The organism is Marinobacterium litorale DSM 23545 (genome assembly GCF_000428985.1).
Classification (GTDB): domain Bacteria; phylum Pseudomonadota; class Gammaproteobacteria; order Pseudomonadales; family Balneatricaceae; genus Marinobacterium_D; species Marinobacterium_D litorale.
The window spans coordinates 1-115,343 of the sequence record NZ_AUAZ01000004.1; the positions used below are offsets into that span (position 1 = coordinate 1).

85 protein-coding genes and 2 tRNA genes (1 of these 87 running past the window's edge) are annotated in these 115,343 nt (G+C 56.8%); 18 read left to right on the top strand and 69 right to left on the bottom strand.

Features of this window, described 5'->3' with window-relative positions:
- Positions 1-5,899, top strand: a 5,899-nt coding sequence (locus G403_RS25440; protein WP_211232643.1) for a hypothetical protein, incomplete at its 5' end; no start/stop codon positions are given.
- Positions 5,900-6,020: 121 nt separating this feature from the next.
- Positions 6,021-6,752, top strand: a complete 732-nt coding sequence (locus G403_RS0104545; protein ID WP_084403932.1) for a SapC family protein — start codon at positions 6,021-6,023, stop codon at positions 6,750-6,752.
- Positions 6,753-6,854: 102 nt separating this feature from the next.
- Here the strand turns inward: G403_RS0104545 and G403_RS0104550 are convergent, their stop codons facing one another.
- Genes G403_RS0104550 through G403_RS0104585 form a run of 8 tightly spaced genes read right to left on the bottom strand, consistent with a single transcriptional unit; the run spans position 6,855 to position 13,608 of the window.
- A complete protein-coding gene (locus G403_RS0104550) occupies positions 6,855-7,439 on the bottom strand; it encodes a hypothetical protein (protein WP_156899641.1) in 585 nt (194 codons plus the stop codon).
- A gap of 14 nt (positions 7,440-7,453) precedes the next feature.
- A complete protein-coding gene (locus tag G403_RS0104555; RefSeq protein ID WP_027852944.1) occupies positions 7,454-8,257 on the bottom strand; it encodes a SapC family protein in 804 nt (267 codons plus the stop codon).
- 28 nt (positions 8,258-8,285) lie between these two features.
- Positions 8,286-9,182, bottom strand: a complete 897-nt coding sequence (gene rfbD, locus G403_RS0104560; protein ID WP_027852945.1) for a dTDP-4-dehydrorhamnose reductase — start codon at positions 9,180-9,182, stop codon at positions 8,286-8,288.
- Between the two features lies 1 nt (position 9,183).
- Positions 9,184-9,711 carry a dTDP-4-dehydrorhamnose 3,5-epimerase gene (gene rfbC, locus G403_RS0104565; protein ID WP_027852946.1) on the bottom strand — a complete coding sequence of 176 codons (528 nt, stop codon included), beginning with the start codon at positions 9,709-9,711 and terminating at the stop codon, positions 9,184-9,186.
- Between the two features lie 3 nt (positions 9,712-9,714).
- Positions 9,715-10,599 carry a glucose-1-phosphate thymidylyltransferase RfbA gene (gene rfbA, locus G403_RS0104570; RefSeq protein ID WP_027852947.1) on the bottom strand — a complete coding sequence of 295 codons (885 nt, stop codon included), beginning with the start codon at positions 10,597-10,599 and terminating at the stop codon, positions 9,715-9,717.
- The gene (gene rfbB / locus G403_RS0104575; RefSeq protein ID WP_027852948.1) at positions 10,596-11,654 is read right to left on the bottom strand and encodes a dTDP-glucose 4,6-dehydratase; all 1,059 of its coding nucleotides are present in this window, start codon (positions 11,652-11,654) and stop codon (positions 10,596-10,598) included. The genes rfbA and rfbB overlap by 4 nt, the downstream gene beginning before the upstream one ends.
- Positions 11,655-11,711: 57 nt before the next feature.
- Complete coding sequence (locus tag G403_RS0104580; protein ID WP_027852949.1) at positions 11,712-12,956, bottom strand: glycosyltransferase; 1,245 nt, start codon at positions 12,954-12,956, stop codon at positions 11,712-11,714.
- Between the two features lie 46 nt (positions 12,957-13,002).
- On the bottom strand, positions 13,003-13,608 hold the full coding sequence (locus G403_RS0104585; protein WP_027852950.1) for a class I SAM-dependent methyltransferase: 606 nt from the start codon (positions 13,606-13,608) through the stop codon (positions 13,003-13,005).
- Positions 13,609-13,775: 167 nt separating this feature from the next.
- Between G403_RS0104585 and G403_RS0104590 the strand changes: the two genes are divergently transcribed.
- Positions 13,776-14,834 carry a DUF4214 domain-containing protein gene (locus G403_RS0104590; protein WP_027852951.1) on the top strand — a complete coding sequence of 353 codons (1,059 nt, stop codon included), beginning with the start codon at positions 13,776-13,778 and terminating at the stop codon, positions 14,832-14,834.
- 373 nt (positions 14,835-15,207) lie between these two features.
- Here the strand turns inward: G403_RS0104590 and G403_RS0104595 are convergent, their stop codons facing one another.
- The 20 genes from G403_RS0104595 to rlmE all read right to left on the bottom strand — a co-directional run bounded on the left by G403_RS0104595 (position 15,208) and on the right by rlmE (position 58,693).
- Complete coding sequence (locus G403_RS0104595) at positions 15,208-35,859, bottom strand: calcium-binding protein (protein WP_027852952.1); 20,652 nt, start codon at positions 35,857-35,859, stop codon at positions 15,208-15,210.
- A 246-nt stretch (positions 35,860-36,105) separates the two neighbouring features.
- On the bottom strand, positions 36,106-39,810 hold the full coding sequence (locus tag G403_RS0104600) for a glycosyltransferase (RefSeq protein ID WP_027852953.1): 3,705 nt from the start codon (positions 39,808-39,810) through the stop codon (positions 36,106-36,108).
- Positions 39,810-41,093, bottom strand: coding sequence for an FkbM family methyltransferase (locus G403_RS24355; RefSeq protein WP_051298547.1), 1,284 nt, complete (start codon positions 41,091-41,093; stop codon positions 39,810-39,812). Before G403_RS24355 ends, G403_RS0104600 begins: the two co-directional genes overlap by 1 nt.
- Positions 41,090-42,313 (bottom strand): ABC transporter ATP-binding protein, encoded by a 1,224-nt coding sequence (locus G403_RS0104610; protein ID WP_027852954.1) that lies wholly within the window; start codon positions 42,311-42,313, stop codon positions 41,090-41,092. Before G403_RS0104610 ends, G403_RS24355 begins: the two co-directional genes overlap by 4 nt.
- Positions 42,313-43,107 carry an ABC transporter permease gene (locus G403_RS0104615; RefSeq protein WP_027852955.1) on the bottom strand — a complete coding sequence of 265 codons (795 nt, stop codon included), beginning with the start codon at positions 43,105-43,107 and terminating at the stop codon, positions 42,313-42,315. Before G403_RS0104615 ends, G403_RS0104610 begins: the two co-directional genes overlap by 1 nt.
- A 182-nt stretch (positions 43,108-43,289) precedes the next feature.
- A complete protein-coding gene (gene pnp / locus G403_RS0104620) occupies positions 43,290-45,389 on the bottom strand; it encodes a polyribonucleotide nucleotidyltransferase (protein ID WP_027852956.1) in 2,100 nt (699 codons plus the stop codon).
- A gap of 231 nt (positions 45,390-45,620) precedes the next feature.
- Entirely contained in the window at positions 45,621-45,890 is a 270-nt protein-coding gene (gene rpsO, locus G403_RS0104625; protein ID WP_027852957.1) for a 30S ribosomal protein S15, read from the bottom strand.
- A 127-nt stretch (positions 45,891-46,017) separates the two neighbouring features.
- On the bottom strand, positions 46,018-46,971 hold the full coding sequence (gene truB / locus G403_RS0104630; RefSeq protein WP_027852958.1) for a tRNA pseudouridine(55) synthase TruB: 954 nt from the start codon (positions 46,969-46,971) through the stop codon (positions 46,018-46,020).
- Between the two features lie 2 nt (positions 46,972-46,973).
- Complete coding sequence (rbfA, locus tag G403_RS0104635; protein ID WP_027852959.1) at positions 46,974-47,387, bottom strand: 30S ribosome-binding factor RbfA; 414 nt, start codon at positions 47,385-47,387, stop codon at positions 46,974-46,976.
- A gap of 28 nt (positions 47,388-47,415) precedes the next feature.
- Complete coding sequence (infB, locus tag G403_RS0104640) at positions 47,416-49,968, bottom strand: translation initiation factor IF-2 (RefSeq protein ID WP_027852960.1); 2,553 nt, start codon at positions 49,966-49,968, stop codon at positions 47,416-47,418.
- A 25-nt stretch (positions 49,969-49,993) separates the two neighbouring features.
- Positions 49,994-51,484, bottom strand: a complete 1,491-nt coding sequence (gene nusA / locus G403_RS0104645) for a transcription termination factor NusA (RefSeq protein ID WP_027852961.1) — start codon at positions 51,482-51,484, stop codon at positions 49,994-49,996.
- A gap of 101 nt (positions 51,485-51,585) precedes the next feature.
- Positions 51,586-52,041, bottom strand: a complete 456-nt coding sequence (gene rimP / locus G403_RS0104650; protein WP_027852962.1) for a ribosome maturation factor RimP — start codon at positions 52,039-52,041, stop codon at positions 51,586-51,588.
- Between the two features lie 128 nt (positions 52,042-52,169).
- Positions 52,170-52,246 (bottom strand) — tRNA-Met (locus G403_RS0104655).
- Between the two features lie 48 nt (positions 52,247-52,294).
- Positions 52,295-52,380 (bottom strand) — tRNA-Leu (locus G403_RS0104660).
- A gap of 10 nt (positions 52,381-52,390) precedes the next feature.
- Positions 52,391-52,768 (bottom strand): preprotein translocase subunit SecG, encoded by a 378-nt coding sequence (gene secG, locus G403_RS0104665; RefSeq protein ID WP_027852963.1) that lies wholly within the window; start codon positions 52,766-52,768, stop codon positions 52,391-52,393.
- 13 nt (positions 52,769-52,781) lie between these two features.
- The gene (tpiA, locus tag G403_RS0104670; protein ID WP_027852964.1) at positions 52,782-53,549 is read right to left on the bottom strand and encodes a triose-phosphate isomerase; all 768 of its coding nucleotides are present in this window, start codon (positions 53,547-53,549) and stop codon (positions 52,782-52,784) included.
- Positions 53,550-53,646: 97 nt separating this feature from the next.
- Positions 53,647-54,990, bottom strand: a complete 1,344-nt coding sequence (gene glmM, locus G403_RS0104675) for a phosphoglucosamine mutase (RefSeq protein WP_027852965.1) — start codon at positions 54,988-54,990, stop codon at positions 53,647-53,649.
- Positions 54,987-55,850: a dihydropteroate synthase gene (folP, locus tag G403_RS0104680; protein ID WP_036232662.1), complete on the bottom strand. Its 864-nt coding sequence runs from the start codon at positions 55,848-55,850 to the stop codon at positions 54,987-54,989. The genes glmM and folP overlap by 4 nt, the downstream gene beginning before the upstream one ends.
- 82 nt (positions 55,851-55,932) lie before the next feature.
- A complete protein-coding gene (gene ftsH / locus G403_RS0104685; protein ID WP_027852967.1) occupies positions 55,933-57,936 on the bottom strand; it encodes an ATP-dependent zinc metalloprotease FtsH in 2,004 nt (667 codons plus the stop codon).
- A gap of 133 nt (positions 57,937-58,069) precedes the next feature.
- Positions 58,070-58,693 (bottom strand): 23S rRNA (uridine(2552)-2'-O)-methyltransferase RlmE, encoded by a 624-nt coding sequence (gene rlmE / locus G403_RS0104690; protein ID WP_156899643.1) that lies wholly within the window; start codon positions 58,691-58,693, stop codon positions 58,070-58,072.
- 112 nt (positions 58,694-58,805) lie between these two features.
- Here rlmE and G403_RS0104695 point away from each other — a divergent pair, with 112 nt between their 5' ends.
- Positions 58,806-59,111: a YhbY family RNA-binding protein gene (locus tag G403_RS0104695; protein WP_027852969.1), complete on the top strand. Its 306-nt coding sequence runs from the start codon at positions 58,806-58,808 to the stop codon at positions 59,109-59,111.
- 71 nt (positions 59,112-59,182) lie between these two features.
- On the opposite strand, the gene greA is transcribed toward G403_RS0104695, so the two are convergent.
- The 24 genes from greA to ffh form a co-directional block, all read right to left on the bottom strand.
- Entirely contained in the window at positions 59,183-59,659 is a 477-nt protein-coding gene (greA, locus tag G403_RS0104700; RefSeq protein WP_027852970.1) for a transcription elongation factor GreA, read from the bottom strand.
- Complete coding sequence (carB, locus tag G403_RS0104705; protein WP_027852971.1) at positions 59,656-62,880, bottom strand: carbamoyl-phosphate synthase large subunit; 3,225 nt, start codon at positions 62,878-62,880, stop codon at positions 59,656-59,658. The genes greA and carB overlap by 4 nt, the downstream gene beginning before the upstream one ends.
- Positions 62,881-62,932: 52 nt before the next feature.
- On the bottom strand, positions 62,933-64,066 hold the full coding sequence (carA, locus tag G403_RS0104710) for a glutamine-hydrolyzing carbamoyl-phosphate synthase small subunit (protein ID WP_027852972.1): 1,134 nt from the start codon (positions 64,064-64,066) through the stop codon (positions 62,933-62,935).
- A gap of 263 nt (positions 64,067-64,329) precedes the next feature.
- Positions 64,330-64,902: a peptidoglycan L,D-endopeptidase MepK gene (mepK, locus tag G403_RS0104715; RefSeq protein ID WP_036232609.1), complete on the bottom strand. Its 573-nt coding sequence runs from the start codon at positions 64,900-64,902 to the stop codon at positions 64,330-64,332.
- Between the two features lie 84 nt (positions 64,903-64,986).
- Positions 64,987-66,612 carry a L,D-transpeptidase family protein gene (locus tag G403_RS22195; RefSeq protein WP_051298549.1) on the bottom strand — a complete coding sequence of 542 codons (1,626 nt, stop codon included), beginning with the start codon at positions 66,610-66,612 and terminating at the stop codon, positions 64,987-64,989.
- An 80-nt stretch (positions 66,613-66,692) separates the two neighbouring features.
- A complete protein-coding gene (parE, locus tag G403_RS0104725; protein WP_027852974.1) occupies positions 66,693-68,588 on the bottom strand; it encodes a DNA topoisomerase IV subunit B in 1,896 nt (631 codons plus the stop codon).
- 17 nt (positions 68,589-68,605) lie between these two features.
- Complete coding sequence (locus G403_RS0104730; protein ID WP_027852975.1) at positions 68,606-69,244, bottom strand: YqiA/YcfP family alpha/beta fold hydrolase; 639 nt, start codon at positions 69,242-69,244, stop codon at positions 68,606-68,608.
- Between the two features lie 37 nt (positions 69,245-69,281).
- Positions 69,282-70,070, bottom strand: coding sequence for a metallophosphoesterase (locus tag G403_RS0104735; RefSeq protein WP_027852976.1), 789 nt, complete (start codon positions 70,068-70,070; stop codon positions 69,282-69,284).
- A complete protein-coding gene (locus tag G403_RS0104740; RefSeq protein WP_027852977.1) occupies positions 70,063-70,506 on the bottom strand; it encodes a DUF1249 domain-containing protein in 444 nt (147 codons plus the stop codon). Before G403_RS0104740 ends, G403_RS0104735 begins: the two co-directional genes overlap by 8 nt.
- A gap of 4 nt (positions 70,507-70,510) precedes the next feature.
- Positions 70,511-71,134, bottom strand: a complete 624-nt coding sequence (locus G403_RS0104745; protein WP_027852978.1) for an NUDIX domain-containing protein — start codon at positions 71,132-71,134, stop codon at positions 70,511-70,513.
- 165 nt (positions 71,135-71,299) lie between these two features.
- Positions 71,300-73,129: a bifunctional diguanylate cyclase/phosphodiesterase gene (locus tag G403_RS22200; RefSeq protein WP_051298551.1), complete on the bottom strand. Its 1,830-nt coding sequence runs from the start codon at positions 73,127-73,129 to the stop codon at positions 71,300-71,302.
- Positions 73,130-73,202: 73 nt separating this feature from the next.
- On the bottom strand, positions 73,203-74,054 hold the full coding sequence (gene nfo / locus G403_RS0104755) for a deoxyribonuclease IV (RefSeq protein ID WP_027852979.1): 852 nt from the start codon (positions 74,052-74,054) through the stop codon (positions 73,203-73,205).
- 32 nt (positions 74,055-74,086) lie between these two features.
- Positions 74,087-74,269 (bottom strand): hypothetical protein, encoded by a 183-nt coding sequence (locus G403_RS0104760; RefSeq protein ID WP_027852980.1) that lies wholly within the window; start codon positions 74,267-74,269, stop codon positions 74,087-74,089.
- Between the two features lie 21 nt (positions 74,270-74,290).
- Entirely contained in the window at positions 74,291-76,024 is a 1,734-nt protein-coding gene (recJ, locus tag G403_RS0104765; protein WP_027852981.1) for a single-stranded-DNA-specific exonuclease RecJ, read from the bottom strand.
- A 102-nt stretch (positions 76,025-76,126) separates the two neighbouring features.
- Positions 76,127-77,521, bottom strand: a complete 1,395-nt coding sequence (gene thrC, locus G403_RS0104770) for a threonine synthase (protein WP_027852982.1) — start codon at positions 77,519-77,521, stop codon at positions 76,127-76,129.
- Between the two features lie 14 nt (positions 77,522-77,535).
- A complete protein-coding gene (locus G403_RS0104775; protein WP_027852983.1) occupies positions 77,536-78,837 on the bottom strand; it encodes a homoserine dehydrogenase in 1,302 nt (433 codons plus the stop codon).
- 150 nt (positions 78,838-78,987) lie between these two features.
- Positions 78,988-79,731, bottom strand: coding sequence for a DsbC family protein (locus G403_RS0104780; protein WP_036232611.1), 744 nt, complete (start codon positions 79,729-79,731; stop codon positions 78,988-78,990).
- Between the two features lie 52 nt (positions 79,732-79,783).
- Positions 79,784-80,713 carry a site-specific tyrosine recombinase XerD gene (gene xerD, locus G403_RS0104785; RefSeq protein WP_084403934.1) on the bottom strand — a complete coding sequence of 310 codons (930 nt, stop codon included), beginning with the start codon at positions 80,711-80,713 and terminating at the stop codon, positions 79,784-79,786.
- On the bottom strand, positions 80,710-82,158 hold the full coding sequence (locus tag G403_RS0104790) for a hypothetical protein (protein WP_027852986.1): 1,449 nt from the start codon (positions 82,156-82,158) through the stop codon (positions 80,710-80,712). Before G403_RS0104790 ends, xerD begins: the two co-directional genes overlap by 4 nt.
- Positions 82,159-82,310: 152 nt before the next feature.
- On the bottom strand, positions 82,311-82,667 hold the full coding sequence (rplS, locus tag G403_RS0104795; RefSeq protein ID WP_027852987.1) for a 50S ribosomal protein L19: 357 nt from the start codon (positions 82,665-82,667) through the stop codon (positions 82,311-82,313).
- Between the two features lie 9 nt (positions 82,668-82,676).
- Entirely contained in the window at positions 82,677-83,432 is a 756-nt protein-coding gene (gene trmD, locus G403_RS0104800) for a tRNA (guanosine(37)-N1)-methyltransferase TrmD (protein WP_027852988.1), read from the bottom strand.
- Positions 83,433-83,435: 3 nt separating this feature from the next.
- A complete protein-coding gene (gene rimM / locus G403_RS0104805) occupies positions 83,436-83,969 on the bottom strand; it encodes a ribosome maturation factor RimM (protein WP_027852989.1) in 534 nt (177 codons plus the stop codon).
- 28 nt (positions 83,970-83,997) lie between these two features.
- The gene (gene rpsP / locus G403_RS0104810; protein ID WP_027852990.1) at positions 83,998-84,249 is read right to left on the bottom strand and encodes a 30S ribosomal protein S16; all 252 of its coding nucleotides are present in this window, start codon (positions 84,247-84,249) and stop codon (positions 83,998-84,000) included.
- Positions 84,250-84,442: 193 nt separating this feature from the next.
- Positions 84,443-85,825: a signal recognition particle protein gene (ffh, locus tag G403_RS0104815; protein WP_027852991.1), complete on the bottom strand. Its 1,383-nt coding sequence runs from the start codon at positions 85,823-85,825 to the stop codon at positions 84,443-84,445.
- A gap of 192 nt (positions 85,826-86,017) precedes the next feature.
- Here ffh and G403_RS0104820 point away from each other — a divergent pair, with 192 nt between their 5' ends.
- Both G403_RS0104820 and G403_RS0104825 read left to right on the top strand, forming a co-directional pair.
- A complete protein-coding gene (locus tag G403_RS0104820) occupies positions 86,018-86,812 on the top strand; it encodes a cytochrome C assembly family protein (protein WP_036232614.1) in 795 nt (264 codons plus the stop codon).
- Between the two features lie 73 nt (positions 86,813-86,885).
- Positions 86,886-88,166 carry an HlyC/CorC family transporter gene (locus G403_RS0104825; RefSeq protein WP_027852993.1) on the top strand — a complete coding sequence of 427 codons (1,281 nt, stop codon included), beginning with the start codon at positions 86,886-86,888 and terminating at the stop codon, positions 88,164-88,166.
- Between the two features lie 6 nt (positions 88,167-88,172).
- Here G403_RS0104825 and G403_RS0104830 read toward each other — a convergent pair whose 3' ends face one another.
- Complete coding sequence (locus G403_RS0104830; protein ID WP_027852994.1) at positions 88,173-88,367, bottom strand: DUF1289 domain-containing protein; 195 nt, start codon at positions 88,365-88,367, stop codon at positions 88,173-88,175.
- On the bottom strand, positions 88,364-88,957 hold the full coding sequence (locus tag G403_RS0104835) for a CoA pyrophosphatase (RefSeq protein ID WP_027852995.1): 594 nt from the start codon (positions 88,955-88,957) through the stop codon (positions 88,364-88,366). Before G403_RS0104835 ends, G403_RS0104830 begins: the two co-directional genes overlap by 4 nt.
- A gap of 112 nt (positions 88,958-89,069) precedes the next feature.
- Between G403_RS0104835 and G403_RS0104840 the strand changes: the two genes are divergently transcribed.
- Together G403_RS0104840 and G403_RS0104845 are read left to right on the top strand one after the other, a co-directional pair.
- Complete coding sequence (locus G403_RS0104840) at positions 89,070-89,630, top strand: NUDIX hydrolase (RefSeq protein WP_027852996.1); 561 nt, start codon at positions 89,070-89,072, stop codon at positions 89,628-89,630.
- A gap of 20 nt (positions 89,631-89,650) precedes the next feature.
- On the top strand, positions 89,651-89,953 hold the full coding sequence (locus G403_RS0104845) for a helix-turn-helix domain-containing protein (protein WP_027852997.1): 303 nt from the start codon (positions 89,651-89,653) through the stop codon (positions 89,951-89,953).
- A 10-nt stretch (positions 89,954-89,963) separates the two neighbouring features.
- Here G403_RS0104845 and G403_RS0104850 read toward each other — a convergent pair whose 3' ends face one another.
- From G403_RS0104850 to G403_RS0104885, 8 genes are read right to left on the bottom strand one after another with little or no spacing between them, the layout of a single operon-like run.
- Positions 89,964-91,787 (bottom strand): V-type ATP synthase subunit A, encoded by a 1,824-nt coding sequence (locus tag G403_RS0104850; RefSeq protein WP_027852998.1) that lies wholly within the window; start codon positions 91,785-91,787, stop codon positions 89,964-89,966.
- On the bottom strand, positions 91,784-92,482 hold the full coding sequence (locus tag G403_RS0104855; protein WP_027852999.1) for a hypothetical protein: 699 nt from the start codon (positions 92,480-92,482) through the stop codon (positions 91,784-91,786). The genes G403_RS0104850 and G403_RS0104855 overlap by 4 nt, the downstream gene beginning before the upstream one ends.
- A gap of 1 nt (position 92,483) precedes the next feature.
- Positions 92,484-93,167 (bottom strand): ATPase, encoded by a 684-nt coding sequence (locus G403_RS0104860; RefSeq protein ID WP_027853000.1) that lies wholly within the window; start codon positions 93,165-93,167, stop codon positions 92,484-92,486.
- A gap of 10 nt (positions 93,168-93,177) precedes the next feature.
- Positions 93,178-93,624 carry an ATP synthase subunit C gene (locus tag G403_RS0104865; RefSeq protein ID WP_027853001.1) on the bottom strand — a complete coding sequence of 149 codons (447 nt, stop codon included), beginning with the start codon at positions 93,622-93,624 and terminating at the stop codon, positions 93,178-93,180.
- On the bottom strand, positions 93,612-95,408 hold the full coding sequence (locus G403_RS0104870) for a V-type ATP synthase subunit I (RefSeq protein ID WP_027853002.1): 1,797 nt from the start codon (positions 95,406-95,408) through the stop codon (positions 93,612-93,614). The genes G403_RS0104865 and G403_RS0104870 overlap by 13 nt, the downstream gene beginning before the upstream one ends.
- The gene (locus tag G403_RS0104875) at positions 95,405-96,007 is read right to left on the bottom strand and encodes a V-type ATP synthase subunit D (RefSeq protein WP_027853003.1); all 603 of its coding nucleotides are present in this window, start codon (positions 96,005-96,007) and stop codon (positions 95,405-95,407) included. Before G403_RS0104875 ends, G403_RS0104870 begins: the two co-directional genes overlap by 4 nt.
- Positions 96,008-96,010: 3 nt before the next feature.
- Positions 96,011-97,381, bottom strand: a complete 1,371-nt coding sequence (locus tag G403_RS0104880) for a V-type ATP synthase subunit B (protein ID WP_027853004.1) — start codon at positions 97,379-97,381, stop codon at positions 96,011-96,013.
- A gap of 28 nt (positions 97,382-97,409) precedes the next feature.
- The gene (locus G403_RS0104885; RefSeq protein WP_027853005.1) at positions 97,410-97,736 is read right to left on the bottom strand and encodes a YqfO family protein; all 327 of its coding nucleotides are present in this window, start codon (positions 97,734-97,736) and stop codon (positions 97,410-97,412) included.
- Between the two features lie 270 nt (positions 97,737-98,006).
- On the opposite strand from G403_RS0104885, the gene G403_RS0104890 reads away from it, so the two are divergent.
- From G403_RS0104890 to G403_RS0104925, 8 genes are all read left to right on the top strand, one after another.
- Positions 98,007-98,453 carry an Lrp/AsnC family transcriptional regulator gene (locus tag G403_RS0104890; protein ID WP_027853006.1) on the top strand — a complete coding sequence of 149 codons (447 nt, stop codon included), beginning with the start codon at positions 98,007-98,009 and terminating at the stop codon, positions 98,451-98,453.
- Positions 98,454-98,839: 386 nt separating this feature from the next.
- Complete coding sequence (locus tag G403_RS0104895; RefSeq protein WP_027853007.1) at positions 98,840-99,937, top strand: TRAP transporter substrate-binding protein; 1,098 nt, start codon at positions 98,840-98,842, stop codon at positions 99,935-99,937.
- 9 nt (positions 99,938-99,946) lie between these two features.
- Complete coding sequence (locus tag G403_RS0104900) at positions 99,947-100,501, top strand: TRAP transporter small permease subunit (protein WP_027853008.1); 555 nt, start codon at positions 99,947-99,949, stop codon at positions 100,499-100,501.
- Positions 100,498-101,823, top strand: coding sequence for a TRAP transporter large permease (locus tag G403_RS0104905; protein ID WP_027853009.1), 1,326 nt, complete (start codon positions 100,498-100,500; stop codon positions 101,821-101,823). The genes G403_RS0104900 and G403_RS0104905 overlap by 4 nt, the downstream gene beginning before the upstream one ends.
- Before the next feature lie 29 nt (positions 101,824-101,852).
- Entirely contained in the window at positions 101,853-102,692 is an 840-nt protein-coding gene (locus tag G403_RS0104910; RefSeq protein ID WP_027853010.1) for a sulfite exporter TauE/SafE family protein, read from the top strand.
- A gap of 55 nt (positions 102,693-102,747) precedes the next feature.
- Positions 102,748-104,334 carry a gamma-glutamyltransferase family protein gene (locus G403_RS0104915; protein ID WP_027853011.1) on the top strand — a complete coding sequence of 529 codons (1,587 nt, stop codon included), beginning with the start codon at positions 102,748-102,750 and terminating at the stop codon, positions 104,332-104,334.
- Between the two features lie 41 nt (positions 104,335-104,375).
- Positions 104,376-105,254 (top strand): NAD(P)-dependent oxidoreductase, encoded by an 879-nt coding sequence (locus G403_RS0104920; RefSeq protein ID WP_027853012.1) that lies wholly within the window; start codon positions 104,376-104,378, stop codon positions 105,252-105,254.
- 105 nt (positions 105,255-105,359) lie between these two features.
- Positions 105,360-106,781, top strand: coding sequence for a GGDEF domain-containing protein (locus G403_RS0104925; RefSeq protein ID WP_027853013.1), 1,422 nt, complete (start codon positions 105,360-105,362; stop codon positions 106,779-106,781).
- 82 nt (positions 106,782-106,863) lie between these two features.
- Here G403_RS0104925 and dapB read toward each other — a convergent pair whose 3' ends face one another.
- From dapB to grpE, 5 genes are all read right to left on the bottom strand, one after another.
- The gene (dapB, locus tag G403_RS0104930; RefSeq protein ID WP_027853014.1) at positions 106,864-107,673 is read right to left on the bottom strand and encodes a 4-hydroxy-tetrahydrodipicolinate reductase; all 810 of its coding nucleotides are present in this window, start codon (positions 107,671-107,673) and stop codon (positions 106,864-106,866) included.
- A complete protein-coding gene (cysE, locus tag G403_RS22205) occupies positions 107,670-108,527 on the bottom strand; it encodes a serine O-acetyltransferase (RefSeq protein WP_211232644.1) in 858 nt (285 codons plus the stop codon). Before cysE ends, dapB begins: the two co-directional genes overlap by 4 nt.
- A 34-nt stretch (positions 108,528-108,561) precedes the next feature.
- Entirely contained in the window at positions 108,562-109,701 is a 1,140-nt protein-coding gene (dnaJ, locus tag G403_RS0104940) for a molecular chaperone DnaJ (protein WP_027853015.1), read from the bottom strand.
- Positions 109,702-109,817: 116 nt separating this feature from the next.
- On the bottom strand, positions 109,818-111,737 hold the full coding sequence (gene dnaK, locus G403_RS0104945; RefSeq protein ID WP_027853016.1) for a molecular chaperone DnaK: 1,920 nt from the start codon (positions 111,735-111,737) through the stop codon (positions 109,818-109,820).
- A gap of 113 nt (positions 111,738-111,850) precedes the next feature.
- The gene (gene grpE, locus G403_RS0104950; RefSeq protein ID WP_027853017.1) at positions 111,851-112,456 is read right to left on the bottom strand and encodes a nucleotide exchange factor GrpE; all 606 of its coding nucleotides are present in this window, start codon (positions 112,454-112,456) and stop codon (positions 111,851-111,853) included.
- A 213-nt stretch (positions 112,457-112,669) separates the two neighbouring features.
- On the opposite strand from grpE, the gene recN reads away from it, so the two are divergent.
- Complete coding sequence (gene recN, locus G403_RS0104955) at positions 112,670-114,343, top strand: DNA repair protein RecN (protein ID WP_027853018.1); 1,674 nt, start codon at positions 112,670-112,672, stop codon at positions 114,341-114,343.
- Positions 114,344-114,417: 74 nt separating this feature from the next.
- On the opposite strand, the gene fur is transcribed toward recN, so the two are convergent.
- Complete coding sequence (gene fur / locus G403_RS0104960; RefSeq protein ID WP_027853019.1) at positions 114,418-114,843, bottom strand: ferric iron uptake transcriptional regulator; 426 nt, start codon at positions 114,841-114,843, stop codon at positions 114,418-114,420.
- A gap of 92 nt (positions 114,844-114,935) precedes the next feature.
- Between fur and G403_RS22210 the strand changes: the two genes are divergently transcribed.
- Entirely contained in the window at positions 114,936-115,265 is a 330-nt protein-coding gene (locus G403_RS22210; RefSeq protein ID WP_036232619.1) for an outer membrane protein assembly factor BamE, read from the top strand.
- 11 nt (positions 115,266-115,276) lie between these two features.
- On the opposite strand, the gene G403_RS0104970 is transcribed toward G403_RS22210, so the two are convergent.
- Positions 115,277-115,343: the 3' portion of an RnfH family protein gene (locus G403_RS0104970; RefSeq protein WP_027853020.1), read on the bottom strand. Its footprint extends 239 nt past the window's final position; the window shows 67 of its 306 coding nt (coding positions 240-306); its start codon lies off the right edge, out of view; it ends in the stop codon at positions 115,277-115,279.

Genomic DNA, 115,343 nt, shown 5'->3' on the forward strand with positions numbered 1-115,343 from the left:
TGCACAGGAGGACAGCACCCTCAGTGTCAGCCAGAACCTGTCCGATGAAGATGGCCTGGGCAGTTTCAGCTACCAGTGGTTACGCGATGGCAGCGTCATTTCCGGCGCCACCGCCACCCAGTACACCCTGACCCAGAACGATGTGGGCAGTCAGATCAGCGTCCGTATCAGTTATACCGATGGCGAAGGCACTGCGGAGAGCGTCACCAGCTCCGCCACCGACAGCGTGGCCAACGTTAACGACGCCCCCCAGGGATCGGTCACCATCAGTGGCACCGCCAGAGAGGGCCATACGCTCAGCGCCTCTAACACCCTTTCCGATGCCGATGGCTTGGGTAATCTGAATTACCAATGGCTCAGGGACGGCAGCGCGATTGCCGGCGCCAATCAGTCCAGCTATCTGATATCCGACGATGACGTGGGCACTGCCGTTAGTGTTCAAGTTCAATATTCCGACGGACAGGGCACCCTCGAGACCGTCGTCAGCTCCGAGTCTGACACCGTAGTCCCCGCCAATACTCCGCCTCAGGGCAGCGTACAGATCAGCGGCATTGCCACCGAGGATGAAGTACTCACGGCGACCAACACCCTCACCGACTTCGACGGCTTAGGTGCAATCCAATACCAGTGGTATCGGGACGACCAAGCGGTCTCCGGGGCCCAGGGGGACAGCTATACCCTGTCTCAGGCCGATGTGGGTGCATCGATAAAGGTCGCTGCGTTCTATACCGATGGATACGGTTATGAGGAAAGCGTATTCAGTCAGCCTTCAAGCGACATTACCAACGTCGATGATCCCTTGATCGGCAATGCCAGCCTCTCCGGCTTCGCTGTCGAAGGTGAGACACTTAGGGTAGTAACCAACTTTAAAGATGAAGATGGACTCGGAACCATAGAGTACCAATGGTTTCGCGACGGGCAGCTTATGGCGCAAGCCACCGGCGCGGAATACCTGCTCACCCAGGCGGATGCTGGATCGGTTTTCCAGGTCCAAGTCACACACACCGATAGCTTTGGTTCCGCCGAGAGCCGAACCACGCCTGCCTCCTTCGCTGTGGTCAACGTCAACGACCTTCCGCAAGGCGAGGTTGTTGTGTCCGGCAGTGCTGTTGAGGGGCAGCTTCTCCAGGCAACTCATGATCTGTCCGATCAAGATGGTATGGGCACTCTGACCATCCAGTGGACAAGAGACGGATCCGATATAGAGGGCGCTGTCGGCGGAGATTATCGGCTGACTCAAGCGGATGTGGGCCATAATATTGGTGCTCGTGTGTACTATACCGACAACTACGGAGCTGCCGAGTCTGTACACAGCGACACCGTACTGGTTGAAAACGTGAATGATCTGCCGACTGGTTCGGTCACTCTCCAGGGTACTCCTCTCCAGCACGAAACATTAACAGCCGCCACCGCGCTGGAGGACGAAGACGGCCTTGGTCCATTGAATTATCAATGGCTACGTAACGGCCTTGCTATCGAGGCCGCCACCGACGCCCAGTACGCATTAGTGCAGGATGACGTTGGCGCGTCAGTCAGCGTGTTGGTCAGTTACACCGACGCCCAAGGGACCTTTGAAGAAGTTGCCAGCGAAGCGCTAACCATCACCAACGTTAATGATTCGCCGTCGGGAGAGCTACTTCTCGAAGGTACGCCTCAGCAGGGCGAGACACTGATTGCAGACACCACTGCGCTTGCCGACCTGGACGGACTGGGGCCGCTGACTTACACCTGGCTGCGCGATGGTCAGGCCCTCTCGAACCACCATGAGTCCGATTACACACTGACTCAGGAGGATGTGGGCCATGAGATATCCTTGCAGGTGACCTATACCGACGACTTTGGCGCTCAGGAGAGCATCTCCAGCACCCCGGCGACGATTATTAACGTCAATGACGCGCCAACCGGATCTATCGAGATTCTGGGAGAGCCTCAGCAGGGCGAACTTCTCACTCTTTCCGAAGACCTGCAAGACGAAGATGGCCTTGGCCCCTTTGTATACACATGGCTGAGAAACGGAACCCCGATAGCCGATGCCAACGGTACCAGCTACCGATTAACCCAGGAGGACGTTGGAACCGATATCAGTGTCCGCATCGATTATCTTGATGATTATGTGGCGGCGGAAAGGGTCGTCAGTGACAGCTTACACATCGGTAACGTGAATGATCCGCCCGTCGGTACCCTAAGCATCGTCGGAACGCCGTCCGAAGGCGGACAACTTGGTGTCGCTGGCACCGTGGATGATGCGGACGGTATGGGCTCGCTCAGCTACCAATGGATGCGTAATGGCCAGGCCATCGCCGGAGCCACTGACTCAGCTTATCAGATCACCTTCGACGATCTTGAAACGAACATTCATCTAGTCGCTCGTTATACCGATGGCCAGGGTTCACAGGAAACCCTGGTAACCGAACCTGTCCATATCGATAATATCAACGATCAGCCCACCGGAAGCGTGCAGCTTCAGGGTAGTGGCCTTCAGGGCGAAACCCTGGTTGCGAACACATCAACACTAGCCGATGAAGACGGTTTGGGTAACCTGAACCTGCAGTGGCTACGCGATGGTGTGGCAGTTCCCGGGGCGAACGGACCCGAATACACGCTCACCCAAGCCGATGTAGCCACCGAAATCAGCGTTAGTGTCACTTACACGGATGGATTCGGTACCGCAGAGAGCCTCACCAGCGACTCGCTTACTGTAACCAACGTAAATGATCCTCCCCAAGGCTCAGTCACCCTCAGCGGCACCGCACAGGAGGACAGCACCCTCAGCGTCAGCCAGAACCTCTCCGATGAAGATGGCCTGGGCAGTTTCAGCTACCAGTGGCTGCGCGATGACAGTACCATCAGCGGCGCCACCGGCACCCAGTACACGCTGACACAGGACGATGTGGGTAGCCAGATCCGGGTACAGATCAGCTATACCGATGGCGAAGGCACCGCCGAGAGCGTGACCAGCTCCGCCACCGCCGGCGTCGCCAACGTTAACGACGCCCCCCAGGGCTCGGTCACCATCAGCGGCACCGCACAGGAGGACAGCACCCTCAGCGTCATTCAGAACCTCTCCGATGACGATGGTCTGGGCAGTTTCAGCTACCAGTGGTTACGCGATGGCAGCGCCATCACCGGCGCCACCGGCACCCAATACACCCTGACACAGGACGATGTGGGTTCTCAGGTCAGTGTTCGCATCAGCTATACCGATGCGCAGGGTACCGCCGAGAGTGTCACCAGCTCCGCCACCGGCAGTGTCGCTAATGTCAACGATGCCCCTCAGGGCTCGGTCACCATAAGCGGCACCGCACAGGAGGACAGCACCCTCAGCGTCAGCCAGAGCCTCTCCGATACGGATGGGCTGGGTAGTTTCAGCTACCAGTGGCTGCGCGATGGCAGTGCCATCAGCGGGGCCACCGGCACGCAGTACACGCTGACACAGGATGATGTGGACTCTCAGATCAGTGTTCGCCTCAGCTATACCGATGCTCAGGGCACCGCCGAAAGCATAACGAGCCTGGCATCCAGCAACGTGACCAACGTAAATGACGCTCCCGAAGGAACGGTATCGGTCGTCGGCACACCGCTACAGGGGAAAACACTGACAGCCGATATCAGCACAATCAGCGATAAAGACGGTTGGGGTATTCTGAGCTTGCAATGGCTGCGCAATGGCGACCCGATACCCGGTGCCACGTATAGCACCTTTACAACGACACAAACCGACGTTGGAAACGAAATCGAGCTTCGAGTGAGTTATACCGACGGGTATGGTACCCATGAACAATTGACTAGCCGGCCTGTCATTATCGATAACGTCAATGATCCACCCACCGGCGCGGCCCTGATTCAAGGCCTTGCCGAGCAGGGCAAAACGCTTTCGGCGGACACCAGTAGCCTTGAGGATATCGACGGATTAGGCACACTAAGCTACCAGTGGCTGCGCAACGGCACCCCCATTAACGGAGCCTCGGAAAGCACTTTCACGCCAGCACAATCCGATGTCAATGACGCGATTAGCGTCCAGGTGAGTTATACGGATGGAGAAGGCAGCCAAGAAGTTCTGGCCAGCGGCCCGGTCACCATCGCAAACGTAAACGACTTGCCCACCGGCGCTGTATCCATAGAAGGTCTGCCCCAGCAGGGCGCGACACTCACCCTGGACACATCAACGCTGGCAGATCTGGATGGTTTGGGCCCACTGAACTACCAGTGGTTGAGCAACGACAACGCGATCAATGGCGCAACAGAGAGCCAGTACACGCTTACGCAGGATGATGTCGGCGAACAGATCAGTATCCGCGTGGACTATACCGACGGATTCGGCACAGAAGAAAGCGTACAGAGCTCCTCTGTCACCATCGATAACATTAACGATACACCCACCGGCGGGATATCGATCACCGGAACCAGCCAGGCGGGCGAAACGCTGTCGGTGGACACATCAACCCTGGATGACGCCGACGGATTAGGATCACTCAGCTATCAATGGTTTCGTGGCAACACCCCGATCAGCGGTGCCAATGGCAACCAACTGATGTTGGCGGGTAATGATGTCGGCAAAAGTATCAGTGTCCGCGTCAGCTATACCGATGGCTACGGAACGCCGGAACAGCTCAACAGCGAGGCCACAAACCGGGTGGGCCTGCCCGCCTTCAACGGGGTCGTTATCGATGGTTATATTGCCAACGCGATGCTCTACATCGACACCAACGATAACGGCAAGGCGGACGCCGACGAAATAACCGATATCCTCACCGATAGCCAAGGCCGGTTTACGCTGGACGACAGTCGCTATGGCTCGATCATCGCCATCGGCGGTACCAACACAGATACCGGCCTGGCCAATAACCTGACGCTGAGCGCCCCGGCTGGAGCGGGGGTAATTACGCCGATCACCACCCTGATCGATAGCTACGCCCGCCAAAGCGGTGCCGGTACTGTGGATGCTCAGGAAGCGGTGGAAACCCTGCTCGGCTTCTCCACCGAGGCGGATCTGCTCAACTACGACCCCTTCCAGGTAGCCGATAGTGAGGCCACCCGCATCCAGAAAACGGCCGCCGCCCTGGCCGCGCTGGGCGATGCCGCCCATGCCGATGGCAGTGACTTCAGCACGGTGGTGGAGGTACTCACCCATCAGCTGGGTAGCGATACCTCTGTAGATCTGGCTGACAGTGCCACCCTCACGGAGCTGTTCCGGGGCGCACTGCCGCAGACGCTGATTGAGCAGGCGGCCGACACCAATGCCGCCCTTCTAACGGCAGAGGACCTGGATGCCATTGCGCACACTCAGCAGGCCACCGAGTGGATACCGCCGGGCTGGAGCGATACCGAAGCGCTGGTTTACCAGATGTATATCGCTTATTACCAGCGCCCGGCCGACCCCAACGGCTTGAAATACTGGACCGAGCAGATCGACCTCCATCAGAACTGGCAGGTGGTCTCCGGCGCCTTTGGTGCCCCGGAAAACGCCGAAAACCAGGCGTTGTATGGCGATAAGTCCCGCCCGGAGATCATCGCCGAGATCTACCGCTCCGCCTTTAACCGCGAAGGGGTCGATGCCGAGATCAACTACTGGAGCGACAGCGAGCACAGCCTCACCAACCTGGCCTTTGCCATCGTCAACGGGGCTCAGAATGATGATGCCGCCAACATGCAGAACAAGATGGCCTTCTCCGCCCGACTGGTGGAGCTGATCGACCCCACCGGCAGTGGTGACCCCACCCAATACACCCAGCCGTTTGATTTTGATGGCATAGGGATGTTGGCCGGCGTAACCGCCGAAAACACCATAAGCACGGCAGGGGTCAACAGTCTTTTGCAACAGGCACAAACTACAGAGGAAGAAGCAGTCGAACTTGTAGGCGTAGACACCAGCGACTTAAACGAAATTCAATTACTTTAAACGTAATTTGGGCGTAAATGGGATGATACTGGCTCAGGTCCCGCCTTTCGGATTGACCTTGACCGCACAGCCGGTAGAATCCTTTAAACGGCAAATGCAGACTGAGAGGGAATAACCGGAGATGATGTATAAAAAGTTGGTCGCGCTGCGCTCCGATCTGCACGGACGGATGCGCTACACTCCACCCACTACAACCAACTATGCAGCAACAGAGATCCAAACACCGCTGCTGGCCGAAGAGATCGGTCGTTCCGCTGATGTGTTCCCGATCGTATTCCAGTCGGAAACCAATCCGGTCCCGATCGCGATTCTTGGATTACAGGAGAACACCTCCTATTTTGTAGATCAGCAGGGTAATTGGAAAGCTCATTACACACCGATGAGTTTCAACAACTACCCGTTTAAGCTGGTGAAAAAGCCGGCAGAAGCGGGCGGCGCTGACGATCTAGACTATGTTGTCACCTTTGATGAAGAGAGCGGTCTGGTCCAGGAAGAGAATGGTAAACTGCTCTACAACAAGAGCGGTAAATCCGGGATGCGCCCATCCCCGCTGCTCAAAGAGATTATGGACCAGCTGGGCGACTACCAGAAAAAACTGGAGCAGACTGTTTCGATTTTTCAGCCGCTGGTAGAGCACAAGGTGCTGAAGGCACAGAAGATCAATCTCGGCAATAGTGAGCAACCGTTCACCATTGGCGGCACCGCCGGTATTGACTGGAAGGCCGTGACTCAGCTTGACGATGCTATACTTGCAGAGTGGGTGCGCTCAGGGCTTATGTACCTGATCACAATGCAGCGTAGTTCACTGCGTCACTTTACCCCTATGCTGGAAAATGTTCCGGCCGAGGCGTGATCCCAACCCAGCAATACGTGAACAACCCAGCAACACCTAAGTAGTCAACGGGAGGTATTGGAAACATGCCTCCCGTCTTTTTAAGCTGCCTGCTATAGGCTTTCAGTGCAGCGGGCGGGCCTGTCTCCCCGGCAGGTTTGCGGTCATCCAGTCCGGCCACTGATCCAACGGCCAACTCCCCCGGAGAAAGCAGTCCATCAGGATCCCCATCCAGCGCTCAAGATGTTCCTCGTTCAACGGCATACAGACCTCGGTGGAGGAATCCTGGCTTCTAAACACAAGCCGCATCCCGTCGCTACTCTGTTGCAGGTTAAGTGAGTACACCAACCAGGTTTCAGACTCCTGATTACCACGCACCGGCTCCACACTCTCCGTCTGATCACTCAACTGTCGTCTGCTGCTGGAATCGTTTTGTTGTGTTCGTTCTCTTTTAGCGCCAGCGGCAGCGGTTCGTGAACGCCCGGTTGAAGCCACACCTTCTGTACCCGCCGTCTCATCCTTGAGGCTCACCGTCTCAACCACCCGGGGCTCCAGCCATTTAATAATCACCGGAACCAGCTGCCGCAAAAGGCGCTGAGTGAGCCAAAGGACGCATACCGCTTCCGATTGATCATTGATCTGTCCACTCAAGCGAACACGGTCCTCTTGAGGTATATACTCGGTGGTGATTCGAGAAATCGTTCGCAAGGCCTTATCCATAATTAAAAATCAAACTTCAAGGTATCGTCAGCACCACCAAACAAGGCTTCGACATCATCCAGGGAAGCCGCCGGCTGGCTGATGGCCAGCTCGCTCAGTCTCTTGATCATACCCACACGAGGTATCGATAGAAGCTGCGAGTGGGCTAAAAGTAAAGCACCCGCTACCTGCATATCAGACAGCTGTTGCGGACTCAGAGCTGCCAGTTTTTTCTCATCAACACCAAAGAAACCCTTAACCAGGGCTCGGTCCGGATCAGGGCTTTCAAAGCCCCATCTCATCGGTTGCAACACCTCTGCCTGAGCCAGGAGGTCGACGGCCTTTTGGGTTTTTAGCTCATTCTGAAGCCTTTGGTTCAGAAAGGTCAGCAATCCCTGAACCTTTTCACTGGGCTGCCCCGTTTCAGGACCAAAGAAAGTAAGCTCCCCCTGATCGATATCCGGGGTCTCGCGCAACAACCCACTTTGGGTATCGAAACCGAGGACGAATTTGGTTTCACCTTCGTTCTCCCAGGGCTGGAGGATAAACGGATAGCCTCTATAGGCGCTGGGAATGTAAGGCATTCTCCACTTACCCGCGTCACTGACAACAAGGTTCTCCCCGGCATACAGGCCTTGAAGACAAACCAGCCGATAGCTCCCCTCCCCGGTTCGCGCGAAAGCCAACGCATAGTAGGGCATAAGCATGCTCAACTCGGCCATAACGACAGGGGCGCAAACGTCCTGTGCTGCATATGACAGACTGTCGAAGGGCTTCCAGCCCATTTCCCCATGTTTGTTCGGGTCCAGTGTTAAAAACCGGCTCATAAAGAACGACTCCTCATAACCTAAAATCTTAACCAGGGTGCGTAACTAAAGCATCAAGCACTGAGCACAGATCAACACGCCAGTCCGGTTGCTCGACCCCATAAACACTCAATATTCTGGAGCAATCCAGAGCCGAATGTCGCGGTCTCGTCGCCGCTGTCGGATACTCTTCGGTTCGTATGGGTACCAATTCAGGCGCAGATGCTATCAATGCCCTCTCCGACGCCTGCCGAATAATCTCTTTGGCAAACTCATACCAACTGACTTCAGGCTGCCCGCTGAAATGGAACACGCCCCACACCATCTTCTCCCCTGCGATGTACCCTGCCACCAACCGCCAGACAACACGCGTCAGGCTGTCGGCGGACGTAGGAGCACTTCTCTGATCATCGATGATTGTCAGCCTTTCCTTGTCTTGAGCCAGACGCAGTATTGTCTTTACAAAATTGGCACCTGCAACGCCGAATACCCAGCTTGTACGCAATATCAGAGCCTTCTCACAGGTGCTGAGTAGTACCGCTTCGCCCTCATGCTTACTCATACCATAAACCGATAAGGGGTTAGGCAGATCAAGCTCCGTGTAAGGCTCATCCTCAGTGCCATCGAAAACATAATCGGTCGAGAAATGGATCAGCGGAATATCGCGCGCCGCAGCCTCCAGTGCCAGAATTTCAACACCATCACGATTGACGTTAAACGCGCTCTGAACATCCTGCTCGGCAGGATCGACCGCCGTATAAGCGGCCGCATTAATAATCAACGTGGGCTGATGGCGATCCAATACCGAGCGGACTTGGTCAGGTGCCGTTATATCCAAGTCCCCAGACCCATGTCCAATCACGTCCAATCGGTCAGGAGCGCTTTGTATCAATGCACTGCCAAGCTGCCCGCCTGCACCGGTCACAAGAATGCACGGTTTCACCACTTTACAGCCCCCTCAGCAAAGGCAGATTTTTATCCTTTTCCGATAACACCGGCCCTACGAGCGGCCAGGGTATTGACAGGGTGGGATCATCCCAGCGCACACCCGCTTCATCCGCAGGATCATAATATCCGGTACATTTGTATTCAAAATCCGCTATTTCGCTTAAAACACAAAACCCATGGGCATAGCCTGGCGGTATCCAAAGCTGTTTAGCGTTGATATCGGATAACTCAACCGCGACAAACTCACCGAATGTCGGCGACGCCGGGTTCACGTCGGCGGCAACATCGAAAACGGCACCCCGGGCACAGCGCACCAGCTTACCCTGAGGAGCCCTGTTCTGAAAATGCAGCCCGCGCAGAACCCCCTTTCGGGAACGGCTATGGTTATCCTGGACAAATTCGTCGTCGATACCGAAGCGACGGTATCGCTCTGCCTGGAAGGATTCCAGGAAAAAGCCCCGCTCGTCACCGTGCACGCGTGGTTCAATAATCAAAACACCTGGCAGCTTGGTTTTGGTAACGATCATGACTCAACACCCGCCCAAGCCATCGTCAACCAGTAATGACTTCAAATATTGCCCGTAGCCGGTTTTACTCAGCGCCTCGGCCTGCACCTGCAGCTCTTTTTCCGATAACCACCCCTGGCGAAAAGCGATCTCTTCCAGACAGGCGACCTTCAGCCCTTGTCTCGACTCAATCGTCTGAACAAACTGGCTCGCTTCCATCAACGACTCATGTGTCCCCGTATCGAGCCAGGCAAAGCCTCGCCCCAGAAGACTGACATTAAGATCACCCCGCTCCAGATAGGCATTATTGACATCGGTTATCTCCAGCTCACCCCGCGCAGAGGGTTTGACGGAACGGGCGATCTCTATCACGTCGTTGTCGTAGAAATAGAGGCCGGTGACGGCATAACTGGATTTCGGCTGCAGCGGCTTCTCCTCTATGGATAAGGCTTTACCGGTTTTATCAAAGTCAACCACACCGAAACGCTCGGGATCATGTACGTGATAACCAAAAACGGTCGCTCCCCGGTTACGGGCCGCCGCCTCTTGCAGCATGGCGCTAAAGCCATAGCCATAAAAAATATTGTCGCCCAAGATCAGGCAGACGGAGCTATCACCGATAAACTGCTCGCCAATCAAAAATGCCTGGGCAAGTCCATCGGGGCTGGGTTGTTCGGCGTAACTGAGCTCAATACCAAAATCACTGCCATCACCCAGCAACTGCTTGAAGTTGGGCAGGTCGTTGGGGGTAGAGATCACCAATATCTCGCGGATCCCAGCCAGCATCAGTACCGACAGGGGATAATAGATCATCGGTTTATCGAAGATGGGGAGCAGCTGCTTCGAGATACCCCGTGTGATCGGATATAAACGGGTACCTGATCCACCAGCGAGAATAATACCTTTCATTTCAGTTTTCCTTTGCGCTCCAGACGATATTCACCGGATATGACGCGGCGCCACCACCAGGGGTTATCCAGGTACCAGTCTAGGGTTTTAGCGAGTCCCGACTCAAAGGTTTCTTGTGGCTGCCACCCCAGTTCACCCGTTATTTTACCGGCGTCAACCGCATACCGGCGATCGTGCCCGGGCCGGTCCTGAACAAATGTGATCAGATCCCGATATAGCCTGCCACCCGCCAACGGCTGACGCGCATCCAGCAGCTCACAAAGCGTTTCTACCACTTCAAGATTGGTTTTTTCGTTGAGGCCACCGATGTTATAGGTTTCCCCAACCTTTCCTTCTTCCAAGACTTTGATCAGACCACGCACATGATCGTCTACATAGAGCCAATCGCGAATCTGCTGCCCGTCGCCATAAACCGGCAGATCTTTTTCAGCCATGGCGGACAACAAAATATGGGGAATCAACTTTTCGGGAAACTGGTAGGGGCCGTAATTGTTGGAGCAATTAGTGACCAGAACAGGTAATCCGAACGTGCGATACCAGGCCCTGACCAGGTGATCGGATCCCGCTTTACTGGCTGAATAGGGTGAACTTGGCCGATAGGGCGACTCCTCGGTGAACAGAGCCTTTGTGCCATCAAGATCCCCGTAGACTTCATCGGTGGATACATGATGGAAGCGAAAACGCGATTGTGCCTGGCCGGGTAGCTCAGACCAATACAACCGGGCAGCTTCAAGAAGCGAACACGTACCCACCAGATTAGTCGTAATGAAATCCGCAGGCCCTTCTATAGAGCGGTCTACATGACTTTCCGCTGCAAGGTGAATAACCGCCGTCGGACGATAGGTCCCAAACAATGCCGTTAGCGCCGCCGTATCGCAAATATCCATACGCTCGAACCAGTAACGGTTATTGTCCTGCACCGACCGCAACGAATCCGGGTTACCGGCATAGGTCAGTTTATCAATGTTACAGACCTCGTGGTCCGTATGATCAATCAGATACCTGACCAGGGCCGAGCCGATAAAACCGCTGCCCCCTGTAATTAACAGTCGCATCTATTCCTCTCGGATACTCTTCATCTCGGATACTCTGGATAGTTTCCGTACCGGCTTCTATTGTGCCAATGAACCGACCCATTCAAGCTGAGCGGGTAAACAACGGGTGTTCAGATCATAGGTGTCACACGCAAAGGCACGGGCCTGATTGCCCAACCGGGTCCTTTCCGAGTCGTCATCCAGTAAATCAACAACTTGCTCAACAAGCGCCGCGCCGTCAAAAAAGTTCACCAGGCGTCCGGTTTCGTTGGGGTGAATCGCTTCCTTCAGGGGCTGGGTATCGCTGGCCACAATCGCACAGCCTGCGCTCATCGCCTCCAGCAAACTCCAGCTCAGCACAAAGGGATAAGTGAGGTAGACATGTACCCGGCTGAGCTGTAACAGATTAATGAAGTGGTTGTACGCTAGGTTGCCGACAAAATGGACACGCGACCAATCCGAATCCGGGATTTGGGGACGCACCTCATTCACGAACTTTTCTTTCCAGCTTTTTGCATCCTTGGGCGCTGCACCGTAGCTGACGCCCTCCCCTCCAACAATCACCACCCGTGCCTTGGGTCTTTTTTTCAACAATTCCGGCAAGGCACGCATGAAAATATGAAAGCCCCGGTAGGGTTCCAGGTTACGGTTAACGAAAGTAACCACCTCACTACTGCGGTCAAGCACAAAGGTGGCGCCGGTACTGGTTTGCATCTTCAGCGCGGCACCCTCATTGGGCACCAACACATTGGTATCGATACCATCATGTATCACGCTGATCTGGGAACGAAAGGGCTCGGGGAAGGTACTGGCCTGCCAATGGGTGGGAGAGATTCCACCATCAGCGGTTTCAAAGTGAAGCAGGCTGTTCAGGTTTTTCAAGCGCAGGCGACAACCGTCATCTTCAAAATCGCGGGCAAACTCGGGGTCAAAGCCCACATCGGCACCCTCCTGGCGGTAGAAAAACTCACAATAAACGCCAAGCCGCGCCTGAGGCCAAACCTCCTTCAAAAAAAGGCTCTCGCCCCAGCCCGGGTGGGCAATGATGATATCCGGTACAAAGCCCTGCGCCTTCAGCGCCTTCGCCGCCCGGTAACAGGCCTCTGCACGCACCACTTTGGTTTCAAAATCAACCAGCCAGGGGTGCACACCGGGCGTGCTGCCCCGCTGAGCGGAGAAAGGAACGATAGTGACACCGTTCCACTGTGACGGTGGGCTTTTCTTCATGGACATCGCAACAACCTGATGCCCCTGAGAAACCAGGGCCGGGGCCAGGTGTTTAAACTGACCCGGAAAGTTCTGATGGATAAACAGTATTTTCATCGCTTATTCCAAATGCGACTGGGCAAAGGTTTTGGACTTACCGGGTTTAGCGGGCGCCGGGGAAATGCAGGCTTGCCAACGCCCGCATCTCCTCTTCAGAGCGCTCGCCTTTACTTGCCACCGCCCACAGATCGAAAAATTGAGGCCGGGCAACAGAGGCCACGGACCTGAACCCCACCGCCTGCAGTGTGGAGGTGAGTACCTTGCGTGTAAAACCGCAGCGATGGGCCATATAGAGATTGCCCTGCGCCAGCGCCGGACGGTGACCATAGAGAATATCGATGGGCGCGATCCCCCCGGCGGGCGATTGGTAAGCGGGTTCGGTCAACTTATCTTCGGCCACCAGGGCCGCTACGGATTGCAAATCGGGGCAGGTGATAACGGCAAAGCCATCATCCACCAACACCCTCAAGAACTCCTGCAGCGCCTGAGGCACTTCGTGGGGATAGAGGTGTTCAATGTTGTGGCTCGAAAACAGCGCGTCGAACGAACCGTCACTAACCGCGCTCATATCGGTCATTGTACCGATGATATCGGGGCTAACCTGCTCATTTATATCCAGCCGAACTTCTCCCCACTGCTCCGTATTGAAACCCGACGTTGTCATGTCCTTATGTTTGGGGCCACAGCCTACATGAAGAAACTGCTTCATATCCTCTCCCGGCGTCGAAGTTAGCGATCTATCGGTCTAAAAACATCTGTTTCAGCGGCTGCCAGCATAACACAGACCCGAAATAATTCCGTGAGCAAAGGTGACAGCGTTTGATAAGATCACCGGATATGGAGCGGACCTATCCGGCTCTATACCCGGAGATCAGGATGCAAATCAGTGCGAATTTTCATGACGACACCCGTAACCTTGATACTCAGGAGGGCTATCTGTTATTCGGAGATCCTGACGAGCGCCCTGGCTACTTTTCGGAAAAATCCTGGGAGATCGAAGACAACCGGGTTGTGGTCACAAACAAGGGCAACCGGCTTTTCTACTATGTCTTTTTCGGTAGCTTTACGAGTGCCGACAGTACTGACTGGGAAAGCCTGACCGGCACCGTGAGCACCTTTCTTGAATTGGATTACCTGAATAATATTCAGGGCTACGACAGCATCCGGTTTGACGATGTAAACACCGATATTCAAACCATTCTAGCCGCTGACTGGCTAAACCTTCTGGCGACTGACGACCTGATAGAAGGCAGCCAACAGGACGATCTGATACAGGGCTATGCAGGTAATGACAGCCTCACAGGGGGCCAAGGGCAGGACTATCTTTCCGGGGGCGACGGCCTGGATATTGCCTTCTTTCAGGGGAACCTGTCGGACTATTCGATACAACAGGGCAGCAGCTCGCGGTTTAACGCCTTCTCGGACAATTACATCGGCCTAATCGACGAGGGCGTTACTGTATCCGACTCTCAACCCAACCGGGATGGAATCGATTTTCTAGAGAGCGTTGAGCGTCTCTACTTTAACGATTTGGCCATCGCCTTTGATTACGATGGTATTCCGGGGCAAGCGTTTCGGCTCTACCAGGCCGCATTCAGCCGGGAGCCGGATCTTGAAGGGATGGGATTCTGGATTGCACACCTGGAAAACGGCATGACGATTCAGGATGCCGCTTCGCTGTTTATCGCCTCGCCCGAGTTTTTCTCCCTGTACGGCAACCCCAGCAACGGCGAATTTATTACCTCACTCTACAACAACGTCCTGGGCCGAGATCCAGAGCCGGCCGGCTACGCCTGGTGGCTTGACCAAATCAACAACAATCCGGTCTTTACCTGGAATATCGTTATGGTTGGGTTTTCTGAATCACCGGAGAATCAGGCGAACGTACTTGAACTGATTGAGGCGGGAATAACGTTTGTGGAGTGGGCTTTATAGAGGTACGGCGTCAAATAACGCTTTTCAAGGAAATGCCCCACCGGGATAGCTTAAGTATCATGTCACTTTTTTAAAGTGGCCGTAAAATGTTTTTTCCACATACCGCGGTTCAGCAGCCACATTCTACACGCCAACGATACCGGTTCATTGCAACCTGTCTGGCAACTACAATGTAGGCACTCCTTCACTTAACTTAGCGGCTCCGCCCTGCTTAAACTAGAGGTTGCGGCGTGCCAGCATCATTAATTCGCTCCACACTACTTAAACGAAAAAACCCACAACAAAGTTGCGGGCTTTTTTATTAGCAGGCCGTTCCTAGTTCAATTTTAAAGACATCCCCCCTTGCTATAACCACAAGGAGGGAGGAGCGTCTTTAAGCAATCGAACCAGTTACGTCAGCAGTAACACCGATAAGTATTACTGCCGCATCCCATGTGCCGTTAGTAACGTCGTCGAACAGAATCACTGAGTCATCTGCTAACGTGTCACCGTCCGCATCAATGTTATACACCTGTGTTACATCGGTACCTGTGATTGAGGCATCGCGAGTACCTGTACCCAAGTATGCGAGTACCTCCGCCAATGTATCAATGTTCACATCAACGGAACCATCGACATAAGTCTTGGTACCGCCACCATTGATATTAGCATCGATTGAATCACCATCACCCAGGGAGAAGTCGGTAATCGTATCCTCTCCGGACGTATAGGTGTTCCCAATGAACACGAACGTATCACCTCCGGTTCCACCGGTCAGCTCGTTCGATCCAGCACCACCAGTAATGACATCAGCCGAAGCACCACCCGACAGGGTGTCGTTACCCGAACCACCGGTCAGAGTATCTGCCCCAGCGGTACCGGTAGCGGTGATGGCACCAGCGGTGTAGCTAGAGCCGTTGACTACCAGGTTACCGGTGCTTTCGTTGCTAACGGTAATTCCGGATGCAAAAGCAGTGTTCGCATTTGCTCCGAGCGTCACGGTTGCAGTGCCGCCTGCGGACATTTCGAGCACATCCATACTCGTCTTGTTCGCAAAGTCGCCATCTACAAGCGTCACATTACCGCCACCAATACCGGACCATGCATCGATGGTATCGGTACCCACACCACCAACCATGGTTTGGTTAGCCAGGGAGACACCAGCACCTACATCAACACTGTAGGTGTTATTGTCCGCCCCACCATCGAGGTAGTCGGTACCACCGCCAGCTCCGACAACAAGCGTGTCATCACCAGCACCGCCCAGAATGGAGTCTGTACCGGCACCGCCATCCAGGTAGTCGTTACCATCGGCACCCGCAAGGGTGTCGTTGTTAACACCGCCGATGATGGTATCTGCCAGGGTACCACCGGTAACGCTTACACTACCGTTGGTCTGCGCTATACCGTTACCTGCGTCGAAGGCGTCAAAGACGATACCACCCGCGTTCACGATTGACGTCGTGATGTTGAGGTCGTTGTTATCTCCGCCATCGTTGATGATAGTGAGCTGGCCACCACCATCCGCACCGTAGCTGACTGCATCCGCAGCGTCCTGTGGGCTCTGTGCCAAGTCGGCGTCAACCGCGTTGTTCGGCGTGTTGTCGAACAGAGTTTCGAACGCCAGTGCAACGTCGTAGCCGGAGGTAGCACCCGCCTGAACGGTATGGGAGTACGCATTACCATCAATGCTGATCGTGATGACATCACCGACTTCATATTCGGCTCCATCAACAGTTACAGGGTCGAAGGTAACAACACCGTTCGCTCCAGTACCCGCGTTGGTAACTGCAGGTGCGTTGTGAGTAGTGAAGGTGGCCGTTCCAAAGGAAACAACCAGCAGATCTCCGGCTCCCAGTTCACCGCTGAGCGCGTCACCAGACTCCTGGCCCCAATCGGTAATGGTATCGGTCTCGGCACCATTCGCAGCGTTGGAGAATACGAATGTATCGACTCCATTACCGCCACTCAGGGTGTCGTCACCACCTGCACCAGAAATAGTGTCGTCGCCTTCACCACCACTGATGGAGTTGTTACCGCCATCACCGCTCAGGGTATCGTCGTACTGGCTACCGATGATGTGTTCGAAGTTTTCGAATGCATCGCCGGCATTAGCCAAGTCGATTGTTACAGGAGCACCACTCACGTTCGCAGCAGTCAGAACGTCAGCCGTTCCCGCACCACCATCGACGGAGGCATCTGCCGCGTCATAGTGGACCAGATCATCTCCATCACCCGCGATGATGCTATCCGCACCACTGCCACCGTCCAGAGTATCTGCTACGGAACCACCGTTCAGTGTATCTGCGCCTGAGCCACCGGTGAGGGTGTTGTTGCCCAAGGCAACACCGGACACTTCTACACCTGCTGTTACGCCAGTCAGATCAACAACTGCCGTAGAGCCTGCGTTGCTGTTGTCGGACAGGTCGATAGCGCGGAACTCATTCAAGTTACCGTCAGCATTGATGGTTACCGCGTGAGTCAGCGCAGCGGCCGAAGTCGCTGCAACCAGCTGTTCAACTTCGTTTGCCCGCGCCAGCGAGTCAGCGGCAACTACAGTGATATCACCACCGATTACAACGCGGTCTCCCGCTCCTGCACCGGTATCGTTGATATTATCAACCACGGCGTTTGCAGCCAGGAAGTCGGCATTTGTGGCATAGACGTAGGTGTCTGCATCGACACCACCATCCAGCTCGTCCGCGCCTGCTCCGCCATCGATGGTATCGCTACCCGCGCCGCCGGAGATGCTGTCAACCAACGCAGAGCCAGTGAGGATATCCGCACCGCCTGCTCCGTTGATAGTAACGGCCTCACCGAGGCTAGAAGCATCGACCGTATCGGCACCTGTTCCGCCCGTTACTGTCAGTGTATCGGTTGCGGCTGCGGCGTTAGCTGCCAGCGTCAAGCTGTTAGCGGTGCCATCGCCCAGTTCGATCACTTCCATTTCCGTAACATTGGCAAAGTCAGCATCCGCAATGGTCTGATCGTCACCGAAGCTCAGAGTGTCGGTTTCCGTGCCACCTTCTACAGTCGCGTCACCAGCCATTTCAGCGGCAGTTGCGAAGTTAAAGGTGTCATCACCGGCTCCACCGTAGAGTGAATCAGCACCGGCGTTACCGGTCAGCTGGTCATTTCCATCACCGCCGGAGAGTGAGTCAACTACAGTACCGCCAACCAGAGTATCGCCCTGAGTTGTACCTGTAGCCGTGATGCCAACAGTAGAAGCCGCACCCTGGAGGTTCAGGGTAGTCGCAACGTTGTCATCACCACTTACCGTGATGTTGATACCGGTGGCAAACGCTTCATCTGTTTCCGCACCCAAGGTCACGCTATGAGCCGCGGTACCCGCAAAGTCGAGATTTTCGACGTTCAGGTAGTTGGTGAAATCAGCATCAACCAGTGTGGTACCCAACACTTGTACAGTGTCAGAACCAGCACCGCCATCTACAGTTCCAACGCCTGACAGCTCTGCCGCATCTGCAAAGATGAAGGTATCGTCATCCGCACCACCTTCCAGGGTATCTGCACCGCCAGAGCTGGTGATTGTGTCGTTACCCGCATCCCCTGTGATGCTATCAGCTGCCGCGGAACCGGTCAGAGCGTCGGTGCCGTCACCACCATTGATGGTTACAGCCTCGCCCAGGCCGGAGGCGTCAACTGTATCGGCACCGGTACCACCGGTTACAGTCAATGTCTCGGTCGCCGCTGCTGCATTCGCTGCCAGCGTCAGGCTGTTGGTGCCGTTACCCAGGGTAATGGCTTCCAGACCGGACTTGTTGGCGAACTCGGCATCGGTAACCGTCTGGTTATCGGCCAGTACGACTGTATCGACTTCAGAACCACCGCTTACGGTTTCAGCTGCAGTGAACTCGCCGGCCGCGTAGTTGAAGGTGTCAGCACCTGCACCACCGTTGAGCACATCGTCACCCGCATTACCGGTGATCTGATCGTCGCCGGAACCTGCGTTCACAGTATCAACACCGTCACCCGCAAGGATGGTATCGGCGCCGACAGCTGCGGTTGCAGTGTCATTGTCGTCATCAGTGCCGTTGATGATGAAGCCTTCGCTCTGGCCGTCCAGATCGATGCTTGCACCCGCTACGGCGTCGTCCTGAGCCGCATTGACGATTTCCACGTTGATAATGCCTGCATCACCAAGGCTGTTGTCGTTGAAGGTGTTACCCGCTTCAAGAACATCCGCCGTGCTGTCACCAGCCACTGTGTCATTACCGCCATCGATCAGAGCATCGTCAGATGCGCCGAAGATGGTGTCCTGACCCAGGCCAGCTACCAGGCTATCGGCACCTGCGCCACCGGTGAGGATGTCGTTGCCGTCACCCGCATTGATGTCATCAGCGCCGGTACCGCCGGTGATTGTGTCATCACCGTCTGCAGTCACAACAGTATCGCCACCATCGCCCAGAGTGACGTTGAACGACTCACCCGCCTGGTTGGCAAGATCGACGCTGACACCGGTGTTAACGGTGACAGTTACGTTCTCAACACCTTCCAGGTTGGCATCAGCAGCCGGTGCGTAGTCAGCAGCCAGTTGAAGCGTATCGCTCTCAGTGCCGCCATCTACGAAGCCGTTATCGTCACCACCTACGATGGTGTCGTTACCGGCTCCACCCAGTACGCTGTCATCGCCGCCGCCGGCTGTCAGGCTATCGTTGCCCAGACCACCGTCGATGGTGTCGTTTTCAGCGCTGGTAGTGGTGATGATGTCGTTGTTATCGGAACCGACAACGTTCTGACCCACTGCGGCAGCGCTGCTGTCGGTGGCTCCGACCAGCTCGATCTCTACTGCCGTTGCGATGCCGCCCAGTGTTACAGCGGACAGGTTGACGTTCACGGTCTGCAGAGCAGCCCCGAAGTCAGCCGGATCAACTGTCTCGTCGAAGGTACCAACTATGTCGATAGTACCGTCACCGGTGATGACCACACCTGCGTTACCCAGCAGTTCTGCCTGCTGAACAGTCAGAGTGAGGGTTGCGCCTGCCGCGACGTCAACGGTGGTGTCGACGATCGCTACGGTGGTGACATTAGACCAGTCAACGGCGCCTTCCAGAGTCAGGTCAACGTTGTTGAAGGTCAGGGAATCACCCACGAAGCTGGAACCATATACAGCATCGGCCGGGTAGGCATCAGCCGCCGCGGTACCCACGATGGTGAGATCCAGCGTACCTTCGACGGCGTCATTGCCATCCAAGTCAGCGTTGTTGAAGACCCAATCACTGGTTGCCGGGGCAGTAGCAGCGATCTGGTCAGCACGCAGCTCAGCGATAACCGTGCCGATGTGATCCTCGGTATTCAGCTCGAAGCTGGTACCGTCCACCTGTGCAATTACACCCAGATTAACGACGCCGTCGCCATCGACATTAATCAGGCTCAGATCATCACTGGCAACACCCGGCTTGGTCAGATCACCGGTAGTACCCAGTGTCAGCGTACCACCTGCGGAAGACCATGTTGGCTGAGGAGCCGTACCATCAGAAATACCCTGAGTGATATTCAGTGTTTCGGTATCACCCATGGCCGCACCCGGGCTGGTACCCGGCGCGTTAACGGTGCCTGCACCGGTCTGTACGTAGTTGAGTGCAGTGATGTGATCATCGCTGGTATCGACAGAGCCGATATTTACGGTGACACCCGCCGCTACGTCGATGGTGAGGTTGGCTTCTGCAGTCAGGTCCACATCGCCAGCGCCATCGATGACGATGTCATCGGAGCCGGATACGTAGCTGAACTCCAGTGTGCCTGTGATGTTCAGATCGTAGTCCGCATCGATAACCACGTTCAGCAGGTTGTTCTCTGCAGCTTCGAAAGAACCATCGGTATCCAGCGTGATATCACCTGCATCGATTGCCGTGCCCAGGACCGTTGCCGGATCGTTCTGAGTGAAGGTGAAGTCAGATACGGTGACATCGGTTACATCACCGGCAGTGCGGTTAACGAAGGTTACCGTACCGTCAGCGTTGTCGATGGCGTACCAGTTCTGGAAGTTGGTTCCCGCCAGAGCCGCAGCTACGGCGTTGGCGTTGTCACCATCGTCGAGACCTACAACCACACCGTCGAACAGGATCTGTTCCTGAGAACCAACGATAGAGACGCCTGCCAGATCCAGGGTGAAGGTTTCAACCTGAGATTCAGCACCGCCCAGACCGTTGTTGGCGATGATGCTGCCATCCAGCACGTTCGGTGATACCAGTGCAGCACCGGAGGTGTTGCTGGAGTTGATAGTCAGCGTCTGGAAGAACTCAGCCTGCAGGCCCTGCGGATCTTCGTTCTGCGGAAGCAGCAGGTTGCCATCGATCACGGAGTTACCGTTCAGGCTGATGATAACGTTGCGTACTTCGGACTGCTGACGGATATCCTCGAACGCCACGCTAGCGTCAACGTAGGTGTTCGGTTCAACAATCACCGGACGGTTGACACCATCGACTGCCAGCCAGTTAACCAGAGACGCTGCCAGTGCATTGTCGGCATCGTAGATGGTTACCGGGATATCGCTGTCCAGATCAGACAGGAATGTCTCGATGTTAGCCGGAGTCACACCGCCGAACTGGTTGTTCAGGTAGGTGTTGATGACGTGGATGTTATCAACCAGGTAGTTGGTCGCAACCAGGTTATCGTCCGCATCGGTCGCATCCGGCGTATCGAAGCCAAGGATCAGGTGGGTACGGGCAAAGCCTGCACCATCCTCGGAAACGCTACGGCCATCCGCCTGAGTTTCACTGGACAGGGTGATCGCCTGATCATCAGCGGTCATCAGGATGCTGAACTTGTCGCCGGCCTGGTTATCCAGAACAGCGGTCGGATCCAGCACGATGCGGTTCGCCTCGTCGACCCACTCCAGTTCGCCATTGGTGGTTTGAGTTGCACCTTTGGCCGGATCCAGAGAGATGGTACCTGCGTTCGCGGTGACATTGCTCAGATCGATATCGGCGTTGTCCTGATCGAAGCCGGTCAGGTTCAGGGTACCGGCACCGGAGACGGTGACAGAGGTCTGAATCTGCTGGTACTGATCAGCGGTCATGTTGAGTGTGACGCCCGCCGGGATCACGATCTCTTCTACGCCGGTCAGGTCTGTTGCCGGGTCGATAGTCTGGGTTGCGCCCAGGCCAGCGTCCACGTTCAGAACCAGTGCAACGTCCGGCAGTACCACGGAGGTATCGAGGACAGTTGTCGGGTTGTAGTCGGAGACGATCACCAGCTCTTCAGCACCACCAGCAACACCGGAGAAGTCGCCGGCATCCAGGTCTGCGTCATCAGCACCTGCTTCCAGGAACTGCTCGAAGCTGAGTGTCAGCTCTACGCCTTCTGCCAGGGCAACGTTGAAGTTACCGAAGTCGCTGTCGGTATGCAGCGTTACGCTGGCCGGCACATTGGCGGTCATCGTATCGGCGGCAATGCCGGACAGGTCCATTTCATCGGCGTCAACGTTGTTGACTGTAACAGCGCTGTTGTTAACTCCAGCACCGGTTTCCGCAACGGTCAGCTCATGCGCATCGTTGGCATCGAATACCAGACCGATGTCGTCAGACGCGATGGTGAATGTGGTTGCACCACTGTCCATCTGGCCGGTGAAGGTAACCACGTTGGAGCCACCTGCAACGCTATCGCTGACGATAACTTCGAAGCCTGCGCCCAGGTTTGCACCCAGGGTGACGTCGTTGTTGGCATCCAGCAGTGCGGTTTCATCGTCGACTGCTACTGCGGACAGATCAGCGTTCGGAGTCGCTTCCAATGCCGTTACGGTTACCGTTTCGGTACCGGTTGCTGCAGTTTCCGGCGTGATTGAGCGGCTGTCAGCCTGAGCGGCGGACAGGGTCAGATCTACATCGGTAGCCAGTTCAACAGCGAATTCACCCAGAACGGTACCCGCGTGCAGTGTGACATCAGCCGGAACATGCGCTGTAGCGCGGCCTACATCAATACCGCCCAGCAGGACCTGCTCGGCGCCGAGATCGGTCACTACCACTTCACCTTCAGTGCCGCCGGTGGCGCCGCTGATGTTCTGGCCAGACGCCTGAACTGCGGTGAGCGTGACAGTCTGAACCGGCACGGTCGGATCAATATCCTTGGCCGCCGGATCGCCGTACAGTGTCGGGAAGGTGATAACACCCACTTCGGCAGTATCAACCAGCGTGATGAATTCGGCGGTTACATTGCTCAGATCCGCGGTAATCGGCGTATCCGGCGTTGCACCGTCGTTTTCATCATCGATCAACAGCGTGCCGTTTTCACCCTGGATGTAATGGCCGTCAATGACCGAGCCTGCCGAAGTCAGCGTATCCGAGTCACCGATGGTGATAACACGGTTAGCACCGGCAGTACCCAGGTTGTCTGCGCTATCAAGCGTAACGCTGGTATCAACCTCGATATTGACGAATGCGGAGTTAACACCGGCCAGGCTCATATCTGCACCACCTGCGTACAGGCCGATATCTTCGATATCTGTGGTGCCCGCACCTTCGACAGTACGATCATCACCCTGTGCTGCGGTCAGGATCAGCTTGGTGTTTGCCGCTACATCAAACTCAACCATTACGGTTTCGTTATTGGTACCCGCAGTCGGGTCGCGGTCGATGGTGGCCTGGAGGTTTGCAACAGGTACGTTGGTCGCATCCAGAGTGCCTTCGCCGATAACCATAACCTGAGCGATACCCAGATTAGCAGCGGCATCCAGAGTTACGGTATCGGGCAGCGCGTCTGCATCAGCACCGTCCTGAGTATCAACGTAGGCAGTAACGGTACCGCTATCACCTTCGTTGGTCATGACGTTAGACAGATCAACATCGGTTGTCGCCTCAACACCCATGACAGTCACTTGACCTGCGCCGGTGATGGTCAGCCCATCAGCGTCTTCGGCCAGGATAGTCAGGCTGGAGCCGGCCGGAACATCGATGGTGACATCGGTGTTATCCAGCGTTAGCTGAGCCAGGGTGGTGAAGTCTACATCGCCCTGGATAGTCAATTCGACGTTATCCAGATCCAGAGTACCCGCACCCAGCGTCACATCGTCAGTGATGGTCAGGATAGTGTCGTTGATATCCCAGGTACCACCCGCAAGGAGCTCCGGCGCCATCAGTACATCGTCAACATTCGCGGTACCCATCACTGCGATCGTTTCGTTGTTACCGTTCAGCGTGAAATCCAAGCCATCAACCTGTGCGATGGTGCCCAGATTAACGTTGTACTCGTTGTTCACAACGTGCGCTGTAACAGCGGAAACATCAACAGTGATTGTGCTCAGTTCCGCACCTGCGACACCCGCGTAAGGTACGTTATTGACGGTATCCATTTCGGTACCGAAGTTAACAAATGAGCTCGGGGATTCGGTCCCTGCGAGTTCAATTGTCAGTGTTTCGGTGTTAGACACAGCCGCAGCCGGGCTACCGCCAGTTACCGTCAACGTTCCCGAGAAGCCAGTTACATCGATGTTCAGAGTGGTGATCTCTACATCTGAAGTGTCAGTTGACTTAACGGTTACGTCGTTCTCACCGTTCACTTCAAGTGTCGCGGTATCATCGGCCGGATCAACCGAGCTGAAAGTAATGGTCTGGATATCCAGATCAGCACCGTCGCCCATCACGCCCGTACCAACAGCGGTGACGCCGAAGGTATTCAGGACAACCATGGTCAGCTCCAGCTGCTGGTTACCCAGTGTGGCGCTGATATCACCGACAACGTTGATGTTATCTGGCTGCTGGTGTTCACCCGGTGTGACGTTAGGATCGTTATCGTTGGTGAAGCCTTCCGGCGCCAACAGATCATCGGTGTGTACTACGCGGTAAGAGTCGATGGTCAGGGTGTTGAAGTCGATGTTATCGACATCCATCACGTTACCTGCCGGGATATCGGCCGGATCGATCATGTTACCGATTTCGATATCACCCAGATCGACTTCACCGCCCAGTTTCAGGGTCAGTGACTGGACATGCGACTGAAGTGCAATGTCGTCGAAGGTCAGGGTGTTGGCGGACAGATCCTTGAAGGAAACCACTTCAAGAATACGGTTAACGCCGGTGGAGCTGAGCAGTACATCGAGCTCTTCCAGGCTGGTGAATTCAACACGCAGCGTGGTGAACGGCAGTGTGGTGAACAGCCCTTCCATATCGCCCGCATTCGCGGCGATAAAGGCTTCGTTCAGCCATACACGGCCCACCTGATAGGTGCCGGTGTCGAAATAACCACTGGTATCGATCGGATCCGCCAGGACATCATCAAACAGCCATACCACGTTGGTGCTGTTCTCGACGCCGGTATTGTCGGTGACGATGACGTCACGCTCAGCCTGATCCACCGTGTTGAAGCGGATGGTCTGGCCGGCCAGCGCGGTCGCTTCAGTAGAACCGTCGTTGAGGCCTTCCAGTGTGACTGAGAACTCGCCCAGATCGGTCAGCTCTTCAACGGTTACATCGTTATCGGCCAGGGTGATGGTGCCTGCAACATTAGCGCTGAATGCGCTGAAGTCGTAGACGGTGCCATCGGCAAGGCCTTCGATGTTGACGGTACCTGCGCCATCAACGGAGAAGCCGGCAGCGGTGATAGCAGAGGCCTGGTCCGCGGTCAGGGTCAGGGTTGCGCCAGCCGCGACAACAATGTTGCCGGTGCCGGTCAGGTTCAGGGAATCCAGGTCGGTCAGGTCGGTGTTGCCAGAGATCAGCAGATCGGTCGCCGCACCCATATTGATGGTCAGGTTACCGCCGTTGGCGAAGGCCGGATCACCGTTGAGTTCGAACTGACCACCGGTGGAGGCGGAGAAGTCGAAGCTCCAGTTGGCATCATCATTCAGTACAACATCATCCAGAGTCACGGTGTTGGCACCGCTGCCGGAGGTGAAGCTGAAGCTGTCCTGATCGATGTTATCCAGACCGATAATGGTCAGATCACCCGAGAGAGCGGACGCATTAATCGTGCTGAGATCGCCACCGCCGTTGATGCCGTTGGCATCTGCATCGACCGTACCGAAGACGATGTTACCGTTACCTGCCAGAGTCAGGGTTTCAGTATCAGCGACGTTACCGCTCGGGCTTGCACCCGTGAAGGTGAGCGCACCGCCATCGTTGGTGATGGACATGGCGACAACATCGGTATCGGTGGTGTCGATGGCCTGGAAGGTCACATCAGCCGCACCGTCCACATCCATTTCAGCCGTCGCGGCATCAGAGGAGCTGTTAACGGAGCTGAAGAAGATGGTGCCACCCATGAGGGCTGTATCAGCGGTGATGTTGAGGTCCAGCAGGTTGTTCTCTGCTGCACCACCAATACCGCTGTTGGCAGTCAGATCGCCGATGGTGTTGGTGTCGCTACCGCTGGAGGTGATGGTGAAGGTTTCGAAGAACTCATCTTCAAAGTCACCCAGAGCAACCAGGGTAGACAGATCGATAGAGCCGACCAGGGTAGTATCACCCAGCAGGTTCAGCTCGACGGTCTTAACCAGGCGGTTGTCGTTGAGGTCTGCAAAGACCAGTGACTGGCCATTAGCATTGTCATCGACAGTGACACCTTCAACCACGTTAACGACGCGGTAGGTGAAGGCGGCAGTCGGCGCACCCGGCATATCCAGCGGATCAACGATCTGAACGGTGATACCCGGATTACCGTCATGCGGACCACTGATCAGGTTAGCCAGTACCTCTTCCACATTCTGGCCCTGCAGCAGGGCATTGAGTGCTTCAAGAGTGAAAGCGCCTGTGTAGTTGCTGGCATCGATACCGAAACCGGTCGCACCGCCGGTGAAGTTAACGACATTTGCGGCGACATCGGCGTATACCAGGGCCAGAGAAACCATGGCACCGGAGGTACCATCGATTGCGCGGCCTTCAGCCTGTGCCAGAGTGACCAGGGTCACATGATCGCCATCTTCCAGATCCAGAGCGAAGCTGCCGAGATCTGCAAAGGAGGTAATCGCACCGCTCAGGTCGGTAACACCCAGAATCAGGTTGTCAGCCGGCGGCGTAGCGCTGTCCTCGTAACCCTGCGGAATACCCACATTGTCGGCCAGGGTGAGGTTGTAGTTGTCGAAGCCGCTGATACCGGACAGGTCGATATCCGCTTCGGCATTGGTCAGCTCACTGATGTTGATGGTTGAGCCTGCACCACCGGTGATGGTCGGTTCGCCCATTGCAACATACTGCGCAGCGGTCAGGTTGAAGGTGCCGCCTGCCGGTACGGTGATGCTGTTGACCATGCCCAGGTCGGTAGCCGGATCCAGAGTGACTACACCGTCGGCCAGAGTCACATCCACCAGAGTGATGCCATTTGCCAGATCGGCCACATCGAACGGCTGGTTCGCATCGGAGAAACCAACCAGGTTGATTTCAGCGCTGTCACCATCGGCGATGGTCAGGTTAGCGGTGCCCAGAACGTCGAGCTGGTCGGCGGTCAGGGTCAGTTCGGTATTGTCATCCAGGTTGATGCTATTAACACCGGCCAGATCAGCACCGGAGAGATCGACTTCTGCCGCGCCTTCGATGTTCAGTGCGATGTTATCGCCCAGGAACTCAAGCCCTTCCGGCGTACCGGATACAGTCGCTGCAGTGATATCCAGCGTCAGAGTGCCGGTTCCGCTATTGGTCACGGACAGGGACTCAACGTGGGTGTCAGACACATCCAGCATGCCGATGGTTACATCAGCATCCAGATCAACGGACAGCTTCGCTTCGGTTGCTGCCAGCGGATCGCCGCTACCATCTTCCTTGGAGTTGGTGATGTAGCTGAACTCGATTCCATCGATGCGCAGATCCTGATCACCGGCGGTGTCGTCACCTTTGATGACCACATCCAGCAGGTTGTTCTCGGACGCCACGCCTTCGGTACCGGCAGTGACCGTACCGTCGATCATGTTGAAACCGGCTGTACCGGTGGAGATCAGGGTCAGCGTGCCGAAGTTACGCGCGATACCGCCGGTCGGAACGATGGTCTGCAGATCCAGATCGCCGACGATGCGTGCATCACCTTCAAAGGTAACGTCGAGGGCTGTGATCTCTTTACCATCCTGCACATCGTTGAATACCAGAGAAGACGGAGTACGTGCACCCTCTTCCAGGACCACAAAACGATGCAGCTGGCTGATGAAGCCCAGGTCTTCCGGTACGGTGATAACCAGAGTGGTGTCTTCCGGCAGGTTGCCCAGAATCTCTTCCACTTCGTTCTGGTCTGCTGTACCGCCAGTACCGTCGGTGAAGAAGCTCTGAATCGCTTTCAGCTCGGAAACGGTGAAGCCGGATACGTCGATACCCGTGACGGTGTTGCCATCCATATTTTCATAGGTGGTCGTCACGACTTCGAAGCCAAGCTCGACAACGCCGGTACCGTTAACATTCAAGCCGTTGGCCTGAACATCGGTAGCCAGATTCAGCGTGAAATCGCCGATTTCGATCTGCAGGTTATCCAGATCGGTGGTCAGGATAGTCGACTCATACTCGTCCGGAGCAACTGCAGCTGTTTCCGGATTGAATGTCACATCGCTCGCCAGGGTGACATTGACCTGGCCGGTGATACCGCTCAGGTCGAAGCCTGCATCGATATGGGCCTGGGTCAGTCCGGTGATGTTGACGGTGTATTCGGTTGCATCGCCGTCGCCATCGGTATCAACGCTGGTGATTGAACCGTCCAGCTGGTTGAACTGCTCAGCGGTCAGGGTCAGTTCGCCGCCTTCCGGCACGATGATCTCTGCGCCAGACAGGTTAACGGCCGGATCCAGGGAGACCGCACCTTCAGCCAGGGTCACGGTGCCCAGTGCCACTTCTTCAGCCAGCAGAGCGGCGTCAAAGAGGCTGGCAGAACCGAACTCAACCAGGTTCAGGGTGGCCATGGTGTTTTCACCGGCGGACAGGAAGCCTGCTTCGCCCAGTGCCATTGCCTGATCGGCAGTCACGGTCAGTGCAGAGTCATCAGCAAACTGAATAGCTTCAACACCGGTCAGAGTGACTTCTGACAGATCAACGCTGGCATCTTCGAAATCGGAGATATCCGCGCCATCTGACAGATCACCGGTCAGCTCACCGATACCCAGGGTGAATAGATCGGTTACACCGGAGGCATCGAGCGTTTCCAGCTCGCCTTCGCTGGTGATCCAGAGGGCGACATCTTCGCTACCGGTTACGGTCAGAGAGGTGGCCTGATCACCGGAGAAGTTACCGATGGTTGCATCGCCGTCGGCGACGTTGATGGTGACATCCAGCGTGTTGTTGATGGTCACGCCATCGACGGTCATCACACGCTCACCGCCATCGGACGCAACACCGAGCTCAACGCCGCGGTTGTTGATTTCAACGGTGGTGGACGGGTTGTTCTCGGTGTAGAAGTCGGCAACCAATTCACCGATGCTGGTGACATCAGTGATAGCCAGTTCTTTTTCGAGCTCATCCCAGTTTTCAACGCCGTCTGCTTCCATCAGGAAGGTGACGCCACGCTTGATACCATCAAAGTTGATGGTGTAGCCGGCATTTTCCTGCAGACCCAGTGTTTCCAGGCCAACGGTGTTGTTGCAGACGAAGATGGTACCGCTGGTGTCGCCATCAGCGTGATCGGTGACGATGTAGCTGCTGATACCTTCGGATTTGATACCTGTATCAGCGTCAGTGCCGACGGTATCAACATTCATATCCACGTTTACGCGGACATCTTCACCAATCAGGGTGAAGCCGGTAGCACCGGTGGAGATATTGAGGTGCGAGGCAGTCAGGGTTACATCTTCGACCAGCGTGATGGTGCCGATAGAGATCGAGCCACCCCAGTCAGTCAGCAGTGCATCCAGGTCAGAAACGCTATCTTCGTTGGTGTCAACGTCCAGCAGTGCCTGAGTAACACCGGTGATGTGCAGTTCGCTGGTTGCATCGGCAGCAAAGGCTGCGCCGTCCAACTGCAGCGCCTGCTCGGCACTCATGGTGATGGTGGAATCGACACCTACCGTGAAGCTGTCTACAGCTGACAGGTCGGTGGTCGGAGCAAGCTCCCAGGTACCTTCGGCGGTGGTGACGTTGATGGTGAGATCTTCGTCAGCCAGTGTGGTATCGATGGACTGATCACCCAGATCGGTGATCGCCAGGGTACCTTCACCGAGGATGTTCTCAGCACCCAGGGCAACAACCTGATCGGCTGTCAGCGTAGCCATTGCACCGGTGGCGATGTTGACTTCGGTGACTGCATCCAGAACATCGTCAGACAGGTCGATGCTGCCGGTGATGTTGAGAACGGTTGCGCCTGTACCAGTGAAGCTCAACGCGTCGTCGCTATCCAGCTTGCTCGCATCAAGCCCGATGGTCAGCACGCCGGTACCGATATTGACGACCTCCAGGGCGTCAACATCGTCATCACCGATGTCCAGCGCGCCCAAAGTCACATCGGCAGTGCCGGAGACGTTCAGGTAGGCGGTGTCATCGTCGTTGTAGGTCGCCGCGAAATCGATATCGCCGGTTACGACCAGCGCCTGATCGGCGGTGATGGTCACATCCAGCAGTTGGTTATCGATAGTCGTAGTGCCTTGTGCGTAGCTCGCTTCCGGGTTCCAGGCTTCATCACCGTAGGCGGTGATATCGCCGTCGATGATGTTGGCTTCGTCGCCGGTACGCAGGTTGGCTTCAGTACCTGTTGAGTTGATGGTCAACGTTTTCAGGAAGGTCTGGATCAGGTGTGAGTCTTTCGGGCTCACGGACAGATCGATACCGCCCTGAATTTCAGTACCACCCTGAAGGTTCAGAGTGAAGTCTTCCAGCTCTACGCCGCCTTCCAGACGGTTGAAGTCCAGGCCGCCACGCACGGTGGTGGTGGCTTCTACGTTAACAGTCTGATCAACCAGCTCGACAGCGTCGTTGAAGATCACCTTGTTAACGGTTTCCAGCAGGTTCTGGATGATTGCATCGACGTTAGCCGGATCGGCATCCGGGTCGGTTTCGTTTACAACCAGTGCATCCAGGAAGCGCAGATTGGTTACATCGTAGCCTGCGGCGTCGATGTAAGCCTCCACTTCGCTATCCAGCTCATGGAACAGCAGAGTCAGGGTAGAGTCGGCGGCACCGTCTACTACCAGGCCCTGTGCCTGTGCATGGGTGGCCAGAGCCAGCGCCAGACCTTCCGGAATGATAACGCTTGCAGCACCCAGATCATCGTCTGCGGCCAGGGTTACGTCTGTTGCCAGCGTTACCGTCAGGTCGCCTTCGATATCGATAGAGGAGAGGTCGAAGCCGTTTTCGATATCAGCCTGAGTCAGATCGGTGATGTTAACGGAACCTGCACCGTTGATCGTGCCCGCATTAGAAAGCTGCTGGAACTGGGCTGCGGTCAGGTTCAGGGTAGTACCTTCAGCAACAATCAGCTCGTCAACGTCAGTCAGATCAGTGGCAGGATCAAGGGTTACTACTTCTTCAGCAACGATGCTGATGGAGTCGATAACCAGGCCATCTGCGTACGCTGTTGCGTCAAATGCGCCTTCACCCAGATCGACCAGGTTCAGTCGTTCTGTAGCACTAGAGCCATCGACGGCAGCTTCGGACAGGACAATATTCTGCGGACCGATCACGTCAGCCTGAGCGACCGTCAATGTCAGCGTGGTGTCATCTTCCATCGTCACTGAGGTAACGTTGGTCAGTTCCGTTGCGCTCAGATCAACACTGTCTGCACCGACGTTGTTACCGATGGTCAGTGCGATTTCTCCCACACCGTCAATGCTGGCGATAGCACCGGTAGCAGCGTCGTCAATAGTGAGGCTAGTAGCACCTGCTGCGCCGACGAACGTAAAGCCTTCTGCCGGATGATCGATTGACAGCTCAACCTCACCGGTTACACCTGATGCATCAACACCGGTCAGAGACACCGGCAGGAAACCGTCTACTGACAGGTCGCCTTCAGCGTTGAGTGTCAGTTCGTTCAGCGTTGCTTCAGAGGCATCGTCAGACAGAGAGGCGATTGTTGCCGCCGGGCCTTCTGCATTGATAGTCACGGACGCTGCGTTGGTGACATTGATGCCATCAACTGAAATCGGACGATCATCACCCTCAACAGAGTGAGTCAGGTTGATAACCGCCGGAGCGCCTTCCCACTGGAAGTCTACGTCCAACGTGCCGACGTTTGCCGTGAGGGTCGGACCGTCGGCTTTAAGGGTAGAACCACCTTGGAGCTCAAACACCAGATCGTGGGCAGCGTTCACTACGTGCAATACGTCGTTGTAATTACCACGCAGGGTCAGTACTTCCAGATCCTGGGTGCTATCACACAGGTAGATAGTCGCCGTTTCTGTGTTTGCGAGGCTAGTACCGATCTTGGTAACTACGTAGTTGCTAACGCCCGTAGAGACCAGACCGTTACCTTCGCCCGATGTGCCGACCTCCATGTCATCGCTGTTGTCGATCTCGACATAAACCACAGAGTTATAACCAGCGTTGGCATTACCGTGAACAGCCGCGACGTTTTCGAAGTTACCCAGAGTCAGGCCGTTTGCATCGCCCATCAGCTGGGAGAAATCCAGGGTAAATGCGTTTGCATTTGCACCCTGCTCTACACCGTAAGCGCCGGCACCGGTGAACTCGACGTCCTGGTTACCGATGATTTCGATGTTGTAGTTCCAAGTGGAGTGATCGCTCACTACCGGGTACTGATCACCATCGATAGTCCAAACCATCTCTACCGGTACATCAGCCGGACGGTCGTAACCGCCGTAACCGCCCTGCAGGGTAACGTTGTACCACTCGGACATAGAATCACCGGCGTCATCGCCGGAATCGTCACCGTCAACCGCAAAGTCAGTGGAGAGCGATCCGCCCACATACTGATTGCCGTTGATATTGGTTTTGAGGTAATCGCCGATATTGAACGGGTCGAAGTCATCACCACCGCCGGTGATCACAACCTGGCCTGCACCCAGATCGGTGTTGCCGTCATTCGCCAGCGTAACGCCCTGAGGAGCTACTTTGGTGTGCAGCTCTTCCGCGGTCATGGTCAGAGTAACGCCGTCCTGGATCTCCAGCTGCAGATCGATATTTGCAGGCAGTGCATCCACGCCCAGATCAGCCAGTGCCGTGGACTCGGTCACGATGATCTTCAGCTGCGAATAGGTATGGAAGACGGAGCCTTCAACACTGAAGTTTTCCGGGCCAATCGCCAGGAACTGTGCATCAGTGAGGGTCAGAGCCGGTGCGACGGCTTCGTTGGTCGGCTGAATGTCGTAGTTCAGAACAACATTTTCGATGCCATCCAGAGCTGCAGCACGCAGGTCGGACTGGTTCTCAACGTACAGGGTGATGTTCTCACCGCTGATGGATGAGCCTTCCAGTGCGGTGATACCGAAGTTATCGCTGCCGAGGTCACGCCCCAGAACAACGGTGTTTTCACCGGCACCCATTGCAACATTCAGCAGGGCCGTGTGTGACTGACCCGCTTCGTTCGCATCCTGCATGGCGTCTTCAGCGCCCATGCCAGATACGATTACGACGTCGTCACCCGCACCGGTGGTGATGTCGATCTCGTCGGAGTTGACAGTCACCTGGTTGTTACCGTCACCGGCGTTGATGGTCACGCTGTCACCACGCACGGAGGTGATCATATCGTCACCAGCACCAGTGGTAATATTAACCACGTCGCTATCGTCGGTATTGATGCTGTTATCGCCATCACCGTTAACAGTGATGCTTACATCGTCACCACGCTGAGCGCTGATCTGGTTATCGCCGTCACCGTTAACTTCAACGGTCACGTTATCGGAGTCGTCCAGATTGATGACGTTGTCACCGGCACCCACGGTCAGGTTAACGGTATCGTAAGTCGCGCCGTAAGAAACGGCGATCTGGTTGTTGCCGTCACCCGCCACTACGGTGGCAAAAGAACCGGTCAGTTCGATGGTGTTGGCACCGTCACCCACGGTGATATCAGCCGTGGTGGAGTTAACATCCAGATGGTTGTCACCTGCCATGTCAACGATGGCGACTTTGTCATCCGGAATACCGGCGATGGTATCTGTCTGATCCGCCGTGGTTACTTCAAGGCGGTCTGTACCCTGGCTACCGAGGAAGGTAACGTTTTCCGAGCCTGTCAGAGTCAGGGTTACACCAGCGGTGTTTTCAGACGCATCGATGGTGACGGGGCTTTCGTCGTGGAAAGACTCATTCAGATCGTGCTGAATGTAAAGGTGTGCATCACCGGTTACATTCAGGGTACTCAGGCGTCCACCCAGGTTACCACTGTGCAGCCAGTTGCCGCCGCCGGTGGATTCGATGTTCAGCGTATCGGAGTTGTGTGCCAGATACAGCTGAGCGGTAGTGTCATCCATATCGTTGGCATTCAGGTTGCTGAATACCAGATCGACACCCGCGCCCTGAACTTCGCTGTAGTTCAGGTAGACGTCCTGAGTAAAGCCGCCATCGATAATGGTTTTAGCGCCGTTGCGGATACCCGCAACAGTCAATGAACCCGCACCGATCTCATCGTTATTCAGACCATTGAACAGGCTCTCCGTGATGGTGAGCGTTTCCAGGTCTACCGCACGGGAGATATCAACAATCGAGTTGGAGTACGGCGTTGCAGGGTTGCTGTCGTCACCTTCCTGCAGATCAGGGTAATCATTGTTACCGTCTGCATCGGTGTAAACGTTCGGCAGGTTTTCGATATTGATGGTCTGGATATTCAGCAGTGCTTTAGGCTGCGCGTAGTAGCCTTTGGCATCGATCTCCAGCGTGTTATCACCTTCACCGGCGTCAATGTACGCCTGATGCAGCAGATCCAGACGACCTACCTGAATCAGATCATCCGCTGCAGAAGTGTAGCCATATTCTTCGGTACCACCGTTGTTCTGATTGGTGGTCAGGAAGACCGGCACGATAGAGGAGGTCGTGATGCCTTCAGCGGTGTACTCGTACAGATTAACCAGGACTGGCTCGTACTGGATTTCACCCTCACCGTCAAGAATAGGGTTACCGTCCGCGCCGACAACAACCTGCATTACGGTGTTGCCTTCCTGGTCTTTCAGCTCGACCTGCGGCCAGGTTTTAACCTCAACCTCGAACAGGCGGGAGTTCCCTTCAGCATCAAAAATCATCGACGCCAGGTAATCGAACTGCTGAGCGTTCAGGGTGATTTCGCCGTTAATTACATCAGCACCTTCGATATTCAGCAGAATCTCGTAGTTACCGGTATAATCGCCTTCTTTGTAGCCCGGCGGCATGGTGATAGCAACAGCGCCGTTGTCACCGACGGTAATGGTGGGCTGAACAACGTCGCCCTCTTCCATTACAACCGTATCAACCTCGCCGATACCACCGTCACCCTGGAGCAGGTCAGTAACGCCGGCTTTAGTGATGAGCTCGATCTGACCCAGCACCTGGACCAGCCCTTCAGCGCTGATATCTTCCAGCTGAGGGATCAGAGAGCCGTCACCGAATACCTCTTCGATCGGCACACCTTCTTTGGTGGTAGAGTCACCCCAGTAGGTTTTCAGCTCGATATCAGGATCAATGGTGGTTTTGATCTCGTCCGTGGTCTCTACCTGAACGGCTTCTTTCAGCGTAAAAACGCTATTCGGATTAATCTGATCGGCAACCGCATTATCAACATATTCCGGCGTTACGTCGGTATCTTTGTTGACATCCTTCAGCAGTTTGATGCCGTCAAGCGCAGTAAAGGGAATTTCATACTGGTCAGGGTCGCCACTACCGGTGGGATCTACCTGTTCTACCAATTCCTGAGAGAACGCCATTTTGGCATTGACAGTCGCCAAGTCGTCGTTCTGCGCGCCATTGATAATCGCAAACGCCAGATTGGTCAGGCTGTGCTCGCTGTTGACCCAGAACTCGATCTCTTCGGCAACTGCAGCACGGTCAAAAGCTGACTGGTAGATTTCAGCGATAACTTCTGCGCGTGACTTGGAGCCATAGAGCGCCTGGTTTTCGGCGTTTTCCGGCGCTCCAAACGCTGCGGAAACAACCGTCCAATCCCCATATTTTTCCAGCTGTTCTACCCAGTACTTCAGACCTTCGGGGTCTGCAGGTCTCTGGTAGTAAGCTATGTACATTTGATGTACCAGCTTTTGATTTGCTGTCAGTTCCATTTTTCTTCCTCTATGTGTTTACACTTCAAAAGCAACAGCGTAATTGAGAAAGGTTGGCCGCCAATTTGCAGCGGCCTTCCCGTCCATCTCTGTAACGTTACAGTACCAAGCAAGACAATCACCCGGGAGCCGACTGTCTAGATGGATGGCACCTAACCTTGGAGTGTCCATATTCTAGCGTCATATATCAATAGCCCTCCGTCTAAATTCGCAGTATGAATCACAATGTAGGCAGAAAAGTTACAATCAGCACATAATTTTGGTTAAAAGTTGATCAGCGCTTTCCTTCCATGAGTTCCATCGAATAGAACCCGGCTTGGGATATGTGCCATCTTTGTAGGCTTCCAGCCACAGAATTATCGAGTCCTGCAAAGGGCTCCCAGCCGTTGTATGAAAATAGAATGCGCCGTCGCCAGCCACCTCCCTAAATACCGCTATGTCCCGCGCCATAATCGGCAACCCGTGCCGAGCTGCTTCGATTATAGGCAAACCGAAGCCTTCATCACGGGAGTTTGCGATTAAACAATCACAGGTTGAATAGAGTTCTTCGAGCTCAGTGTCGGTAGTACCTTCCAACCAGAAAAGCCGAACCCCTCTTTCAGAATGATTGCGCAAGCGCCGGGCCAGCTGTTCAACCATCCAACCCTGCTTGCCGACAATAACAAGCGATATGTTACGGTTCTGCTTCCAAAGCTGCTCAAATGCATCAAGCACTTCTTCATGACCTTTCCTGGGCTCGATGGTGCCCACCATCAAAAACGACGCCTCGCCCTCCGGCAGTGCATTCACAACCGACTCATCCCTGTCTTTTAATGGCAGAAACTCCCCTTGCTCATCCACCCCAAGATGAAACCAGTCGAGGCTCGGGCCCCTATCAGCCTGCTGTTCCAGCCAAGCAAAAAGGCTTTCCTTCACGGCCCGGGATATGGTGATCGCTTGATCAGCTTCCTGTACAACCCTCAACCACCGCGAAAATGCAGCCTCTGCACCGGGCAAAAAGCAATCACTGTGGGTAATGCACAGCAGATCGTAGACAATAAATGTGACGAAAGCGCCTCGACGACGCATCTCCCTATAATAGTCGTCGTTGGCAACCACCACCTTTGGTGCCAAATCCAATCCTACGAAGTGATCACCGGGACGTACATTAACTGGGTCATCGGTTACGCTGGATGAAGGCGCACCCAGAAACTCCAGCGAGAAACGCGCTGCATACCGGTAGCCATCGCCGGATTCAGTCGCGTATACCGGTTCGATTCGATACCCTTCAGGAGGCGTGTTCAGCCACTCCCGCAATATGTTTCGAACAACGCGCTGAATGCCTGTGCCTGCGTCATGCTTGATCAGCTCTGATACATCCACCAGCAACTGCTTTAGATCGAAACGCACGGGAAACGTCTGATCAATACACTCGGCCAGGTGCAAACGCCCAGCTTTTGACAGGGTAGAAAGGTGTGATGATTGCCTGAGTTGCCGGATAACCTGTACCGGATCGCCACAGCGCTTGCGGGAGGCGCGCTCTATGGCAGCCGCATAAAGAGACGCGCAACGCTTGGGATTATGATGGTGCCGAATATGTTGCGCACTCCGTTCGCCCGTTTCAACACGCTGCTGCTGAGCGAGGTATATCTCATCCAACTTGGATGCCAACTGCTCCACGGTAAACCGATCCGGCAGGCGATAGACGGCGTTAGCCGGCAGATCAGCCATACTGCCATTAGCATTAACCAGCGTTGCCAGGCCATGATTCATGCAGTCAAGCACGGACGCTGAGGTTTCTCCCCGGGACAGACTTCGAAGCTGCACCCCCACATCGGCTGCCTGCAGGTAATTGTTGTACTGATGCTCATCCGCCCATCCGGTAATGAGAATATTCGCTGCGATGGGTGCCTGATCAATCAGTTTTTCAAGCTCGCGCCCGTATGCTCCCTTGTCGTTATCGCCGACGAATATCAACCGTGCCCCCGGATCCTTGGAGAGCTCCGAGCAGCTCCAGGCTTTAACCAGTTCATGGTTGAGCTTGGTCATGCCCAGAAAACCAAAACTACACACCACAAAATCGCCGGGAGAAAGACCAAGCTGAGCTCTAGCGCGCGCGCGATCCTCCCGGCCGGCGGCTGCCGGAGTTCTGAGCAGTGGAATCAGGTCCCAGTCGCTCGCCGCCTCAGGGCCATACCAACGTTGCGCCAGTCGCAGGCTCTCTTCGGAGTGCACAACCACACCGAGCGCATTCTGCAAAACCGGCAGATTGGCGGGGTAGTCCCATATCGTTTGCGCCGGATCTTCAGCGCTGTAACGCTCGGCGAGCGCGGGATAACCGTGACTGGCCAGCAATGCGTTTGACCAAGGCCGGTCATCTGACAACAACCACTCTCTATGGGCTAAGACGCCGGACAGGTAAAAGTCGTGCAATACGACAACGCCGGGCACCTCCTCCAGCAGCTCAAACATATGCTGGTGAAACACGGAGTTACCAAAGTGATAGAGTACGGCCTGATAATCAGACGCATGATCCCGTAACCACTGAGGATCAACCACCCGGCAGTTTGCGCATATCCAGGGGTCGGAAACCCCGGCCTGGTCCACCACAACATCGATGTCGAAATACGCTGTAAGTTCAGGAAGCAACTCGGCGCTGTAGTGGCTAATACCACTTCGCTCCGGTGGCAATGGAGAAACAAACGCCAGCTTAGGCCGTTTAGTCGAGGGGGCGAATAAAACCGGAGCGGGAGATGACTCAACACAATTTTCTATTGCCGCCAACGCTTTTTCCGCACTGGCCGACCATGAAAAACAGGCCGCCCTTTTCAGGCTGTATTGAGCCAATTCCCGTCGCTTGGATTCATTAGCAAGAAGCTCGGTAATTTTCTCCGCGATAGACTCCGGGCTGAAAGGATCAAAGAGAAGGTCTTCACGCCCGACCACTTCGGGCAGGCTGGACCTGTCTGACACCAGCACCGGGCAACCACAACTCATCGCCTCTAACACGGGTAACCCAAAACCTTCATGCCAAGACGGAAAGACGAAGAGCGTGGCCAACTTGTAGAGTGCCAATAACTCGTCATCACTTACAAAGCCGGTCAGTACCAGCTCTCGCTCGCCAAGTCCCTGTTTGCGTCCCTGCGTTTCCAATCTGCTGCGGTCTGACTCTCCAAGATGGCACACAACGACTAACGGAGGGGGCGATTCAACCGTTTTGATAACCTGTGCATAAGCAGTGATCAAGGTCTCAATATTTTTCCGGTGATCGATACCGCCGGTATACATTACAAACCGATCAGCCAGCCCAAACTTAGCGCGAATATCTTGCTCTACATTGGGGTCAATAACCTGTGGATTAAAATCACTCCCAACCGCCGACGATATATTGAACACTGATTCAGAATTACTGCCGAGGTATTTAAGGGCCTCCCCGCGGGATGATTCCGATATGGCCAGAAGGAGATCCGCATGTTTTAACTGCGCTATTTTTTCGTCATACCATCGCGCCATCGCGGGGTTATCCAGGTAGGGCGAGCGGTGGATAAACGGTATTAAGTCATACAGGATAACGCCCACCGGGATTCTGTGTACCAACCTTTTTACACCCGTTACACCTTCATCAGCAAAGCCTTCAAAAAGACTGGTTATCAAGAGAAAGTCCGGCGCCAAGCTGTGGATAAAACCCTCATATAGTTCTTCTGCACAGGCGTTTCTTGATTCGTTACCTGGATCGACGGAAGCTGTAGGCTGGACCGAGTACCAGCAGTGGATTTTCGCTCGCCCCAATAACGGTTCAAACCGGTGCCTCAGCTCATCCACCGACTCACCGCTAGCACCGTTAAGGGCAAGCACGATGTCATGACCCTTTACGGCACGGACCATCGCCTCCACCAGGGAACAGGTATACCTTCCTATGCCACGTGCCCGATTCTGCCCCTGAGCCCCTTGCATATCGATGACGATTCTCATCACGCCTCCTCCCTGTTCTCTATCTCCAATAGCTGAGCAAAACGCCTGGAACGCGCGGTCATGGTTTGAGCCGACGGGTCTAATCCGGCGCGGGGGGCTGACGCTGGTCTTGATTTAACCTGATAAATAATCCACTCATGAAGCGAAGGGAATCGCCTCAATAACTTTATCGCAAGGCCCTTTAACACGGGGCTGGATGCAACCTGGTTAGCAAGCCGGAAAATAACGCGACTTATTAAACGGCGAGTGCGACGGAGAATCTCTGCTCTGTTGAGTCCATGCACTTGACCAAAAGCTCGCTTGCCCAGGTCCAATGAGAAACGAAATGGATAGGTGAGCTTCCAGGCGGTACTGGATAGTACGCGATCTAAAGCCGCCATCGCTTCTTGCCTATGGCGGTGCACCTCTTCATATTTCTGCTCAAGCACCAAGAGCTGTTTCTCCAGATCAGCGCTCTCCTCCTGGTAACGCGCCTGCTCTTCACGTAGACGTGCGATTTCTTGATTGGCATGGTTCAATCGCGCGAGCGTATCATGGCGCTGAACAGTTTCTTCGTGAAGCTGCGCTTTCCAGTGATCGGAGAAAGAGTTGGAAGCCGTACCGCTCAGTGAAAAATGATCAAACACATTGGGCGGGGTTGATAGTAAAGTACTGAGTTCAAGACGCGACTGATGAAGGTAGAATCTGTTCACACCATCGAAGTAGACGAACTGATATCCCTTTTTGATGATCAGCGACTCCCACCCCTGAAAAGCTTCCGTCTTGCTGCCTGGCAATGTGCTTTCCACAACCACAACCCAAGGGCGGATGCTGGATTCTCGCCAGCTTGCCAATACCGACTTTTCCATCCCTTCTACATCGATTTTGAGCCATAGCGGCTCGCTTCCATCCGCCATGGACAAAAAAACTTCATCCAGTGATATACGAGGGACGCGAATTTCACTACAGGTATACCCGGCCTTACGATGTAAAGCCGCCACTTCAGGGTTACCGGTGGATAGTCCGGTTTCATCGAACCGGTAAAACAGCAGTTCGCCTGGCTCCGAATCGACAGCCGCCTCGATCACTTGCTCATCAGGACGGGCAAGCCTGAGCTTCTCGGCGTATTGAGGTGAGGCTTCGATATGAATACCACGCCAACCTTTCTCGTAGAACAACTGACTCACAGAATCTATTAAAGGATCCTGTGCGCCGATATCGATGTAACACCCGGGCCCGAATTCGCCCAACGTGCGCCATAAAATCACATCTTCAAAGTTTTGTGCATAGGAGGTAATTGTCATCGACGTGTAATCTCTATCTTGGGATCCATCCAGTTACAACCGGCAAAATGTGTTTTATTAATATTCACCACATTAAAAACAAGCGCGAGGTCACGCCATTCATAATTGTCGACCAAATGGCTATCTGTGCTCACGAGGGCCGTCTGTACGGAGTAGTTACCAAACCCTAGATTCGCATCGAAAACACATTCAAAGCAAACGCATTCTCCTTGCGTTAAATCTGTTAGAACCTGATCCTTTAAAAAAGTATTAGTGCCATAAATCACCTGGCCTAGCCTGTCCTTTATACCGTATCCTAAAACCAACCTTGGTATATTCTTGTTCACTTGAACGTCAACGTGCAGGGTGACTCTTTCTCCCACGTTTACAACCTCGATACGCTCCCCCGCTTCATTTGACAGGAATATATCGACAACAGTGGCTTCTCCGGTACCTGAAACCGTTTTCGTTTGCCCCGATTCGCTCTTCGTCTGCTCAATCTTATAATTTGCTCTCTCTGCCAAGAGCGCGTTGTAGTAATCCATCACCTCCTCTGGGCCTGCCTCCATTTCGAGAGTCCCCTTATTTAACAGGATGGCTCGATCACAAATACTCTGAATTGCTTGTTTATCATGCGAGACAAGTAACAGAGTCGTACCCTCCTCTCTAAAGCGACGTATCCTATCGAAACTTTTATGTTGGAAATATGCATCACCCACAGATAAGGCTTCGTCCACAATCAGAACATCGGGACGCGTCGCTGTCGCCACGCTGAAAGCCAATCTCATCTGCATACCACTCGAGTAGGTGCGTACAGGCTGATCTATATAGCTACCAATCTCAGCAAAAGCCTCTACCTCCGGCATCAAAGCCGTTATCTCCTCAAGACGATAACCTAATAGCTGAGCAGACATAATTGCATTCTGCCGACCCGTAAAGTCAGGATGGAACCCCATACCCAACTCGAGCAAAGCAGCCACCTTCCCTTCCACGTTCACACATCCGGCAGTCGGCTGGGTCGTTCCTGTAATCAGCTTTAGCAGCGTACTTTTACCCGCTCCATTAATACCAATAATTCCAACAGCTTCGCCGGGAAACACGGTAAACTGGATATCTTTTAAAACCCAATGCAACTTATGCTGTGGACGGACGGACGGAAGCACCCACTCTTTCAACCGCGCCCAACGGTTGGGATAACTTTTATAAGCCTTACCCAGACCGCTTACTTGTATTTTCCCCATTACAACTCATCCACGATATCGCCGGAGTTTCGCTTAAAAAGCCTCAAACCCAGTGCACATAAAGTAAGCCCTACGACGAAGACAGCGCCAACCCCGTCCCAATTCGGTGACAACCCTTGCACTAACACACGTTGGTAACTTCCAACCAACTGGTATAGCGGATTAAAGTTCATCAAGTACCTGACATATTCGGGAAGAATAGATACCGGATATACGATGGGAGTCAACCAGAACCAAAACTGCAGGACCACATTTGTCATCTGACCCACATCACGAAAGAAAACATTAAGCACTCCGATAACCATACCCAAGCCAACAGAAAATACGAGCTGGACGATTAGCACTGGAATAATTTGAATAAAAACCAAACCGGGAAAACTCGAAGATAAGACGAGAAAGACAAGAAAAAGAGAGAAAATGATACAAAAATTAAGTCCGGCCGAACCCACTAACACAACAGGCAAACAAAGCCGCGGAAAACTCACTTTTTTTAGAAGATTCGAGTTATCTATAAATACGTTTTGAAAACGGGATACAACCTCGACGAAGAATCCCCAGGTCAACAGACCTGCACACAGGTAAATACTGTAACCAAAGGTATTATCCACCTCTGGAAGCCTTGTTTTCATCACCTGAGAAAAAACCAACGTATAGACAAGAATCATACTTAAAGGCTGTATAAAAACCCAAGAAACACCAAGCAAAGAGTTCAGATATTTAGTCTGAAACTCCCTTTTAATGCTTCCTAAAACAAAACCTCTATATAGCCAGAGAACTTTTATCAGTGAGATCACTGTCGCACATCCTTAATCAAGGCTCTAATCCAACTTGACATACGGCCATTATTCTACCAGCACTACGCGCAAAACTTACAGCACAGCCCCACATCAATGTTCTTATTTGCCTATAACAAAAAACCTCCGTCGCTTTCGCTCAGGAGGTTTTTATCTGTAGCCCGGCTACCTATAAATGCTAATCAGCCACCCACGGACTCATCCTCTTCCATATCTTTCATGGAGAGTTTGATACGACCGCGCACGTCCACATCCAGTACCTTAACCTTGACCATGTCATCCATGTTCACGTAATCGGTCACTTTGTTGACGCGCTCTTTGGCGATCTGGGAGATGTGAACCAGGCCATCTTTACCCGGCAGGATGTTAACGAATGCACCGAAGTCTTCGATACGCACAACCTTGCCTTCGTAGATCTTGCCCACTTCCGCTTCAGCGGTGATCGCCATAACGCGATCCAGCGCGGCTTTACCCTTGGCCTTGTCGTCAGCGTAGATGCGGACGGTGCCGTCATCTTCGATATCGATCATGGCGCCGGTCTCTTCGGTCAGAGAGCGGATAGTCGCGCCGCCTTTACCGATCAGATCACGGATCTTCTCCGGGTTGATCTTCAGCAGCTGCATGGCCGGTGCGTTATCCGGCAGTTCCGGACGGGCGTAACCGATAACCTGTGCCATCTCTTTGAGGATGTGCTTACGGGCTTCGTGCGCCTGCTCCAGGGCGATCTCCATGATCTCTTCGGTGATACCGGTGATCTTGATATCCATCTGCAGGGCGGTCACGCCCGCTTCGGTACCGGCTACCTTGAAGTCCATGTCGCCGAGGTGATCTTCGTCACCGAGGATGTCGGTGAGAACGGCAAAGCGATCGTTCTCTTTCACCAGACCCATGGCGATGCCGGCAACCGGCGCCTTCAGCGGCACACCTGCATCCATCATGGACAGGGACGCACCGCAGACAGAAGCCATGGAGCTGGAACCGTTGGATTCAGTGATCTCGGACACGATACGGATGGTGTACGGGAACTCTTCCTGGGTCGGCAGAACGGCGGCAACACCACGACGCGCCAGACGACCGTGACCGATTTCACGACGGCCTGCACCACCCATACGACCGGCTTCACCGACTGAATAGGGAGGGAAGTTGTAGTGCAGCATGAACGGATCTTTACGCTCGCCTTCCAGGGCATCGATGATCTGCTGGTCGCGGCTGGTACCCAGCGTACAGGTCGCAATCGCCTGAGTTTCGCCACGGGTGAACAGGGCGGAACCGTGAACGCCCTGGAGCAGGTCGATCTCGACGCTGATCGGACGTACGGTCTTGGTGTCACGGCCGTCGATACGCGGCTGACCGTCGATGATGCGGTTACGGACGATCTCTTTTTCCAGGGAGCTGAAGATGCCGGCCACTTCTTTGCTGCTCGGGCCTTCTTCTGCCGCGAGGGCTTCGACCACCTGGCTGCGCAGTTCGCTCAGGGCGTTCTGACGCTGCATTTTGTCCGCCACCTGATAAGCCGCTTCGATACCCGCACCCGCCTTCTCGCGAACCTGGGCGATCAGCGCTTCGTTCTTCTCGGCCGGGGCCCATTCCCACTTCGCCTTGCCGGCTTCAGCCACCAGCTCATTAATCGCGGAAACGACAACCTGCATCTCCTGGTGCGCAAACAGAACCGCGCCCAGCATCTCATCTTCGGTCAGCTCCTGCGCTTCCGATTCAACCATCAGCACCGCGTCGGAGGTACCGGCGACAACCATGTCGAGCTCGGACGCAGCCAGCTCTTCAAAGGTCGGGTTGAGGATGTAACCCTGTGCTTCGGTGAAACCGACGCGGGCACCGCCGATCGGGCCCAGGAACGGCAGACCTGAGATGGCCAGCGCCGCAGAGGTACCGATCATGGCCGCGATATCCGGATCGTTGACCTTGTCCGCAGACATAACGGTACAAACGACCTGAACTTCATTCATAAAGCCTTTCGGGAACAGCGGACGGATCGGACGGTCGATCAGGCGCGAGGTCAGCGTTTCCTTCTCGGTGGGACGCGCTTCACGCTTGAAGAAGCCACCGGGGATACGGCCGACCGCGTAGTATTTTTCCTGGTAGTGCACGGACAGAGGGAAGAAATCCTGCCCCTCTTTCATCTCTTTGGCACCGACAACGGTACACAGTACCTGCACACCGCCCATGGTCACCATGACCGCACCGGTGGCCTGACGCGCGACCTTGCCGGTTTCGAGGGTTACAGTGTGGTTGCCGTACTGGAATGTTTTTGTAATCGCTTGCACGGTTTTGATTCCTCATCGATTTAAATGCGGTGTCCGAGGTGACCAACCATGCCATCTTTGAAGCCTGTACTCAGTTGGATACCGTCTGGCGAGTGCCTTGAGGGGTACACAAGTGAGTACGGGCTTGATGATTGAGTCTACCGCCGTTTCACCGCGGTTGTAGATATCCGTGATGGATATCCGATAAAGCGATAGGCCGGGCAGTGCCCGGCCTATCTCGGGAAAACCCGATTAGCGACGCAGACCCAGACGCCCGATCAACTCGAGGTAGCGGTCAGCATCTTTGTTCTTCAGGTAGTCCAGCAGCTTACGACGCTGGTTAACCATCCGAATCAGACCACGACGTGAGTGGTGATCCTGCTTGTGCGATTTGAAGTGATCCTGCAGGCCTGTGATGTTGGCGGTCAGCAGTGCAACCTGCACTTCCGGGGAACCGGTATCGCCTTCACCACGACCAAAATCTGCAACGATCTGTGCTTTCTGTTCAACGCTCAGAGACATAATTGTGCTCCTGTTTAATATGCACGCGGTAGCTCGTCAGTATTGGAGTACTCGCGGGTTGATAGTCGCGCTGCACCGAGCATATTTTCAGTACAGCGTCGAAGTACCGGTTAACCGGCACTGTTTTTTACTCCGGGGCGGTACTCATCAAGCGACGGGGCTTGAGTTCACCGGCCTCGGAAATCTGGCCGACACCGATAAAACGCTCGGTGCCTGCTACAAATAATCTGACCTCCCCCTCGGGGGCGTCGAAACGCTGGTTGCAACCCTGGCCACACTGTAGCCGATGCGCCTGCTCCTCGCTCAACTCCAGTGACGGCAGTTCGGCGATTGCAGTCCAGGGGGGCAATAATAACTGATCCAGACGCCCATGTATGCACTCCTGATCATCTCCCTCACCCGGCTCCGCCACCGCCTGCAACTGCTCCAGCGTCATCATCATCGGCGCCTTGAAGGGGCCGGTTTCGAGACGCCTGAGTACGGACACATGAGCACCGCAGTCGAGCAACAACCCCAGGTCTTCGACGATGCTGCGGATGTAGGTGCCTTTGGAGCAATACACCTCCAGGTCGATCTCATCGTCACGCAGTGCCAGCAGGCGTATCTCGTGGATACGCACGCGGCGCGGCTTCACCTCGACCTGAACACCCTGGCGAGCCAGTTTATACAGTGGCTGCCCATTATGCTTCAGCGCCGAATACATCGACGGAACCTGCTCGATTTCACCGGTAAAGTGATCGGCCAGCAGTTGCTCGACCCGCTCTACCGACAAATCCGGGGGTAACGGCCGGGTTTCAATAACCGCACCGTCTGCATCACTGCTGTCGGTACGCACACCCAGTTTTGCCGTGGTCTGATAGCGCTTATCGGATTCGAGCAGATACTGGGAGAATTTGGTTGCCTCACCCAGGCAGATCGGCAGCATGCCGGTTGCCAGTGGATCGAGCGCGCCGGTATGGCCGGCCTTGGCCGCACCGTAGATCCGTTTAACGCGCTGCAAAGCCCCGTTGGAGGACAGCCCGGGCGGCTTATCAAGCAAAAAAACGCCGTCGATGCGGCGTCCTTTTGGTTTACGCGCCATGCTTATTTTCCTTCCGGATCTTCGTCGTCGGCATCAGGATCGCGCTTGCTCTCCTTCTGGTACGCACTTTCGATCAGGCTGTGAAGCCTGCGTCCGCGCTCAATGCTTTCATCGAAGTGGAACCGCAACTGAGGCATCACGCGCAGCTTGATCCCTCGCGCCAGTTCGGCACGCAGAAACCCCGCCGCGTTACCCAGCACCTTCAGGGACGCGTCGACTGCTTCCGACTCCCCCTGGTCACCCAGGGGCAGTACGGTAATGTAGATATCAGCGTAGCCAAGGTCCTTACTGACCTTGGCGTGACTGATGGTAACCATACCCAGGCGCGGATCCTTGATCTCGCGCTGGATGAGGACGGCCAGATCACGCTGGATCTGGTCCGCCACCCGGTCGGTTCGTTTGAACTCTCGTGCCATGTGGCTTTCGTTCTACCTCAATCAGTGATTACAGGGTGCGCTGTACTTCGACGGTGTCGTAAACCTCGATCTGGTCGCCGACTTTGACGTCATTGTAGTTCTTGACGCCGATCCCGCACTCCATACCCTGGCGCACTTCCTGAACCGCATCCTTGAAGCGACGCAGGGATTCCAGTTCACCTTCGTAGATCACCACGTTATCGCGCAGTACACGGATACGCTTGTTGCGATACACGGTACCTTCGATAACCATACAACCGGCAATCGCACCCAGCTTCGGCGAACGGAACACATCACGCACTTCGGCGATACCCACGATATCTTCGCGATACTCCGGCGAGAGCAGACCGCTCATTGCCTGTTTCACATCATCGATGATGTCGTAGATAACGCTGTAGTAACGCAGCTCCAGCTCTTCACGCTCGACGATGGCCCGCGCCTGCGCATCGGCACGGACGTTAAAGCCGATCAGGATCGCCGAAGAGGCCAGTGCCAGGTTGGCGTCGGTCTCACCGATACCACCCACACCGCTGGACACGATGGTAACTTTGACCTCGTCGGTAGAGAGTTCCTGCAGCGACTGAGTCAGCGCCTCCAGTGAACCACGCACATCGGCCTTGAGGACGATGTTGAGCGACTTCACTTCGCCAGCCTGCATATTGTCGAACAGGTTCTCCAGCTTCGCTTTCTGCTGACGAGCCAGCTTCACTTCGCGGAACTTGCCCTGACGGAAGAGCGCCACTTCACGGGCCTTCTTCTCGGAAGAAACCACGGTGAATTCGTCACCCGCGTCCGGCGTACCATCCAGGCCGAGAATCTCGACCGGAATCGAAGGCCCGGCGGTGTCGGTTTGCTGACCGGCTTCGTCCAGCATGGCACGTACACGGCCGTAGTGGAGACCCGCCAGCACGATATCGCCTTTCTTCAGGGTACCGTTCTGAACCAGAACGGTAGAAACCGGACCGCGCCCTTTATCCAGACGGGACTCGACCACAACACCCTGCCCGGGCGCTTCGGAAACTGCTTTAAGCTCAAGTACTTCTGCCTGCAGCAGCACTTTGTCCAGCAGATCGTCGATGCCTTCACCGCTCTTGGCGGAAACGTGGGCAAACTGTACGTCGCCACCCCAATCCTCGGAGATAACGTCACGCTGAGCCAGCTCGCCACGAACACGCTCGGGGTCCGCTTCCGGCTTATCGATCTTGTTAACTGCCACAACCAGCGGTACGCCCGCTGCCTTGGCATGCTGGATCGCCTCTTCGGTCTGCGGCATTACGCCGTCATCGGCAGCCACAACCAGAATAACGATATCGGTAAGCTGGGCACCACGTGCACGCATGGCGGTAAAGGCCGCGTGCCCCGGGGTATCCAGGAAAGTCACCATGCCGTTTTCGGTTTCAACGTGGTAAGCACCGATGTGCTGGGTAATACCGCCGGATTCACCGGCCGCCACGCGGGTGCGACGAATATGGTCAAGCAGTGAGGTCTTACCGTGGTCAACGTGACCCATAACGGTCACAACCGGTGCGCGAGGTGCTTCATCACCCTGAACCGCTTCGATGCTTTCGATCAGCGCATCCTCGATGGCGTTCTCCTGCATCGGCTTGGCCTTGTGACCCATCTCTTCGACAACCAGTGTTGCCGTATCCTGGTCGATCACCTGGTTGATGGTCGCCATGGCGCCCATCTTGAACATCACCTTGATCACTTCCGCCGCTTTCACGGACATCTTCTTGGCCAGCTCGGCCACAGTGATGCTTTCCGGGATGCTCACTTCGTGAACAACCGGTGCCGTCGGCTTCTCGAAGCCGTGCTTGTTCGGCGCAGCCGCACGACCGCCCTTACCTCCACGTTTGCCACCCTTGCCACGACGGGAACGCTGTTCGTCATCGAAACGCCCTTTACCGCGACGCGGCTTATCGTCATTGCCGAAGCTCTTACCCTTGCCGCGCTCTTTATCTTTACGACGGGGCGCGTCATCGCGCTTGGGCGGAGCGGGTGGCTCAACCACAGGCGCAGGCTCCGGTGCTGCCGGTTCGGCCTTGGCTTCAGGCTCAACCTTCGGTGCCGGCTCCGACTTGGCTTCTGCCGATGCAGCCGCCTGTTCGGGCTGCACGGCTTCCTGAGCGGCTTCGGCTGCTTCTTTTGCTTTCTCCGGGGCGGCCGGTGCCGCTTCGGTTTTCGCCGGCTCGGCAGCTACGTCTTGAGCTGCGCTTTCCTGAGCGACTGCTACCGGTTCCTCTGCGGAAACCTCTTCCGGTTTATCTTCAAGCTCTTCACGCTTGACATAGGTACGCTTCTTACGCACCTCGATGTTAACGGTCTTACGTTTGCCAGATGCGCCGGAAACCTTCAGTTGTGAAGTGCTTTTGCGCTTGAGCGTAATCTTTTTCGGCTCGCCTGCGTCGGCATCTTCGCCATGACTACGTTTCAGATAGGCAAGCAGTGCCTGACGTTCACTTTCGGTGACCATCGAGCCATCTTTTTTGTTATCAATGCCCGCTTCCTGCATCTGCTTCAGCAAACGCTCAACGGATACACCAACCACATCGGCAAGCTGCTTAACGGTGACTTCTGCCATAAATGGTCTCTCCTCCTCCGTTGGGTTACTGTTGCTCTGCGAACCAGGGAGCCCGCGCGGTCATGATCAACTCTGCCGCTTTGGCCTCATCCAGTCCCTCGATCTCCAGCAGGTCTTCAACGCCCTGCTCTGCCAGATCTTCCATCGTCACGATGCCTCTGGCAGCCAACTGATATGCCAGCGCCTTATCCATGCCGTCCATACCGAGGAGATCCTCCGCAGGCTCTGCATCACCCAACTGCTCTTCACTGGCGATGGCCAGATTAAGCAACGCATCCTTGGCGCGCGAGCGCAGGGCATCAACGATATCTTCGTCGAAATCTTCGATTTCGAGCATTTCATCAACCGGCACGTAGGCCACCTCTTCGAGTGAGGTAAAACCTTCGTCGACCAGTATTTCAGCCAGATCTTCATCCACATCCAGATGATCCATGAACAACTGGAGAATGGAGCCAATCTCAGACTGCTGTTTTTCTTCCGCTTCGGCTTCGCTCATGACGTTGAGATCCCAGCCGGTCAGCTCGGATGCCAGACGCACGTTCTGGCCACTACGACCAATCGCCATTGCCAGCGCTTCTTCGGCCACAGCCACGTCCATGGAGTGGGTTTCTTCATCGATTACGATGGAAGCCACTTCCGCCGGTGCCATGGCATTGATCACCAGCTGTGCCGGGTTATCGTCCCAGAGCACGATATCGACGCGCTCACCGCCCAGCTCGTTGGAAACAGCCTGGACACGGGAGCCGCGCATACCGACGCAGGCACCCACCGGATCGATCCGGCCATCGTTGGTTTTGACCGCAATCTTGGCACGTGCACCGGGGTCCCGCGCTGCCGCGCGGATCTCGATCACCTCTTCAGCGATCTCCGGCACCTCGATACGGAACAGCTCGATCAGCATCTCCGGCGATGTACGGCTGAGAATCAGCTGAGGACCACGACCTTCGCCACGAACCTCCTGCAAGACGGCGCGGACACGATCACCCATGCGGAAGCTCTCACGCGGAATCAGGCTTTCCCGAGGCAGCAACGCTTCAGCGTTATTACCCAGGTCCACAATAATATTGTCTCGCGTCACTTTCTTTACCGTACCGGCGATCAACTCGCCCTGACGGTCACGGTAGAGCTCGACCACCTTGGCACGTTCTGCCTCACGCACTTTCTGTACGATGACCTGTTTTGCGGTCTGAGCGGCAATACGACCAAACTTGACTGACTCGACCTTCTCTTCCCAAGTGTCGCCAGGCTTCAGATTGGAATCGATTTCAAGCGCTTCTTCCAGGGTTAACTCGGTGCCCAACGCCGGTACTTCTTCATTACTGACCACAAGCCAGCGACGGAAAGTTTCATAATCACCGGTGGCACGATCAATCACGACACGGATGTCGGCTTCTTCGTCGTAACGCTTTTTGGTCGCTGTTGCCAGCGCCGCCTCGATCGCTTCGAAAATTACGCCTTTCGCTACGTCTTTCTCGTTCGAAACGGCTTCTGCAACCAGTAGAATCTCTTTATTCATACCACTGCCTCGCCCTTATACCTCGTACCGCTCTCAAGTGCCGATTATCGGCCACTGAAAGCGCGGAACCTTTTAACCATTTTGGCCCGGGGGTCAATCGTTTAGACCTGGGGCACCACATTAGCCCGCTCGATGTAATCGATCGGCAACAGGTACTCCTCCTCGTCGACTATCAGCAGAACCTCTTCACCCTCGACGCCGTTCAGAAGCCCTTTAAAGTTGCGACGCCCCTCGAAAGGGACGCGCAGTTTGATCTGTACCCGGTGACCACGAAACGCCTCGAAGTGGGCCAGCGTATACAATGGCCGGTCCATGCCCGGAGAGGACACCTCCAGCGTGTAGTGTTCACTGATCGGGTCTTCCACATCCAGGATACCGCTGACTTGATGGCTCACACGCGCACAGTCATCCACGGTGACCCCTTCCGGCCCGTCGATATAGATTCTCAACAGACTGTTATTACCTGCGGAGTGGAACTCAACGCCCCATAACTCCAGGCCCAGACCAACAACGGCCGGCTCGACCAGTTCCTGCAAAAGTTTCAGCTTGGCTGACACTGACAACCCCACTTGTGCGTGCCTGAAACAAAAAATGGGTCACTAACGGACCCATTTCTGACGAGGCACCAACGCCTATGATTTACCTACGAAAAAGCCCCTGAAAAGGGGCTTAATCAAAAACTAGGTGGTAGCGGGGGCTGGATTTGAACCAACGACCTTCGGGTTATGAGCCCGACGAGCTACCAGACTGCTCCACCCCGCATCAGAAACAGGTCACGTATTATACATACCACCTGCCCAGTTTACAACTTGGTGCCCAAGGCCGGACTCGAACCGGCACGTCCATAGGACACTACCCCCTCAAGATAGCGTGTCTACCAATTCCACCACTTGGGCTAACTCTTTACTACTGCCCCGCTGACGGGATATCGCTATCCCCGGCCGGAGCCTGGCTCTGCTCAAGACCCGGCAATTCCGGCTGAGCAGGCTTTTGTTCGGCGGCAGATTCAATCACGTCCTGAGCCGGAATACCAGCATCATCAACGTTGACCGCCTTTTGCTTGGCGTATACCGCCAGCGCGAAGCTGGTGATAAACAGACCCAAAGCCAGCACGCCGGTCGCGCGACCGAGCACACTGCTAGAACCCTGACTGCCGAAAACAGTTTGCGATGCACCGCCTCCAAAGGAAGCGCCCGCTTCGGCACCCTTACCCTGCTGCAACAGCACCAGAGCAATAATCGCTGCTGCCAGCAGCACGTGCACTATAAGAACCAGTGATTCCATCGTCTCAACCGTTTCAGCCAGCGACTGCCGCTCGGCAGATCGCTAGAAAATCGTCTGCATTCAATGATGCGCCGCCAATCAGCCCACCATCAATATCTTTCTGCGCGAACAACTCGCGCGCGTTAGCCGGTTTCACACTCCCTCCGTAAAGGAGCCTTACTTTCTCAGCCAACGGTCCGTCGATAGTTGCCAGCACCTGGCGAATATGCGCATGAACGTCCTGCGCCTGTTCCGGTGTTGCTGTCCTGCCGGTGCCAATCGCCCACACAGGCTCATACGCAACAACCAGCAGATCCAGTACTTCGGGTGACAACCCACTCAGCGCACTAAGCAACTGCTGCTCGACAACCGCAAGGGTATCTCCCGAGTCACGCTGTTCAAGCGACTCGCCGACGCACAGGATCGGAGCAAGCCCGGCTGCAACGGCGGAACTCAGCTTTGCAGCGACACGCTTGTCGGTATCACCAAACAGCGTCCGACGCTCGGAGTGCCCGACCAGGACCGCGCTACAACCGACATCAACCAGCATCTCGGCTGAAACCTCACCGGTATAGGCACCGTCCTCAAATTCGCAAAGATCCTGAGCACCCACCATCAAGCGGGTTGCTACCGCCTGAGCCCTGACCTGACCGACATATATAGCTGGCGGACAAACCATAACATCGACGGAGCTGTCCAGATTTCCAGATGCGAGACCAGACAGAACCGAACTCACCAGATCGTCATTTTTGGCGATCCGCCCGTTCATCTTCCAGTTACCGGCAACCAGCGCCTTGCGCATCGGAACCCCCTTACGAAAGAGGCGCAAATATTAACTGAGCCTCTTGGATGTTACAAGTGATTAATCGGTTTTTTACTGCGCTTTCAATCAGTAAGCATCAGGCAACGGCCAATGCAGCTTCGACACGCTCAGCAAGATCCCGACAGACAGTTTCAACCTGACCGCCGTCTTCGCCCTCAACCATGACCCGCACAACCGGTTCTGTCCCGGAGGGGCGCAATAACACCCGGCCCCGGCCGGCGAGTGCCCCCTCCGCATCGGCCACTGCCGCTTCAATCCGGGCATTCCCATCGAGGACGGCGTTTCGATCGCGCCTGACATTAATCATGCATTGCGGCATTTTCTCCATGCCGTCGCACAACTCGCGCAGAGATCGGCCCGTCTCGGCCATAATCTTCAGCACCTGCACGGCAGAGACCGTGCCATCACCGGTGGAGGTCAAATGGCGGCACACCACATGACCGGAGCTTTCTCCACCGAGTATCCAGTCATGACTTACCAGCTGTTCCATGACATAGCGATCACCCACGGCCGCACGCACAAAGGGAATGCCCAGCCGGGCAAATGCCTGTTCCAGGCCAAAATTGGACATCAGCGTACCGACAACGCCGCCTTTGAGCTGGTCCTGTTCATGCATGGCACGAGCGATAATGTAGAGCAGCTGATCACCATCGACCACATCACCGGCATGGTCCACCATTATCAGGCGATCGCCATCCCCGTCGAGTGCGATACCCAGGTCCGCTTTTTCTTCAACCACACGGCGGGCAAGCTCTTCAGGTGCCGTTGCGCCACAGCCTTCATTGATATTGAGACCATTCGGGCGCGACGCCACCTCAATCACATCGGCCCCCAGTTCCGAAAACACCTTGGGAGACACATGGTAGGTCGCGCCGTTGGCACAATCGATCAGTATGCGCAGGCCTCGCAGGTTAAGCTGACCGCCGGCGGTGGATTTACAGAACTCGATATACCGTCCGGCCGCGTCGTTAATCCGGCTGACTTTGCCCAGGCTCGCCGAATTGACAGTCGACATCTGCAGATCCATCTGCGCTTCGATGGCGCGCTCCACCTCATCAGGCAGCTTGGTCCCCTGGGCCGAGAAGAACTTGATGCCGTTATCTTCAAACGCATTATGCGAGGCGCTGATCACAATGCCGGCGCTGGCCCGGAAGGTTCGGGTCAGATACGCCACACCCGGTGTCGGCATTGGGCCGGTGAGCTGAACATCGACACCGGCGGCGGACAAGCCCGCTTCCAGCGCCGACTCAAACATGTACCCGGAGATCCGGGTATCCTTGCCGATAACGATTCGACTCTGGCCCCGACGGGCAAACACGCAGCCCGCAGCCCAGCCCAGCTTGATCATAAAGTCCGGCGTAATGGGAAACTCGCCGACCCGCCCCCGAATACCATCAGTCCCGAAATAACGCCTTGTCATCGACCCGCCTGCTCCTCGCCATAGAGTACCGCTTCAGTCATGCGCACCACATCGACCGTGGCCGCCACGTCATGAACCCGGATTATATGACCACCGCGCTCCACTGCCAGCGCGACAGTCGCCAGACTTCCACACAGTCGCTCATGCACATCACGCCCCAGCGCCTGGCCGATCATGGTTTTGCGGGAAGTTCCAATCAGCAATGGAAGGTCGAAGGCATGAAACTCTTCCAGACGGCGCAACAACTCCAGATTATGATTGAGCGTTTTGCCAAAACCGAAACCCGGATCAAGGATCAGCTTATCCTTCGCCATGCCGGCCTCGACACACCGATCCAGCTGCTGCTCGAAGAAATCCTTCACTTCCGCCACAACATCCTCATACTGAGGGGCTCGCTGCATGGTCGCAGGACTTCCCTGCATGTGCATCAGACAAACCGGCAACCCCGTCGCCGTGGCTGCCTCCAACGCACCGGGCCGCCCCAGAGAGCGCACGTCGTTGATCAAACCGGCGCCCGCAGCGGCCGCTTCGCGGATCACCTCCGGCGCACTGGTATCCACCGAGATAATCACGTCCAGTTCGCGAGCAAGTCGTTCGACCACCGGGATAACCCGGTCCAGCTCCTCCTCCACACTGACGGGTGCCGCACCCGGGCGAGTCGACTCACCGCCCACATCGATCATCGTTGCGCCATCCGCCACCATTCCAACGGCATGGGTCACTGCCTGCTCGATAGAAAGCCGGGACGCCCGGTAGAGATGCCCCCCGTCAGAAAATGAGTCCGGCGTTACATTGAGTATTCCCATCACCTGCGCACGGCGCAGATTCAGCGGCCGACCGGCACAATCAAGCTCGAATATCACCCTTCCACTCTCTTCAAACAGGAATCGAAAAAAGAAGCCAGCACGGTGGCTGGCTTACGCAACTTCCAGAAGTCTCTGCTTAATCGGGCCGCGAATCGTCGCGTTCGCGCCCCTCACCCGGTGCGTCGCTCTCTCCCGACTCACCTTCGTCAGCAGCCGACTCCTCCTGAGCATCGTCCCGAGGTGTTTCTTCGCGACGAGACTGAGACTGACGCGCCTCTTCGATATCGCGCTCAGCCTGATCGGCGCGCTCCTGCGCCTCCACCCAGCCATCCGGCGGTGATACTTCCTGACGCTCCATGAGCTGATCAAGCTGCTCGGATCCGATGGTTTCATATTTCATCAACGCTTCAGCCATGGCATCCAGAATATCGCGGTTATCCTCGAGCATCTGTTTAGCTTTGTCATAACAGCCATCAATGATCCTGCGTACTTCCGCGTCGATCTTTTTCTGGGTCTCATCCGACATCGCTTTGGCAGACTGCCCCATACCGCGACCAAAGGGATCATCATCCTCATCGCCATACAGCAATGGGCCCAGTTCGTCCGATAAGCCCCATTTAGTGACCATATTGCGCGCCAGCATGGTGGCTTTCTGAATATCGTTGGAAGCACCGGTGGTGACACCGTCTTTACCCAGCGTCATCTCTTCGGCCAGACGCCCACCGTACAACGAGCAGATCTGAGAGATGATCGACTGACGGTTGTGGCTGTAACGGTCTTCCTCGGGCAGGAACATGGTGACACCCAGTGCGCGCCCGCGCGGGATGATCGACACTTTGTAGACGGGATCATGTTCCGGCATCAGGCGACCAATAATCGCATGCCCCGATTCATGGTAGGCGGTATTCAGGCGCTCCTTGTAGGACATCACCATGGATTTGCGCTCAGCGCCCATCATGATCTTGTCCTTCGCCTTTTCAAACTGATCCATGCTCACCGTGCGACGGTTTTCACGGGCAGCAAACAGGGCCGCTTCGTTGACCAGGTTGGCCAGATCGGCACCGGAGAATCCCGGTGTACCGCGGGAAATCAGTTCAGGCTTCACATCGTCACCCAACGGCACCTTGCGCATATGCACCTTGAGGATTTGCTCACGACCGCGGATATCCGGCAGCCCGACATGCACCTGACGGTCGAAACGCCCCGGTCGCAGCAACGCCTGGTCAAGCACATCCGGACGGTTGGTGGCCGCAATCACGATGATACCCTCGGTACCCTCGAAACCATCCATCTCGACCAGAAGCTGGTTGAGGGTCTGCTCACGCTCATCGTTACCGCCGCCCATGCCAGCACCACGATGACGCCCGACGGCATCGATTTCGTCGATAAAGATAATGCAGGGTGCATGCTTTTTGGCTTGTTCGAACATATCGCGGACACGGGATGCACCCACACCGACAAACATCTCAACAAAATCAGAGCCGGAAATACTGAAGAACGGCACCTTGGCCTCTCCGGCGATCGCCTTGGCCAGCAGGGTCTTACCGGTACCGGGGGAGCCCGCCATCAGGACACCACGGGGAATATGACCACCGAGGCGCTGGAATTTACCCGGATCGCGCAGGTAATCAACCAGCTCCGCCACCTCTTCCTTGGCCTCCTCGACACCGGCCACATCATCAAAGGTGGTTTTTACCTGGTCTTCACTCATCATGCGCGCCTTGGACTTACCAAAGGACATGGGGCCACCTTTGCCGCCACCGCCGCCCTGCATCTGGCGCATGAAGAACATGAAGATCGCAATAATAATCAGGATCGGGAAGGAGGCGACCAACAGTTGCGTCCAGATACTCTGGCGCTCGGGCTGCTTACCTTCGATGATCACATTATTGGAGAGCAGATCGTCGATCAGTTTCGGATCCTGTACCGCCGGGCGTACGGTTTCAAACCGCTCGCCATTGGTACGCTGGCCAACAATGGTATATCCATCAATCGTGACCTTGTCCACACGCCCGGACTGCACTTCCTGTACAAATTCCGAATAGTTGACGCGGCGCGACTCCGGTTCGGTGCTGAAGTTGTTGAAAACGGTCAACAGCACGGCCGCTATCACCAACCAAAGCACCAGATTCTTTGCCATATCGTTCAATGAGCTACCCTCGGTTCTCTTCTTGCTCTCGTTCAGCCACCGCTTGGCTTGGCGGCAACTGGCCTGAGTTCTTTACACCCGCCCGGCACTAACGCCAAAGCGAGTCAATCTTGCATGTTCAAGGTTATACGTGCCTGAACCCTTTTCCGAGCAGGTAAACTTCACGCGAACGGGCGCGCGAGGCATCCGGCTTGCGGGTGGATACACTGGCAAAACTCGCCCGCATCTCTTTCAGGTAGGCATCAAACCCCTCCCCCTGAAACACTTTGACCAGGAAGTTCCCGCCGGGCTTCAACACTTCTCGGGCCAGCTCCAGAGCCAACTCCACCAAGTACATTGCCGCCGGCTGATCAATCGCCGCATTACCACTCATATTGGGGGCCATATCGGAGATTACAAGGTCAGCACGTGAATCCCCCATCACCGCCAGTATCTCGTTCAGCACCGATTCCTCGGTGAAATCGCCCTGTACGAAATCGACACCGGCCAGAGGATCCATTGGCAGAATATCGGAGGCAACCACACGCCCGCTGTCACCCACTATTTCAGCCGCCACCTGGGACCAGCCTCCCGGCGCAGCCCCCAGGTCCACAATCGTCGACCCCGCCTTCAGCAGGCGGTCTTTTTGATCGATCTCCAGGAGTTTAAAGCTGGCACGGGAGCGGTAACCCGACTCCTTGGAGCGTTTGACGTACTGGTCATCGAAATGTTCCTTCAGCCAGCGGCCACTGCTTTTTGATTTTGCCACAGGAAAAGTCTGCTCCACATACCACCGGTCGCTACTCAGCTCCGGGCAACTCGGTTAAAATTGGTCCTCGACCCACAAGGGCCAGATCTATAAAGAGGCACCGTATTCTAGTATGAGCTTATCCCCTGAGCAAAAGAAGCAGTTCCGCACCCTGGGACACCAGATTAACCCCATCGTTACCGTCGCGGGCAACGGCCTGTCGGAAAATGTTCAGCTGGAGGTTGATCGGGCGCTTGAAGACCACGAACTGATCAAGGTGAAGTTCGCCGTCGGCGACCGGGAACTGAAGAAAACATTGATCCGGGAGCTGTGCGAGATCGTTGAAGCCGAGCTGATTCAGGAGATCGGCAACATCGCACTGATCTACCGGGCAGCGCTGGAACCCAACCCGAAGCTCTCCAACCTGCTGCGGCTCTGATCAACACCCCGAACTCATAAAAAAACCGCCGAAGCTTCTCAGCCCGGCGGTTTTTTACGTAAAGTCACATCCTAGATGTGCTGCACCTCGGAGATTTCATATTCGATCAAACCTCCCGGGGTATCCACGGCAGCAATCTCACCCTCTTCCTTGCCGATCAGAGCGCGCGCTATGGGCGAGTTAACCGAAATCTTTCCGGCCTTAATATTCGCCTCATCGTCACCAACAATCTTGTATGAGACTGTCGCTTCGGTATCCAGGTTGATCAGCTCAACGGTGGTGCCGAATATCACCTTACCGGTGTGATCAATCGCAGTCACATCGACCACTTGAGCCAGCGACAGCTTATGCTCAAGCTCCCGAATCCGCCCTTCGATAAAGCCCTGCTGCTCACGGGCCGCATGGTATTCCGCATTTTCCTTGAGGTCGCCGTGCTCGCGGGCTTCCGCGATAGCGCCGATCACTTTCGGACGCTCCACCGATTTGAGGTGAGCCAGCTCTTCGCGAAGGCTTTTTTCGCCTTCAACCGTCATGGGTACTCGATTCATTCTGCAACTCCTGCATGCAGATCCTGCAGACTGCGCACGGTTTTCTCCTCACCGTACTTCAACGCCTCGGCGGTCGCCGCTGCACCCGCCAGCGTCGTGGTGTAGGGCACCTTGTGCTGCAACGCCGAACGGCGAATCTCCGCAGAATCAGCGATCGCCTTACGTCCTTCCGTGGTATTGATGACGTAAGCGATCTCACCATTCTTCAGCATATCAACGATATTGGGCCGACCTTCCGCTACCTTGTTGACGCGCTCAACCGCGAGGCCAGCGTCACTGAGCAGCGCGGCTGTTCCGGAGGTCGCTACCAGTTTAAAGCCCAGTTCTACCAGATCACGGGCCACCGGGACAACGGCCTGCTTATCTACGTCACGCACCGAGATAAAAGCGGTTCCCTTGCACGGCAAGCGTTCACCGGCCCCCAGCTGCGCCTTCATGAACGCCTCGCCGAAGGTCGCACCGGTGCCCATCACTTCGCCGGTCGACTTCATCTCCGGCCCCAGGATCGGGTCAACCCCCGGGAACTTGTTAAACGGGAAAACGGCTTCCTTGACGTTATAGAACTTGGGCACGATCTCTTCGGTAAAGCCAAGCTCTTCAAGGCTCTTGCCCGTCATCACCAGTGCGGCGATCTTGGCCAGCGAAACTCCGATACATTTGGAGACGAACGGCACGGTGCGCGATGCACGCGGGTTCACCTCGATCACGTAAATTTCGCCATCCTGGTAGGCCAGCTGCACGTTCATCAGGCCCACAACGCCCAGTTCCAGGGCCATCTTGCGCACCATTTCGCGCATTTCGTCCTGAACATCGGCCGCCAGGTTGTACGGCGGCAGCGAGCACGCCGAGTCACCGGAATGCACGCCCGCCTGCTCGATATGCTGCATGATGGCGCCGATCACGACGGTTTCGCCATCACTGACCGCGTCGATATCGACCTCGATCGCCGCATTGAGGAAGTGGTCCAGCAGCACCGGCGCATCGTTGGACACCTGAACCGCGTTGTTCATGTAACGACGCAGCTCATCTTCCTTGTACACGATCTCCATGGCACGACCACCCAATACGTAGGAGGGACGCACCACCAGCGGATAACCGATATTCTTGGCCTGGATAATCGCCTCTTCCAGAGAGCGAACAGTGGCATTTTCCGGCTGCTTCAGCCCCAGACGTTTCAGCATCTGCAGGAACTGTTCGCGGTCTTCGGCACGGTCGATCGCTTCCGGGCTGGTACCGATAATCGGCACACCCGCCTGCTCCAGAGCAACCGCCAGTTTCAGCGGAGTCTGACCGCCGTACTGAACGATCACGCCCTTGGGCTTCTCGACATGGGCGATTTCAAGCACATCTTCCAACGTGATCGGCTCGAAGTAGAGTCGGTCGGAAGTGTCGTAGTCGGTGGACACCGTTTCCGGGTTACAGTTGACCATAATGGTCTCGTAACCATCTTCACGAGCCGCCAGCGCTGCGTGCACGCAGCAGTAGTCAAACTCGATCCCCTGACCGATACGGTTGGGACCACCGCCGATAACCATGATCTTCTCACGATCGGTCACATTGGCCTCGCACTCCTCTTCATAGCTGGAGTACATGTAGGCGGTATCGGTGGCAAACTCGGCTGAGCAGGTATCAACGCGCTTGAACACCGGACGTACGTCCAGTTTCTGACGCTGCTTGCGGAACTGTTTCTCGGACACACCCAACAGCTGCGCCAGACGGGCATCGGAGAACCCTTTGCGCTTGAGGCGGTATACCTGATCCTTGCCCAGCTCGCTCAGCGCCATCTCGGAGACGCGCAGCTCTTCCTTGATCAGATCTTCAATCTGCACCAGGAACCAGGGATCGACACCGCTCAGGTTGTAGATTTCATCGACACTCATACCGATACGGAAAGCATCGCCGATGTACCAGATACGCTGTGCGCCCGGCTGAGTCAGCTCGGCGATAATCTCGTCGCGCGCTTCTTCTTCGTTCTCCAGGCTGACCACCGGATCAAAGCCCACGGAGCCCACTTCCAGACCCCGAAGCGCTTTTTGCAGCGATTCCTGCTGGGTACGGCCGATCGCCATTACCTCGCCCACCGACTTCATCTGTGTGGTCAGACGGTCATTGGCCTGCGGGAATTTCTCGAAGGTAAAGCGGGGGATCTTGGTCACAACGTAATCGATTGCAGGCTCGAATGAAGCCGGCGTGCGACCACCGGTAATGTCGTTCTGCAGTTCATCCAGGGTGTAACCGACCGCGAGCTTGGCCGCCACCTTGGCGATCGGGAAGCCGGTGGCCTTGGACGCCAGCGCGGAAGAGCGTGACACACGGGGGTTCATCTCGATCACGACCATACGGCCGGTTTTGGGATCGACACCGAACTGAACATTGGAGCCGCCGGTTTCCACACCGATTTCGCGCAGTACCGCGATCGATGCATCACGCATCAGCTGATACTCTTTATCGGTCAGCGTCTGGGCCGGCGCCACGGTAATGGAGTCGCCGGTGTGAACGCCCATGGCATCGAAGTTTTCGATGGAACAGACGATGATGCAGTTGTCATTCTTGTCGCGAACAACCTCCATCTCGTACTCTTTCCAGCCGATCAGGGATTCGTCGATCAGCAGTTCGTTGGTCGGCGACAGATCCAGACCGCGTTCACAGATCTCGATAAACTCTTCCCGGTTGTAGGCAATACCACCACCGGAGCCACCCATGGTGAAGGAGGGGCGGATAATGGCCGGGAAGCCGATGGAGTCCAGCACCTGCAGCGCTTCTTCCATGCTGTGTGCGATGGATGCGCGCGGGCATTCCAGACCGATGTTTTTCATCGCCGTATCGAAGCGTTCACGGTCTTCCGCCTTGTCGATGGCGTCCTGAGTCGCGCCGATCATCTCTACACCAAACTCGGCCAGCACGCCTTCGCGATCCAGGTCCAGCGCGCAGTTCAGCGCTGTCTGGCCACCCATGGTCGGCAGCAGCGCGTCCGGGCGTTCTTTCTCGATGATTTTGGCAACGGTTTTCCAGTTAATGGGCTCGATGTAGGTCGCATCGGCCATCACCGGATCGGTCATGATAGTGGCGGGGTTGGAGTTCACCAGAATAACCCGGTATCCCTCTTCGCGCAGCGCCTTACACGCCTGTGCACCGGAATAGTCGAACTCGCATGCCTGGCCGATAACGATGGGCCCTGCACCGAGGATAAGAATACTTTGAATGTCCGTACGTTTTGGCATCTGTCTTACCGGTCGTATCTGTTTCTGTTCGAGGATGTCTATGCGTTCTGGATCAGGCTTGAGCTTTCATCAGCTCGATAAACCGATCGAACAGCGGTGCCACATCATGCGGCCCCGGACTGGCTTCCGGGTGTCCCTGGAAGCTGAACGCCGGGCAGTCCGTGCGCTCGATCCCCTGCAGGGAGCCATCGAACAGCGATTTGTGAGTTGCACGCAGCGTATCGGGCAGCGATTCTTCATCAACGGCGAAACCGTGGTTCTGACTGGTGATCATCACATGTGAGCTATCCAGATCCTGCACCGGATGGTTGGCACCGTGGTGACCGAACTTCATTTTCACGGTTTTGGCACCCGACGCCAGCGCCAGTAGCTGATGCCCCAGGCAGATACCGAACACCGGCTTACCGGAGGTCAGTATTTCGCGAATCGCCGTAATGGCGTAATCACAGGGTTCCGGATCCCCGGGTCCGTTGGAGAGAAATACACCATCGGGATTCAGCGCCAGCACGTCCGACGCCGGGGTCTGAGCAGGTACCACTGTCAGACGACAGCCACGCTCAACCAGCATGCGCAGGATGTTGCTCTTTACGCCGTAGTCGTAGGCCACCACATGGTAGGGAAGTTCGGCATCGGTTCTGTCTGCATGACCTTCACCCAGCTTCCAGCTACTGGAGCGCCACTGATACGACTCGGTCACACTGGCTTCCTTGGCCAGATCCATCCCCTTAAGCCCCGGGAAAGCACGGGCCGCGGCCAGCGCTTTCTCTTCATCAACCTGATCGCCGGCCATGATGCAGCCGTTCTGAGCACCTTTTTCGCGCAGGATACGGGTCAAACGGCGGGTATCGATATCGGCAATGCCTACAATATTCTGCTCGCGCAGATAAGCATCCAGCGACTGTTCAGAACGGAAATTACTGGCCAGCAACGGCAGATCACGGATCACCAGACCGGCCACCCAGGTGGCTCGGGATTCCGCATCCTCGGCATTGACGCCGACGTTACCGATATGTGGATAAGTCAGAGTGACGATCTGCCGACTGTAGGAGGGATCGGTCAGAATCTCCTGGTAGCCGGTCATCGAGGTATTGAAAACCACTTCACCACTGGACTCACCATCGGCGCCAATCGCTACCCCCCTGAATACGCTGCCATCTTCAAGGGCCAGAATGGCTGGTCGCGTCAATTGAACCTCCCCGCGCGTGCGCTGAAAAAAACTGATCGGAAAAGAGCTGTCTTAACTGCCTGCAGCCTTACTGCATACGTGCAAAAAAGCGAGGTAAAACCGGGGGTTTACCTCGCTCGACATATAATACGGCTGACTTCCTGCTGAACCTGCAGGTTAAACCGGCAATATTCTAGTGCATCAGACCTCGGCTGTCCACGCAACAAGCGGCCTCCGGCACCACCCGGAGCACACTCATCCTAATGCACAAGGCCGCCTAAAAATCAGCTGCCCCAGTAGCGCACCCGCCCGGTATCGATATGAATAAAATCGGACTGGGAGTAAAGACCGACGCCTCCGACCTTGAGATTGACCGCACTCTGATGCAGCTTATGCAGATCAACCCCGGGCAAACGGATATCCAGCGCGCGGCCCTGCATGTGGAGACTGCGTTTTGCCACACCACTGCTGTTGGCACGCAGCGCATCATTGGTCTTGGGGGAGCGATAGCCGGAGATAATCTCGAAAGGCCCCTTGCGCCCGGCTCTCAGTTTGAGCATGTGGAGCATATCCAGCAGCACGGGATCGATGGGGTAAACCTCTCCGGTCCGGAAATCCCGCAGGATATGGTTAATCTCGGCGAGGCTCTCGCTGAGATAGTCCCCTTCAGCCCAGTAGGTCAGCTTCGACTTTTCCCCGGTGTGCAGGTTATGCAGCGCCAGATGACGCTCATGCTCCGGCGGCAGGGCAGCAAAACTGTTGTGGATGGATAGGCCCGCAGCAGTGGCTGCACAGCCCTTGAGAAAACCACGCCGGGAGAGTGGCGTGGCCAGTTTGGGATGTCGTTTTAACGGCACTCGTTACTACCTCTGGGTGTCGTCGATAAAAGAAGTAAAGTGATCGCATCATACTGAAATCAGATAATATTGAACAGATTCCAGTCAATGGTTGACCGCAAGTGCACTGTAAGGTTCAACCTCAGGTACTTTTAAACGCGCCAGTAAAGGACGGTCCAACCCATAGATATCGGGCCGGAACTGCAAACGCCCCTCCGGATCCACCCAGGCAGTCAGGTAGACCAGATACACCGGCACCGGCTTAGAGAGCGCCCGGACACTGGTCGCCGGTCCGGACATGGCATCACTCAACCAATCACTCAGGCGCGGATCCTCAGCCAACAGATACTGCGCCAGAGCGACAATCCCCTCCACCCGCACGCACCCCGAGCTGAATGGGCGCAACGGTTTTTCGAACAGCGATTTGGAGGGCGTATCGTGCAGGTAGATGGAAAAGGGGTTCCTCATGCCAAACTTCATCTGACCCAACGCGTTCAACGGCCCCGGCGATTGAATCAACCGGATATGCCCCGGGTTCGTCCAGTCCACCTGCATCGGATCCTCACTACGCCAGCGCCCCTCATCAAAGCGCTCTACACGTACATTGTTCTCCGCCAGCCAGCCGGGGTTCTCAACGATCTTGGGAATCAAATCCTTACGCATGATGCTGCGCGGCACCGTCCAGTCCGGATTAACTGTCAGGGACTCCAGTGTCGACTGGAACGAAGGCGTGGGGCGATGGGGACGCCCGCTGATTGTCCGGGCATGAAAACGCACCACACCCTCCTCGACCAGATCGAGAAAATAACCCGCCGGGCTCACCAGCAAGTAGCGATCCCCCAGGTTGCGCGGCAACCAGCGCCAGCGCTCCAGATTTGCCTCGATCTGTGCAAGCTTGCCTGCCAGCGGCTCCATCAGTGCAGCCCGGGTTTTCGGCCCCACAATTCCATCCACACCCAGCCCCTGGCGCTGCTGAAAGCGACGAACCGCTGTAACAAGCTGATCATCATAGAGTTTCGGTGCCGTCTGATCCGCCAGAGGGTCCGGCTCCGCATCACCCTGCCGGATCAGGTAACTGCGCAACAGGGGCACTTCCGGTGCCTGATCGCCGGGCTCCAGCCGCATTTCCGGCAACTCAGGCAAAGCAGGCTGGGCGGCCAGCAAACGGTAATGCTGGTATCGCTCTACCAGCTGCCTGTATCCCAGAGCGCTGGGTGCCAGCGACTCAATAACCTGCTTGGGATCGCGCTGCTGTAAAGCTGTGATCGCCAACGCCAGCGTATCCAGCTCGGGGCGCGGCAGATGCCAGAGCCGATCCAGGTGAGCGACATCACGCCCCCGGCCCATGTCATTCACCAGTCGCAGCAGCGCGTCGCTCAGCAGCAGGTCACGCGTCGGCACGGACTGCGTCTCGGTGAGTTGGCGGTCGTGATAAAGCGATGCGGGGAGCCCCTGAGAAACAGCCGTATCCAAAGCCTGCAGCAAGGAGTCAATCAACGGCGTATCGGGGTTCCCGTCCGCGTCATGCCAGAGATAGGGGCCCGGAAAGCCGGCATAAAGCTCACGCAGTTGATTCCAGTGAGGAATAGGCTGGGTGCGGGTGAGACTCAGGTCGGCAGGGGCCAGCGGCAACGGCGCGGCGGAAACAGACTGAATTGCCAACACAGCAAACAGAAGGCAAACCAGAAGCGGTGAGCACAAACGGCTCCGGCTTGCGGATACGGCGGGCATGACTGCACCTCGGCCAATCGTGGGGGCGCGGCTTATCCGTCCCCCTGCCCATTACATTATAGCTCAGAACGGCCGATTGATCAGATCACCTCGGCCAGATTGCCTTTGCTCTCAAGCCACTGTTTGCGATCCGAGGAGCGCTTCTTGGCCAGCAGCATATCCATGGTCTCTACCGTGCCGTCATCATCCTGCAGCGTGAGCTGCACCAGACGGCGGGTATCGGGCGCCATGGTTGTCTCACGCAGCTGTAACGGGTTCATCTCCCCCAGTCCCTTGAAGCGCTGCACGTTGATCTTGGCGTTGCGACGCTCGGCCTTGATCCGCTCGACAATGCCCTGCTTCTCATCATCATCAAGCGCGTAATACACCTCTTTACCGGCATCGATACGATACAACGGCGGCATCGCCACGTAGACATGCCCGGCCGCCACCAATGCCCGGAAATGGCGGACAAACAGCGCACAGAGCAGGGTCGCGATATGCAAGCCGTCCGAGTCGGCATCCGCCAGAATACAGATGCGGTTATAACGCAGCCCCTTGAGATCCTCGGATCCCGGATCAACACCAATCGCCACCGAGATGTCGTGAATCTCCTGAGAGGCCAGAATCTCACCCGACTCCACCTCCCAGGTATTCAGGATCTTTCCGCGCAGCGGCATGATCGCCTGAAACTCCCGTGAGCGCGCCTGCTTGGCCGAACCACCCGCAGAGTCACCCTCCACCAGGAACAGCTCAGCCTGGGACATATCGGTACCGGAGCAGTCCGCCAGCTTGCCCGGCAGAGCAGGCCCCTGGGTCACCTTCTTACGCACCACTTTTTTGTTGGAACGCATGCGGCGCTGGGCGTTGGCGATCACCAGCTCGGCGATATTCTGGCCCTCGTCCACATGGCGGTTTAGCCAGAGCGAGAACGCGTCTTTAACGGTGCCGGAGATAAAGGCCGCAATCTGGCGGGAAGAGAGGCGCTCCTTGGTCTGCCCGGCAAACTGCGGGTCTCGCATCTTAGCCGACAGGATGTAGCAGCAGCGCTCCCAGACATCTTCCGGGCTCAGCTTGACCCCGCGTGGCAGCAGATTGTGGATTTCGCAAAACTCGCGCATCGCCTCCAGCAGACCCGATCGCAAGCCGTTAACATGGGTCCCACCCTGTGCGGTGGGGATCAGGTTAACGTAGCTTTCGGCGGTTACTTCACCACCGTCCACCAACCACTGCACCGCCCACTCCACCGCATCTTCTTCGCCCTGCAGGTGCCCGGTGAAAGGCTCGGCAGGCAGTGTCTCGTAAACCTGAGTATTCCCCTTGAGATAGGCCACCAGCCCATCCTCGTAGTACCACTCCTCTTTCTCTTTTTTACCGGCACTGTCATCGACAAATATGACGCGCAATCCCGGGCAGAGCACCGCTTTGGCGCGCAGATTGTGTTTCAGGCGGGAAACGCTGAACTTGGCGGAATCAAAGTACTTGGGATCGGGCAGGAAACGCAGCTGCGTGCCGGTGTTGCGCTTGCCACAACTATCCACAACTTCCAGCTCCGAGACCTTTTCGCCATCGGCAAAACCGATCCGATAGACCTGACCACCGCGCTTGATCTCCACGTTCAGCAATTTTGAAAGCGCATTGACCACCGATACCCCTACCCCGTGCAGACCGCCGGAGTAGGTATAGTTATCGTTGTTGAACTTGCCACCGGCATGCAGCCGCGTGAGAATCAGTTCAACCCCACTGACCCCCTCCTCAGGGTGGATATCCACCGGCATGCCGCGACCATCGTCGCTGACCGCCAGTGATCCATCCTGATGCAGAACCACCTCGATCTGCCGGGCATGGCCGGCCAGCGCTTCATCGACAGAGTTATCGATAACTTCCTGCGCCAGGTGGTTGGGCCGATCAGTCTCGGTGTACATGCCGGGACGGCGTTTGACCGGATCCAGACCACTAAGGACCTCGATAGCTTCGGCGTTGTATTGTTTAGACATCCGTCGATTTCCTGTAATCAAAGAGCACTGAACGGCAGAGGCGTTGGTTCCGGGAGCTCAATGCGCCCCTGGCCGAATGCCTGAATCGCCGGGATCAGCTGTTCAAACTGATCAAAGCCATGACTGCCCCCGGACTGAACGAATTGCGCAACCCCGGCGTATTTTTCCACCGCCTCCCGGTAATCCAGAGTTTCATCACCGGTTTGCACCAGCAGCAAATAGGCGTCAAGCGCTTTCGGCGCGGGCCTGTCCAGCGCCTTGAGCTGCTCCAGGTGCCGCTCCGTTAGCCGGTAGCGTTCTGCCGTATAAATATTTTCATTCTCGCCCAGCCAGCGCTCCAGCAGCGCGTAAGGTCTTACCGCCGGATTGACCAGTACAGCACTCAGTGGCTGAGCCCGTTCGGTTATCGTTTGCATCAGGTAGTGGCTGTAGTAACCACCCAGCGAACTGCCAATTAAAACCACCGGCACCGATGCCAGCTCATCCAGCAGCGCTTCAAGCTGCTCAATCGCCCGTTGCGGCCATTGCGAAAGTGCCGGGCAGTGAAAGTGATCGCTCTTCCCCTGCTCAGCCAGATACGCGGCCAAAGCACGCGCCTTGTAGGAGCCTGGCGAGCTGTTAAATCCGTGAACGTAGATATAAACCGGGTCTGACATGGGCACTCAGTGCGACAGCATCTTGAATGCGGCAACGTTACCCAAGGGAGTGCGGCGGCGCAAGCCGACGAACGTGCTGTTCGATGCGCCCGTCGGCATGAAGCCGATACCAGCAATAGCCCGGGCCTGACCGGTTCATGTCGGTTTCAAGGGCAAAGCTGTCGCTGGCCGGACGAAACTGCACACTGGTGGCCGGTGAACACCAAACCGGTATGCCGTCCTGCTCAAGGGCCTGCTGTTGATGCAGATGGCCGCAGATAATGCCCCGAACCTGTTTGTAACCGCGCAGGCAGTCAAACAGCGTCTCGGCATTGGCCAACATAATCTGATCCTGCCAGACACTGTCTGTACTCACCGGATTATGGTGCATCACCAACAGCACGTGCCGATCCCGCGTCTCGCTCAACATTGCGCTCAGCCACTGCAATGAAACCTCGGACAGGGAGCCGGAACCGCGACCATCGGGTTCAGCCGTGGAATCAAGCAGCAACAGCGTCCAGGCATCGAGATCGATCCGCTCCATCCCGCAGGGCTGATTCCGGCACTCACGCATCGCCGCCGGCTCATCATGATTACCGGGAATCCAGTGTTTCAGCCCGGGCAGGGGATCAACGATACTCAGCAGCCGTCGATACGCGGCGGCGGGACCATGATGGACCAGATCACCGGTCAGCAGAACCCGGTCAAATACCATCGACAGAGAGAGCGCATCATCCACCACAAGACGCAGATGATGATCACTGTCGATATCACGAAAACGCGCTTGAGGATCGGCAGTCAGATGACAGTCGGTCAGCTGAAGCAAGGATAAGACGGTTTCAGCCAACGAACACCGGCTCCATCAAATGACCGTGATTCAGACATTGAGTGAGGCATTCGCCGAGAAACGCATTAAGCTGGGCTTTTTCATCGGGCTGATGCATCTGCGGATTGGGGTAGGCATAACGCCCTGATAACTGACGACGCTGACGCATGCAGATCACCTCGGCCATCAAAGCATCGTGGTAGAGGCGCACCAGCAACTGCGGCGACTCCAGCCAGCGGGAATCGCTCTCCGACTGTTGGGAAACCAACACGGTAGTCGTGTAGCGAAAGCGCTCCTCAACCTCCAGCCGCACCAGCGCACTGCGCCCCTGCCAGCTGATCTGATACTCCCGCTGATCGGTATTATCCAGATCGGGAATCAGCTTCAGCAAGCGGGCGTAGTTAGCCTCGCATATCGCCATCTGGCGGCTGAGATCAGGTACATATTTGCGCTTCATCGGGTCAGGCAGACTCCTCACTGCGAATTTTCATGCGATTGAGCTCAAGCCACTGTAGCCCAATAATCGCCGGTCCACTATTGATACGCCCATCCCTGACAAGTTCAAAAGCGGCCTCCGCCGCCAGGACGTGTACTTTGATGTCTTCGCCCTCTTCTGGCAACCCATGCACACCCTGTGCCTGGCTGGAGTCGACGCAGGCGAACATCAAATCGATCCATTCATCGCAGCCACCGGGGCTCGGTAAAAAACGACTGATCGGGCGTACGCCGGTAACAGCCAGCCCCGCTTCTTCGTCACTTTCCCGGACAGCCACATCAGCCGCCGCCTCACCGGGCTCCACAATACCGGCCACCAGCTCGAGCAGCCAGGGGCCCTCTGGCGCTTCCAACGCCCCCACCCGGAACTGCTCCACCAGGATCACCGCATCGGCATGGGGGTCGTAGAGCAGAACGCACACGGCGTTACCACGTCGAAACAGCTCTCGCCGAATATTGACCTCGCCACCCTGAAAACGACGGTGACGCAGGTGCAAGCGGTCCATTTTGAAATACCCGTCGTAGACCCGCTCCTCTTTATCCAAACGATAATCCGGGTCGGAAAAACCGGGGCGCCACGTCCTGTCCATAAAACCTCCGCTGCTCCACTACTGCTTTGACTATACGCTTTTTACGGGCGACATACTCAACCCCGGGTTTCGCTGCACTGCGCCCGGGCTACACACCTTCCAGGGGCTGTGGATAGGTAGCTCGGCAGAAGCCAAAGGCGAATGCCGGAGTGAGCGGCTCGGCGATTAAACTTTTATAACGGGACCGGGTGTCCAGGCCGGCGAGATCTGCCGACGCTCTGAGAGGTAGATGGCGCTGCCGTTGAGCTTTTTGGCCATCTTTTTGGCATCGGCCGCTAACTCGGCCACTTCATGGTAGCTGGAACACTTGTAGGGATCGGGGTGCACCACGCCGACAGAGAGCCCTAACAGCGGGAAAAAACAGGGGCTACCACTGCGATCCTGGCTCCATATCCCCCCGGCATCCAGATCGCTGGCCTTGTAGAGGCCCAGTACGTAATCATCGAACTCACGGATGACCCGCTCGCAAGCCCGGCGCCAGTCGCGCTGACGAAACAGGACCACGAAGTCATCGCCCCCCACATGGCCGATAAAGTTGACCTCCGAGCCCACATGCTCGGTCAGCAGCGCCCCCAGATGGCGGATAACCTGATCCCCCTTGGAGTAGCCGTAACAGTCGTTAAACGGCTTAAAGTTATTCAAATCAAAATAGGCGATGTGGAAATCCACGGTACGGCGCAGCAGAGAATCGATTTCGCTATTGATCGGCACATTACCGGGTAGCAGCGTCAGCGGGTTGGCGTAGCGCGCATTACGGATTTTCAGCTCGGTGATACGCTTAAGCAGATCACGTACGCTGGCCATGCCCAGATAGCACCGATCCTGCACGATGATCAGATCCTGCTGCATCAACTCCGATTCATCCTGCTCGGTAATAATCTGGGACACCTTTTCCAGCGGCATATCACTCTCGATCACCGGCGCATCGGTGCGCAGCAAACGGGAAACCGGCTTGTTTTCATAGAGCGCGCGGCCGAACTGGGCTGAAAACAGCTCCAGCAATTCCCCTCTGCGCACAACCCCCACCGGCTCACCATCCACCAGTACGGGGATGCAGTTAAGGCCCGGCGAATCCTTGAACAGGTTACTGACATCGCCCAGCAGATCTTTGGGCGACACGGCCGGTGCCGAACGTACCAGGGCGCGTGCGGTATCGGCACTGGCCAGCATCCGTTCGTTAACGCGGCTTTGCAGATAGCCGTGACGCACGGCCAATGGATCAATCAGCAAAGCCGGTCGCTCGGCGGGCCGCCCCAACAGATAGCCCTGTCCGTAGCGCACACCCAGCTCCTGTAGCGTGTGCAGCTCCTCCAGGGTCTCGATCCCTTCAGCAACCACATGGCAGTGCAGCGTATGACCAATATTGCAGATAGAGCGGACGAACTCACGCTTGACCGAGTCCCGATCGATATTGCGGATAAAATACATATCGATCTTGATGTAATCGGGATGCAGCTCGGACCAGAGCTTTAAACCGGAATAACCACTACCAAGATCATCGATAGCGATATGAAAACCCATTCGACGGTAATGCTCGACCGCTGAGCGCGTCAGGCCATGATGGTCAAAGGGGTGTTGTTCGGAAAGCTCGATGACGATATCGCTTTGCGGTACGCCAAGCTGCTCCAGCAGCTCGGCGGTAAACCCGTGCTGGTGCTCGGGTGTACTCAACAGAGAGGCGGAAACGTTAAGAAACAACTTCCCTTCAAGCGCTTCGGATGCGTAACACTCCAGAGACCGCCGCCGGCAGGCGAGCTCAAGCTCGTGAAGCATATGGTTGGCAATGGCAGCGTTAAACAGATGACAGGGCTTATGCAGCCCGCTGTTCGCCGGCCCCCGAATCAGCGCTTCCTGACCGATACACTCCCCGGTGCTGAGATCAACGATCGGCTGAAAAAGCGGGTAAAGCTGCTGATCCCGGATGATCTGGGAGAGTAAATCGGCGTCCTGTCCACCACCGCAACTCTCATCACTCAATTGCTTTTCTGCTCGCATCTGAATCACCTGGGCAAAACGTTTGTTCCCCCCGTAGGTTATGGCGATTCAGTGACAGGCTCGTGACAACCGATCAGGCAGCCTCAAGGGTAAAGCGTCGAAGCTGCTGGATCTCTTCGTGCCAGATAGCGGGATCGATGGTTTCCAGCACCAGAGGAATACCTTCAAACCGACTATCGGTCATGATGTAGCGGAACACGTCCCAACCGATCTCGCCCTGCCCCAGGCTATGATGCCGGTCCACCCGACTGCCCAGCGCAACTTTGGAGTCGTTGATATGCATCCCGCAGAGGTAATCAAAACCCACTATGTCGGCGAACTGCGCGAAGGTCCGGTCGCAGGCCTCCGGGGTACGCAGATCATAACCCGCGCTGAACGTATGACAGGTATCCAGGCAGACACCGACTCGGGTTTTATCCTCAACCCGGTCGATAATGGCCGCCAGCTGCTCGAACTCGCAGCCCAGGTTGGAGCCCTGCCCGGCGGTGTTTTCGATCACCGCGACCACGCCCTCGGTCTGATCCAGTGCAAAATTGATCGATTCGGCGATACGCGCCAGACACTCATCCACGCTGATCTTGCGCAGATGGCTGCCGGGATGGAAGTTGAGGTATTTAAGACCCAACTGCTCGCAGCGCTGCATCTCATCGAGGAACGCATCCCGTGACTTCTGCAATGCCTCCTGCTCTGGGTGCCCCAGATTAATCAGGTAACTGTCATGGGGCAGTATCTGCTCCGGCCCGAAACCGTTGGCCTCACAGTTTGCCTTGAACGTATCAATATTCTTGGCACTGAGTGGCTTGGCTTCCCAGCGCCGCTGATTTTTAGTAAACAGCGCGAAAGCGTTGGCACCGATCTCGGCCGCATTGAGCGGTGCGTTCTCCACACCGCCCGAGGCACTGACATGGGCTCCTACGTAGTACATCAACTCCCCTTCCTTATAGCTTGCCGGTGCACTTAGAGCTTGCAGGCGCCGCCGAGACAGTCGTCAAAATCCATCGACTCCAGCTCCTCTTTTTCGGCATGCAGTGCCTGAATACGGGTCAGCAACTGGCCTTCTGCGCTATCACCGCCCACCACACCTGCACGCTCAAACACGGACAGCAAGGCACTCAACTCTTCCAGACTCAGTTCATGCATCGGAAAACTCCTCTGATCGGATTAAAGCGGCAGCAGCTGCTCGATCATCAACTGCAGATTGCGCTGCCCGCGAAACTCATTGATATCCAGTCGGTAGACCAAATGCAACTCGGTCACCGACTCATCCGGCCAACGCCGGGTATCCACGTTAAATGCAATGCCATCCAGAGCCAGACCTGAAGCGGGTTCCATAACAACCAGCTTCAAATGCCGCTGCCCGACAATGCGCTGCTGCAGCACCCTGAAGCGACCGTCAAAACGGGGTTCAGGGAACTGGTGACCCCAGGGGCCCGCCTCCCGGATAAGCTCTGCCAGCTCAAGCGTAAACTCCTGGCCACCAAGACCGCCATCCGTCAGCACCCGTTGGGTCAGCGCCTGTTCATCCAGCTGACGCCGTACTTCCTGATCAAACGCCTCCCTGAACGCATCGAGCTTGTCGGCACTGAGGGAGAGTCCGGCCGCCATGGCATGGCCGCCAAACTTCTTGATTAAACCGGGGTGACGCGCCGCGACCGCATCCAGCCCATCGCGCACATGAAAGCCGCTGATCGAACGCGCGGAGCCTTTGATATCTCCCGCGTCCCCGGGTGCAAATGCAATCACCGGCCGATGGACACGCTCCTTGATCCGTGATGCCAGAATACCGATCACCCCCTGGTGCCAACTCTCGTCAAACAGGCACAGTCCATAGGGCAACTCAGCATCATCCAGCTGCAACCGGTCCAGCAGCACCAGAGCCTGCTGCTGCATCTCCTGCTCAATGCCGCGTCGCTCCCGGTTTAGGTCATCCAGCGTATGCGCCAGATCCAGTGCGTACTCATAATCCTCGCTGAGCAGGCACTCGATCCCGATGGAGATATCCTCAAGGCGGCCCGCGGCGTTAAGCCTTGGAGCAATGGCGAACCCCAGATCACTGGCTGCCAGAACTTCCCGGCGACGGCCGGCCACCTCAATCAACGCCAGCAAGCCCGGCCGAGCGCGACCGGCCCGGATCCGCTGCAACCCCTGGTATACCAGCGCGCGATTGTTGCGCTCCAGGGCCACCACGTCAGCCACCGTCCCCAGCGCCACCAGATCCAACAGGTCTGCCAGATTGGGGGCGGCGAGGCCGCGCATCTCGAACCAGCCACGCTCAGCCAGCGCGCGGCGCAACGCGATCATGACATAGAAGATCACCCCCACACCGCAGGTGGACTTGGCCATGAACCGACAGTCCGGCTGGTTGGGATTGACGATGGCAACGGCAGCAGGCAATTCGGCGCCGGGCAGATGATGGTCGGTCACCAGCACATCGATCCCCAGCTCACCTGCGCGTGCCACACCGTCGATACTGGAGATGCCGTTGTCGACCGTGATGATCAGATGGGGCTGCTGAGCGGCTGCCACCTCGACGATCTCCGGGCTCAGGCCATAGCCGAACTGGAAGCGATTTGGTACGAGATAATCAACCTCTGCAGCACCAAACTGCCTCAGGGCCAGCACCGCGAGCGTTGTACTGGTGGCACCATCACAATCGAAATCACCGACGATCAGTATCCGTTGCTGTTGCTCCAGCGCCTCCACCAGCCGCCCAACCGCCGCCTCCATACCGAGCAATGCGGTATCCGGCAGCAGCTCCTTGAGCTGCCTGCCCAGCTGATCCAGGCTTTCAACGCCCCGGCTGGCATAGATACGCGCCAGCACCGGATGCAGACCGGATAAACCGGCTGGCAGTATTTCAGGCACTGCTCGGCGCTCAATCTGTGGTTCACTCATGGCACACTTCGGAACAGGGGCGTCGGGCCGTTTAACCGGGAATCAACCGCTGTTAGCTGCAGATTAAAGAAGGGCCGGTAGAACACCGGCCCGGGGAACGTTTTAGTCGCGATGCACGTGAGACGCGATGAACGCCTGAACTTCGCCAAGATCGTTATCAATAACCTGATAACCCTCTTCTCGCTCGAACAGGTCACTCAAGTGCTCCGGCAACTGCGGCGACTCCAGGCCAGCCTTGACCACCGGCTCCGGGAACTTCACCGGATGCGCTGTCGCCAGCGTAATCATCGGCACGGATTTATCGCGCCAGCACTCCCGCGCCGCCTTGACACCGATCGCGGTGTGCGGATCGAGCAGGTAGCCGGTTTCGGCATAGACATCAGCAATCGTCTGGCAGGTCGTCTCGTCGTCCGCACAGGCACTGTCGAACAGCTCGCGTACTTTTTCCCAGCGCGCCTGATCGAGCTTAACCGGCTCGGACTTAAAGCGGTTCATCAGATCGTTGATCGCCGCACCATCACGCCCGTATACATCGAACAGCAGACGCTCGAAGTTGGAGCTGACCATGATATCCATGGACGGCGACAGGGTGTGCACCAGTTCGCCCTTGGACATATCGTTACCGGAGATCACCCGGTGCAGAATGTCATTGCGGTTGGTGGCAACAACCAGTTGGCTGATCGGCAGCCCCATCTGTTTGGCCAGATAACCGGCAAAGATATCGCCGAAATTACCGGTGGGCACTGAGAAGGCAACGGGTCGATACGGGCCACCCACGGCCAGTGAGGCCGAGAAGTAGTAGACGATCTGGGCCATGATCCGCGCCCAGTTGATCGAGTTAACCGCGCCCAGTTTCAAGCCACGCAGGAATTCCTGGTTGGCAAAGCTGTCCTTGACCATCTGCTGGCAATTGTCAAAGTTACCTTCCAGAGCAATATTGAAAACATTGTCTGCCAGAATGGTCGTCATCTGTCGACGCTGGACTTCCGACACCCGGTTATGGGGGTGCAGAATGAAGATATCCAGATGATCGGAGTGACGGCAGCCCTCGATAGCCGCGGAGCCGGTATCACCGGAGGTCGCCCCCATGATAACCAGGCGTTCACCGCGCTCGGCCAGCACATGATCCATCAGGCGTCCCAGCAACTGCAGGGCAAAATCCTTGAACGCCAGAGTCGGGCCGTGGAACAGTTCAAGCACCCATTCGTTGGTGCCCAGCTCTTTCAGCGGCGCGACAGCACTGTGGTTAAAACCGGCGTAGGTCTCGTCGATCATGCGTTTGAGATCGGCGTCTTTGATGCAGGTATCCACAAAGGGTTTGATTACCTTGAACGCCAGTTCCGCATAGGAGAGACCGGCCCAGGAGGCGATCTCTTCCCGAGAGAAGGTCGGCAGTGTCTCAGGCACGTACAGGCCGCCATCGCTGGCCAAACCTGCCAACAGTACATCGGCGAATTCCAGGGCCGGGGCGTCACCACGGGTGGAGATGTATTTCATGTCGGGATATTTCCTCAGTCAGCCAGATGCTCTACACGGATACGGATCACTTCACCCAGGATATCCGGCAGGGATTCGATCTCGCGGATCGCTTCGTTCATGGTGCGCTCGGCCACCCGCTGAGTCAGCATGATGACCGGTACCTGCGCCTCGCGGGTCTGTTTCTGGATGATCGCTTCGATGTTGATCCCTTTCTCACCCAGAATACGGGTCACGTGGGCGAGTACCCCCGGACGCTCGACCGCCTGCATGCGCAGGTAGTAACCGGTCACCACATCATCCATCGGCAGCATCGGCAGCTCGGACAGCTGGCTGGGATGGAACGCCAGGTGAGGCACGCGATTATCACGGTCGGCCGTCAAGGTACGGACCACATCCACCACATCAGCCACGACGGCAGAAGCGGTCGGCTCGGCGCCCGCACCGCTACCGTAGTAAAGCGTCTGGCCGACCGCATCGCCATCAACCATGATCGCGTTCATAACGCCGCTAACGCTGGCCAGCAGTGTCGAATGCGGAATCAGCGTGGGATGTACACGCAGCTCGATACCATCGGCGGTGCGACGGGTCAGGCCCAGATGTTTGATCCGGTAACCGAGCTCCTCGGCATACTGAACATCTTCGGTGGTGATCTTGCTGATCCCTTCGGTGTACGCCTTCTCGAACTGCAGCGGTACGCCGTAGGCGATAGACGCCAGGATGGTCAGTTTGTGAGCGGCATCGATACCCTCGACATCAAACGTGGGATCAGCTTCGGCATAGCCCAGCTCCTGAGCCTCGGCCAGCACATCATCAAAAGCGCGGCCTTTCTCGCGCATTTCGGTCATGATGTAGTTGCCGGTACCGTTGATAATGCCGGCCAGCCAGTTGATCTGGTTAGCAGACAAACCCTCACGGATCGCTTTAACGATGGGAATCCCGCCGGCAACCGATGCCTCGAACGCCACCATGACGTTCTTCTCCTGGGCGGCGGCAAAAATTTCATTGCCATGCACCGCAATCAGGGCCTTGTTGGCAGTCACCACATGTTTGCCGTTCTCGATCGCGGTCATAACCAGATCACGGGCTGTTTCGTAGCCACCGATCAGCTCAATGACAATATCGATTTCAGGGTTGGTCGCAACCGCAAAGATATCGTTGGAGATCTGGGTACCCGTGGTATCGCAGGCCGGGTTTTCGCGACGCGCACCAATCTGCTCGACAATAATGTGACGTCCTGCGCGGCGCGCGATCTCCTCGGCATTACGCATTAGTACATTGAAGGTACCGCCACCAACGGTGCCCAGACCACAGATCCCAACTTTAACCGGTTTCAAACAACACCTCGCATACTTAGTGAAAACAACCCACTAGCCGAACAATCCTGCCAGCCTAGCCTTCGCGGGCGAAAAAATGGGCTCCAGTATAGCAAACCCCGCTCATCCACATCCATGAGGGATGCGGGCGAATAATCCGCGAACCGGATATCAAAGACCCAGTATCTGCGCCAGGCGATCGGCCGGGAGGTAACCGGGCAGCATTCTGCCATCATCCAGAACCAGTGCAGGCGTACCATTGACACCCAGGCGCTGACCCAACGCGAACTGCTCAAGTACCGGGTTATCACAGTCAGCGGCCTGCAGGCCTGCGCCCTGTTTCGCCCGCGTCATCAGCTCTCGGCGCTGCTCACCCTCTGCACACCAGATCGCGGTCATTTTGGCCGCGGCAGCGGAGCGCTCGCCACCCCGGGGAAAAGCCAGATAATCGACCTGAACTCCCATCCGGTTGAGCTCGGCAACTTCATCGTGAAGTTTGCGACAGTAAGCGCAATCCACGTCAGTGAATACCTGGATCCGGGCCTTGGTCTCACCGGTCGCCGGGAAGATCACACGCTCTTCAGCCGGAACCTCAGCCAACGCCTGAACCCGCACCCCCTGCAACCGCTGTTCGGTCAGGTTAACCAGCCCCTGCTCGCCGGCCAGACGGTAAAGCTGCCCGGCCAGCATATACCCGGCGCTCTCATCCACATAGAGAACCTCTCCGGAATCAAGCACCACCTCATACAAACCCGGTAAACCAGACTCCGCGACCGTTTCGATGCTCAGGCGGGGGTCGATCTGTGCGAGGCGATCAGCAAGACGCGCCTTTACGGCATCATCGATATCAGCGGCACCGGCAGGCGCAGCGATTAACAGGGAAAAGGTGATCAAAGCGGCAATAACAGCACGCATAACGCCTCCAGTGGGTTGGATTTCGGATTGACGAGTTTACCACCGCATCAGACTATCCGCGCGGATGATGTTCCCGATGCATCGCCTGCAAGCGGGCGGTCGCTATATGGGTATAAATCTGAGTCGTCGACAGACTGCTATGACCCAGCAACATCTGTACGACCCTCAAATCCGCCCCATGGTTCAGCAGATGTGTTGCGAAAGCGTGGCGCAAGACATGCGGCGACAGCGGTTTATCGATACCGGCTTCAACCGCGTACCGCTTTATACGGTGCCAGAACGTCTGCCGCGTCATCGCCCGGCCCCGCTGACTCAAGAACACATGCTCCTCTCCGGGATGCGCCCCCAACTCATCGCGGGCCTGTCTGAAGTAGCGCTCAATCCAGCTCAGCGCTTCATCACCAACGGGAATCAGACGTTCTTTATTACCTTTACCGACCACACGTATCACGCCCACGCGGCGGTCCAGCTCACCCAGCTCCAGCCCGACCAGTTCAGTGACACGCAAACCACAGGCGTAAAGCAGCTCCAGCATGGCGCGATCCCTGAGCCCTAACGCAGACGCCGTATCCGGCGCTCGAAGCAGCGCTTCAACATCCTGTTCGGTCAGGGTTTTAGGTAGGGGACGCCCACGCCGTGGCGTATCGATATCCAGGGTAGGATCAGCGGAAACAGCTCGCTCGCGCACGAGGTAACGATAAAAACCACGCAGTGTAGAGAGCAGGCGAGATGTGGAGCCGGGACGGCGACGCTGCTCCAGACGCCAATGCAGATGTTCCTGAAGATGCAAGCGCGTTGCATCTGTCAGCGTCAGGTTACGCTCGTTAAGCCAGCAACCAAAATGGTTAAGGTCACGCTGGTAGGCCGCTCGCGTGTTGTCACTCAGACCCCGTTCAAGCCAGAGAAAATCAAGATACTGCTCTATCCACTGCCGATCGACCGCCAGGGGCCGACGGGCCCGCCGGCGGTGGTCCTCTGTCAACGATAAACCTCAACCGTCTTTATCTGCTCAAGATTCAGAGGATAGATAACGATACCGCGCTGGAGACGCTGCTCAATGCGGATCTCCCCTCCCTTAACATCAAGCATCCTGCCACTGAGCGCATTACCTAACTCGGTGTAAACGCGCACCTGAGCACCTTCCCATGATGCGAGCTGGTTTTTAGCCGTCACCTGGAACCGCTTTGGTTCAGGTTCGGGGTCACGCTTTGCCATACCGCGCAGCAGGTCATCCTCCTCCGACTCTACGGCGTCATCACCGGTTTCAGCTGCGATCTCTGCCGAAGCAGACGCCTCTGACGAGGAAGCTTCCGGAGCCGCCTCCGCTGTTTCTGGGGCTTGCTCCACCAGCTGAGGGTTCTTTAACGACGGTTCCGGCATCCGATCCGGCAGTTGCGGCGGCACCATAATGGCTGCCCAGTTGATCGTATCAATCGCAACCGGCTGATCATTGACCCGGACACGCATATTCAGACGTTCGATAAGCTCGGTCGGCGCGCCCATGCCCGCCATCACTTCCGGCCCCAATCCTCCCGGAGGATCGATCACAACATTGATCCGCCCGCGCGGCTGATTAACCCCGGTATACATGGCCCAAACAGGCTCGGGCAGATCAACGCCCTGGGAAAGCAGCATCTGCTCCAGTAAACGACGATGCTCAGCCAGGTAAGCATCCACCTCAACACCCGCCTTTTCCGAGCAGAAGCGATTGCGACGGATGTTATAGCCACCATCCTGATACTCAACCTCGATGCGCTGTAATCGGGGATTAGCCGCCAGCATTTGGGACGGCGCCAGATTACTGCCAGCAACGGACAGTTCGATATCCATATTGGAGCGTCCGATAGCATCCAGATCCGCATTGGCCATAATGCGAACAAAACGCTCTGCCGGGTTAACCTGCAATGAACTCATCAAATCCATCTTGACCCGGTTATAGCCCATTTCCCGCAGTGCCTGGGTATCCAGATTCTGCACATCCCCGCACGCCAGTGCATTCGGACTCACCGCATCGGCTGACAGCGACGCCATCTCGGCGGCCTGCGCCTCCATCGACTTAATAAGACCGCTATTGAGGCCCACTTCCAGACCGTTGATCATCAGACTCAGATAGGGCGGCCAATCACCGGACTCGATGCGTCCCTGAGGATCAAGAAAAAAGAGTGGATCCTGCGATTTGATCCGGATGGAATCGATGGGGATGGTGGTGCCATCGGTGTGCAGACGGATATTAACACCATCGACACCGACCTCGCCCAACGGGTGGGCATAGATGGCACCGTAGGTGACTTCCGCCACCGGCATCGCCTGCTCCACGAACCTGTCGGCATAGGACTTAACCTGATACCAATAGAAGCCATAGGCACCTGCCGCCAGGATAGCGGGCAGTAGCACCAGAATAGAGAACCAGGTGGCGAGCTTGCGCATAGCCGCTCCTTATATCGTTCATCCCTTGATCTAATGGATTCTATGTCCCCAATGCCAAAATGGCGAGTGCTTGACCCTGCTTGAGATCATAAAACGCAAAAAGGGTGGCCTTTCGACCACCCTTTTTGGAAGCTTGCGCGACGTGGAATCGCTTAGCCCAGCTTCTCCTTGATACGTGCGGACTTACCGCTACGCTCACGCAGGTAGTACAACTTGGCCTGGCGCACGTCACCACGACGCTTGACTTCGATACCTTCTACAGTCGGGCTGTAGGTCTGGAAGGTACGCTCAACGCCCACACCGTGGGAGATCTTACGTACGGTGAAGGCAGAGTTCAGGCCGCGGTTACGCTTGCCGATTACTACACCTTCAAACGCCTGCAGACGGCTACGGTTGCCCTCTACCACGCGTACCTGGATAACTACGGTATCACCCGGAGCAAATGCCGGGATTTCTTTACCAGTCTGTTCAGCTTCGATCTGCTGAATGATTGCGTTTTTGCTGCTCATCGCTCGCTCCTAATTTTCACCCGCCCGCCCTTCGGCCTCGCGGATATATTCGCTTAACAGCGCTTGTTGTTCCGGGTCCAGTTCGATCTGTTTCAGCAGGTCGGGGCGCCGCTGCCAGGTTCGACCCAGCTGCTGCTTGAGTCGCCAGCGCCGAATCCGCTCATGATTACCACTGAGCAGAACCTCCGGCACTTCCATCCCATCAAGCGATTCCGGACGTGTGTAGTGCGGACAATCCAGAAGCCCTTCGAAGAAGGAGTCTTCAGTTGCCGAATCACTGTGCCCCAGTACGCCCGGAAGCATTCGCGACACGGCATCGACCAACACCATCGCAGGCAGCTCACCACCGCTGAGAACGAAGTCACCCAGTGACCACTCCTCATCGACTTCAGCCTGGATCAGTCGCTCATCTATCCCCTCGTAACGCCCCGCCACCAGGATCAGACTTTGCGCCTGCGCCAGCTCGGCCACCCCGGCCTGATCCAGCCTGCGCCCCTGAGGGGAGAGGTAGATCACCCGGGCACCGTCACCCGCCGCCGCTTTCGCAGCATGAATCGCATCACGCAATGGCTGAACTTTCATCAGCATTCCCGGGCCGCCGCCGTAGGGGCGATCATCCACGGTACGGTGCCGGTCATGCGTGAAATCACGCGGGTTCCAGCACTCGACGCTGATCAGTTCATTGCGCACTGCTCGTCCGGTGACGCCGTAGCGGGTAAGCGCTTCAAACATCTCCGGGAACAGGGATACGATCCCGAACCACACGACTCAGAACTCCGGGTCCCAATCGACCCGCATAATGCCTGAATCCAGATCAATCTCTTTGACCACCTGATCGGGGAGCCAGGGCAACAGACGCTCTTCGCGATCAATGCTGTCCTCTGTACCCTTAACCACCAGCACGTCATTGGCGCCGGTTTCCATCAGATGATCCACCCGACCCAGCAACACGCCGGATTCGGTATATACCAACAGGTTTTCCAGCTGGCTCCAGTAATACTCGCCTGACTCCAATTGCGGCAGTTCCGTTTTCGGCACCGCAATCTCGAGATTGGTGTACAACCTCGCCTGTTCAGGAGACTCAACCTTATCCAGCCGGGCGACCAGACCCTTACCGTGTTTTTTACCGCCGACCCGCTTGAGCTCGGTCCATCGACCGTCCAAACGTACCAGCCACGGTGAGTAGGTCAGGATATTTTCCATCGGCTCGGTGTAGGAGTAGACCTTGATCCAACCCTTGACACCGTAGGTGGAGGTGAAGCGCCCGAGGGTTACAACATCCTCTTCGCTATATTCACGCATCCTGACTCAGCCTGCTCGTCAACGTTTCTTACTGTGCTGCCTTGCGGGCATCCTTGATCAGCGCCGCTACGCGATCAGACGGCTGAGCGCCTTTGCCGATCCAGTAATCGATACGCTCCAGATTGACGCGCAGCTTCTCTTCCTGGCCGCGAGCAACCGGGTTGAAAAAACCGACCCGCTCAATAAAGCGGCTGTCACGCGCAAAGCGCGAGTCGGCAACAGTGATGTGATAGAACGGACGCTTTTTGGCGCCACCACGAGACAAACGAATAGTGACCATGCGCTGGACCCCTTTATTTCGCGGGATGGGTTTTAGGATCGCCCATCGTGATTGTTTCCTCTGGGCTAAACGTGAAACCGCCTCACCCCGAGGGCCTTACAAAAATCAGGGCGGCAATTCTACGCGAATCCACCGCCCTATAAAAGCTATTTCGTGTACTTTTTAGCCAACGCGCACATCGCGCGAGCGCCCGTCAGAAGCGGGGGAAGCCACCGCCGCCACCCATACCCGGCGGCATCATCCCCTTCATGTTACGCGCCATCTTGGCCATGCCCCCCTTGGAGCCAAATTTCTTCATCATCTTGGCCATCTGCTTGTGCTGTTTAAGCAGACGATTGACGTCCTGGATCTGGGTTCCTGACCCCATGGCGATGCGGCGCTTGCGCGAGCCATTGATGATATCGGGGTTGCGGCGCTCCTTCATGGTCATGGAGTTGATAATGACCTCCATCTGCCCCATGCCTTTCTCTGCCTGAGCGCTCTGCGCGGCCTGGGCCATCTGCCCCATGCCGGGCAGTTTCTCCAGCATCGACATCATTCCGCCCATGTTCTTCATCTGTTGCAGCTGCTCGCGAAAATCTTCCAGGTCGAAACCTTTGCCCTTGGTAACCTTCTTGGCAAATTTTTCAGCCTTGTCCTTATCGATCTTGCGCTCGGCTTCCTCGATCAGGGAAAGCACATCCCCCATGCCCAGGATACGGGACGCCACGCGATCCGGGTGGAAAGGCTCGAGTGCATCGCTCTTCTCACCAATACCCAGGAACTTGATCGGCTTACCGGTGATATGACGCACGGAGAGCGCCGCACCACCACGGGCATCACCGTCGGTTTTGGTCAGGATCACACCGGTCAGCGGCAGGACTTCATTAAAGGCCTTCGCCGTGTTGGCCGCATCCTGACCGGTCATGGAGTCGACAACAAACAGCGTTTCCACCGGTTCGACCGCCGCATTCAACCGCTTGATCTCGTCCATCATGTCACTGTCGACATGCAAACGACCGGCGGTATCGAGAATCACCACGTCATGATGCTGAATCTTGGCGTGCGCGATAGCACCGTTGGCGATATCGACCGGATCCTGATCCGCTGTGGAGGGGAAGAAATCCACTCCCACTTCGCCTGCCAGGGTTTCGAGCTGGCGGATCGCCGCCGGGCGGTAGATATCCGCCGACACCACCAGCACCTTCTTCTTTTTACGCTCTTTCAAAAAGCGTGCGAGCTTGCCCACCGAGGTCGTCTTACCGGCCCCCTGCAGACCCGCCATCATCAGCACGGCCGGCGGCTTGGTGGAGAGATCCAGCTCTTCGTTGGCTTCCCCCATCACTTTAACCAGCTCTTCGTTAACGATCTTAACGAAGACCTGGCCCGGGCTCAGGCTCTTGCTGACTTCCTGCCCGACAGCGCGCTCTTTAACACCGTTGATGAACTCTTTCACCACCGGCAAGGCCACGTCCGCCTCGAGCAGTGCCATACGCACTTCCCGCAGGGTGCCCTTGATATTCTCTTCAGTCAGTCGGGCCTGACCGGTAACGCTACGCAGCGTCTGTGTCAGTCGTTCCGTCAGATTGTCGAACATGAAAAACCTCTGCCTTGGACACCGGATAATAGGGCCGTTTTAGCCGCACACGCGATAAGGAACGGTGCCTCGATTGCTTGATCGCCACATTATACAGGAGCCACTGCTAACTAGGCACCCACCCACAGTGTCTCAATATTTCCCTGCTCCCCTATTTGTGACAAACTAGCGCGCTTATTAGGGAGGAGTTCAATGCTGTTCATCGCTACGCTGATCGCAATTATCGGCTACGCTGGAGGCGCCTGGCTGCAGTGGCAGCGTGTAGCCGCACCGGGCGAGGGGCAGCGCAACCTGATTCGGGCCCTCGGCCTGGGCGCATTCGTTGTGCACGGCTACGCCGTCTATGATGTTCTGCACTACCCGGAAGGGATCGATCTGGGAACCTTCCCGGTGGGCTCGCTGATCGCCTGGGTGGTGGTTGGGATTCTGCTCGCCAGCAGCCTGCGCCAGAAACTCGACAACCTGTTTATCGGTGCCTTTCCCATGGCGGCGATTACGGCCGCACTGGCTGCCTTTGGCCCGGATACCGGCGATCACCGCCTCTACCCGGGCGGACTGGTGATCCACATTCTGCTCTCACTGCTGGCTTACAGCATTTTCACCCTTGCCGCGTTGCAGGCACTGGTACTGTCCCGCCAGGAGCACTTGCTCAAGCATCATCACACCCGCGGGCTGATCCATACGTTACCGCCCCTGCAGATCATGGAACGGCTGCTGTTCGATATGCTCTGGTGCGGTTTCATCCTTCTCAGCGTGTCACTGGTCACCGGCTTTTTCTTTGTTGAGGACCTGTTTGCCCAACACCTGGCCCACAAAACGATACTGTCGATTATTGCCTGGCTGGTCTATGCCATCCTGCTGGCAGGTCGCCTGCTGATGGGATGGCGCAGTCAGACGGCGGTGCGCTGGACACTGGGCGGGTTCATCCTGTTGATGCTGGCGTTTTTCGGCTCAAAAATAGTGGTTGAGATGCTTCTAAAGGGCTAGCTCCGGCCGGCTTGACAGGGTACCCCTCGGACCAGACAATGGGGTCCCTTTTTCAGGTTAAGGTTTCACCACTTTGGAAGACGCGTCGATAAGCTCGTTACTCATCATTCTGCTGCTTCTCATCATCTGCTCTGCGTTCTTCTCCAGCTCCGAAACCGGCATGATGTCGCTCAACCGTTACCGTCTGCGGCACATGGTCAAGAACAATCATCGGGGCGCACGCCAGGCCAGCAGTTTGCTGGAACGGCCCGACCGCCTGATTGGCCTGATCCTGATCGGTAATAACTTTGTAAATATCCTGGCCTCGGCCATCGCCACCGTGATCGCCGTACGCATCTGGGGCGATGCCGGCATCGCCATCGCCACCACCGGCCTGACGCTGGTCATCCTGATTTTTGCTGAGGTCTCGCCCAAAACCGTGGCAGCCCTGCACCCGGAACGGATCGCGTTTCCCGCGGCCTATATCCTGCGTCCCATGCTCACGTTGCTCTATCCGCTGGTGGTCATCGTTAACACCATCACCAACGGTTTTCTGCGCCTGTTTGGCATCAACCTCTCCGGCAACAGCAACGAACACCTGAGTACCGAAGAGCTGAGGACCCTGGTTAATGAAGCCGGCTCACTGCTGCCACAACGCAATCAATCGATGCTACTCGGTGTTCTGGAACTGGCTGACGTGACCGTCAATGACATCATGATCCCTCGCAGCGAGGTGGAAGGGATCGACCTGGATCAGGAACTCGATGAGATTCTGACTCAACTGTCCCACACCAAACACACCCGCCTGCCCGTTTACCATGGTGATATCAACCAGGTTATCGGCATCCTGCATATGCGCAACCTGGCGCAACTGATCCAGCAGGGGCAGGTCACCAAACCGGCGATCATGCAGGTAGTACGCGAGCCTTACTTTGTACCGGAAAGTACACCGCTGCAGACCCAGCTGCTGAACTTCCAGAAGCAGAGCCGCCGTATCGGTATTGTGGTGGACGAATATGGTGATATCGAAGGGATCGTCACGCTGGAGGATATTCTGGAGGAGATCGTCGGTGAACTGTCGGCGGACAACGCGGGGCTCAACCAGGAGATCCATCCACAGGAGGATGGCAGCTACTTTATCGACGGCACGGCATATATCCGGGAGATCAACAAGAATCTGGACTGGAACCTGCCCACCGACGGTCCCAAGACATTAAACGGATTGATTACCGAAACGCTGGAGTCGCTGCCCGACGCCAATGTCTGCCTGCGGCTGGACGATTATCACTTTGAAACACTTCAAATCAGCGATAACCGGGTGAAAACCGTGCGTATCCACAAGGGGACACCCCAGCGACGCGGTAAGCACGGCTGAGACTGATTAAATATCGGTCTCACCCGCTTCTCGACGCCGAATCAGCGCCCAGACCGCCCGTTTCTCTTCATCGCTCATGGCACCCCAGTCAGCGATCTCCAGGCCACTGCGGCGACAGGCCGTGCACAGATCGTGCTCATCCAGCATACAGATCCCCAGACAGGGGCTGGGCACCGCCGCGCGGCGGGTCTGTTCACTCATACTTCCTCCCGATGCTCTGGCCGCGGTCGCATGGGCAAACCGGCATCAAACCCTATATTCAGCAACTCCACCAGCACATAGGCGGTCAGTCCCCAGATAATCTCACCCTCATACGCCCAGGCCGGCACATAATGAGTCTTGCCCCGGAACGGGATCTGATCAGTACGCAACGGCGGCTGTTCAATGAAGAAGCTCAGTGGAACCCGGAAAATCATCTCGATCTCATCCGGGTTCGGTATCAGCTGGATACGGGGGGGAATAATCCCGACCCAGGGCGTAACCGCCAACTGATGCTTGGAAACCAGCTGACCTAACGAACCAATCACCCGCACTTTGCCGGAATCGAGCCCAACCTCTTCACGGGCCTCACGCAGCGCCGTCGCCAAAAGATCGGTATCCTCCGTATCTTTCTTCCCCCCCGGAAAAGCCACCTCACCCCGGTGTGTAGACAGCGTTTTCGAGCGCAGGGTCAGGATCACTTCCGGATCCGGCTTATCGGTCAGCGCGACCAGAACTCCGGCTTCGGAGCCCGGCGCACGAAGCCGCCATGGCCGGTGCGTCGCCAGCCGTTCGGTCAGTTGTTCTAGCATAGATATCTCCGACAGTCGGTCTATGATACCCCGCCGTCGGTTATTGGAAAACTTCGCTGTTGAGCCGCTTCCTTCACCTCCCTAAAATGGAGAAAAAAGCCGGAAACGAATTATGAAATATTGCAGCCAGTGTGGCGAAAGCGTCGAGCAGCGTATCCCGGAGGGCGACAACCGGGAACGCCACGTATGCCCGGCTTGCGGCACAATCCACTACCATAACCCGCGCGTCATCGCCGGCTGCCTGCCGGTCTATGGTGATCGAGTACTGCTGTGCCGCCGGGCCATTGAGCCGCGTCTGGGCTACTGGACGCTGCCGGCCGGGTTCATGGAGAACGGCGAATCCACCGAAGATGCGGCACGTCGGGAGACCCGCGAAGAGGCGTGCACCGAGGTGGATATCGTCTCGCTCTACACACTGACCTCCATCATCCACGTCAACCAGGTGCAACTGATCTATCTGGCACAGATGCCGGAAAAGCGCTTCGGCCCATCAGAGGAATCACTGGAGGTCAGGCTGTTTCGCGAGGATGAGATTCCCTGGGACAACCTTGCTTTTGAGACCATCCGCCAGGTGCTAACGCTTTATTTTCAGGATCGCAAGCACCAGCAGTTCCCTCTACGCCATATGGAGATTGACCGGAACGCCTTTCACAGCGCCCGGGTACACCTCTAATCAATCAGCGAGATACGTTCTTGGAATACAGTAAAGCGGCACTGGCGTTTCAGCGCAAAATCTACCTGGCCTGGCTGATCGACCAGTCACCCCACAGTCTGCTCAGCCTGCAACACACCACCGGCATGCCCCGCCGTACGCTTCAGGATACCCTGAAAACCCTGTCCGACCTGGGGATTCAGTGCACCTTCGAGCAGCAAAGTGGCGAGCGTAATAACCAGGGTCACTACCGGATCGCGGACTGGGGACCGATCGACCCCACATGGGTCAGCCACCACCGGTCTGCAATCTGCTCGGCACTGGGCATACCGGCAACGGACTGACCCGCGCGGATCAGTCCAGGCTGCCGGTTTTACGCAACGTCTCGATCTGTTTGAGGTAACCGCGATAGTCCGGGCTGTCCTGACGGCTGTAGTTGAGGTTACGAATCAGCCCTGTCAGTGTCACAAAGTAATCGCGCGCTGCTTCCTTATCGGCCAGGTTTGGCAGCTTTTCCAGGCACTCGACCAACAGGCTGAGTAACACCTGCTGCCGCTCGATCGGTGTAGAAACATCCACCGGGTCAAACGCATCCTGCTGCAGGTAAACCTGATCCAGGCAACGCGCTTTCTGCCACGTGAGGTAGTCCTCCAGTGTGACCCCCTCCTCCCCGGTCACCTCCATCATCTGCTGCACGGACTCACCCTCTTTAAGCAGTCTGACCAACTGCCGCACACGATCAGTCCAGCCTGCTTCCAGCTCCTGCTCGAACCAGGGGCTGAGTTGATCCAGATAACGTGACCAGGAGATCAGCGGGTCCACCGCCGGATAAGCGCGTTTATAGGCCCGGTCTGCGCTGAGCCCCAGGAAGGTTTTGACGGTACGTAGCGTCGCCTGCGTCACCGGTTCTTCGAAATTACCGCCTGCCGGAGATACCGTACCAATCAGGGTCAGTGAGCCCTCACCTCCATCGAACGTCGTGACAACGCCCGCTCGTTCGTAAAGCGCTCGAATGGATGACTCAAGATAGGCCGGGAAGGCCTCCTCACCGGGGATCTCCTCCAAACGCCCGGAGGTTTCGCGCATGGCCTGCGCCCAACGGGAGGTGGAGTCGGCGATCAACAGCACGTTATAGCCCATCTGACGGTAATACTCGCTGATGGTAATCCCGGTGTAGATCGACGCTTCACGGGCCGCCACCGGCATGGAGGAGGTGTTGCAGATAATCACCGTCCGGTCCATCAGGGTTCCACCCCGCGGGTCCGGTGTGTTGGGAAACTCAGTGATCGTTTCCACAACCTCACCGGCACGTTCACCGCAGGCCACGATCACGACAATATCCACGTCCGAATAGCGCGAAATCAGGCTCTGCAGTACCGTTTTACCGGCGCCGAACGGCCCGGGTATACAGGCCGTACCGCCGCGCGCCACTGGGAAGAAGGTGTCGATCAGACGGATACTGGTCAGCAGTGGCTGGCTGGGGAAAAGGCGCTCGCAGTAGCCTTCACGCAGCAGGTCACGATTCACCGGAATTCGCACCGGCCAGTTCTGCTGCATGGTCACCTCGCGCTCGCGCCCCTGCCCATCGGTCAGACGCACCACCGGGGTCGTGACCGTGAAGCTGCCCTCCTGCACCCAGCTGACCTCGGCCTCACCACGCATATTGAACGGTGCCAGAATCCGATGTTCAAAGCGCCCCTCCTGAACGGTACCCAGCAGGCTGCCTGCACGGACGCGAGAGCCGATCTTTACCTTGGGCACGAACGACCAGTGCTGTTCCTGATCGATACCGTCAACCTCCAAGCCACGTGGCAGGAAAAACCCATGCTGACTGGCGATAAGCTCTAACGGATTCTGCAAGCCATCATAAACCTGACCCAGCAACCCCGGCCCCAGCGAAACCGACAGCATCTCACCGGTCTGCTCTACCGCGTCCCCCACGGCCACGCCCCGGGTGTTCTCGAACACCTGAGCATCCGCCTCGCCGTAGCGCACGCGCAAAACCTCGGCCTTCAGTTTCTCCTCAAAGCGCGCTTGCGAACGCTTCGGGCAGATCAGAACCACCTCATTCTTAATGATGGGATAAAAACTTCCCTCGTCATCGGTGAGCAGCGCTATGGTTACGATATCGTCATGCACCGCTTTCACACGTGCGCGGATCTGTCCCGGCTCCGTCATGCCTTGCTCCCTTCACCCATCGATAGACCGGTCTCGGCATCAAAACGGGCCAACGCACCGCTTACCCACCGGTCGAAATACTCTTGTGCACTGGTCGCGCTCCAGCGCAGCCGATACTCAGCCAACGCCCAGCGCAGTCGATACCCCGCCACCGCGGCAAAACCAAACCCCTGCTCCTGCTCCAGACGCGTCAGGCGATGCCATAACCGCTCCAGCAGCAGCATCTCCAGCTCACGACTCTGATTAGCCTCCAGCGCATCTTTCGCCCGGGACAACCAGGGAAAACGGCGTTCCAGCCCCAACAGCGGCTGCTGCCAGTTACGCCGAATCAGCCAAACCAGCGGCCCAAACCCCTTAAAATTGCTGCCATCCTGCTGGCCCGCCAACCGGTAGCGCAGCGCGGCCACCAACGTGCGCGACTGCAGATAATCGGCAATCACCTCGGCCAGCGCCGGGTCCTCAATCGCTGCCAGCTCCTCCTCCCAGAGTCGAATTTCATCACTGTCCGAGAGAGTCTCATCGCCCAGCCGCTCCCGCTGGCATAAGCGCAGCGCCCGCTGTAACTGTTCAGCATCCGACGGCGTCAACATGCTCAGCCGCTGCTCCAGCTTGAGCGTGGAGCAGGGCAACTCCTTGAGCCGGTCCAGCGGTGCCAGCCAGGGCAGCGCCGGAATCAGCGTGTAGTAATCGGCCATATCAGCGGATCACCCCTTCCAGCAACGCCCGGAAACGGGGCTGCAGGTGGCGCAGCAACAGCTCGGCCAACGCCCGATCACTCAAATCCAGCTCGGCATCTTCACCGGAGAAACGAAGCACCAGCCCTTTCTGCCCTTCGCCGATATCGAATCGCACGCCCTCTTTAAGCTGTTCTGCCAGCAGCTGTTCAACAAAACTGCTGAGCTTACCTTCCCGGTAGGCATGGGGATTGGCACGTAACTCATCGATACCGACAAACTGTTCCGGCAACAGGACCTGAATCGCTTTGTCGCCGATCTCGGCATCATCTCGCACCCGGCATACCAGTTCGCGCAGCAGCTCCTTCATGAACGAGGCATCATCGAGCTGTTCGCTCGCCAGCACACGTACCCGATCGGCGAAGACGCGGCCGAGCGACTCGCGCAGTTGCAGTTGGACATCACGGGCGGCGATGCGCAGAGCATCCTCTCCGCCCCGGCGCAGACGCTCCGCCTCGCTGCGTGCGCGATCGCGGATCTGGCTCGCCTCCTGCTCCGCCTGCTCGATCAGCCAATCGGCTCGGTGTTGCGCCTCTTCAATCAGCTGAGCCGCCTCCTGCTGCCCTTTCTCCACACCCTTCTGGCGCAGGCGTTCGATTAAGGCTTCTACGCCGGACGCCGCATGGGTCTTTTCGATCTCACTCATGGTGCCCCCATTACGCCGGTATGCCGGCGCTGATCACCAGTGCGAAAATAAAGGCGAATACGGCAAAGCCCTCGACGATGGCGGCCGGTGCCACGGACATACCGAAGATCTCGGGTTTGATCTTGGACACGTTGATTGCCGAGGCACAGCACTGACCCTGGCGCCAGGCGCTGAACAGCAACGCAAGGCCCGCCAGAATCCCCACCGCAAACAAACCCGGTGCGTTTTCGATAGTGACTTCACGATTCAGGGAGAACATCACCACGATGCCATAGATCGTCTGTGACGACGGCATCGCCGCAATACCCACATAGCGGCCGTGACCGGTTTCCGTTTCCAGCAGTGCACCACAGGCCGCCTGTCCAGCCAGCGCGCAACCGATGATACTTCCGATGGCACCCAGCGCCATCGGCCCATAAAGGCCCGCCCATCCGAGGGCAATAATCAGGTTATCCAAGGGTTAACCTCCCGCTTGGCAAAGGGTTGAAACGCATAGCCTTCATCTGAAAGGCTCCAGTTGTAAAACTCGATCAGGTTGAGGCGCAATCCATGGATCACGCCACTGACCACCGCCAACACGAAATTGAGCAGATGGCCGACCACCAGTATCAGCACCTCCAGCAACACCCCCATCCCCGGCAGGGCTGTCGCCACATCCTGCGCCAGCTGATTGAATGTCAGCGCCAGTGACGCGCTGGCCAACCCCAGTGCGAACAGGCGCAGGTAACTGAGCACATCACCAAACATGGAGGAGAGCCCGGTCAGGGCCAGCAGCCCATCCAGAGCCCGGAACAGAAGCGTGCGCGGGTCTGTCCCCCGACGCTCACTGGAGCACGCGAACACCAGCAGCAGACCGATGCCCCCCAACATCCAGATCGGCACCGAAGGCCCGCGCTGCCATAACAGCAAACCGGCCAGTATCATCAGGATCCATCCACCCGAAGCCAGTGCGACAGGGCTGGACCGCCGCCGCCAGCCGTTGATGCCGTTGGCGATTACCAGGTGCCCGGCACCGATAAATATGGACAGGTTCATCATGCTGTCGAAGTCATTAACATCCAGCACCTGCATCGAACCCAACAGATGAAACGGGGCCTGAGCACCAAAGTAACTGCCCACCAACACGCCATATACAAAGGAGAATCCAGCCAGAGTGGCCCCCAGAACACGCAGACGTTTGCCCGTATCGCTCTGTCCCATGCGACGCCAGTAAAATGCCAGGACAGCGATGAGCATGAGCGCATAGCCTGCATCAGACAAAATCAGCGCAAAGAAGGTAGCAAAAGAGAAAAACACCACACGCGATGGATCCCAGGCCCGGTAACCCGGCATCTGGTAAAAGCGCACCACATCCTCACCGCCGGACAACAGCGGTGGATTCTCCAGCAACGTGGGCGGCAGTTCGTCCGGTTCGGGTTCATCCAGGATCAACGCCAGACCGTGCCGCTCGGCAAACGCTCTAAGCTCATCACTGCGCCCACTGTCAATCCAGCCCTGCAAGGCGAACACGCCATCCCGGTCCAGGGTGTTAGCCCCCACTTCAGCTCGCTCCGCCGCATCGGCGTTTCCTGCCAGAGAGCGCTCAAGCATGTAGAGCCAGCGGGTATCCGCTTCACGCTCACCATCGAGAGACTCAAGCTCTATCTCGATATCCTGAAGCTCCCGCTCAAGGGTCACCAGCGGAACGGACCCGGTATGCGTGCGCGGTACCGGCATCTGATTGGTACGCGGTTCTTCCTCCGCAATCACCGCCACATACGTATGCCGGTTATCTCGATGTACCACACTCCAGACCAGATCGCTCTTTTCCACCTCGTTCATCCGGTAGTTGGGCACCAAATAGAACCAGAGCCGTTCGCCCAGCAAACCATGCTCGCCGGGTAGCTCAAAGCTTCCCCAGGGGGTCAGGTCCTTGATCCGTTTCACCAGCGCATCGCGCTGCTCTTCAAGCCGCATTCGGCGCCGGCGGCGCTTCAGAACCTGGTTAACCACGGCGGCCAGATCGAAGTGACGCTCGCTGGTAACCTGACGCCGTTTACGCGGGCAGCTGGCGAGATAATGAAGCGCGGTTCGCAACTGCTCGGGTGTCACACCCAGATCATCGCTCCACTCAAGCGATCCGGCCTGTTTGGCCAGCGGCAGAATGTGAACGGCACCCAGCGCCTGAAGTGCGTCAAGCGCCTGCGCTTTCTCCTCCAGCATCCCAACCAGTGTTGCTTTCTTAAGCGCGCGTATAGTCATGACGCCGCCCTCATCCGTTTACCCTTGGCTATCTTGGCGCGCACAACCCCGGCTCGCTCTGCATCGGAGAGCGCAATTCGGATGCGACGGATGTTACGTTCGGCGCGGGGGATCAATACCTTGTCAAAAAGGTTCAAGCGCTGGGTGGTTTTACGCAGGGCAGCTTCCAGTCGCTCCAGGCGCTGCGCCTCTACCTGTTTTGCCAGCTCCACTCGCAGCCGCTCCTCGGCCAGAACCAGCGCCGTATCCACCCAGGCGGGCAGCGCCAGTCGGGAGTGCTCGCGCCGGTCGATATCCACTTCGGTCAGCGCAGGAAGTTCGATACCTACCAGATTCACTTGAATCAGCTCCACCCGACGTACCGATATCAGCGCACTGAGATCCAACCCGCTACCGGCCAGCATCGGCAGTTGATCGCCCACCTGCCGGTTGATCTCATCCAGCCGGGCTTGATAGGTACTCAGCTCACGACGGCTGGTCTGACGGGCGGCCAGTATCTGCTTGCGCTTCAGGTCCAGCGCCGGCACAAACTGCCGGAACGCCTTCAGGCGACCGGATTCACGATGCAGCGAGCTCTTATTGAGGGCCAGCTTAGCCACAGCTTACCCCTGTACCGCCGACTGTTTGGACTGTGGGAAATACTTGCTGACCAGCGAATCCTTCATCAGCAGCTCCCGTGCCTCGAAACACTCGGCCAGCGTCTGCCAGCACAGATCCAGGGCCTCCTCCAACGGCAATGCAACCCTGATATCCATGAAGCGATCCCGGAACAGCTCACCAAACTTCAGCAGCCGTTCATCATATTCAGTCAGATCAAAGGACATCGCCTGCTTCTGCTCGGCATCCTGCGCCGCCGCATAAAAACGGACCATGGTATTCATAATCTGGCTGTGATCCTCTCGGGTCACTTTGCCGATAACATGCTGTTTTAACCGCGACAGTGAACCGAACGGGTCGATCACACCATCATGCAGATAGAACTGACCCTCGGTGATATAACCGGTGTTATCCGGTACCGGGTGGGTGACGTCATCACCGGGCATGGTGGTTACCGAAAGAATAGTGACCGATCCGGCCCCCTTGTAATCACAGGCCTTCTCATAACGCCGCGCCAACTGGGAGTAGAGATCACCGATATAGCCCCGGTTCGACGGGACATGCTCCATGGCAATCCCCACCTCTTTGAGGGCATCGGCATAGGCGGTCATATCAGTGAGCAGCACCAAAACGCGTTTGCCCTCCTCTACCGCGAAGCGCTCGGCCACCGCCAGCGCCATATCCGGCACCAACAGCCCTTCTACCACAGGGTCCGACCCCTGATGGACAAACATCACTGTGCGCGCCAACACACCGGCCTCTTCAAAGGCCTGACGGAAGAAGTGGTAATCATCGAAGATCAAGCCCATCCCCCCGAACACCACGATATCGGCATCCGCCTGCGAACCGATCTGCGCCAGCAGCCGGTTATAGGGTTCCCCCGCGACAGAAAAAATCGGGATTTTCTGGCTTTCTACCAGGCAGTTGAAGATGTCGATCATCGGCACATCGGTGCGGATCATCCGGGATGCAAGAATACGTCGGGCCGGGTTGACGGTGGGACCATCAATTTCGATACGCGCTTCCTCGCTCAGTTCGGGGCCTCCGTCGATGGGTCGCCCCGCGCCAGAAAAGCTGCGTCCGAGAATGTTGGGCGAGAAGGTGACCTGCATCGGGTGGCCAAGAAAACGAACACCGGCCTGGGTCGAAAGCCCTTTGGTACCGGAAAACAGCTGCAGCGAAACTTCATCCTCCTCAATCCGGATCACCTGCGCCATGTAGGGCGGCTGATCCGGATCCAGGGTATTTTCAATCATCGCCAGATCACCAAAGCCAATCTGCGACACCTCGCCTTCTGACGGCGCGGGGACATGCACTTTGACGATATCACCAATGATTTCGAGTATGCGGGAATAACGTACCAGCAGCTGAGTCACGGTCTGCTCCCTGTCATGAGTTGGCTGGTTAAAGCTCGAGGCTATCCGGGTCGGTTAACGGCCATAGATCGAAGGCGACTTCTTCGTAGGGGTGCGCACTGCGCAACGCGGCCATTACCGCCTTCACCTGCCCATCATTACAGACAAGTTCGACCTTCCATTCGTCGACCCGCTCCTCATCTCCCACACGCCCCAGGTGTGGATTCGCGCCGGCCAAGGGTCTGAATTGCCCAAGCCCGCGGGTCTGAAAGCAGCAGCGGTCGTAATCACCGATTCTTCCGCCCCCGGCGGCGAACACCGCCTCCTTGACCGATTCCAGGTGCGAATCAGGCACGAAAAAGCATAGCTTGTACATAATGCATCCTTGGTAGCTCACTGCCGCGACAAACCTTTTATGCGCGAGCCTTACAGCCCTACATATAACGCCGCTTTAGCCCATGTTGCAACCGCACAAACGCTATAGTTACAAAGTTGGGCTGCAAAAAGATGACGCTGTTCAAGCGCCTCCAAAAACAGAACGAAAATCAGTATGAGAAGATAGCCGATTGAATCGACCTCTGCCAAAACGGTGTAGGGCCGAGGATTCAGGCTATAATCGCCGAGACCAACATGAGCACTCTACGTAATGAATAAATTTGATACCGCCCTGATCAACATCCTTATCAAGGATGCACGCATCTCATTTGCCGATATCGCGCGACAACTCAATGTATCACGGGCGCATGCTCGAGCCCGCGTACAAGCGCTGGCCGAAGAGGGGGTGATCGAAAAATTCACAACGGTCATCAACCCGGAAAAGCTGGGTAAAACGATCTCCATGTTTATCGACCTGAAAGTCACCCCCCAATCAATCGAGAACGTGGCTGAAGAGCTGGCCGCGCTGCCAGAGGTTGTGAGTCTGTATATCATGTCGGACCTGCGCAGCCTGCACATCCATACTCTGACCGACAGTCTCGACAGCTTTGACCAGTTTGCTCAAAACCATATCTTCGGCCGTCCCGAGATCATGTCAGTTGAGTGCAACAGCCTGCTGAAACGGGTTAAACACCGCAGAGGCGGGGCACGACTTTAAAGAACGGTTTCGGTTTGAAAGCGGTGACTATTAATTTTGCACATGCTTGGTGCAAAAATCCTCCCCTGGTGCACGTTGAACATCTGACACTTTAAAGCCGTCGCCGATGTCATTTGTGTACCGCTCTATCTCCCCAAACGACTCCCAGTTTACAACTGCTAAAAGTTCACCTTAAAAAACAGCTTTTGTTTCTTCCCCCTCTAGCCCAACCGCTTCTTTTTGATCCCGAATATTCTTCACCCACAACCACCAAAAAACAAAATAAAATCTTATTTTTCATACAGTTATAGAAAAATTAAAAACTGGCACGCGCCCTGCTCTAGGGAAATAAGAATCGCGACGCACAGGCTTCGCGCTCTACCCTTTGTCAGACAGGAGCAACCGAAATGACTATGAAACGACGCAAATTCATCAGTGCAGCCCTGGCCTCTACTGCCGTTGGCGCCACACTCGGCGCTCCAGCCATAGCGCGTGCCGCCGCTTCGAAAGAAACTTTCAACTTCAAAATGACCAACGCCTATCCGCCGGGGGCTCCGTTCTACGTACAGGGCCCGGGTAGCCCGATGGATTTCTGCGAGAAGGTCAAGGTCATGTCGGGTGGCCGGATGAATATTCAGCACTTCGCCGCTGGCGAACTGATTCCAGCGATGGAAGGCTTCAACGCTGTTGCCTCCGGTACCGTTGAGATGAACGCCGCTAACGCTTACTTCTGGGCAGGCCAAATTCCGGCAGCCCAGTACTTCACCACCGTACCTTTCGGCATGAGCACCCAGGGCATGAACGCCTGGCTGTATCACGGTGGTGGCCTGGAGCTGTGGCATGAGATCTATGCCGAACACGGTCTGATCGCCTTCCCGATGGGTAACACCGGCGTACAGATGACCGGCTGGTTCCGTGACCCGCTGGAAAGCGTGGATGACCTCAAGGGTCTGAAGATGCGTATCCCGGGCCTTGCCGGCAAGGTTTACTCCGAGCTGGGTGTTAATCCGGTACTGCTGCCGGGTGGCGAAATCTTCCCCGCGCTAGAGCGTGGCGTTATCGACGCTGCCGAGTTCGTTGGTCCCTACCAGGATCGCCGCCTGGGGCTGCACAAAGCCGCCAAGTACTACTACACCACCGGCTGGGGTGAGCCCACCAACGTCACTGAACTGCTGATCAACAAGAGCGCCTGGGACGGCCTGCCGAAAGACCAGCAGGAGATCATCAAGGCTGCGGCTGCGGCCTGTGTCACCGAGAGCTTCACCTGGTGTGAAGCGGTCAACGCCAATGCCATGACCGACCTGGTCGAAAACGAAGGCGTTATCGCCCAGCCGCTGCCGGGCTCCATCGTCAGCCGTCTGCAGGAAGTGACCGCCGACACCCTGGAAACCATGGCAGCCGCGGATCCGCTGACGGGCAAGGTGCACAAGTCGTTTATGGAGTTCCGCAAGAAGCATGCTTCCTGGGCTGCGCTCAGCGAAAAACCTGTTCTGAACCTGCTGTAATGGTACCGCATGAAAACCGCGATTAACGCCATAGAGTGGTTGGTCGAAGCAATGGGGGGGCTGGCACGATTAGTCGTGCTGGCCCTGGTCCTGCTGGTCGCCACCGACGTCATTCTGCGCTACCTGTTTTCCATCGGCCCCGTGGCCCTGCAGGAGCTGGAGTGGCACCTGATCTCGCCGATCGCCCTGATCGGCCTCTCCTACACCATGAAGCACCGCGCCGATGTGCGCGTGGATTTTCTTTACGAACGCTTTAACTGGCGTCTGAAAGCCTTCGTTGACCTGTCTGCCGCATTACTGACACTGGCCGTGGCGGTGATTATCACCTACCTGTCGCTGGCTTATGTGCAGCAGTCGTTCCGGATGGGCGAAGGCTCTCCCGATCCAGGTGGTCTGCCTATGCGCTATCTGCTCAAGGCCTTTATTCCGCTGGGCTTCGGCCTGCTATCCCTGCAGGGGCTGGCGGAAAGCCTGCGCTCACTGCTGGTGCTGTGCGGCAAACTGCCGCCTGACACATCGAACGAAACGACTGATCAAACAACTACTGCCGAGGAGGTCGCATGAGCGGTAACGAGTGGCTGATCATCGGTATGATCGGCGGTTTCCTCGGCCTGATGGTGATCGGTATTCCGGTGGCGATCTCTCTGGCAGTGTCCGGCTTTGTGGCCGGCTATCTCGGTTTCGGGCCGATGCTGTTCAACCTGATGCCTGCACGCCTTTACGGCGTTGTGACCAACTACACCCTGATGGCGGTGCCACTGTTCGTGTTTATGGGCGTGATGCTGGAGAAATCCAGGGTGGCCGAGAACATGCTGGAAACCATCGGCAAGGCCATGGGCGGCGTGAACGGCGGCATGGGCCTGGCGATCATCCTGGTTGGCGTATTGATGGGTGCCTCCACTGGTATTGTTGGTGCTACCGTCGTGACCGTAGGCCTGCTGACCCTGCCATCACTGCTGCGTCGCGGCTACGCACCCAGCGTTGCCTGTGGCACCATCTGCGCCTCAGGTACACTGGGGCAGATCATTCCGCCGAGCCTGGTGCTTATCCTGCTTTCCGATATCGTCGGTGAGTCGGTGGGCACCCTGTTTGCGGCCGCTTTTGTACCGGGGCTGGTGCTGGCCCTGATCTACGTGGCCTACCTGCTGATTCTCGGCAAGATCAAGCCGGAGTGGATGCCTGCGATCCCGGCGGAAGAGCGTGCCGAAGTCACCGGCAAGCAGCTCGCCAAGGATCTGCTGCGCGATGTCTGCCCGCCGCTGTTCCTGGTAGTTGCCGTACTCGGTTCCATCGTCGGCGGTATCGCTGCTCCGACCGAAGCCGCCTCCATGGGCGCACTGGGTGCGCTGGCGATCGCCCTGGCGTTCAAGCGCCTGAACTGGACACTGGTCAAGGAAGCGCTGCATGGTACCCTGACCATCTCCGCCATGGTGTTCTTTATCCTGCTGTGCGCTCAGCCGTTCTCGCTGGCGTTCCGCGGGCTGGGTGGCGACCAGATGGTTCACCACATGTTCGAGATGCTGCCGGGCGGCGAACTGGGTGCACTGCTGTTCCTGATGGCGCTGCTGTTTGTTCTCGGTTTCTTCCTGGAATGGATCGAGATCTCCTATATCGCACTGCCCATGTTCCTGCCGGTGTTTATGAACTACGGCACCGACATGGTGTGGCTGTCGATTCTGGTAGCGATGAACCTGCAGATGTCCTTCCTGACACCGCCCTTTGGCTGGGCGCTTTTCTTCCTGAAAGGCGTAGCACCACCGGGGGTGACAACGCGGGATATCTACGTGGGTGCGCTGCCGTTTGTATTGCTTCAATTCGCTGCCGTGGTGGTGCTGTTCCAGTTCCCCTCACTGGTCACCTGGCTGCCTGAAGCGATCGGTTGGTAAAACCCTTATAACAATCTAAGGACACGTTTATGGATATACTCTCGGATTATTCGACAACCTGGCTGATCGGCCTGGCTGTCGCTCTGGTCGTAACCGGTGTGATCGCAGGCCTGATGGCGGGGCTGCTCGGCGTGGGCGGCGGCATCGTTATCGTGCCGGTGCTCTACCACCTGTTTACCCTGCTCGGCATCGATGAAGCGGTGCGTATGCATGTGGCGGTGGGCACCTCACTGGCGACCATCATCCCCACCTCGATCATGTCGTCGCGGGCACACTTCAAGAAGGGCAGCCTGAACCCGGACCTGCTGAAGCAGCTGGTACCGGGCGTGATCATCGGTGTCATCATCGGCGCCGTGGCCAGCGGCTACTTCAGTGGCAAGGTGCTGACCGCTATCTTTGCCACCATTGCCCTGCTGGTCGCGCTGAACATGGCGTTCAAGAAAGATGGCTTCAATCTGGCCGACGAACTGCCCGGTACCCTGGGCACCGGCGTGATCGGTACCTTCATTGGCGGTATATCCACCCTGATGGGCATCGGCGGCGGCACTCTCAGCGTGCCGATCCTGAGCGCGTTCAAAACCCCGATGCATACAGCCGTCGGCACAGGTGCAGCCCTGGGTCTGGTGATCAGTCTGCCCGGCGCCATCGGCTTTCTGATCAACGGTATCGGCGTCGACGCGCGCCCGCCGCTGTCGATCGGTTACGTTAACCTGATCGGCTTGTTCCTGATCATCCCGGCTACCATGAAGATGGCCCCGGTCGGTGCGAAGATCGCCCACGCGATCAACGCCAAACTGCTGCGCCAGCTGTTCGCCCTGTTCCTGGCGATCACCTCGCTGCGCATGTTTTACGGCCTGTTCACTGGTTAAAGAGCCTTCAGCGAGGAGCAGACAAAAAGCCCTCAGCCAATAACGGAGAACAACAATGCTGAAAACGGTTTATTCAACCCGGGGTATGATGGTTGCCCCCCATCACCTGGCTGCCCAGGCGGGCCGTGATGTGCTGGCCGAAGGCGGTAACGCCGTCGAGGCGATGGTTGCTGCGGCATCCACCATCGCCGTGGTCTACCCGCACATGAACTCCATCGGCGGCGACGGTTTCTGGCTAATCCATGAACCGGGCAAGGCGCCGGTGGCGATCGACGCCTGCGGCCGCGCGGCGAAAAAAGCGGACCGCAACTTCTACGCAGGACTGGATGCAATCCCCAGCCGCGGCGCCACCGCAGCCCTCACCAGCGCCGGCACCATCGGTGGCTGGGCTGAAGCGTTAAAAGTCGCTGCAGGCTGGGGCGGCTCACTGCCGCTGAGCCGCCTGCTGGAAAGCGCGATCAGCCACGCCCGCAACGGCATCGTGGTTACCGAAAGTCAGTCGGCGCTGACCGCATCCAAGTTGGATCAACTGCAGAGTGTTCCCGGTTTCACCGACACTTTCATGCTGAATGGCCAGGTACCCGATGTGGGCGCCCTGATGACCCAGAGCAAACTGGCCAATACGCTGGAGCAGCTGGCCCGTGCCGGCCTCGATGACTTCTATCGCGGCGAGCTGGGCCGCGCCATGGGCGAAGAGCTGGAACGCCTGGGCAGCCCGCTGACCGCGGACGATCTGGCCGACTACAGCGCCAGCCAGGTAAAACCGCTGGAAGTCGCCGTCAACGGCGCCAAGATCTACAATCTGCCGCCGCCTACCCAGGGCCTGGCGTCGCTGATGATCCTGGGGATTTTCGACAAGCTCGGCATCACCGAAGCGGAAGGTTTTGCCCATCTGCACGGCCTGATCGAATCCACCAAACGCGCCTTCCGCGTGCGTGACACCAACGTCACCGACCCGGACCGTCTGCCGGCAGGGCCGCAGTCATTCCTGGATCCTGCGGTGCTGCAGAAGCTGGCCGACGAGATCGACCCGGAGAAAGCCCTGCCCTGGCCTGACCCGGCCAGCCCGGGCGATACCATCTGGATGGGCTGCATCGACAGCGAAGGTCGTGCGGTGAGTTTTATTCAGAGCATCTACTGGGAGTTCGGCTCCGGCATCGTGCTCGACAGCACCGGCGTCAACTGGCAGAACCGCGGTATCAGCTTCTCGCTTGATCCCAAGGCACTGCAAGCGCTGGAACCCGGCCGCAAGCCGTTCCACACCCTGAACCCGGCCCTGGCCCGTTTCGACGACGGCCGCGTGATGAGCTACGGCACCATGGGTGGCGAAGGTCAGCCACAGACACAGGCGGCGGTGTTCAGCCGCTATGCCATGCTCGGCCTGCCACTGCAGCAGGCGGTCACCGCGCCGCGCTGGCTGCTCGGACGTACCTGGGGTGATACCAGCACCACGCTGAAGCTGGAAAGCCGGTTCGACCCGACACTGGTGCAACAGTTGCGTGACGCAGGCCACGAAGTGGAGATGCTGGACGAGGCGTTCAGCGATACCATGGGCCATGCCGGTGCACTGGCCCGACGCCCCGACGGGGTGCTGGAGGGCGCCGCGGATCCGCGCAGTGACGGTTGTGTCGCGGCCCTTTAAATGAACGGGTAGACCGATAGCCCAAGAACAAGGAGTACTGAATGCACACCCCGAAACTCGGCTTTATCGGAATGGGCCTGATGGGTATTCCCATGAGCAGACGGCTGATGCAGGCAGGCTATTCGGTCTGCGTTTGGAATCGCACTCCCGACAAATGCGAGCCACTCAGGCAGCAGGGAGCTCAGGTAGCCAGCTCTATTGCCGAGCTGCTCGCCAGCTGCGACATCCTGTTCACCTGCGTCTCCGACTCAGCAGCGATGGAGGAGCTTGTTCTGGGCTCTGAGGGTATTGCCACGCACGGACAGAACGGGCAGATCCTGATCGACTGCTCCAGCATCGCTCCCGATACCACGCGCAGCCTGGCTGATGACATTGCCCGGCGCTGCGGTATGCACTGGGTTGATGCGCCGGTCTCCGGCGGGGTCGCGGGCGCCGAGCAAGGCACCCTGGCCATTATGGCCGGTGGTGATGAGAAAATCGTCGATCACGTGCGCCCGGTACTCGCCCCTCTCTCTCAACGGGTCACCTACATGGGACCGGTCGGCTCCGGGCAGGTCACCAAAATCTGCAACCAGATGCTGGTTTCCTGCAATGTACTGGTGATGGCCGAAGTGTTCGCCCTGGGCGAGAAGGCGGGTATCGATACCGAACGGTTGCCCGAAGCGCTCAGCGGCGGGTTTGCCGACTCGATCCCGCTGCAACTGACGGGCCCCCGGATGGCCAACAAAGCGTTCGATGAGATCAAGTGGCACGTAAAAACCCTGCTAAAAGACCTGGACATGGCTGGTGATCTGGCGAGGGCCATGGGGAGCGCCACGCCGATGGCGGGCCTGGGCGCTGAGCTGATGCGCCAGCACGGCTGCCGTGGTTATCTGGAGCAAGACCCGGCAACGCTTATAAAACTGTTTCAGGACAATTAAACGGGTATTACCGCGTTACCGGTCGTCATCGACCTTATTTGCGCCGCGCTTAAACGTTGTATAGTACTTGCTTCGCATTATCTTGAGTGGAAGTAACGCGCAGGCATGACAAACGGCGAGGTATATACAAACCGACTCAGGCAATCAGTCCGGGCCTACAAGGGACTCCTGGAGTTCGCTTTCGCACTGATACCCGCCGTGGCCGTCGGTTATATTTTTCTGTTCACTGATGACAACGCGGTGTTCAGAGACTACCTGGCGCATGAGCTGGCAATTGGGCTGGCGGTTATCTTAAGCGGATTTATCGCCCTCATTACTTGGCGTTGCCACCTGGCATCAAGAGAACCGTTTTTACGTTGGCTGGCACTGGGCTTCGCCGGTTTCACACTGGTGTACCTGCCTCATGGAGTCCTGACACGTTCTGCCGACCACAACATTTGGCTCTTTCTACTCTATGGTCCGGCCGCTCGATTGACGATGATGGCCTGCTTGACCATCGGGCTTCTCAATATGGGCCGCCCGGTGACACCCGCCAACCCGGCGCAAGATCGCCGCTTCTGGATGACCGGTCTGGTTACATTTTTTGTTATCGACATCGCCGTGGGACTGCTGGCCAGCTTCCCCATGGGCGGAGAACCCTGGGTTCGAATTAGCCTGGAGAGTGGCGCACTGGCGCTGATGCTGGTATCAGTAGGCATCTTGCTATGGAAACAGCCAGGCTCGCCCCTTCTACGAATTTTTCTGATCTCCCTGCTCGTATTTGCCCAGTCATCAGTGGCATTCATGCTGCTGGCCAAAGCCTGGGATCACCAGTGGTGGCTGGCCCATACGATTTTTGCTGCCGGTTTTCTGCTCCTCAGCTACGGCGTGGTACAAGCCTACCTGACCAGCGGTTCCTTCGTCGCTGTTTACAGTACCGAGGAGATGGTCAATCAGCTTCGTCAGGAAAAGGACCGGGCCGAAGATGCCTTGAGCCGCCTAGAGGCCGCAAACAGCAAGCTACACAAGCTGGCTACCACCGATGCACTGACCGGGCTGGGCAACCGACGTCACTTTACCGACCAGGCAGAGCGCATGCTGCAACGCACGCGCCTGGACAGGTTACCCTGTGCACTGTTGATGCTCGACCTGGACCACTTCAAAACCATAAATGACACCTACGGCCACGCGACGGGCGACCTGATGCTCAATCACTTCACCGCCCTGTTATCCGAAACACTGAGGCCCGAGGACCTCTGTGGCCGCTTTGGCGGCGAAGAGTTCATGGTGCTACTGCCCAACTGCTTGCCCAGTGACGCCCGGGTCGTCGCCGAGCGTATCCGGACAAAGCTGGAAAGTACGCCCCTGATCCGGGGCGGGGAAACAGCCCTGTCAATCACCACCAGTATCGGCATCGCCCATTCCGGCACAGACGGCGATACACTCGACGCCTTGCTAAAGCGGGCTGACGCACGTCTCTATGCAGCCAAAGCCTTGGGACGTAACTGCGTACTGGATCAAGACAGCGCCATCGCGGACGCAACCTGAAGTAGGTCCACCTCCGGGCAATAAAAAGCCCGCACAATGGCGGGCAGAAAAGGGAACAACATACAACGGTAACACCTGCGCATCAGCGCAGGTTAAGAACGTCCTGCATGTCATAAAGACCGGCGGGACGCTGTTCCAGCCACAGGGAGGCGCGAACCGCTCCCTTGGCGAAAGTCATCCGACTGGATGCCTTGTGGGTAATTTCGATCCGCTCACCTTCGGTGGCGAAAAGCACGGTGTGATCACCGACGACATCCCCGGCACGGATCGTCTCGAACCCGATTTCGCGCGGGTTACGCGGCCCCACCTGCCCCTCTCGGCCATAAACCGCACACTCTTTCAGGTCTCGGCCAAGGGCATCGGCGACAACCTCACCCATCCGCAGCGCGGTGCCAGACGGGGAGTCCACCTTGTGACGGTGGTGCGCTTCAATCACCTCAATATCATAGCCGCTATCTTCACCCAGCGCCTTGGATGCGATCTCCAGCAGCTTGAAGCAGAGATTAACGCCCACACTCATATTGGGCGCGAACACAATAGAGATCTTCTCTGCCGCCCGTGCCAATGCCGCTTTCTGAGCATCATCCAGGCCGGTGGTCCCAATCACCATCTGCTTGCCATGAGCCTCGCAAAACGCCAGATTTTCCATTGTTACGGAGGGCATCGTAAAATCGATCAACAGATCAAAATCTTGTGCAACTACATCCAGCGCACCGGCAATCTGCACACCAAGGTGTCCAACGCCAGCGAGTTCGCCGGCATCAGCACCAATCAGGCTACTCCCCGGCTCGACGACAGCCGCACTGAGAACAGCACCTTCCGTCTGTGTGATCGCTTCGATCAGAGTTTTACCCATACGACCGGCGGCACCGGTCACTGCTATTCTTGTCATGCCTGCTTCCTGTTACAGGGTGCACCGGCGGAGTCTCGCTCACCGTTGCAATCCGGTTCTGAGTTGCGGATGGTTTGATCCATATCGAGCGCCGGGGTATCGCAACCGGCACAGCCCACAACGGCCGCCGGCACCCCAACCACGGTGGTATGCGCCGGTACCGGATTAAGCACTACGCTACCGGCGCCCACACGGGCACACTCACCCACCTCGATGTTGCCAAGAATCTTGGCACCGGCACCGATCAGAACGCCTTTGCGAATCTTCGGATGACGGTCTCCGCTCTCCTTACCGGTGCCCCCCAGGGTTACCGATTGCAGAATGGAGACATCATTTTCGATCACGCAGGTTTCACCCACCACGATGCCGGTGGCGTGATCAAACATCACGCCGAAACCGATCCTAGCCGCCGGGTGGATATCCACCTGGAAAATTGTGCTGACCCGGCTCTGAATATAGAGCGCCAGAGAACGGCGACCCTGCTGCCACATCCAGTGCGACACGCGGTAGGCCTGGATCGCCTGAAACCCCTTGAGGTAAAGCAATACAGTAGAGTATGCCTCGATGGCCGGGTCGCGCGTACAAACAGCCTGAATATCAGCGCAGGCGGCCTCAATCAGCCCCTCATCTGCGCCGTAGGCCTGCTCGATAATCTCCCGCAATGCCACGGCAGACACCACTTCATCCGCCAGTTTACTGGCCAGGAGAAACGAGAGCGCACCACGCAGGTCGCTGTGACCAATAATAGTGGCGTGGTAGAAGCTGGCCAACAGCGGCTCATGCTCCACCAGACCCCGCGCCTCATCCCGAATGTGAGCCCAGAGCGCGTCTACAGCCAACGGCATCTCGTACATACTTACTCCCTCGCGTCGAAGACTCGCCATGGGATCAGGTCATATCCTCGAAGAACTTTTTCACCGAGTCGAAGAAGCCGTGTTTTTTCGGGCTGTGCTTGTGATTGCCCTCATCCATCGCCTCCTCAAACTCCTTGAGCAGATCCTTCTGGCGGCTGTTCAGGTTGACCGGTGTTTCCACCATGACTTTCACCATCAGATCACCGGTGCTACCGCCGCGAACCGGGGTGATCCCCTTGCCACGGAGCCGGAACAGCTTACCGGTCTGAGTCTCTGCCGGAATCTTCAGTTTAACGCGTCCGTCCAGGGTCGGCACGTCAAGCTCGCCACCGAGTGCGGCATCGACAAAGCTGATCGGCACTTCACAGTACAGATGCTTGCCATCACGCTCGAAAATCGGGTGCTTGAGTACGTTAACCTGCACATACAGATCGCCCGCCGGACCGCCATGGGTGCCGGCCTCGCCCTCGCCGGAGAGACGAATGCGGTCGCCGGTATCGACCCCGGCCGGGATCTTGACCTGCAGCGTTTTGGTTTCCTCGACACGACCGTGGCCATGGCACTTGTTGCACGGGTCGGAGATCACCTTGCCCTCACCACGACAGGTCGGGCAGGTCTGCTGAACCGAGAAGAAGCCCTGCTGCATGCGCACCTGGCCGATACCCCCACAGGTACCACAGGTACGGGCGCTGGTTCCGGGCTTCGCGCCGGAGCCGTCGCAGGTATCACAGGGTACAAGCGTGGGGACTTTCAGTGTTTTCTCACAACCGCGGACCGCCTCTTCCAGGCCCAGGTCCAGGTTATACCGTAAGTCAGCGCCGCGCTGGACACTGGAGCGCCGACGGCCACCGCCGCCACCCCCGAAAATATCCCCGAACACATCGCCGAATATATCGGAGAAATCGCCTCCGCCGCCGAAGCCGCCACCACCGAAACCGCCACCCTGACCATCGACACCGGCATGGCCGAACTGGTCATAGGCGGCACGCTTCTGCGTGTCGGAAAGCACTTCGTAGGCTTCGCTGAGCTCTTTGAATTTGTCCTCGGCCTCTTTATCGCCCGGATTGCGGTCCGGATGATATTTCATCGCCAATCGGCGGTAGGCCTTCTTAATATCCCGATCGGACGCATCGCGTGGCACGTCCAGTATTTCGTAATAGTCCTGTTTCGACATGATCCGAATCTGGTCTGGTCAGATGACTCCGCGGGAGCCGGACACGACAACGCGGGTCAGGGGAACCCCGAACCCGCGTTGCCACTCTTTTGCTGCCTGTAAAGGGTAGCGAACGCTTACTTCTTGTCGTCCTTAACCTCTTCGAACTCGGCATCCACCACATCATCGGCGGAGTCCTTGGCAGCCTGCTCACCGGCTTCCGCGCCGCCCTGCTGTTCAGCTTCAGCGTACATCTTCTGAGCCAGGCTGGAGAGCGCTTCAGTCAGGGCTTCCGTTTTGGCTTCGATATCCGCCTTGTCAGAGCCTTTCAACGCTTCTTCCAGTGCAGACACGGCACCTTCAATCTGCTCTTTCTCTTCAGCAGTTGCCTTGTCACCGGCATCCTTCAGCGTCTTCTGAGCCGTGTGCACCATGGCATCGCCCTGGTTGCGCGCTGCGGTCAGCTCCTCGAACTTCTTGTCCTCTTCAGCATGCGCTTCGGCATCCTGAACCATCTGATCGATCTCGTCATCGGACAGACCGGAAGAGGCCTTGATCACGATAGACTGATGCTTACCGGTTGCCTTGTCTTTCGCGGACACGTTGAGGATACCGTTCGCGTCGATATCGAAGGTGACCTCGATCTGCGGCACACCGCGCGGTGCCGGCGGAATATCGGCCAGATCGAAACGGCCCAGTGACTTGTTCTGTGCCGCCTGCTTACGCTCACCCTGTACCACGTGAATGGTCACAGCGCCCTGATTGTCTTCGGCTGTTGAGAACACCTGCGACTTCTTGGTCGGAATGGTGGTGTTCTTCTCGATCAGCGGAGTCGCCACACCACCCATGGTTTCGATACCCAGGGTCAGCGGGGTCACGTCCAGCAGCAGTACGTCTTTCACATCACCGGAGAGTACCGCACCCTGGATAGACGCACCAATCGCAACCGCTTCGTCCGGGTTCACGTCCTTACGCGGCTCTTTGCCGAAGAAGTCGGACACCGCCTTTTGAACCATCGGCATACGGGTCTGACCACCGACCAGGATCACCTCATCGATCTCGGAACCGGATACACCAGCGTCTTTCAGTGCCACACGGCACGGCTCCAGGGAACGCTGAACCAGGTCTTCCACCAGAGATTCCAGCTTGGCACGGCTGACCTTAACGTTCAGGTGCTTGGGACCAGAAGCATCCGCAGTGATGTAGGGCAGGTTCACGTCGGTGGACTGTGCAGAGGACAGCTCGACCTTCGCTTTCTCTGCGGCTTCTTTCAGGCGCTGCAGCGCCAGCGGATCGTTGTGCAGATCGATACCGCTCTCTTTCTTGAACTCATCAGCCAGATAGTTGATCAGCTTGAGGTCGAAGTCTTCACCACCGAGGAAAGTATCACCGTTGGTAGCCAGTACTTCGAACTGGTGCTCACCATCTACATCGGCGATTTCGATGATGGAGATATCGAAGGTACCACCACCGAGGTCATATACAGCGATGGTCTTATCACCCTTGGACTTGTCCATGCCGTAAGCCAGCGCAGCCGCGGTCGGCTCGTTGATGATACGCTTAACTTCAAGACCGGCGATCTTGCCCGCGTCTTTGGTGGCCTGACGCTGAGAGTCGTTGAAGTAGGCCGGTACGGTAATAACCGCTTCGGTTACGGCCTCGCCCAGGTAATCCTCGGCGGTTTTCTTCATCTTTTTCAGGACTTCGGCAGAGATCTGCGGCGGCGCCATCTTGTTGTCCTTAACCTGGACCCAAGCGTCACCGTTGTCCGCTTCGATGATCTTGTACGGCACCATCTTGATATCTTTCTGGACCACATCGTCCTTGAAACGACGACCGATCAGACGCTTGATGGCGAACAAGGTGTTATCCGGGTTGGTGACCGCCTGACGCTTGGCCGGCTGACCCACCAGCGTTTCACCATCACCGGTGTACGCGATGATGGACGGGGTTGTGCGATCGCCTTCCGCGTTTTCGATAACTTTGGTTTTCTCACCTTCGAGGATAGCCACGCAGGAGTTGGTGGTTCCGAGGTCGATACCGATGATCTTGCCCATTGTTTACTCCACTGTATTCTTTACCTTTCCCGGCTGCGCGGGATCGGGTGTTTCAATTCTGTTGATCTCTATATGGGTATGGCTGAATGCTTTTCAAGCCACCCACCCGCTTTTTAACCTTTAGCGACCATGACCATGGCCGGGCGCACTAAGCGACCATTGAGCAGGTAGCCCTTCTGCATCACAGCCACCACGGTGTTGGGATCGGCATTGGGATCCTCCACCATGGACATCGCCTGATGGTGTTCCGGGTTAAAGGTTTCCCCATGCGGGTCCACCATTTCCACATTGAATTTGCCCAAGCCGTCGAGCAGCAGCTTGAGTGTCATCTCGACCCCTTCCTTGAGCGCCTGAGTGGCTTCATCCTCCGCCTGGCAGGCCTCTATGGCGCGCTCGAGGGAGTCGACCACCGGCAACAGTTCACCGGTAAATTTTTCCAGGGCGAACTTGCGGGCTTTCTCCACATCCTGCTCGGCGCGGCGGCGTACATTCTGAATTTCCGCCTGCGCGCGCGGCTGCAACTCGGAAAGCTGCTTCTGCAGGTCGGCTATTTCGGCCTGCGCCTGTTCCAGCTCCTGTTGCAGCGCCGCAGAATCGACAGCCTCCTCCGCCGGGATTTCAACGCTCTCGGCACCCGGCTCCAATACCGGCTCTGCCTGTGCACCGCTCTCCGATTCCTGTGCGGGCGTTTCTGTCTGCTTCTGCTGTTCGTCTGCCATCGGCTTTCTCCAACTGGACTGATATGCAAGAGGCAGGGAAGCGCGAACCGCTGTTATCAAAGAGTGCTGCTTCCCCGGTTTGCAGGGTATATGGGGCTGATCGATCGGTATTCAAGGCCAATTTACGCGGGAATTTTTTGTGAGGGGATTGCAGGGCCTTGGTAAATAGCTTATACAGAAAATACTGTATAAATAACCATGAACGAGACAGCTATGCTGACGTTATTGAGCATCCGTGACTACGCCATCGTCGATCAACTGGATCTGGAACTGCAGGCCGGCATGACCGTTGTCAGCGGCGAGACCGGCGCCGGTAAGTCGATCATGCTGGATGCATTGGGACTGGCTCTGGGGGACCGCGCCCAGAGCGACTCTGTGCGCGAGGGCGCGGAACGCGCCGAAGTCAGCGCCTGCTTTGATGTCACCGCACTGTGCGAGGCGCGCGCCTGGCTTGCCGAACACGACCTGGATGCCGATGGGGAGTGCCAGCTGCGCCGGGTACTCACCGCCGAAGGCCGTTCACGCAGCTATATCAACGGACGCCCCACACCGCTCGCTCAAGTCAGAGAACTGGGCCAGCTATTGGTGGACATTCATGGCCAGCATGAGCACCAGCGTCTGCTCAAAAAAGATCACCACCGGGTTTTGCTGGACGAATTCTCCGGCCAGACCGACCTGGCAGAACAGGTCCGCCGGGATTTTCATCGCTGGCGCCGCCTGGATACCGAGCTCAATACGCTAACCGAGCAGAGCGAAGAGCAGACCGCACGCGTTCAGCTACTCACCTATCAAATCGAGGAACTCGACCAACTGGCACTGGCCAATGGAGAGCTTGATTCCCTTGAAGAGGAACAGCGTGTACTGGCTAATGCCGGTGAAATTCTCTCTACCGGGCATCAACTGCTGACCCTGACATCCGACAGTGAGGGCGAGGGTGAGAACTGCCTCAGCCTGCTCTCCCACTGCCAGCAGCTACTGGACAACCTGGGCTCCTCCTCGCCTGCTCTGGCTCAAGCGGCGGAGATGCTGGCCAGCGCCCATATCCAGATCGACGAATCGAGCCGGGAGATCCGTTCCTACCTGGATTCAGTGGAGATCAACCCCGAACGTCAGCAGGAGGTTGAAGAGCGCTTAAGCTCCATCTATGACATCGCGCGCAAGCACCGCATCCTGCCAGAGGAGCTCCCCGCCTTTCACCAGGCGTTGCAGGAGGAGCTCAACAGTCTGAATCGCAGTGATGATGAACTGGATCAGCTGGCCGGCGATGTGCAGGCAGCCCGCGAGGAATACCTGTCTGCAGCCAGTCAGCTAAGTACAGCCCGACAAAGCGCTGCCACACAGCTATCGAAAGCGGTGGATGAACAGTTACACAGCCTGGGCATGCTGGCCGCCCACTTCGATGTTTGCCTGACCCCGCTGGATTCAAGTCGCTATAACGCCAACGGTCTGGAAGAGGTGGAGTTCCTGATCAGCACCAACAAGGGACAGCCGGCCCGGGCCCTCGCCAAGGTCGCATCCGGCGGTGAACTCTCGCGGATCAGCCTGGCGATTCAGGTGGTGACCGCCCAAACTTCCAGCACACCAACCTTGATCTTTGATGAAGTGGATGTGGGCATCGGCGGCGCTATCGCCGAGGTCGTGGGCAGACTCCTGCGAGAGCTGGGCGCTCGCGCCCAGATATTGTGTGTCACCCACCAGCCTCAGGTAGCATCGCAGGGACACCAGCACCTGTTTGTCAGCAAGGACTCCAGAGGTGAGCTCACGCGAACCCGGATCGACACCCTCTCGCGGGATCGCCGCGTGGAAGAGGTTGCACGGATGCTCGGGGGGATCGAAATCACCGACACCTCACTGGAGCACGCCCGCGAGATGCTGAAATCCGCCTGAGTGGCGCGATGCCTGGTACAGATAACAAAAAGCCGATCTGACATGATCGGCTTTTTGTCCTGCAAGACGAGAAATCAATCCTCGTCGCAGCCATCCCGGCAAACGCCATAGAGGTAAAGTGTGCGATCGGTCACGGTGAAACCGAGTTCATCGGCGATTTCGCCAAGACGACTGGTCAGTTCCGGGTCAACAAACTCACGCACCCGGCCGCACTTCACACAGACCACATGGTCGTGATGCTCATCACGGGCCAATTCAAATACCGAATGCCCACCCTCAAAGTGGTGACGGGATACAAGCCCGGCGGCCTCAAACTGGGTCAGAACGCGGTACACAGTAGCCAACCCGACGTCTTCACCGGTTTCCATCAGCATTTTATAGATATCTTCAGCCGAAAAGTGCTGACCTTCCCCTGCGCGTTCCAGGATTTGATAGATTTTGACTCGCGGCAGCGTGACTTTTAGTCCTGCTTTGCGCAGCTCCTGATTTTCGAGGGCCATATATTCTAATCTCTAATCGCTATGCGGTTCACAAAGGGCAATGTTAGACTGCATTATCAATTTTTAGTGGCGAAAACGGAAGTCATTTACAGATGCGAAAGGTTTTGATTAGTGTAGCACTGGCCACGTTGATCAGTGGCTGCTCAGATTTTCCCGGTGTATACAAGATCGATATTCCTCAAGGAAATGTGGTCACCCAAGAGATGATCAACCAGTTACGCCCAGGAATGACGCCTAATCAAGTTCGCTATGTGATGGGCACTCCGCTGATCACCGACACCTTCAGCCCGGAACGCTGGGACTATCTCTACAGCTTCAAGCCAGGCGGCGAGCCCCGCGTCCAAGAGCGCGTATCACTCTATTTTGAGGACGACCGCCTGGCGCGCATCACCGGCGATTTCCGCCCTGCAACTCAAGAGTAAGCGGCGTACGCTTACTCGGCTTCCTTCTCTTTTTGTGCCTTAAGTTTTGCCGCCCGTTTGGCACGCGCCTCTTTCGGG

Excerpts from the sequence above, each read along its gene's own strand:
- G403_RS0104545 (WP_084403932.1), top strand. The coding sequence starts at position 6,021 with ATGATGTATAAAAAGTTGGTCGCGCTGCGCTCCGATCTGCACGGACGG.
- G403_RS0104555 (WP_027852944.1), bottom strand. The coding sequence starts at position 8,257 with ATGAGCCGGTTTTTAACACTGGACCCGAACAAACATGGGGAAATGGGC.
- rfbC (WP_027852946.1), bottom strand. The coding sequence starts at position 9,711 with ATGATCGTTACCAAAACCAAGCTGCCAGGTGTTTTGATTATTGAACCA.
- rfbA (WP_027852947.1), bottom strand. The coding sequence starts at position 10,599 with ATGAAAGGTATTATTCTCGCTGGTGGATCAGGTACCCGTTTATATCCG.
- rfbB (WP_027852948.1), bottom strand. The coding sequence starts at position 11,654 with ATGCGACTGTTAATTACAGGGGGCAGCGGTTTTATCGGCTCGGCCCTG.
- G403_RS0104580 (WP_027852949.1), bottom strand. The coding sequence starts at position 12,956 with ATGAAAATACTGTTTATCCATCAGAACTTTCCGGGTCAGTTTAAACAC.
- G403_RS0104585 (WP_027852950.1), bottom strand. The coding sequence starts at position 13,608 with ATGAAGCAGTTTCTTCATGTAGGCTGTGGCCCCAAACATAAGGACATG.
- G403_RS0104590 (WP_027852951.1), top strand. The coding sequence starts at position 13,776 with ATGCAAATCAGTGCGAATTTTCATGACGACACCCGTAACCTTGATACT.
- G403_RS0104595 (WP_027852952.1), bottom strand. The coding sequence starts at position 35,859 with ATGGAACTGACAGCAAATCAAAAGCTGGTACATCAAATGTACATAGCT.
- G403_RS0104600 (WP_027852953.1), bottom strand. The coding sequence starts at position 39,810 with ATGAGAATCGTCATCGATATGCAAGGGGCTCAGGGGCAGAATCGGGCA.
- G403_RS24355 (WP_051298547.1), bottom strand. The coding sequence starts at position 41,093 with ATGACAATTACCTCCTATGCACAAAACTTTGAAGATGTGATTTTATGG.
- G403_RS0104610 (WP_027852954.1), bottom strand. The coding sequence starts at position 42,313 with ATGGGGAAAATACAAGTAAGCGGTCTGGGTAAGGCTTATAAAAGTTAT.
- rpsO (WP_027852957.1), bottom strand. The coding sequence starts at position 45,890 with ATGTCTCTGAGCGTTGAACAGAAAGCACAGATCGTTGCAGATTTTGGT.
- truB (WP_027852958.1), bottom strand. The coding sequence starts at position 46,971 with ATGGCGCGTAAACCAAAAGGACGCCGCATCGACGGCGTTTTTTTGCTT.
- rbfA (WP_027852959.1), bottom strand. The coding sequence starts at position 47,387 with ATGGCACGAGAGTTCAAACGAACCGACCGGGTGGCGGACCAGATCCAG.
- infB (WP_027852960.1), bottom strand. The coding sequence starts at position 49,968 with ATGGCAGAAGTCACCGTTAAGCAGCTTGCCGATGTGGTTGGTGTATCC.
- nusA (WP_027852961.1), bottom strand. The coding sequence starts at position 51,484 with ATGAATAAAGAGATTCTACTGGTTGCAGAAGCCGTTTCGAACGAGAAA.
- secG (WP_027852963.1), bottom strand. The coding sequence starts at position 52,768 with ATGGAATCACTGGTTCTTATAGTGCACGTGCTGCTGGCAGCAGCGATT.
- tpiA (WP_027852964.1), bottom strand. The coding sequence starts at position 53,549 with ATGCGCAAGGCGCTGGTTGCCGGTAACTGGAAGATGAACGGGCGGATC.
- glmM (WP_027852965.1), bottom strand. The coding sequence starts at position 54,990 with ATGACAAGGCGTTATTTCGGGACTGATGGTATTCGGGGGCGGGTCGGC.
- ftsH (WP_027852967.1), bottom strand. The coding sequence starts at position 57,936 with ATGGCAAAGAATCTGGTGCTTTGGTTGGTGATAGCGGCCGTGCTGTTG.
- G403_RS0104695 (WP_027852969.1), top strand. The coding sequence starts at position 58,806 with ATGAGCTTATCCCCTGAGCAAAAGAAGCAGTTCCGCACCCTGGGACAC.
- greA (WP_027852970.1), bottom strand. The coding sequence starts at position 59,659 with ATGAATCGAGTACCCATGACGGTTGAAGGCGAAAAAAGCCTTCGCGAA.
- carB (WP_027852971.1), bottom strand. The coding sequence starts at position 62,880 with ATGCCAAAACGTACGGACATTCAAAGTATTCTTATCCTCGGTGCAGGG.
- G403_RS22195 (WP_051298549.1), bottom strand. The coding sequence starts at position 66,612 with ATGCCCGCCGTATCCGCAAGCCGGAGCCGTTTGTGCTCACCGCTTCTG.
- parE (WP_027852974.1), bottom strand. The coding sequence starts at position 68,588 with ATGTCTAAACAATACAACGCCGAAGCTATCGAGGTCCTTAGTGGTCTG.
- G403_RS0104730 (WP_027852975.1), bottom strand. The coding sequence starts at position 69,244 with ATGTCAGACCCGGTTTATATCTACGTTCACGGATTTAACAGCTCGCCA.
- G403_RS0104740 (WP_027852977.1), bottom strand. The coding sequence starts at position 70,506 with ATGAAGCGCAAATATGTACCTGATCTCAGCCGCCAGATGGCGATATGC.
- G403_RS0104745 (WP_027852978.1), bottom strand. The coding sequence starts at position 71,134 with ATGGACAGGACGTGGCGCCCCGGTTTTTCCGACCCGGATTATCGTTTG.
- G403_RS22200 (WP_051298551.1), bottom strand. The coding sequence starts at position 73,129 with ATGCGAGCAGAAAAGCAATTGAGTGATGAGAGTTGCGGTGGTGGACAG.
- nfo (WP_027852979.1), bottom strand. The coding sequence starts at position 74,054 with ATGTACTACGTAGGAGCCCATGTCAGTGCCTCGGGCGGTGTGGAGAAC.
- G403_RS0104760 (WP_027852980.1), bottom strand. The coding sequence starts at position 74,269 with ATGCATGAACTGAGTCTGGAAGAGTTGAGTGCCTTGCTGTCCGTGTTT.
- recJ (WP_027852981.1), bottom strand. The coding sequence starts at position 76,024 with ATGAGTGAACCACAGATTGAGCGCCGAGCAGTGCCTGAAATACTGCCA.
- thrC (WP_027852982.1), bottom strand. The coding sequence starts at position 77,521 with ATGAAATACATCTCCACCCGTGGTGACGCCCCGGCCCTGGAATTCGCC.
- G403_RS0104780 (WP_036232611.1), bottom strand. The coding sequence starts at position 79,731 with ATGCGTGCTGTTATTGCCGCTTTGATCACCTTTTCCCTGTTAATCGCT.
- G403_RS0104790 (WP_027852986.1), bottom strand. The coding sequence starts at position 82,158 with ATGCGCAAGCTCGCCACCTGGTTCTCTATTCTGGTGCTACTGCCCGCT.
- rplS (WP_027852987.1), bottom strand. The coding sequence starts at position 82,667 with ATGAGCAGCAAAAACGCAATCATTCAGCAGATCGAAGCTGAACAGACT.
- rimM (WP_027852989.1), bottom strand. The coding sequence starts at position 83,969 with ATGCGTGAATATAGCGAAGAGGATGTTGTAACCCTCGGGCGCTTCACC.
- rpsP (WP_027852990.1), bottom strand. The coding sequence starts at position 84,249 with ATGGTCACTATTCGTTTGTCTCGTGGTGGCGCCAAAAAGCGTCCGTTC.
- ffh (WP_027852991.1), bottom strand. The coding sequence starts at position 85,825 with ATGTTCGACAATCTGACGGAACGACTGACACAGACGCTGCGTAGCGTT.
- G403_RS0104820 (WP_036232614.1), top strand. The coding sequence starts at position 86,018 with ATGCTGTTCATCGCTACGCTGATCGCAATTATCGGCTACGCTGGAGGC.
- G403_RS0104830 (WP_027852994.1), bottom strand. The coding sequence starts at position 88,367 with ATGAGTGAACAGACCCGCCGCGCGGCGGTGCCCAGCCCCTGTCTGGGG.
- G403_RS0104835 (WP_027852995.1), bottom strand. The coding sequence starts at position 88,957 with ATGCTAGAACAACTGACCGAACGGCTGGCGACGCACCGGCCATGGCGG.
- G403_RS0104840 (WP_027852996.1), top strand. The coding sequence starts at position 89,070 with ATGAAATATTGCAGCCAGTGTGGCGAAAGCGTCGAGCAGCGTATCCCG.
- G403_RS0104850 (WP_027852998.1), bottom strand. The coding sequence starts at position 91,787 with ATGACGGAGCCGGGACAGATCCGCGCACGTGTGAAAGCGGTGCATGAC.
- G403_RS0104855 (WP_027852999.1), bottom strand. The coding sequence starts at position 92,482 with ATGGCCGATTACTACACGCTGATTCCGGCGCTGCCCTGGCTGGCACCG.
- G403_RS0104860 (WP_027853000.1), bottom strand. The coding sequence starts at position 93,167 with ATGAGTGAGATCGAAAAGACCCATGCGGCGTCCGGCGTAGAAGCCTTA.
- G403_RS0104870 (WP_027853002.1), bottom strand. The coding sequence starts at position 95,408 with ATGACTATACGCGCGCTTAAGAAAGCAACACTGGTTGGGATGCTGGAG.
- G403_RS0104885 (WP_027853005.1), bottom strand. The coding sequence starts at position 97,736 with ATGTACAAGCTATGCTTTTTCGTGCCTGATTCGCACCTGGAATCGGTC.
- G403_RS0104890 (WP_027853006.1), top strand. The coding sequence starts at position 98,007 with ATGAATAAATTTGATACCGCCCTGATCAACATCCTTATCAAGGATGCA.
- G403_RS0104895 (WP_027853007.1), top strand. The coding sequence starts at position 98,840 with ATGACTATGAAACGACGCAAATTCATCAGTGCAGCCCTGGCCTCTACT.
- G403_RS0104900 (WP_027853008.1), top strand. The coding sequence starts at position 99,947 with ATGAAAACCGCGATTAACGCCATAGAGTGGTTGGTCGAAGCAATGGGG.
- G403_RS0104905 (WP_027853009.1), top strand. The coding sequence starts at position 100,498 with ATGAGCGGTAACGAGTGGCTGATCATCGGTATGATCGGCGGTTTCCTC.
- G403_RS0104910 (WP_027853010.1), top strand. The coding sequence starts at position 101,853 with ATGGATATACTCTCGGATTATTCGACAACCTGGCTGATCGGCCTGGCT.
- G403_RS0104915 (WP_027853011.1), top strand. The coding sequence starts at position 102,748 with ATGCTGAAAACGGTTTATTCAACCCGGGGTATGATGGTTGCCCCCCAT.
- G403_RS0104920 (WP_027853012.1), top strand. The coding sequence starts at position 104,376 with ATGCACACCCCGAAACTCGGCTTTATCGGAATGGGCCTGATGGGTATT.
- G403_RS0104925 (WP_027853013.1), top strand. The coding sequence starts at position 105,360 with ATGACAAACGGCGAGGTATATACAAACCGACTCAGGCAATCAGTCCGG.
- dapB (WP_027853014.1), bottom strand. The coding sequence starts at position 107,673 with ATGACAAGAATAGCAGTGACCGGTGCCGCCGGTCGTATGGGTAAAACT.
- cysE (WP_211232644.1), bottom strand. The coding sequence starts at position 108,527 with ATGTACGAGATGCCGTTGGCTGTAGACGCGCTCTGGGCTCACATTCGG.
- dnaJ (WP_027853015.1), bottom strand. The coding sequence starts at position 109,701 with ATGTCGAAACAGGACTATTACGAAATACTGGACGTGCCACGCGATGCG.
- dnaK (WP_027853016.1), bottom strand. The coding sequence starts at position 111,737 with ATGGGCAAGATCATCGGTATCGACCTCGGAACCACCAACTCCTGCGTG.
- grpE (WP_027853017.1), bottom strand. The coding sequence starts at position 112,456 with ATGGCAGACGAACAGCAGAAGCAGACAGAAACGCCCGCACAGGAATCG.
- recN (WP_027853018.1), top strand. The coding sequence starts at position 112,670 with ATGCTGACGTTATTGAGCATCCGTGACTACGCCATCGTCGATCAACTG.
- fur (WP_027853019.1), bottom strand. The coding sequence starts at position 114,843 with ATGGCCCTCGAAAATCAGGAGCTGCGCAAAGCAGGACTAAAAGTCACG.
- G403_RS22210 (WP_036232619.1), top strand. The coding sequence starts at position 114,936 with ATGCGAAAGGTTTTGATTAGTGTAGCACTGGCCACGTTGATCAGTGGC.